Source organism: Prevotella sp. P6B4, from assembly GCF_000619985.1.
Taxonomy (GTDB): Bacteria; Bacteroidota; Bacteroidia; order Bacteroidales; family Bacteroidaceae; genus Prevotella.
Map to the genome: position 1 here is coordinate 57,672 of NZ_JHVE01000006.1, position 115,343 is coordinate 173,014.

Annotated in this window: 88 protein-coding genes and 10 tRNA genes (2 of these 98 cut by a window edge); 35 read left to right on the forward strand and 63 right to left on the reverse strand. The window is 47.1% G+C overall.

Going from position 1 to position 115,343, the window contains the following annotated elements:
• The 3 genes in view from T491_RS0105435 to T491_RS0105445 are tightly spaced (at most 30 nt apart) and all read left to right on the forward strand, a layout consistent with a single transcriptional unit that may run on beyond the window.
• Positions 1 to 604, forward strand: the 3' portion of a protein-coding gene (locus T491_RS0105435) for a metallophosphoesterase (RefSeq protein ID WP_028902989.1). The gene continues 167 nt to the left of window position 1, outside the view; only the last 604 of its 771 coding nucleotides appear in the window; its start codon lies beyond the left edge, outside the window; the stop codon is at positions 602 to 604.
• On the forward strand, positions 601 to 891 hold the full coding sequence (locus T491_RS0105440) for a helix-turn-helix domain-containing protein (RefSeq protein WP_028902990.1): 291 nt from the start codon (positions 601 to 603) through the stop codon (positions 889 to 891). The genes T491_RS0105435 and T491_RS0105440 overlap by 4 nt, the downstream gene beginning before the upstream one ends.
• 30 nt (positions 892 to 921) lie before the next feature.
• Positions 922 to 1,338 carry a hypothetical protein gene (locus T491_RS0105445; RefSeq protein ID WP_028902991.1) on the forward strand — a complete coding sequence of 139 codons (417 nt, stop codon included), beginning with the start codon at positions 922 to 924 and terminating at the stop codon, positions 1,336 to 1,338.
• A 49-nt stretch (positions 1,339 to 1,387) separates the two neighbouring features.
• Here T491_RS0105445 and T491_RS0105450 read toward each other — a convergent pair.
• The 8 genes from T491_RS0105450 to T491_RS0105485 all read right to left on the reverse strand — a co-directional run bounded on the left by T491_RS0105450 (position 1,388) and on the right by T491_RS0105485 (position 2,366).
• A tRNA-Cys gene (locus T491_RS0105450) sits at positions 1,388 to 1,461 on the reverse strand.
• A gap of 7 nt (positions 1,462 to 1,468) precedes the next feature.
• Positions 1,469 to 1,541, reverse strand: a tRNA-His gene (locus tag T491_RS0105455).
• Positions 1,542 to 1,552: 11 nt separating this feature from the next.
• Positions 1,553 to 1,625, reverse strand: a tRNA-Trp gene (locus T491_RS0105460).
• A 4-nt stretch (positions 1,626 to 1,629) separates the two neighbouring features.
• A tRNA-Tyr gene (locus tag T491_RS0105465) sits at positions 1,630 to 1,711 on the reverse strand.
• A gap of 11 nt (positions 1,712 to 1,722) precedes the next feature.
• Positions 1,723 to 1,795: transfer RNA gene (locus T491_RS0105470), tRNA-Phe, on the reverse strand.
• 5 nt (positions 1,796 to 1,800) lie between these two features.
• A tRNA-Ser gene (locus T491_RS0105475) sits at positions 1,801 to 1,888 on the reverse strand.
• An 8-nt stretch (positions 1,889 to 1,896) separates the two neighbouring features.
• A tRNA-Ser gene (locus T491_RS0105480) sits at positions 1,897 to 1,981 on the reverse strand.
• A gap of 311 nt (positions 1,982 to 2,292) precedes the next feature.
• Positions 2,293 to 2,366 (reverse strand) — tRNA-Asn (locus T491_RS0105485).
• Positions 2,367 to 2,539: 173 nt separating this feature from the next.
• On the opposite strand from T491_RS0105485, the gene T491_RS0105490 reads away from it, so the two are divergent.
• From T491_RS0105490 to T491_RS0105525, 8 genes are all read left to right on the forward strand, one after another.
• Complete coding sequence (locus tag T491_RS0105490) at positions 2,540 to 4,300, forward strand: S41 family peptidase (protein WP_081773259.1); 1,761 nt, start codon at positions 2,540 to 2,542, stop codon at positions 4,298 to 4,300.
• A gap of 110 nt (positions 4,301 to 4,410) precedes the next feature.
• Entirely contained in the window at positions 4,411 to 4,878 is a 468-nt protein-coding gene (rimP, locus tag T491_RS0105495) for a ribosome assembly cofactor RimP (protein WP_028902993.1), read from the forward strand.
• Positions 4,879 to 4,918: 40 nt separating this feature from the next.
• Positions 4,919 to 6,178, forward strand: coding sequence for a transcription termination factor NusA (gene nusA / locus T491_RS0105500; protein WP_028902994.1), 1,260 nt, complete (start codon positions 4,919 to 4,921; stop codon positions 6,176 to 6,178).
• Between the two features lie 35 nt (positions 6,179 to 6,213).
• Positions 6,214 to 9,036 (forward strand): translation initiation factor IF-2, encoded by a 2,823-nt coding sequence (infB, locus tag T491_RS0105505; RefSeq protein ID WP_028902995.1) that lies wholly within the window; start codon positions 6,214 to 6,216, stop codon positions 9,034 to 9,036.
• 2 nt (positions 9,037 to 9,038) lie between these two features.
• Positions 9,039 to 10,487, forward strand: coding sequence for a Fe-S cluster assembly protein SufB (gene sufB / locus T491_RS0105510; RefSeq protein WP_028902996.1), 1,449 nt, complete (start codon positions 9,039 to 9,041; stop codon positions 10,485 to 10,487).
• 4 nt (positions 10,488 to 10,491) lie between these two features.
• The gene (gene sufC, locus T491_RS0105515) at positions 10,492 to 11,247 is read left to right on the forward strand and encodes a Fe-S cluster assembly ATPase SufC (RefSeq protein WP_028902997.1); all 756 of its coding nucleotides are present in this window, start codon (positions 10,492 to 10,494) and stop codon (positions 11,245 to 11,247) included.
• Positions 11,247 to 12,602: a Fe-S cluster assembly protein SufD gene (gene sufD / locus T491_RS0105520; RefSeq protein WP_028902998.1), complete on the forward strand. Its 1,356-nt coding sequence runs from the start codon at positions 11,247 to 11,249 to the stop codon at positions 12,600 to 12,602. The genes sufC and sufD overlap by 1 nt, the downstream gene beginning before the upstream one ends.
• A gap of 25 nt (positions 12,603 to 12,627) precedes the next feature.
• Positions 12,628 to 13,848 (forward strand): aminotransferase class V-fold PLP-dependent enzyme, encoded by a 1,221-nt coding sequence (locus T491_RS0105525; protein WP_028902999.1) that lies wholly within the window; start codon positions 12,628 to 12,630, stop codon positions 13,846 to 13,848.
• 32 nt (positions 13,849 to 13,880) lie between these two features.
• Here the strand turns inward: T491_RS0105525 and T491_RS17335 are convergent, their stop codons facing one another.
• Positions 13,881 to 16,532, reverse strand: coding sequence for a carbohydrate-binding protein (locus T491_RS17335; RefSeq protein ID WP_081773255.1), 2,652 nt, complete (start codon positions 16,530 to 16,532; stop codon positions 13,881 to 13,883).
• Between the two features lie 245 nt (positions 16,533 to 16,777).
• On the opposite strand from T491_RS17335, the gene T491_RS0105535 reads away from it, so the two are divergent.
• Positions 16,778 to 17,407 (forward strand): ribonuclease HII, encoded by a 630-nt coding sequence (locus T491_RS0105535; protein ID WP_028903000.1) that lies wholly within the window; start codon positions 16,778 to 16,780, stop codon positions 17,405 to 17,407.
• A gap of 14 nt (positions 17,408 to 17,421) precedes the next feature.
• The gene (locus T491_RS0105540; protein WP_028903001.1) at positions 17,422 to 18,291 is read left to right on the forward strand and encodes a DMT family transporter; all 870 of its coding nucleotides are present in this window, start codon (positions 17,422 to 17,424) and stop codon (positions 18,289 to 18,291) included.
• 100 nt (positions 18,292 to 18,391) lie between these two features.
• Here the strand turns inward: T491_RS0105540 and T491_RS0105545 are convergent, their stop codons facing one another.
• Positions 18,392 to 21,259, reverse strand: a complete 2,868-nt coding sequence (locus T491_RS0105545) for a pitrilysin family protein (protein WP_051522991.1) — start codon at positions 21,257 to 21,259, stop codon at positions 18,392 to 18,394.
• A 129-nt stretch (positions 21,260 to 21,388) separates the two neighbouring features.
• Here T491_RS0105545 and gpmI point away from each other — a divergent pair, with 129 nt between their 5' ends.
• The 3 genes from gpmI to T491_RS0105560 are packed head-to-tail and all read left to right on the forward strand — an operon-like array spanning position 21,389 to position 24,234.
• Positions 21,389 to 22,909 (forward strand): 2,3-bisphosphoglycerate-independent phosphoglycerate mutase, encoded by a 1,521-nt coding sequence (gene gpmI, locus T491_RS0105550; RefSeq protein WP_028903003.1) that lies wholly within the window; start codon positions 21,389 to 21,391, stop codon positions 22,907 to 22,909.
• A gap of 6 nt (positions 22,910 to 22,915) precedes the next feature.
• On the forward strand, positions 22,916 to 23,581 hold the full coding sequence (locus tag T491_RS0105555; protein ID WP_028903004.1) for a uracil-DNA glycosylase: 666 nt from the start codon (positions 22,916 to 22,918) through the stop codon (positions 23,579 to 23,581).
• A gap of 20 nt (positions 23,582 to 23,601) precedes the next feature.
• Positions 23,602 to 24,234 (forward strand): DUF3109 family protein, encoded by a 633-nt coding sequence (locus tag T491_RS0105560; RefSeq protein ID WP_028903005.1) that lies wholly within the window; start codon positions 23,602 to 23,604, stop codon positions 24,232 to 24,234.
• Here T491_RS0105560 and T491_RS0105565 read toward each other — a convergent pair.
• A complete protein-coding gene (locus tag T491_RS0105565; RefSeq protein WP_028903006.1) occupies positions 24,229 to 25,116 on the reverse strand; it encodes an AraC family transcriptional regulator in 888 nt (295 codons plus the stop codon). The genes T491_RS0105560 and T491_RS0105565 overlap by 6 nt on opposite strands.
• A complete protein-coding gene (locus tag T491_RS0105570) occupies positions 25,110 to 27,533 on the reverse strand; it encodes a glycoside hydrolase N-terminal domain-containing protein (protein WP_028903007.1) in 2,424 nt (807 codons plus the stop codon). The genes T491_RS0105565 and T491_RS0105570 overlap by 7 nt, the downstream gene beginning before the upstream one ends.
• A gap of 86 nt (positions 27,534 to 27,619) precedes the next feature.
• Here T491_RS0105570 and T491_RS0105575 point away from each other — a divergent pair, with 86 nt between their 5' ends.
• From T491_RS0105575 to T491_RS0105595, 5 genes are read left to right on the forward strand one after another with little or no spacing between them, the layout of a single operon-like run.
• Positions 27,620 to 28,456, forward strand: a complete 837-nt coding sequence (locus tag T491_RS0105575) for a phosphate acyltransferase (RefSeq protein WP_028903008.1) — start codon at positions 27,620 to 27,622, stop codon at positions 28,454 to 28,456.
• Complete coding sequence (gene buk / locus T491_RS0105580; RefSeq protein WP_033147368.1) at positions 28,456 to 29,526, forward strand: butyrate kinase; 1,071 nt, start codon at positions 28,456 to 28,458, stop codon at positions 29,524 to 29,526. The genes T491_RS0105575 and buk overlap by 1 nt, the downstream gene beginning before the upstream one ends.
• Before the next feature lie 20 nt (positions 29,527 to 29,546).
• Positions 29,547 to 30,896: a HAMP domain-containing protein gene (locus T491_RS0105585; RefSeq protein ID WP_033147367.1), complete on the forward strand. Its 1,350-nt coding sequence runs from the start codon at positions 29,547 to 29,549 to the stop codon at positions 30,894 to 30,896.
• Entirely contained in the window at positions 30,893 to 32,797 is a 1,905-nt protein-coding gene (locus T491_RS0105590) for an ATP-binding protein (RefSeq protein ID WP_028903011.1), read from the forward strand. Before T491_RS0105585 ends, T491_RS0105590 begins: the two co-directional genes overlap by 4 nt.
• 6 nt (positions 32,798 to 32,803) lie before the next feature.
• Positions 32,804 to 33,097: a hypothetical protein gene (locus T491_RS0105595; protein ID WP_155950048.1), complete on the forward strand. Its 294-nt coding sequence runs from the start codon at positions 32,804 to 32,806 to the stop codon at positions 33,095 to 33,097.
• A gap of 188 nt (positions 33,098 to 33,285) precedes the next feature.
• On the opposite strand, the gene gyrB is transcribed toward T491_RS0105595, so the two are convergent.
• From gyrB to T491_RS17635, 3 genes are all read right to left on the reverse strand, one after another.
• The gene (gene gyrB / locus T491_RS0105600; protein ID WP_013063082.1) at positions 33,286 to 35,262 is read right to left on the reverse strand and encodes a DNA topoisomerase (ATP-hydrolyzing) subunit B; all 1,977 of its coding nucleotides are present in this window, start codon (positions 35,260 to 35,262) and stop codon (positions 33,286 to 33,288) included.
• Positions 35,263 to 35,421: 159 nt separating this feature from the next.
• Positions 35,422 to 35,676: a 30S ribosomal protein S20 gene (gene rpsT / locus T491_RS0105605; RefSeq protein WP_013065333.1), complete on the reverse strand. Its 255-nt coding sequence runs from the start codon at positions 35,674 to 35,676 to the stop codon at positions 35,422 to 35,424.
• A gap of 152 nt (positions 35,677 to 35,828) precedes the next feature.
• Positions 35,829 to 35,900, reverse strand: a tRNA-Glu gene (locus T491_RS17635).
• Positions 35,901 to 36,058: 158 nt separating this feature from the next.
• Between T491_RS17635 and recO the strand changes: the two genes are divergently transcribed.
• Positions 36,059 to 36,784 carry a DNA repair protein RecO gene (recO, locus tag T491_RS0105610; protein WP_028903013.1) on the forward strand — a complete coding sequence of 242 codons (726 nt, stop codon included), beginning with the start codon at positions 36,059 to 36,061 and terminating at the stop codon, positions 36,782 to 36,784.
• Positions 36,785 to 36,793: 9 nt separating this feature from the next.
• Here the strand turns inward: recO and ftsZ are convergent, their stop codons facing one another.
• From ftsZ to mraZ, 13 genes are read right to left on the reverse strand one after another with little or no spacing between them, the layout of a single operon-like run.
• The gene (gene ftsZ / locus T491_RS0105615) at positions 36,794 to 38,134 is read right to left on the reverse strand and encodes a cell division protein FtsZ (protein WP_033147363.1); all 1,341 of its coding nucleotides are present in this window, start codon (positions 38,132 to 38,134) and stop codon (positions 36,794 to 36,796) included.
• Positions 38,135 to 38,148: 14 nt separating this feature from the next.
• Complete coding sequence (gene ftsA, locus T491_RS0105620; RefSeq protein ID WP_028903015.1) at positions 38,149 to 39,603, reverse strand: cell division protein FtsA; 1,455 nt, start codon at positions 39,601 to 39,603, stop codon at positions 38,149 to 38,151.
• Positions 39,604 to 39,617: 14 nt separating this feature from the next.
• A complete protein-coding gene (locus T491_RS0105625) occupies positions 39,618 to 40,370 on the reverse strand; it encodes a cell division protein FtsQ/DivIB (protein ID WP_028903016.1) in 753 nt (250 codons plus the stop codon).
• Between the two features lie 21 nt (positions 40,371 to 40,391).
• On the reverse strand, positions 40,392 to 41,768 hold the full coding sequence (murC, locus tag T491_RS0105630) for a UDP-N-acetylmuramate--L-alanine ligase (RefSeq protein ID WP_028903017.1): 1,377 nt from the start codon (positions 41,766 to 41,768) through the stop codon (positions 40,392 to 40,394).
• A gap of 6 nt (positions 41,769 to 41,774) precedes the next feature.
• Positions 41,775 to 42,881: an undecaprenyldiphospho-muramoylpentapeptide beta-N-acetylglucosaminyltransferase gene (gene murG, locus T491_RS0105635; RefSeq protein ID WP_197018803.1), complete on the reverse strand. Its 1,107-nt coding sequence runs from the start codon at positions 42,879 to 42,881 to the stop codon at positions 41,775 to 41,777.
• Positions 42,882 to 42,914: 33 nt separating this feature from the next.
• Complete coding sequence (locus tag T491_RS0105640) at positions 42,915 to 44,162, reverse strand: FtsW/RodA/SpoVE family cell cycle protein (protein ID WP_028903019.1); 1,248 nt, start codon at positions 44,160 to 44,162, stop codon at positions 42,915 to 42,917.
• 3 nt (positions 44,163 to 44,165) lie between these two features.
• Positions 44,166 to 45,497, reverse strand: a complete 1,332-nt coding sequence (gene murD / locus T491_RS0105645) for a UDP-N-acetylmuramoyl-L-alanine--D-glutamate ligase (RefSeq protein WP_028903020.1) — start codon at positions 45,495 to 45,497, stop codon at positions 44,166 to 44,168.
• A gap of 8 nt (positions 45,498 to 45,505) precedes the next feature.
• Positions 45,506 to 46,777, reverse strand: coding sequence for a phospho-N-acetylmuramoyl-pentapeptide-transferase (locus T491_RS0105650; protein ID WP_028903021.1), 1,272 nt, complete (start codon positions 46,775 to 46,777; stop codon positions 45,506 to 45,508).
• Positions 46,778 to 46,788: 11 nt separating this feature from the next.
• A complete protein-coding gene (locus T491_RS0105655; RefSeq protein WP_028903022.1) occupies positions 46,789 to 48,240 on the reverse strand; it encodes a UDP-N-acetylmuramoyl-L-alanyl-D-glutamate--2,6-diaminopimelate ligase in 1,452 nt (483 codons plus the stop codon).
• A 23-nt stretch (positions 48,241 to 48,263) separates the two neighbouring features.
• Positions 48,264 to 50,384, reverse strand: coding sequence for a penicillin-binding protein (locus T491_RS0105660; protein WP_028903023.1), 2,121 nt, complete (start codon positions 50,382 to 50,384; stop codon positions 48,264 to 48,266).
• 9 nt (positions 50,385 to 50,393) lie between these two features.
• Positions 50,394 to 50,831 carry an FtsL-like putative cell division protein gene (locus T491_RS0105665; protein WP_051522992.1) on the reverse strand — a complete coding sequence of 146 codons (438 nt, stop codon included), beginning with the start codon at positions 50,829 to 50,831 and terminating at the stop codon, positions 50,394 to 50,396.
• A gap of 14 nt (positions 50,832 to 50,845) precedes the next feature.
• Entirely contained in the window at positions 50,846 to 51,760 is a 915-nt protein-coding gene (gene rsmH / locus T491_RS0105670) for a 16S rRNA (cytosine(1402)-N(4))-methyltransferase RsmH (RefSeq protein ID WP_028903025.1), read from the reverse strand.
• Complete coding sequence (mraZ, locus tag T491_RS0105675) at positions 51,757 to 52,212, reverse strand: division/cell wall cluster transcriptional repressor MraZ (protein WP_028903026.1); 456 nt, start codon at positions 52,210 to 52,212, stop codon at positions 51,757 to 51,759. The genes rsmH and mraZ overlap by 4 nt, the downstream gene beginning before the upstream one ends.
• Before the next feature lie 213 nt (positions 52,213 to 52,425).
• Here mraZ and T491_RS0105680 point away from each other — a divergent pair, with 213 nt between their 5' ends.
• The 3 genes from T491_RS0105680 (at position 52,426) to T491_RS0105690 (ending at position 55,144) form a co-directional block, all read left to right on the forward strand.
• A complete protein-coding gene (locus T491_RS0105680) occupies positions 52,426 to 53,250 on the forward strand; it encodes a glycerol acyltransferase (RefSeq protein WP_028903027.1) in 825 nt (274 codons plus the stop codon).
• Between the two features lie 19 nt (positions 53,251 to 53,269).
• Complete coding sequence (locus T491_RS0105685) at positions 53,270 to 54,259, forward strand: GNAT family N-acetyltransferase (RefSeq protein ID WP_028903028.1); 990 nt, start codon at positions 53,270 to 53,272, stop codon at positions 54,257 to 54,259.
• A gap of 93 nt (positions 54,260 to 54,352) precedes the next feature.
• Positions 54,353 to 55,144, forward strand: coding sequence for a hypothetical protein (locus tag T491_RS0105690; protein WP_028903029.1), 792 nt, complete (start codon positions 54,353 to 54,355; stop codon positions 55,142 to 55,144).
• 102 nt (positions 55,145 to 55,246) lie between these two features.
• Here T491_RS0105690 and T491_RS0105695 read toward each other — a convergent pair whose 3' ends face one another.
• The 5 genes from T491_RS0105695 to T491_RS15785 all read right to left on the reverse strand — a co-directional run bounded on the left by T491_RS0105695 (position 55,247) and on the right by T491_RS15785 (position 62,675).
• The gene (locus T491_RS0105695; RefSeq protein WP_028903030.1) at positions 55,247 to 55,948 is read right to left on the reverse strand and encodes a response regulator transcription factor; all 702 of its coding nucleotides are present in this window, start codon (positions 55,946 to 55,948) and stop codon (positions 55,247 to 55,249) included.
• Positions 55,945 to 57,240, reverse strand: coding sequence for a sensor histidine kinase KdpD (locus T491_RS0105700; protein ID WP_028903031.1), 1,296 nt, complete (start codon positions 57,238 to 57,240; stop codon positions 55,945 to 55,947). Before T491_RS0105700 ends, T491_RS0105695 begins: the two co-directional genes overlap by 4 nt.
• A gap of 62 nt (positions 57,241 to 57,302) precedes the next feature.
• Positions 57,303 to 58,556: a hypothetical protein gene (locus T491_RS0105705; protein ID WP_155950049.1), complete on the reverse strand. Its 1,254-nt coding sequence runs from the start codon at positions 58,554 to 58,556 to the stop codon at positions 57,303 to 57,305.
• A 7-nt stretch (positions 58,557 to 58,563) separates the two neighbouring features.
• The gene (locus T491_RS0105710; RefSeq protein WP_028903033.1) at positions 58,564 to 59,757 is read right to left on the reverse strand and encodes a DUF4249 domain-containing protein; all 1,194 of its coding nucleotides are present in this window, start codon (positions 59,755 to 59,757) and stop codon (positions 58,564 to 58,566) included.
• A gap of 11 nt (positions 59,758 to 59,768) precedes the next feature.
• The gene (locus T491_RS15785) at positions 59,769 to 62,675 is read right to left on the reverse strand and encodes a TonB-dependent siderophore receptor (RefSeq protein WP_051522993.1); all 2,907 of its coding nucleotides are present in this window, start codon (positions 62,673 to 62,675) and stop codon (positions 59,769 to 59,771) included.
• Positions 62,676 to 63,018: 343 nt separating this feature from the next.
• Between T491_RS15785 and T491_RS0105720 the strand changes: the two genes are divergently transcribed.
• The 6 genes from T491_RS0105720 (at position 63,019) to T491_RS0105745 (ending at position 71,901) form a co-directional block, all read left to right on the forward strand.
• Complete coding sequence (locus tag T491_RS0105720) at positions 63,019 to 64,956, forward strand: glycoside hydrolase family 97 protein (RefSeq protein ID WP_028903034.1); 1,938 nt, start codon at positions 63,019 to 63,021, stop codon at positions 64,954 to 64,956.
• A gap of 9 nt (positions 64,957 to 64,965) precedes the next feature.
• On the forward strand, positions 64,966 to 66,780 hold the full coding sequence (locus T491_RS0105725) for a glycoside hydrolase family 2 protein (protein ID WP_028903035.1): 1,815 nt from the start codon (positions 64,966 to 64,968) through the stop codon (positions 66,778 to 66,780).
• 18 nt (positions 66,781 to 66,798) lie between these two features.
• Positions 66,799 to 69,147: a glycoside hydrolase family 3 C-terminal domain-containing protein gene (locus T491_RS0105730; protein ID WP_028903036.1), complete on the forward strand. Its 2,349-nt coding sequence runs from the start codon at positions 66,799 to 66,801 to the stop codon at positions 69,145 to 69,147.
• 95 nt (positions 69,148 to 69,242) lie between these two features.
• Complete coding sequence (locus T491_RS0105735) at positions 69,243 to 69,728, forward strand: DUF3836 domain-containing protein (protein ID WP_028903037.1); 486 nt, start codon at positions 69,243 to 69,245, stop codon at positions 69,726 to 69,728.
• A 119-nt stretch (positions 69,729 to 69,847) separates the two neighbouring features.
• Complete coding sequence (locus T491_RS0105740; protein ID WP_028903038.1) at positions 69,848 to 70,693, forward strand: DUF3737 family protein; 846 nt, start codon at positions 69,848 to 69,850, stop codon at positions 70,691 to 70,693.
• A complete protein-coding gene (locus T491_RS0105745) occupies positions 70,690 to 71,901 on the forward strand; it encodes a MalY/PatB family protein (RefSeq protein ID WP_028903039.1) in 1,212 nt (403 codons plus the stop codon). Before T491_RS0105740 ends, T491_RS0105745 begins: the two co-directional genes overlap by 4 nt.
• A gap of 84 nt (positions 71,902 to 71,985) precedes the next feature.
• Here T491_RS0105745 and T491_RS0105750 read toward each other — a convergent pair whose 3' ends face one another.
• Positions 71,986 to 74,031, reverse strand: a complete 2,046-nt coding sequence (locus T491_RS0105750) for a hypothetical protein (RefSeq protein ID WP_028903040.1) — start codon at positions 74,029 to 74,031, stop codon at positions 71,986 to 71,988.
• A gap of 99 nt (positions 74,032 to 74,130) precedes the next feature.
• Here T491_RS0105750 and T491_RS17340 point away from each other — a divergent pair, with 99 nt between their 5' ends.
• Complete coding sequence (locus T491_RS17340) at positions 74,131 to 76,941, forward strand: family 43 glycosylhydrolase (protein WP_197018804.1); 2,811 nt, start codon at positions 74,131 to 74,133, stop codon at positions 76,939 to 76,941.
• Between the two features lie 180 nt (positions 76,942 to 77,121).
• On the opposite strand, the gene secDF is transcribed toward T491_RS17340, so the two are convergent.
• The 3 genes from secDF to T491_RS0105770 all read right to left on the reverse strand — a co-directional run bounded on the left by secDF (position 77,122) and on the right by T491_RS0105770 (position 82,295).
• Complete coding sequence (gene secDF / locus T491_RS0105760) at positions 77,122 to 80,151, reverse strand: protein translocase subunit SecDF (RefSeq protein WP_028903041.1); 3,030 nt, start codon at positions 80,149 to 80,151, stop codon at positions 77,122 to 77,124.
• Positions 80,152 to 80,265: 114 nt separating this feature from the next.
• The gene (locus tag T491_RS0105765) at positions 80,266 to 81,360 is read right to left on the reverse strand and encodes an endonuclease/exonuclease/phosphatase family protein (RefSeq protein ID WP_028903042.1); all 1,095 of its coding nucleotides are present in this window, start codon (positions 81,358 to 81,360) and stop codon (positions 80,266 to 80,268) included.
• Positions 81,357 to 82,295: a rhomboid family intramembrane serine protease gene (locus tag T491_RS0105770; RefSeq protein WP_028903043.1), complete on the reverse strand. Its 939-nt coding sequence runs from the start codon at positions 82,293 to 82,295 to the stop codon at positions 81,357 to 81,359. Before T491_RS0105770 ends, T491_RS0105765 begins: the two co-directional genes overlap by 4 nt.
• A 246-nt stretch (positions 82,296 to 82,541) precedes the next feature.
• Here T491_RS0105770 and T491_RS0105775 point away from each other — a divergent pair, with 246 nt between their 5' ends.
• On the forward strand, positions 82,542 to 82,814 hold the full coding sequence (locus T491_RS0105775) for an HU family DNA-binding protein (protein WP_028903044.1): 273 nt from the start codon (positions 82,542 to 82,544) through the stop codon (positions 82,812 to 82,814).
• Between the two features lie 71 nt (positions 82,815 to 82,885).
• Here T491_RS0105775 and T491_RS0105780 read toward each other — a convergent pair whose 3' ends face one another.
• The 13 genes from T491_RS0105780 to aroQ all read right to left on the reverse strand — a co-directional run bounded on the left by T491_RS0105780 (position 82,886) and on the right by aroQ (position 94,424).
• The gene (locus tag T491_RS0105780; protein ID WP_028903045.1) at positions 82,886 to 83,689 is read right to left on the reverse strand and encodes a gluconate 5-dehydrogenase; all 804 of its coding nucleotides are present in this window, start codon (positions 83,687 to 83,689) and stop codon (positions 82,886 to 82,888) included.
• A 32-nt stretch (positions 83,690 to 83,721) separates the two neighbouring features.
• Positions 83,722 to 83,792 (reverse strand) — tRNA-Gln (locus T491_RS0105785).
• A 61-nt stretch (positions 83,793 to 83,853) separates the two neighbouring features.
• Positions 83,854 to 85,149: a tyrosine--tRNA ligase gene (tyrS, locus tag T491_RS0105790; protein WP_028903046.1), complete on the reverse strand. Its 1,296-nt coding sequence runs from the start codon at positions 85,147 to 85,149 to the stop codon at positions 83,854 to 83,856.
• 18 nt (positions 85,150 to 85,167) lie between these two features.
• A complete protein-coding gene (gene yidD / locus T491_RS17345; protein WP_081773257.1) occupies positions 85,168 to 85,398 on the reverse strand; it encodes a membrane protein insertion efficiency factor YidD in 231 nt (76 codons plus the stop codon).
• A 4-nt stretch (positions 85,399 to 85,402) separates the two neighbouring features.
• Complete coding sequence (gene rnpA, locus T491_RS0105795) at positions 85,403 to 85,786, reverse strand: ribonuclease P protein component (protein WP_028903047.1); 384 nt, start codon at positions 85,784 to 85,786, stop codon at positions 85,403 to 85,405.
• 6 nt (positions 85,787 to 85,792) lie between these two features.
• A complete protein-coding gene (locus T491_RS0105800; protein ID WP_028903048.1) occupies positions 85,793 to 86,542 on the reverse strand; it encodes a uroporphyrinogen-III synthase in 750 nt (249 codons plus the stop codon).
• 7 nt (positions 86,543 to 86,549) lie between these two features.
• Positions 86,550 to 87,566 carry a DUF4271 domain-containing protein gene (locus T491_RS0105805; RefSeq protein WP_028903049.1) on the reverse strand — a complete coding sequence of 339 codons (1,017 nt, stop codon included), beginning with the start codon at positions 87,564 to 87,566 and terminating at the stop codon, positions 86,550 to 86,552.
• Between the two features lie 6 nt (positions 87,567 to 87,572).
• Positions 87,573 to 88,829, reverse strand: coding sequence for a methionine adenosyltransferase (metK, locus tag T491_RS0105810; RefSeq protein ID WP_028903050.1), 1,257 nt, complete (start codon positions 88,827 to 88,829; stop codon positions 87,573 to 87,575).
• Positions 88,830 to 88,850: 21 nt separating this feature from the next.
• Positions 88,851 to 91,664: a pitrilysin family protein gene (locus T491_RS0105815; protein WP_081773261.1), complete on the reverse strand. Its 2,814-nt coding sequence runs from the start codon at positions 91,662 to 91,664 to the stop codon at positions 88,851 to 88,853.
• Positions 91,665 to 91,772: 108 nt separating this feature from the next.
• Entirely contained in the window at positions 91,773 to 93,023 is a 1,251-nt protein-coding gene (locus T491_RS0105820) for an FtsX-like permease family protein (protein WP_231480186.1), read from the reverse strand.
• The gene (gene rbfA, locus T491_RS0105825) at positions 93,023 to 93,358 is read right to left on the reverse strand and encodes a 30S ribosome-binding factor RbfA (protein ID WP_028903053.1); all 336 of its coding nucleotides are present in this window, start codon (positions 93,356 to 93,358) and stop codon (positions 93,023 to 93,025) included. Before rbfA ends, T491_RS0105820 begins: the two co-directional genes overlap by 1 nt.
• A 26-nt stretch (positions 93,359 to 93,384) precedes the next feature.
• Positions 93,385 to 94,011: an O-methyltransferase gene (locus T491_RS0105830; RefSeq protein WP_028903054.1), complete on the reverse strand. Its 627-nt coding sequence runs from the start codon at positions 94,009 to 94,011 to the stop codon at positions 93,385 to 93,387.
• On the reverse strand, positions 94,008 to 94,424 hold the full coding sequence (aroQ, locus tag T491_RS0105835) for a type II 3-dehydroquinate dehydratase (RefSeq protein ID WP_028903055.1): 417 nt from the start codon (positions 94,422 to 94,424) through the stop codon (positions 94,008 to 94,010). Before aroQ ends, T491_RS0105830 begins: the two co-directional genes overlap by 4 nt.
• A 101-nt stretch (positions 94,425 to 94,525) precedes the next feature.
• On the opposite strand from aroQ, the gene xerA reads away from it, so the two are divergent.
• Together xerA and T491_RS0105845 are read left to right on the forward strand one after the other, a co-directional pair.
• Positions 94,526 to 95,434: a site-specific tyrosine recombinase/integron integrase gene (xerA, locus tag T491_RS0105840; protein WP_028903056.1), complete on the forward strand. Its 909-nt coding sequence runs from the start codon at positions 94,526 to 94,528 to the stop codon at positions 95,432 to 95,434.
• 76 nt (positions 95,435 to 95,510) lie between these two features.
• Positions 95,511 to 97,436, forward strand: coding sequence for a leucine-rich repeat protein (locus T491_RS0105845; protein ID WP_028903057.1), 1,926 nt, complete (start codon positions 95,511 to 95,513; stop codon positions 97,434 to 97,436).
• Between the two features lie 59 nt (positions 97,437 to 97,495).
• Here T491_RS0105845 and T491_RS0105850 read toward each other — a convergent pair whose 3' ends face one another.
• The 13 genes from T491_RS0105850 to T491_RS0105910 form a co-directional block, all read right to left on the reverse strand.
• Complete coding sequence (locus tag T491_RS0105850; protein WP_028903058.1) at positions 97,496 to 98,476, reverse strand: PD40 domain-containing protein; 981 nt, start codon at positions 98,474 to 98,476, stop codon at positions 97,496 to 97,498.
• A gap of 160 nt (positions 98,477 to 98,636) precedes the next feature.
• On the reverse strand, positions 98,637 to 99,476 hold the full coding sequence (gene murI / locus T491_RS0105855) for a glutamate racemase (RefSeq protein WP_028903059.1): 840 nt from the start codon (positions 99,474 to 99,476) through the stop codon (positions 98,637 to 98,639).
• Positions 99,457 to 99,984, reverse strand: a complete 528-nt coding sequence (locus tag T491_RS0105860) for an OmpH family outer membrane protein (protein ID WP_028903060.1) — start codon at positions 99,982 to 99,984, stop codon at positions 99,457 to 99,459. Before T491_RS0105860 ends, murI begins: the two co-directional genes overlap by 20 nt.
• A 31-nt stretch (positions 99,985 to 100,015) precedes the next feature.
• Positions 100,016 to 100,519 carry an OmpH family outer membrane protein gene (locus tag T491_RS0105865; protein WP_028903061.1) on the reverse strand — a complete coding sequence of 168 codons (504 nt, stop codon included), beginning with the start codon at positions 100,517 to 100,519 and terminating at the stop codon, positions 100,016 to 100,018.
• 39 nt (positions 100,520 to 100,558) lie between these two features.
• On the reverse strand, positions 100,559 to 101,074 hold the full coding sequence (locus T491_RS0105870; RefSeq protein ID WP_028903062.1) for an OmpH family outer membrane protein: 516 nt from the start codon (positions 101,072 to 101,074) through the stop codon (positions 100,559 to 100,561).
• 71 nt (positions 101,075 to 101,145) lie between these two features.
• A complete protein-coding gene (locus T491_RS0105875) occupies positions 101,146 to 103,812 on the reverse strand; it encodes an outer membrane protein assembly factor (RefSeq protein ID WP_033147656.1) in 2,667 nt (888 codons plus the stop codon).
• 68 nt (positions 103,813 to 103,880) lie between these two features.
• The gene (locus T491_RS0105880) at positions 103,881 to 104,642 is read right to left on the reverse strand and encodes an isoprenyl transferase (RefSeq protein WP_028903064.1); all 762 of its coding nucleotides are present in this window, start codon (positions 104,640 to 104,642) and stop codon (positions 103,881 to 103,883) included.
• 27 nt (positions 104,643 to 104,669) lie between these two features.
• A complete protein-coding gene (locus T491_RS0105885; RefSeq protein ID WP_028903065.1) occupies positions 104,670 to 105,338 on the reverse strand; it encodes a DUF6089 family protein in 669 nt (222 codons plus the stop codon).
• Positions 105,338 to 106,474, reverse strand: coding sequence for a DUF6242 domain-containing protein (locus tag T491_RS0105890; protein WP_028903066.1), 1,137 nt, complete (start codon positions 106,472 to 106,474; stop codon positions 105,338 to 105,340). Before T491_RS0105890 ends, T491_RS0105885 begins: the two co-directional genes overlap by 1 nt.
• Before the next feature lie 271 nt (positions 106,475 to 106,745).
• Positions 106,746 to 108,359, reverse strand: coding sequence for a phosphoenolpyruvate carboxykinase (ATP) (gene pckA / locus T491_RS0105895; RefSeq protein ID WP_028903067.1), 1,614 nt, complete (start codon positions 108,357 to 108,359; stop codon positions 106,746 to 106,748).
• A gap of 320 nt (positions 108,360 to 108,679) precedes the next feature.
• The gene (gene axe7A / locus T491_RS0105900) at positions 108,680 to 109,978 is read right to left on the reverse strand and encodes an acetyl esterase Axe7A (RefSeq protein ID WP_036915408.1); all 1,299 of its coding nucleotides are present in this window, start codon (positions 109,976 to 109,978) and stop codon (positions 108,680 to 108,682) included.
• Between the two features lie 177 nt (positions 109,979 to 110,155).
• Positions 110,156 to 112,201, reverse strand: a complete 2,046-nt coding sequence (locus tag T491_RS0105905) for a RagB/SusD family nutrient uptake outer membrane protein (RefSeq protein ID WP_036915437.1) — start codon at positions 112,199 to 112,201, stop codon at positions 110,156 to 110,158.
• 23 nt (positions 112,202 to 112,224) lie between these two features.
• A protein-coding gene (locus tag T491_RS0105910) for a TonB-dependent receptor (RefSeq protein ID WP_028903070.1) crosses the window boundary here: on the reverse strand, positions 112,225 to 115,343 show its 3' portion. The gene runs 130 nt beyond the window's last position; the window shows 3,119 of its 3,249 coding nt (coding positions 131-3,249); its start codon lies beyond the right edge, outside the window — the gene reads right to left on this strand; the stop codon is at positions 112,225 to 112,227.

Sequence of the window (115,343 nt, forward strand, 5' to 3'; positions counted from 1 at the left end):
AAAGAACTTCCAGCAAGTGCTATTAGTACCTGGTAATCACGAGTTCTACAGCAATGGCGACGTAACAGCACGTGGCGACAGTTGGCAATGGATGATACGTGAGAATGTGGGCTATTATTATAATAAGGTGGTGCGCATAGACGATACGGACTTCATTCTGACTACGCTGTGGTCGAGAATACCAGAGCAGGATATGTTCCATGTTCAGCGTGGCATGAACGACTTCCGCCAGATAATGTATGATGGCAGACGCTTCACACCTGATGATTTCAATCTGGAGCATGAGAAATGCCTGACTTTCTTGAAACAAGCAGTAAAGGAGAGTACCGCCAAGCATATCGTTGTGGTTACACATCATCTTCCGACATTATCAGTGGTGGCAGCCCAGCACATGGGTTCCGTTCTAAACGGAGCCTTTGCTACAGAACTGGGAAACTATATTGCCGACAGTCGCATTGATGCCTGGATTTATGGGCACTCGCATACCAACATTGACACCATGATAGGCAATACAAAAATAATATGTAACCAGATGGGATATATATACTACAATGAACATCTGACAAACGGATTTGAACCAAACAAAACAATTGTAATAGAATGAACAATAACAAGAAGCAAAGCGAAAGGGAAATCTTGGAAGAAATTCTGCAGACCCTAACTGAACAGAAAAAGACTCTAGAAATGATAGTTCCAAATCCTTTGAGGATATACAACAATAAGGAAGTCATGGAATTATTGGGAGTTAAGGATAAATATCTCAAGAAGTTGAGAGATAACGGCTACCTTGGCTTTTCAAGGGAGGGCGACAAGTATTGGTATACGCAGAAAGATGTAGATTGTTTTCTGCACAGTTTTCATTATGAACCATTTAATAGCGATAAAAATTGATTATGGACTCTTTAGATTATAAATACAAACATGCCAGTAAACAAAAACGCATTATTGCGTTACAAGATAATAGACAGAAGCCTGCGCAACAGGTACAGAAGATGGACGATAGAGGACCTGGTTGATGAAGTATCTGATGCGCTGTACGATATGGAAGGGATTCGCAAAGGGATCTCTCTTAGAACAGTTCAGAACGATATTCAGATTATGCGTTCTGACAAACTCGGATACAATGCGCCCATAGAGGTTTACGATCAGAAGTACTACAGGTACGCTGATCCTGACTACTCTATCACTGAACTGCCTCTGACAGCTGATGATTTCAAACTTATCACGAAGGCAGTAAAGATGTTAGAAAAGACAGAGGGGAAACCTGAACTTCAGCAGATGGGCAGAGTACTTGCGAGAGTTAAGAAAAGGCTAACAGCCATTCTGAACTATGGATAAAGGAAGGACTCCGGTTTCCTGTTTGGGGAAATCGGAGTCTTTAATATTGAGTGAGGAATCAGATTCGAACCGATGAATGACGGTTTTGCAGACCGCCCCCTTAAACCACTCGGGCATCCTCACATTGTAGGGAGTTTGACAGGTTTCGAACCTGTGACCACCAGAGCCACAATCTGGTGCTCTACCTACTGAGCTACAAACTCCATTTATTTAGCAGAAGCAGAAGGGCTCGAACCTCCGACCTTCGGTTTTGGAGACCGACATTCTACCAACTGAACTATGCTCCCATCGTTGAGGTGGCGGGACTCGAACCCACGAAGCCGAATGGCGGCAGATTTACAGTCTGCTCTCGTTGCCGCTGGAGAACACCTCATTATATTCTTGTGGAACCTCGTGGAGTCGAACCACGTTCTCAGGATTTTCAGTCCTGCGCATACACCAAGTCTGCCAAAGTTCCATCAGAGGAGGCTAAGGGATTCGAACCCTTGGGACGTTTGACCGCCCTCTAGTTTTCAAGACTAGTGCAATAGACCAACTCTGCCAAACCTCCAATTTGTGCGGAAGCAGAAGGATTCGAACCTTCGGAGCCTTGCGGCTCGGCACGTTAGCAATGTGCTGGTATCGACCGCTCACCCATACTTCCGTTGGATTTCGGGTGCAAAGGTACAATAGCCCTATGCAGCCTTTCTGCGTAGCAAGAATTATTTTGCAAGAAATCATCAAAAAAGGTTGTTGACAGTTGAAATACCCTAATGATTTTCAACTTGTCAACGTTAGAACTTGACAACGGTTCGCAATTATTATTCTTTGCAGGATCTTGGATTGTTAATTCTGCAAAGGAGAAACACGAATTGGCTACAACAAAACAGAATTGGCTACAAATTGGCTACAATTTTGAAATGTATAAAAAAGAAAAATCCCGTAAGTCGTTGACCTACAGGACTCTTTCTAAGGCGCTTCAGGATGGGCTTGAACCAACGACCCCCTGATTAACAGTCAGGTGCTCTAACCAACTGAGCTACTGAAGCAGGTATTGCTGTTAAGCGGGTGCAAAAGTACGAGGATTTTTTGAAACTACCAAACTTTTTTGGAAAAAAATGACTATAAACCTTAATTTTTTTCATTTTTCCTACAAAAATGTATGTTTTTCGGCAAGAATCATTTAATTTTGCACCCATAAAAACAATAAATATTGATGATGATGAAGAAGCAGATAATGATAGCTCTCTGTGCGATGGCACTATCGGCCACCGCCACGATGGCCCAGAAGCCTAACGACCACAATTTTGAGGTGGGGAAGCAGTTGGATATACTGAACCATGTCTATAAGAACCTAGATCTGTTGTATGTTGATACGCTGAATCCAAAGGAGACGGTAGGTACAGCTATTAATGCCATGCTTCGTAGTCTGGATCCTTATACAGAGTATTACGCGCAGGATGAAACCAAGAACCTGCGCCAGATGCTGACTGGTAAGTATGCTGGTATTGGTGCCATTGTGCGCAAGCATCAGAAACTGGACCGCGTGGTGATCGATGAGCCCTACGAGAATATGCCAGCGGCTGAGGCTGGTCTGAGAAAGGGTGATGTCATACTGAGCATCGACGACTCGATGATGACATCCAAGGAAGTAGGCTACGTGAGCAGCCATCTGCGTGGTGAACCAGGTACTACTTTCGTGCTGAAGGCCATGCGCCCCAGCACCGGTAAGCTAATGAATTTCAAGATTACGCGTCGCAATATCAAAATGCCCGAGTTGCCTTACTATGGCATGAGGGATGGCGTTGGTTATATCGTGCTGAACCAGTTTACCGAAGGCTGTGCCAAAGAGGTGCGCCGTGCCTTTGTGGATTTGAAGAAGCAGGGTGCCACATCGCTGATATTCGATTTGCGTGGTAATGGCGGCGGATCGGAGCAGGAGGCTGTGGATATCTTGAACATCTGGCTGCCCAAGGGCGTAAAGGTGGTTGAGAACCGTGGAAAAATCCGTCAAGCCAATAAAACCTATGAGACCCGCATTGAGCCTGTAGATACATTGATGCCTATGGTTGTGCTGGTGAATGGCGAGACGGCATCGGCCAGCGAGATTACCAGCGGCGCACTCCAGGATATGGATCGCGCTATTATATTAGGTACGCGTACGTATGGAAAGGGATTGGTTCAGGTACCCATCGATCTGCCTTACAATACCAACATGAAGGTCACTACCTCGAAATATTACATCCCCAGCGGACGTTGCATTCAGGCTTATAACTACAAGCGTGGCATGGGCTATCAGGAGCATATACCCGATTCGTTGACCAAGGTGTTTTATACCCGTAAGGGCCGTGAGGTGCGCGATGGTGGCGGTATCATGCCCGACGTGGAGCTGAAGGGTGACACAATCCCCAACATAGCCTTCTATCTCTCAGCCAGCGGCCAGGACAGCACCGAGGTGATGTTCGACTATGTGGTGGAGTATATAGCCAAGCATCCACAGATAGCGCCTGCAGCCGATTTCCATATCAGCGATGCTGATTGGCAGGAGTTCAAGAACCGGGTGGTAAAGAGTGGCTTTACCTATGACCCTGTAAGCAAGAAGCAATTGGCAGAACTCGTCAAGACAGCTAAGTTTGAGGGGTATTATGATGATGCCAAGCCGACCTTTGATGAGTTGGAGAAGAAATTGAATCATAATGTGTCTACCGATCTGGATAAGCACGAACGTGTACTGCGCCAGATACTTGAGGCAGATATCATTGCCGCTTACTACTATCAGCGCGGTACCATCGAGGCTGGGTTGAACTATGACAAGCAGGTGAAGGAGGCCATCCGTTTGCTGAAATCTTCGGATGAGTATAAAAAACTGCTGACTCCGAAGAAACCCAAGCAGACTGCCAGCCTGATAAGATTACAGAAAAAATCGCCCGTCAGTATCACCAAAAATGTGTCTAAACCAATGATTTTTAGTGATTTGGCGTAAAAAAGTAAGTAAAAATTTGGAAGATTGCAGAATTATTTGTAATTTTGCACCCGTTCAGCGGAATGAGAGGCTCGAAAGAGTCTCTCATTTCACATTTTAATAACTGTTAGATGATAAATAAAGAGATTATTCAGACATTAACGGAAGAGTGGTTGCAGGGCAACGAGTACTTCCTGGTAGACGTGAACTTTGCGGCTGATGACCGTATTGTTATCGAGATCGACCACGCTGACGGTGTGTGGATCGAGGATTGTGCAGCATTGAGCCGATTCCTTCAGGAGCGCCTGGGTGAGGAACTCGGAGATTATGAATTGGAAGTTGGTAGCGCTGGCCTTGGTCAGCCTTTTAAAGTAGCCCAGCAGTATATTAACCACATCGGCGATACCCTCGAGGTGTTGCAGGCCGATGGCAAGAAGGTGCAGGGTGTACTCAAGGCTGTTGATGCGCCAAGCTTCACCATCACCATGCAGGAGAAGCAGAAGCAGGAGGGCAAGAAGCGCCCCGTATTGGTAGATGTGGATAAGACCTACCAGATGGATGAGGTGAAGTATGCCAAATATCTGCTGGCATTCAAATAATTAAATGAAGAAAATAATAAAAAAATAGTAAGATAAGACAATGGCAATCAAAAAAGAAGTGAAGGGCCCCTCAATGATTGAGACCTTCCAGGAATTCAAGGAAACCAAAAACATCGATCGCACCACATTGGTGAGCGTTTTGGAAGAAAGCTTCCGTAATGTTATCGCCAAGATTTTTGGTTCGGACGAGAATTTTGACGTGATCGTAAATCCCGATAAGGGCGACTTTGAGATTCACCGCAACCGTGTGGTAGTACCCGATGGTGAGGTGGTAGATGAGAACAAGGAAATCGAGCTGAGCGAGGCTCAGAAGATTGAACCCGACTACGAGGTAGGTGAGGAGGTTTCTGAGGAAGTAGAGTTTGCGAAGTTCGGCCGTCGTGCTATCCTGAACCTTCGTCAGACACTGGCCTCGAAGATTCTGGAGCTCGAGCACGATTCACTTTACCAGAAGTATAAGGATAAGGTACACCAGGTAGTGAGTGGTGAGGTATATCAGATCTGGAAGCGTGAGGTGCTGATTGTTGACGATGAGGGTAACGAGCTGCACTTGCCTAAGCAGGAGCAGATTCCTTCGGACAACTATCACAAGGGTGAGACCATTCGTGCCATTGTGAAGGAAGTACAGAACGAGAACAACAATCCCCGCATCATCCTTTCTCGTACAAGCCCAGCATTCCTGGAGCGTCTGCTTGAGGCTGAGGTGCCTGAGATTCAGGACGGTCTGATTACCATCAAGCGCGTAGCCCGTATCCCTGGCGACCGTGCCAAGGTGGCTGTTGAGAGCTACGATGACCGTATCGATCCAGTAGGAGCCTGCGTAGGTGTAAAGGGTAGCCGTGTGCATGGTATCGTTCGCGAGCTCTGTAATGAGAATATCGATGTCATTAATTACTCTGCCAACACTCAGCTGTTTATCCAGCGTGCGCTGAGCCCAGCCAAGATCTCAAGCATCAATCTGGATCAGGAGAACCACAAGGCCGAGGTTTATCTGCAGCCCGAGGAGGTTTCGCTGGCTATCGGTCGTGGCGGTATGAATATCAAGTTGGCATCTATGCTTACTGAATATACCATCGATGTATTCCGTGTACTTAATGAGGGTGAGGCTGATGAGGATATCTATCTGGATGAGTTCTCTGATGAGATTGACCAGTGGGTTATCGATGCCATCAAGGCTATCGGACTGGATACTGCAAAGGCAGTGCTGAATGCCCCACGCGAAATGCTGATTGAAAAGGCCGACTTGGAGGAAGAGACCGTCGACCAACTGCTGGATGTACTCCGCGCGGAGTTTGAGTAATTGTCAAATTGTAAAACAGTCAAATTGTAAATTAGATGGGTGTTAGATTAAATAAAGTATTAGGAGAATTGAATATCGGACTTCAGACAGCGATTGACTATCTGAAGAAGAAGAATCTGGGCGACATAGCCGACGCTACCGTAAACACCAAAATCAGCGATGAACAGTACAATGCGCTGGTGAAGGAGTTTAAGGGCGACAAGGACGTGAAGACCCAGGCCGGTATGATATTCCCCAAAAAGGAGAAGAAAGTAAAGCAGGACCTCAAGCCAGAGCCAGTAGCGGCTGAGGCAAAGGAGGAAACCAAGCAGACTTTCACTCCGTTAGGAAAGATAGATCTGAGCACTATTGGCAAACCTGTCAAGGCTCATGAGGAAAAACCCCAGGCTCCTGTGGCAGTGGAGCCCAAAACCGAACCTAAACCCGAGCCCAAACCTCAGGTGAAGTCTGAAGTGAAGCCCGAGGTGAAGGTTGAAGTGAAACCCGAGCCCAAGCCAGAACCGAAGCCCGAGCCCAAACCTGAGCCAAAGGTCGAAGTGAAAGCCGAGCCAAAGGCAGAGGTTAAGGAAGAGCAGAAGCCCGCTGCTGAAGAGAAGTCAATCTTCACACTGAAGAGTGAGAAGAAAATGGCGCCCAACTTCAATGTGGTAGGTAAAATCGATCTTGATTCGCTCAACCAGAGTACTCGTCCTAAGAAGAAATCAAAGGAGGAGCGCCGTAAGGAGCGCGAGGAGAAGCAGGCTCAGATGCACGGTGGTGAAAAGAAGAAGCGCGAGCGTATTCACGGTGGAAAAGAGCGTGTAGATATCGAGGCTGCTGCCAACGAGAATAACAACAAGGGTGGCAACCAGAATAATAAGAAGAACAAGGGCGGAAACCAGAACTATCAGGATGGTAATAATGGCGGTGGCAGAAACAAAAAGAAGAATCGCCCCGTTCAGAAGCCTCTGGAGGTTGACGACGAGGCTGTAGCACGCCAGGTAAAGGAAACGCTGGCCCGTCTGACCTCTAAGAACCAGAATAAGAAGGGTGCCAAGTATCGTCGTGAGAAGCGTGATGCTGTAGCAGAGCGTATGAACGAGGAGATGGCAGCAGAGGCAGCACAGAGCAAGATCCTGAAGCTCACCGAATTTGTTACCGTATCTGAGCTGGCTACCATGATGAACGTGGGTGTAAACCAGGTTATCGGTACCTGTATGAGCATCGGTATCATGGTGTCAATCAACCAGCGTCTGGATGCTGAGACCATCAACATCGTAGCCGAGGAGTTCGGATTCACCACAGAATATGTATCAGCTGAGGTACAGAACGCTATTACTGAGGAGGAGGACGATGAGAACGATCTGATTTCTCGCGCCCCTATCGTAACAGTGATGGGACACGTTGACCACGGTAAGACTTCGTTGCTCGACCACATTCGTAACACCAACGTGATTGCCGGTGAGGCTGGTGGTATTACACAGCATATCGGTGCCTACAATGTGAAGCTGAAGGATGGCCGACAGATAACCTTCCTGGATACCCCTGGTCACGAGGCGTTTACCGCCATGCGTGCCCGTGGTGCTCAGGTGACTGATATCGCTATTATCATAGTGGCAGCTGACGACTCTGTGATGCCTACCACCAAGGAGGCTATCGCCCACGCACAGGCTGCCAACGTACCTATGGTGTTCGCCATCAACAAGATTGATAAACCAGGTGCTAACCCCGATAAGATTCGTGAGGACCTGGCTAACATGAACCTGCTTGTAGAGGAGTGGGGTGGTAAGTACCAGTGTCAGGAAATCAGTGCCAAGAAGGGTATCGGCGTTGATGAGCTGCTTGAAAAGGTATTGCTCGAGGCCGAGATGCTCGACTTGAAGGCTAATCCAAACCGTAAGGCTACTGGTAGTATCATCGAGAGCTCGCTCGATAAGGGTCGTGGCTACGTTTCAACAGTACTCGTATCAAACGGTACGCTGAAGGTAGGCGATGTCGTGATTGCAGGTACTGCTTGGGGTAAGGTAAAGGCTATGTTCAATGAGCGTAACCAGCGCATCGAGAAGGCTGGTCCTGCAGAGCCTGCCATCATCCTGGGTCTGAACGGTGCTCCTACTGCAGGTGACTCGTTCCATGTGATGGAGAGTGAGCAGGAGGCCCGCGAAATCGCTAACAAGCGTATCCAGCTGCAGCGTGAGCAGAGCTTGCGTACCACTACCAAGCTTGGTCTTGATGAGCTGTCGCACCGTATCGCTCTGGGTGAGTTCCACGAGCTGAACATCATCGTGAAGGGTGATACCGATGGTAGTATCGAGGCGCTCTCTGATTCGTTCATCAAGCTCTCTACCGAGAAGGTTCAGGTGAACGTGATCAACAAGGCTGTAGGTCAGATTTCGGAGAACGATGTCATGTTAGCTTCTGCATCAGAGGCTATCATCATCGGTTTCCAGGTACGTCCTTCTGCCGATGCCCGTAAGGCTGCCGATCGCGAGGGTGTTGAAATCAATACCTATTCTATCATCTACGATGCTATCGATGATGTGAAGAGCACCATGCAAGGTATGCTTGATAAGGTTAAGAAGGAGATTATCTCTGGTGAAATCGAGGTTAAGCAGGTATTCAAGATTTCTAAGGTTGGAACCGTTGCCGGTGGTCTCGTTACCGATGGTAAGGTACATAACAAGGATAAGGCCCGCGTTATCCGTGATGGTATCGTGATCCACACTGCTCCTATCGACGCTCTGAAGCGTTATAAGGACGATGCCAAGGAAGTGGCAACCGGACTGGAGTGTGGTATCTCGCTGGTTAACTTCAACGATATCCAGGTAGGTGATATCATCGAAACCTTCACAGAGATTGAGGTAGAACAGAAACTGTAATAATGTCAGAGAATAAAAATGAATTTGTACGTCAGGTAGCTGAACAGAAATACGAGTTTGGTTTCACCACCGACGTACATACTGAAATAATCGAGAAAGGGCTGAACGAGAATATCGTTCGGCTCATCTCTGCTAAGAAAGGGGAGCCTGAGTGGATGCTCGAGTTCCGCCTGAAGGCGTTCCGCTACTGGAAAGAGCAGCAGGAACCTAAGTGGGGGCATGTACATATGCCAGAGATTGACTATCAGGCCATTAGCTACTATGCCGACCCACTGGCTAAGAAGCCCGAAGGTGATGGTAAGATTGACCCTGAACTCGAGAAGACCTTCGATAAGCTGGGTATTCCACTCGAAGAGCGCTTGGCATTGAGTGGTAACACTGCCGTTGACGCCATCATGGATAGTGTATCGGTAAAGACCACTTTCAAAGAGAAACTGCGCGAGAAGGGGGTTATCTTCTGCTCTATCGGTGAGGCTATCAAGGAGCACGGCGATCTGGTACGTCAGTACTTGGGTACCGTAGTGCCTTACAAGGATAACTTCTTTGCGGCGCTCAACTCGGCTGTGTTCAGCGATGGTTCGTTTGTGTATATCCCCAAGGGTGTTCGTTGCCCTATGGAGCTCAGCTCTTATTTCCGTATCAATGCCCGTAATACAGGCCAGTTTGAACGTACATTGATTATTGCCGACGACGATGCCTACGTATCGTATCTGGAAGGATGTACAGCCCCGATGCGTGATGAGAACCAGTTGCATGCTGCTATCGTAGAGATTATCGTGATGAACCGTGCTGAAGTAAAATACTCTACCGTTCAGAACTGGTATCCAGGCGATGAGAACGGTAAGGGTGGTGTGCTTAATCTGGTAACTAAGCGCGGTGATCTGCGTGGTGTTGACTCTAAGTTGTCGTGGACTCAGGTTGAGACGGGTAGTGCCATCACATGGAAGTATCCTTCTTGTATCCTACGTGGTGACAACTCGGTGGCTGAGTTTTATTCGGTAGCTGTGACTAACAACTATCAGGAGGCTGATACAGGTACCAAGATGATTCACATCGGTAAGAACACCAAGAGCACCATCATCTCGAAGGGTATCTCGGCCGGCCACTCGCAGAACTCGTATCGCGGACTGGTGCGTGCAGCATCTACTGCCGATAATGCCCGTAACTACTCAAGCTGCGACTCACTGCTTTTAGGCTCGGATTGTGGTGCACATACCTTCCCCTATATGGATGTGCACAACGATACAGCTGTGTTTGAGCACGAGGCTACCACCTCGAAGATTTCAGAGGATCAGCTCTTCTATTGCAACCAGCGTGGCATTCCCACTGAGCAGGCCGTAGGACTTATTGTTAACGGTTACGCCAAGGAGGTGCTGCAGAAGCTGCCCATGGAGTTTGCCGTTGAGGCTCAGAAACTATTATCAGTATCATTAGAAGGAACTGTAGGATAAAGATATGTTAGAAGTAAAGAACTTACACGCCAAGATTGGCGATAAAGAGATATTAAAAGGCATCGACCTCGTGATTAACGATGGTGAGACACATGCCATCATGGGACCTAACGGTTCAGGTAAATCAACCTTGAGTGCTGTGCTTGTGGGTAATCCACTCTACGAGGTGACTGAGGGTGAGGCTTACTTCAATGGCAAGAACCTGCTGGAGATGAAGCCTGAGGACCGTGCCCACGAGGGGCTGTTCCTGTCGTTCCAGTATCCAGTTGAGATTCCTGGTGTTTCGATGACCAACTTCATGAAGGCTGCCATCAACGAGAAGCGTAAGTATCAGGGCTTAGATCCTATGAACGCAGCTGAGTTTCTGAAGCTGCAGCGCGAGAAACGTAAGATTGTTGAGCTCGACTCGAAGCTGGCTAACCGCTCGGTGAACGAGGGCTTTAGCGGTGGTGAGAAGAAACGTAACGAGATTTTCCAGATGGCTATGCTGGAGCCTAAGCTCAGTATTCTCGATGAGACTGACTCAGGTCTGGACGTTGACGCTATGCGTATTGTGGCCGAAGGTGTTAACAAGTTGCAAACACCGGAGACTTCATGCATTGTCATCACCCACTACGACCGTTTGCTTGAGATGATCAAGCCTCAGTTTGTACATGTGCTCTACAAGGGACGCATCGTGAAGACTGGTGGTCCTGAACTGGCTGTTCAGATTCAGGAGCACGGCTACGATTGGATTAAGGAAGAAATAGGAGAGGAATAATGAGTAGCGAGAAGCAATACATAGAGCTCTACGAGCAGGCACGAGAGATGATTTTCTCGCATGCTCCAGAGTCGATGAACGTGGTGCGCGATCAGGCCTTTGAGGACTTCCGCAAGCAGGGCTTCCCATCCAAAAAGGTGGAGCGCTACAAGTACACCGATATGCAGAAGCTGTTTGAGCCTGACTATGGTGTGAACCTCAGCCGACTGCAGATTCCCGTCGATCCTTATGAGGCTTTCCGTTGCGATGTACCTAATCTGAGCACCAGCCTCTATTTCGTGGTTAACGATATGTTCTATCACGATGAGAAGCCAAAAGGTCATCTGCCTGAAGGTGTGATTATCGGCTCAATGCGCGATTATCCGGAGTTGGTGAGCAAATATTACACCAAGCTGGCAAAGACCAGTGAGGATGCTATCACAGCGTTGAACACCATGTTGGCACAGGATGGTATGCTGGTTTATGTGCCCAGGAATGTCAAAGTTGATCGTGCTATTCAGGTCATCAACATCCTGAAGGGTACACCGCAGAATGCTCAGCGTGCTGTGCCTGACTTGATGGTGAACCGTCGTGTGCTGATTGTACTTGAAGAGGGCGCAGAAATCAAGATGCTTTTTTGCGACCATGCTGCCGATGATAAGAACTTCTTAGCCACACAGGTCATTGAGGCTTACGTAGGCGAGAATGCATCGTTAGACCTCTATTGCATGGAAGAGACGCATCATAAGAATGTGCGTGTAAGCAATGTATATATCGACCAGCAGGCCAACAGTCGTGTAAACCATAATGTGATTACCCTGCATAATGGTATCACTCGAAACAAGCTCGACCTAACCTTCAGTGGTGAGGGGGCTGAGTGTCAATGTTACGGTTGCGTGATTGCCGACAAACAGCAGCATGTGGATAATAACACGCTGATTGTGCACAAGGTACCACACTGCACCAGTCAGGAGTTGTATAAGTATGTGCTTGATGATAAGTCGACAGGTGCTTTTGCTGGTCGTGTGCTGGTAGAGCATGGCGCTCAGAAGACCTCTTCGCAAATGACTAATCAGAATCTGACAGCCACCAAAGAGGCACGTATGTACACTCAGCCTATGCTGGAGATTTATGCCGATGACGTGAAGTGTGCGCACGGATCGACTGTCGGTCAGCTGAACGATGCTGCCTTGTTCTATATGCGTCAGCGTGGTATCTCGTTGCAGGAGGCCAAAGTGCTGCTGCAAAACGCCTTTATCAACGAGGTTATCGATCACATGCAATTGGAGCCACTGCGCGATCGCCTGCACTATCTGGTAGAGAAACGATTCCGTGGCGAGCTGAATAAGTGCTCAGGCTGCAAACTCTGCAAATAAAAAACAGTTCAAAGCTCAAAGTTCAATGTTTAATATAAATAAGGTACGCGAGGATTTCCCCATTCTGGGACGCGAGGTGTATAAGAAGCCGCTGGTTTATCTCGATAATGCGGCAACCACGCAGAAGCCGCTGATGGTACTCGATGCCATGCGCGACGAGTATCTCAATGTGAACGCCAACGTGCATCGCGGTGTACACTACCTTTCGCAGCAGGCTACTGACTTGCATGAGGCGGCACGTGAAAAAGTGCGTGGTTTTATCAATGCCCGTAAGATTGAGGAAATCATCTTTACGCGTGGTACTACTGAGGCAATAAACTTAGTGGCTCAGTCGTTCTGCGAATCGCAGATGCAGGCTGGTGATGAGGTGATTGTGACAGACATGGAGCATCACTCAAACATCGTATCTTGGCAGTTACAGGCCATGAAACGAGGCATCGTGGTTAAGCATATCCCCATTACCGACGATGGTATCTTGTGTATCGACCAGCTGGAGCAGCTCATTACCCCCAAAACCAAGATTGTAAGCGTGGCCCACGTAAGCAATGTGCTGGGAACAGTTAATCCTGTAGAGCAGATTATCAAGACTGCCCACGCCCATAACATCCCCGTGCTGGTGGATGGTGCCCAGAGCGCTCCCCACTTCAAGGTGGATGTACAAACTATGGATTGTGACTTCTTCGCCTTCAGTGGTCATAAGATGTACGGTCCTACCGGTATTGGCGTGCTGTATGGCAAAGAGGAGTGGCTCGAGAAACTGCCTCCTTATCAGGGCGGTGGTGAGATGATTGACAAAGTAACCTGGGAGAAGACTACTTTCGAGCGTTTGCCTTTTAAGTTCGAGGCTGGCACACCTGATTACGTGGCCACTCACGGACTGGCAAAAGCCATCGAATATATCGACGCTATCGGCTTTGATGCCATTCAGCAGCATGAACAGGCTCTTACCAGATATTGTATGGAGCAGCTCATGACCATTGATGGCATGACAATCTACGGCCCTATGGATGCCTCGAAGAAGGATGCTGTTGTGTCGTTTAATGTAGGCCATATCCATCATTTGGATATGGGTACCTTGCTCGACCGCTTAGGTATAGCTGTTCGTACCGGTCACCATTGCGCTCAACCGCTGATGGATCGTCTGCAGATATCAGGAACCGTTCGTGCTTCGTTCGCTCTCTATAATACCCAGGATGAGATAGATGTCCTTGTGGCTGGCATCCGTAGGGTAGCCCAGATGTTCTGAAGACTGACGGTAGAAGATTAATAGAAAGGTGCTCATTGCAGCACCTTTCTTCTGTTTTTAATGACCAGACCAGTCTGGTTTTCTTTCACGCGATGACCTAACAGATTGTAGGTCTTACTTGAGCGGGGCTCCTTCTTCGTGCCTTTAATGCCTGTGTTTGTAAGGGGGTTATAGGTGATGGAGAAGTTGTCGAAGCAGCACCAGCTCTCTTCCTGATGGTTGCTCAGTTCGATGCCGATAGTCAGAGTGCCTTTCTTCTCCAGCTTGTAGGTGATGACATTTTCATAGGCGCCTTCGGAGAAGCGGGTTTCTGCAGCGTGCATGCTATGGGGATAGCCGTTCTGATTATCCACCCAGCCATATTTCGAAGCTTCTGGCCACTCTTCTGAGAACAGGGACTTAACCTTCTGGGTTTCGCTGTTCACGTAGAAGTAGGTCTCATTGTTTTCTGTACCTGCTCTATAAGCCTCACCGCCATCATTCTTGCCTACACGTATCAGGGCGTTGCATTTCACGGTGTAGATGCCTGGCTTCATGCTACCCAGCTGCTGGTACATATCGAAGTCTTTATTAAACTCCTCACCGCATCCTGAGCGATAGGTAGGATTGCCTCGCCAACCAGTATTCTTCGAGAAGTCATAGTTGGTTAGCAGGAGTGTCATATCCAACTCCTCACCCTCATGAGGCTGAGCTTCTTCGGCTCTGAAATAATTGCCGACAGCAGTCTTCAATGTGCTCAGTATGCTGTTAACCTTGGTGGTTGTTGTGGCCTGTGACAAGGCGCCATCGGCAGTTTCCATTGCATGTCTGAGCGCTGTCAGTGCCGTTGATTCCAAGCTTGCGTTGATGTTCTTTTCAACGTTACTTTTCCATAGGCTGAACTCCTTGCAGAGTGGTATCATCGTGTCGATGGCAGTCAGTGAGCTCTCAACCTCATTCAACGCGTTTTTCTTATCTTCGGTGGTCAGATTGGTATCACTGGCTTGAATGGCTAGCTGGTTAACCTTTTGGATGAAGGCTGTAGGTAGGATGTTGCTGTTTGCAAGGCTTACCATTCGGGCTGTGGTCTCGTTGAGCTGACGGTTCAGAATCATGGTCTCTCCCTGCTTTTCAACGGTCATATAGTCCAGATTGGGCATCCAGTCATTCTCGTTGTAGAGTTGGATGTTATTAGTACCAGCTTTCAGGTTGACAGCCAACTCAAACTCTTGAAAGTCGTTCCAGTCGGGGGTCTTCACATCTACTGTGCCAGCCTGTTCACCGTTTACTTCGACAGTGAATGATCGTGCAGCCTGTGAACCGGCATTAAATCGGAGCACATATTGCCCAGCCTCTGGTACATATACGTCGCGCCATTCCAAATAGTTACTTCTGCGATTGCCTAACCAGCCGGCAAATTCGCGACCGCTGGCAGCATCTGACGACTGGTAGATGGCGGTACCCAGTGCCTCGTTGTTAGCTACCTCTTGATAGTCGTGCAGGAACGCAGTCTCGGCCTCATAGAGATAACGTGTCAGCCTTTGCTCGGCGTTCAGGCTATAGATGCGTGTGCCATGGGCTGGAACGAGTACAGAGAGGGCGTGCTCCATCTGTCCCAAGTCTTCGTGTTCGAATAGGTCGCGTATTGTCACTTTGCCGCCCAGTTCGAGTTCGCCGAAACTGACGCACATCTGTACAGGCTTGTCAGAAGGATTATAGAGTGCTACAGCACGTGTGGTGCTGTGCAGATTCTGGATGTCTTTTACCAGCACATAGGTGTCGCCGATGTGCTGTACCACATAGGCTTGCAGCAGCAAGGGGTCCTGATTCAAGGCGATGAGCTCTGTATTTTTGAGCAGAGCTAAGGCGCGCTCGTTGATGGTGGCCATGTTGCAGCCAATGAGTAACGGACTGGCCATGATGCACCACATGCCGAAGTGAGTCTTGTCTTCCTCGGCTGTCATCGAACGGCCTACCTCCAGCATATCCATGTCGTTGAAACCGCCATCATAGCAGTAGGCTGACAGGTAGAGGTTATCCCTCAGAATGCCTTTCACTGACTCCCAGCCGTCGTAGATATCTGGAGTGGTGCGCCATGAGGTTGCTACGCCGTTACACCATGTGCCCGGATAGTCCCAGCGACAGATGTTATAGCGTACGTCGCGACCAGTGTTTACAATGGCATCGCGGATGCGTGTGTATTGTTCCTGCTCGTTCAGACTCAGGTTGCGACCTCCGCAGTAGTCTATCTTGATAAAATCGAATTCCAGGTCCTTGAAGTAGTAGTTGGCATCAACCTGCTCGTAGCCGTACATGCCTACATTGGTGTTCAGTACATCGCCGTTAGAGATGCTACCACAGGTACAGTCGCCTGCATCGCTATAGATACCTGCCTTGAGGCCTTTCGAGTGGATATAGTCGCTCACCACCTTCAGCCCGTTGGGGAATCTGACAGGGTGAATGCGTACCAATCCCTCTGCCGTGCGACCGTATTGGAATCCGTCGTCAATGTTGATGTACTCGTAGCCTACGTCTTTCAGACCTTGGTTGACCATCGCGTTGGCTTGTCCTTTGATAATGTCTTCTGAGATGTTCACCGAGAAGGTGTTCCAAGAACTCCAGCCCATTGTCGGACCTTTTTTAGTGCCTGCCATTGTCCCCATGCTGATGGCGAAAGTAAGCACTGTGATAAGAATCTGTTTCATTGTTATAATTTAATGTTTTAAGTTGGAATTTGCGATTGCAAAATTAGTTTTTTTCTTGCGTAATGCACGATTATCGATTCTTTGTATAAGTATTATTTTGAATACTGTGCTTTGATATTGCTGATTATCAGATATTTGCCGGTTTCCTGAAGAACGGATAGTATAACGTAAATATTCTGCGTCTTTGTTGTATTTGTCGCAGAGTTTTAGTACCTTTGCAGCCAAAATAGAAACAAATGTCGATTATGTTGGCAAGTCATTATTACGAAGGAAAGATAGAGGCAGGTTGCGACGAGGCTGGACGCGGATGTTTGGCCGGGAGTGTTTATGCAGCCGCTGTAATACTGCCTGATGGGTATCAGAACGAGTTGCTTAACGACTCGAAACAGCTGTCGGAGAAGAAACGCTATCAGCTGCGTGAGATGATTGAGCGCGACGCTGTGGCGTGGGCTGTGGGCATTGTGACGCCTGAGGAGATAGATAAGATAAATATCCTGAATGCTTCGATTCTTGCTATGCACAGGGCACTGGATCAGCTTAAGGTGCGTCCAGAGGCAGTTATCGTGGACGGCAATAAGTTTAAACCTTATAAGGATCCTGCTGATGGCAAACCATTGCCTCATACCACAATCGTGAAGGGCGATGGAAAGTACTTGGCTATTGCTGCTGCAAGCATTCTTGCCAAAACTTACCGTGATGACTATATGAATCAGTTGGCCGAGGAATATCCTCAGTACGACTGGCTGTCGAACAAGGGCTATCCTACCAAGAAACATCGTGAGGCCATCAGACAGTTTGGCATTACGCCGTATCATCGCAAAAGCTACAATCTGTTAGGCGATGGGCAACTGAGTATTGATTTTGGTGAATTCTAATAAAAACGATGATGATGAACGACACTCAACGCGGTTTCATTCAACTACATTTAAGTGTGATTCTGGCCGGTTTTACAGGCTTGTTTGGTCGACTGATTACCCTCAACGAGGTAGATATTGTATGGTATCGCATGCTGTTTACCAGCCTGATTCTGCTGGTGTTTACAGGTCTGCCTCGCGTAGGTTGGCGCAAGTTTCTGCAGTTGTGTGGTTGTGGAGCGCTGTTAGGGCTACACTGGATGCTGTTCTATGGTAGCATCAAGGCTTCTAACGTGTCGATTGGTGTCATCTGTTTCTCGTTGGTAGGCTTCTTCACAGCTTTGTTTGAGCCTGTCATCTATCATCGTCGTCTGTCGTTTACCGAATTGGTTTTCTCGCTCATCACCGTATTAGGTGTCTTTTGCATCTTTTCGTTTGATGCCCGCTATCGTTATGGCATTGGTATCGGAGTTGTGTCGTCGGCTGTTTGTGCGCTTTATGCCATCTGCAACAAGAAGGTCAGTGTGGGTGTACGCAGTCGTACGGTGCTGATGTATCAGATGTCGGGTGGTCTTGTGCTGGTAACGGCCATCATTCCTGTTTATCTCATGTTCTTCCCCAGCGCTCAACCTGTGGTGGTCATCCCTGATGGCAACAATTTGTGGTTCATGTTGTGCCATGCGTTGTTCTGCACCGTGGGTATGTATCTGTTGCAGATTCAGGCTCTGAAGTGCCTGTCGGCCTTCACCGTTAATCTTACCTACAACCTCGAGCCCTGCTATACTATCATCTTAGCGTTCCTTATCTTCGGCGAGGGCCGCGAAATTAATTTCTCGTTCTATATCGGCATCGCTCTTATCCTGCTGAGCGTCCTGCTTCAAACCCGTCGTGCCCTGCGTTTTTAGAACGCGTCGTAGCAAAAAATTCATCGCGTTATAGATTTTGCTACAACGCGATGGAAAAAAACTAGTGGTTTACAGATGTGGCAAATTCTTTCTGCGGGACTTATCTGTAAACATCCTCTTTTTTGAGTTCAATGACCTTGCCATATCGGGTCAGAGCTTGAAGGTCGGTTTGTTTCTTGTCGCCGATGATGAGCCAGACACGATTCTTATTGCTACCGATATGCTGCTGATGGAACTGCTCTACTTCCTGTGCTGTGATGGCGGGTACCAGTTGGGCTGTCTTGGCGTTGGAATCGGTAGTATAGCCCTCGCGCAGTTGATTGGCTACGTATTTGGCTATCGAACGGAAAGTAGGGTAGGCATTCTGGATATCACTGAGTATGCTCTGGCGGGCAGCATCAAGGTTCTCTTCTTTCATGGGTAACTGATGCAAAAGCGAGTCGATGGTAGCCATTGTCTCCATCGTTTTATCGGCCTGAGTGCCTGTAGCGGTAATATAGCCTAAGGTGGCCTCTGGATGCTTTGCCAGACTGCTGCGATAGCCACTGCCGCCTGTTGAGTAGGCCAGTGAACGGAATTCACGCACGTTCTGGAATAGTACCGATGTCATACCACCGCCAAAGTACTCGTCCCACAGCTTGAACTTGGCTCTTTCTTCGGCTGTGGTCAGAGGGGCGATGGCGTCATAGCTTACTACGTAGTTCTGGCGCGACTTAGGTACATTGTAGAAGAATACGGTGGGCTCCTGGTACTGCTGCAAGGGGTGGAACGTATCGGCTATCGGTTTGCTGCACTGCTGTAGAGGCAGGGCCTGAAGCGAAGCCTGAGCTACTTCGTTGATGGTTTTACGACCGCAATAGAACAAGTCGCAGTCATACTGCTGAAGCTCATGGAACAGGCTGATTAAATCGTCGTTTTTCAAGGCTTTGATTTCCTTCTTCGACAGTTGGTTGAGATAAGATGACCGGCTGCCGTAGACTATGCGGTGATAAGCTGGGCGTAGCACGTCGTCCTTCTGCTTTCCAAAACTCTTGCGATCTACCTTGTCGGCATCCTTAGCCTCGCTCAGGGCTTCGTTGTCGCCCTTGGCTTCGCGCAGGAAATGAGCCAGCAGTCTGAGAGCGGGTACAAATTGGGTGTCGGGACCAGTCAGATTGAGGCTGAAGGCAACATCGCCTGGTACTACCTCCATTGTGGTGTTGATGTGCTGCCAAGCCTGTTCGAGCTGCTGTTTCTTGAGCGAGTCAGTGCCTAATGCCGAGAGATATCCTCCCAGGATCTTGAGTGCAGGGGTGTGGATATCGCCATCCTGATAGCGTAGGGTGAAGGTGAAGATATCGTTGATGGGATTCTGTTTATAATACAGGGTGACGTGATTGTTCAGTTTCTGGGTACTCACGTCGTTTTTGAAGTCAACAGTGCGAATAGTTGTCTGCTTTATGGGAATCTGCTCTAACTGCTTGGCAAAGACCGATTTTGCATTCATGTTTTTGGGAGCGATTGGCTTATAACCTGGTTGTTTCAGTGTCTCCTTGGCGGGGGTGCCGAATTTCTTGGTGAGGGTGATGTGATTAGCTCCGTAGTACTTCTTTGCGGCTGCTACTACGTCGGCTTTGGTGATGCGTTTGATGTTCTCAATCTTATTCAGCAAATCCTGCCAGGTTTTGCCTTTTGAGAACAGGTCGACCAGCAGGTCCGAACGTCTACTGATGGTTTCAAGACTTTGTTCGGCCTCCATCACCATCTCTTGTTTCAGTGCCTCCAATTGGCTGTCGCTGAACTGACCGTTCATGACGGCCTGTATCTGCTCTACGACGCGTGCCTCTGCCGTCTTCATCTTGCCCAAAAGCTTGGGGATGATGAGCACTGCAGAACCTGCGGCATCGTCGAAACCAATGTTTACGGCCAGCGCTAACATCACCTTGTGCTCGTTCATCAGTGAGTCGAGCAAGCCTGCTTTACCGTTCGACAGCAGACTGTTGGCCAGTTCGAGGGCAGCAGCATCTGGCTCGAAATCGGTGGCTCCTTTGAAGACCATCGCCTCGGCACTGATCAGCGGGATGGGAAGTTTAACTTCTTGATGCTCGCCTTCCTGAATATCGGGCATCGGGCTATAGCTGCGTTCTGGAACAGGACCAGTCTGCACACGACCGAAGGTCTGCTCCAACAAGGCTGTCAGCGTGCTATCAGGTCTGATGTCACCACATAGGATGAGCCCCATGTTGGAGGCGACATAGTACTTCTTATAGAAGGCTGCCATGTCCGACAGGCGCGGGTTCTTCAGATTTTCGGTAGAGCCGAGGATAGGGTATGCGTAAGGCTGGGTTTTGAATACGGTGCCCAATATTTTCTCTTGCACGTCGCCCATGCCATCAGCTGATCGGTTTTTCTCTTCGTACACATTCTCCAGTTCACCTTGGAATCCGCGGAATACAGGTGTTATCAGTCGTTCCGAGTTCAGCCAACACCACTGTTCTATAAACTGGGGCATGAACACGTTGTGATAGAAAGTCATGTCGTAGCCTGTTCCCGCATTCAGGTCGCTACCGCCGTATTTCGCTATCAGCCGGCTGAACTCATTGGGAATCATGAAGTCGGCAGCCTTCAGGCTTAGTTTATTGATATGCTGCTGAATGCGTGTGCGTTCGGCATCGTCTTTGGTTTGAGAGAGTAGGTCGTATTGAGACGAGATGCTGTCGAGCCATGGTTTCTCGGATGCATAGTCGATGGTCCCCATGCGGTCTGTTCCTTTAAACATGATGTGCTCAAAATAATGGGCGATACCTGTATTGGGACAATCCTTGCCGCCAGCCCTAACAACTACAGCACCAAAGATCTTAGGCTGTGAGTGGTCTTCGTTTAGCCACACGGTCATACCGTTACTCAGTTTAAATGCCTTGACTTCCAGTTGCGCTCTGCTAACTGTACATGTCAAGATGGTTATCAGAAGTAATAGAAAGCGCCTCATACTCAATTATTTGCTTGTTATTGGGGACAAAGGTAAGAAATTAATATGAATATGAAATATGAATTGCGATTTTTTTTGTACCTTTGCAGCGCAAAATTAAGAACGTACGTTTAAATTAGTAATAAGATTATGGCAAAGAAAGCATTATTGATGATTCTCGATGGATGGGGAATCGGTAAGCATGGTAAGGGTGACGTTATTTTCAACACGCCAACTCCTTATCTCGATCTGTTAACAGCTACTTCAGCTCACTCTCAGCTCCAGGCATCTGGTGAGGATGTAGGTCTGCCCGATGGACAGATGGGTAACTCTGAGGTAGGCCACCTGAACATAGGTGCTGGACGCATCGTTTATCAGGACCTGGTAAAGATTAACCGTGCCTGCAAGGACGGCTCTATCATGGAGAATCCTCAGGTGAAGGCTGCTTACACTTATGCCAAGGAGAATAACAAGAAGCTGCACCTGATGGGTCTGACCTCTGACGGTGGTGTACATTCTTCACTCGACCACCTGTTCAAGCTCATCGAGATTGGTAAGGCTTACGGACTGAAGAACCAGACTTTCGTGCACTGCTTTATGGACGGTCGTGATACCGACCCTAAGAGCGGTAAGGGCTTTATCGAGCAGATCAGTAAGGTTTGTGCCGATAACGATGCTGCTATCGCATCAATTGTAGGTCGTTTCTACGCTATGGACCGTGATAAGCGTTGGGAGCGTGTGAAAGAGGGTTACGACCTGATTGTGAACGGTACTGGTAAGCAGAGCACCGATATGGTTGCTGCTATGCAGGAGAGCTACGACGAGGGTGTAACCGACGAGTTTGTTAAGCCAATCCACAATGCCGCTGTTAACGGTTGTATCGAAGAGGGTGATGTAGTTATCTTCATCAACTTCCGTAACGACCGTGCTAAGGAGATGACTATCGCTCTGACTCAGGAGGATATGCCAGAGCAGGGCATGAAGACTATACCTGGCCTGCAGTACTATTGCATGACTCCATACGATGCTAACTTCAAAGGTGTGAACATCCTGTTCCCCAAGGAGAACGTTGAGAACACGCTGGGCGAGTACCTGAGCAAGCAGGGCAAGAAGCAGCTGCACACAGCCGAGACCGAGAAGTATGCTCACGTAACATTCTTCTTCAACGGTGGTCGCGAGCAGCCATACGAGGGCGAGGATCGTATCCTGGTTCCAAGTCCAAAGGTTGCTACTTACGACCTGAAGCCTGAGATGAGTGCTTTCGAGGTAAAGGATAAGTTGGTGGCAGCAATCAACGAGGCTAAGTACGACTTTATCGTAGTTAACTTTGCTAATGGCGACATGGTAGGTCACACTGGTATCTACAACGCTATTGCTAAGGCTGTTTGGGCTGTTGACAACTGTGTGAAGGATGTAATCGAGGCTGCTAAGGCTAATGATTATGAGGCTATCATCATTGCCGACCACGGTAATGCCGATAATGCTATTAACGCCGATGGTACTCCAAATACCGCTCACTCACTGAACCCCGTTCCTTTCATCTATGTAACCAACAATAACTCGGCTACAGTTAAGGACGGACGTCTGGCCGACGTGGCTCCTTCAATCCTGCACATCATGGGTCTGGAGCAGCCTGCCGATATGACTGGTGAGAACCTTATTTGCGATTAATAAATAATGGATGTTCAGATAGAACAAAGCTGGAAACAGCATTTATTTGGTGAGTTCGACAAGGATTATTTTGTCGGGCTCACCAATTCTGTTCGTGCAGAGTACAGTCAATATACCTGTTATCCTCCCGGCAAACTGATTTTTAATGCTTTTAATCTCTGCCCGTTCGACAAAGTGAAAGTGGTGATTATAGGTCAGGACCCCTACCACGAGCCAGGACAGGCTCACGGACTGAGTTTCTCGGTTCAGGATGGTATCCAGTTCCCGCCTTCGCTGCAGAATATTTTCAAGGAGATTCAGGCCGACCTTGGTACACCTATCCCCACATCGGGCAATCTTACCCGTTGGGCAGAGCAGGGCGTGCTGCTGCTTAATGCATCGCTAACCGTTCGTGCCCATCAGGCCAATAGTCATTCGGCTTTAGGGTGGCAGAAGTTTACCGATGCCGCAATACAGGCGTTGGCCAAGAACCGCCAGCATCTGGTGTATATGCTGTGGGGTGGCTATGCCCGCTCAAAGGCGTATATGATTGACAAGCAGAACAATCTGGTGCTTGAGAGTGTACACCCCTCGCCATTGAGTGCCAATCGTGGCGGCTGGTTTGGTCAGCACCAATTCTCGCGCTGTAATGCCTATCTGGAACAAAACGGCCAGACTCCCATCCAGTGGTAATCAAAATTCTCAATTCTCAATTGAAAACAATTCCTCCAATTATACAAGTAGGTGATGTGTTGCTCTCGTCGGAAATACTGACGGAGAAGTTTTGTTGTGACCTGAGCGTTTGCAAGGGCGAGTGTTGTGTTGAAGGCGATGCTGGCGCCCCTGTGACGATGGACGAGATAGCGCAGATTGAAGACTGTGTGGATGCAGTGTGGGACGACCTCTCGGCATCGGCTCAGGCTGTGATTGATAAGCAGGGCGTGGCCTATACCGACCAAGAGGGTGACTTGGTGACCAGTATCGTTGGAGGTAAGGATTGTGTGTTTACCTATTATGGTGATATTGAAGACTGGAACACTCGTCTGCCTATCAAGAACTGTTGCCTCTGTGCATTAGAAAAGGCTTTCAGAGCAGGGCAAACCTATTTCTGCAAGCCTATCAGTTGTGCCCTTTATCCCATCCGCGAGAAGAAACTTGGTGGCGGTTTGGTAGGCCTGAATTACAACCGTTGGAATGTCTGTAAGATGGCTATTGCTAAAGGTATTCAGGAAAACCTGTACCTTTATCAGTTTCTGCGCGATCCGCTCATACGTCGCTTCGGTGAGGCTTGGTATCAGGAGTTGCTTGATACTGTCAGCCAACTGAAGGAACAGGGATACCTATGATTTGCGGTATTCTGATGGTGACATCCCCACATGTTCCTTAAAGTATTTGCCAAGGAAACTCTGGTTGGGGAAGTTCATCTCTTCGGTAATTTCTTTGATGTTCTTACTTGTGTTCCTCAGCATCACGCGTAATTCCATCGTGACATAGTTCTCAATCCATTCGGCAGCTGTTCGTCCGCTGATACGTTTTACGGCTGTCGACAGATACTTAGGCGTGATGGATAGCTGTTGGGCGTACCAACTTACGCGGCGTTCGCGCTTGCAGTTTTCTTCAACCATCTTCAAGAATTTCGTAAATACCTTTTCTGAGCGCATCAGCGACTCGTCGAAGTTCTTCACTCTGTTTATAACGTTGCCTACATCGTAGAACATCGCTAACATCAGCGTGCGAATCAGGTCCTTGCGGAAGTGGTTGTGATCGTCGCTGATTTTCTGCTTAATGACGGTGAAGTAGTCTCTAAACGTCTTGATTTCTTTGGACTCCAGTTGCATTACTGGCTGCATGCGGGCAAAGACAAATAGCGAACTGACATCGTGGACTGTCTTGATGATTTCGTGGAAGAAGTCAACACTCATCATGATGCAGAGACCCTCCATGTCGTCAGAGGGGGCGTACTCATCAATGACGTGGCGTTCACTGACTATCAGCAAGTCGCCCTCCCTGACCACTTGTTCTTCTGTATCCATGCGGTATTTGATCTGCCCCTTGGTACAGAGGCCTATCAGGATGAAATTCATCTTTCTGGGGTCTGTGGGCATAGGAGCCAGATTTATTTTGTCCGACAGCAATAAGTCGTTGTCAAGACTAACTGATCCCACCCAGTCTTTGGCCTTTCCGAATTCCGAAGCCTGTATTGGAGTTTTATTATTAGTTTTTACCATGTTTTGATATTTTGTGTCTGACCGGATTTAAACTTCACAGTCTTCTGCTGGCCATTATATAATAGGGTGAGGGTTCCTGTCTTCTTGGCCTTGATACAGCACTTGCGTACTTTTCTGTCTTTCCATTCAAAGGAGACCTCGTAGCCGCCACGGGCGCACAGACCGCTAATGGCACCTTCTCTCCACTGCTCTGGGCATGCAGGCAACAATTCGATGATAGCCTTGCTATCCTTCAGTGTTGATTGCATCAGCATCTCGCAAACACCAGCTGTGCCGCCAAAGTTACCGTCGATCTGGAAGGGCGGGTGTGCATCAAACAGGTTGGGGTAGGTTCCACCGCCTTTATGCCACTCTTTCCAGTCGGTTTTTTTTGAACCGCGTGGAGCTATAGGTGTGAGGAGCTTCTGATAGATGTGATAAGCCTGCTGAGGCTTGTGCAGACGAGCCCAGAGGTTAATGCGCCAACCGGTACTCCAGCCTGTGGTCTTATCGCCTTTTATTTCAAGCGAACGCTCAGCAGCCTTCTGCAGTGTGGCATCAGTAAGATGATTGCCAGGATACAGACCGATAAGATGGCTCTGATGACGATGTTGGAAATCCCAGTCGTCCCAGTCGTAGTACCACTCGTTCAGGTCGCCCATGTGGCCGATTGTGTAAGGATGAAGTTTGGCCAGGGCCTTCTCCATCTCCTTGTTCTTCTTTCCGAGAACTTTGCCTGCGGCAATGGTGTTGATAAACAGCTCACGGATGATAGCCAGATCGGCGGTACCTCCATAGCATGTTGTGCCGTGATAGCCTTTGTCGGTCTTATACTCGTTTTCAGGCGATGTGCTTGGTGCGGTAATAAGTTCGCCTGGCTGCTTTGGGTTTTCGATGAGCCAGCGCAGACAGAACTGTGCGGCGCCATTCATTAGCGGATAGGCTACATTGCGCAGATATTCCTTATCTTGTGTAAACTGGTATCGCTCCCACAGAGTGTTTACCAACCAGGCGCCACCCATGTTCCAGTTACTCCATTCCGGACTTTCACGTTTCTCGCCTACAGGATTTGTCATTGCCCAGATGTCGCTGTTGTGACTAGAGCACCATCCTTCACCTATATTATAATAGTTCTTGGCAGTGAACTTTCCGTTGGCAGCAAGTCCTGCAATGAAACCATCCAGGGGTTCGGCCATCTCGGCCATGTTAGCCACAAATGCAGGCCAGTAGTTCTCCTCCAGATTGATGTTAACGGTATAGTTTCCACGCCAGGGCGACCAAAGCTGTGGTGCCCAAAGTCCCTGTAGGTTAGCTGGAACATTCTTTGTTCTCGATGATGAAATGAGCAGATAGCGTCCGAACTGGAAATACAGTTCCTCCAGATATTGCGACTGGTCGCCACCGTTAGTATAGTCGAGCAGCAGCTGGTCAGTAAGTCTGCGATCCTTTGCGCCTGGCAAATCGTTCGGGTTACGATTATTCTTGTTCAGACAGATCTTCACGCGGTCGTAGATTGCCTTATAATCAGCCAGATGGCGGGCATAAAACTCATCGTATGTGTAGTTCTCTGTGTGCCAGATATCACTTGTAATATCATTAAGATAGTCTGCACCTTCATGTACAGGGTGTTTGTCGAAACCGTTAAAGCTGGTTTCGTTCACAATATAAATAATTGCATCATGAGCGTTTTTTATTGTCAACGATGAATCACTGGCTGTAATTTCTCCATCTGTACTAGCTTTCAAAATCGTGCAGAAATGTGTGCTTTCCAAAGGATCGCCTGTAGCGTGACCTGTCATAGTGAGCTGTCCACTATTTCCCCAACGTCCTCTATCCGAAACGCCAAGGGCTGGGGGACCATTACGTTTTACCTGATGAGGTACCTGTGCTGTCAGTGCTATCTGGCAGTTGATGTCGCCACGCAGACGGATGGCTATCAGCTTATCAGGATTAGAGGCAAAATACTCTCGAGTGATGAGCTTGCCGTTTCGCAGATAGCTGTCGCGAACGATAGCCGAGTCGATATTCAGTGTACGCTGATAATGCTTTATCTCGCCCAGATTCAGATCCTTAATGTGCAGAGTACCTAGTGGCTGATAGTGCTGCGAGTTTGGTCCCTGCACATGCAACTGCAGCGAGTCGGCCAGCGCGTAGTTTTCTTCGAAAAGTGCCTTACGTATCGCAGGTATCCACTTGTGTGCATCGGCATCCAAGTTGCGGTCTACAGGCTTTCCTGTCCACAGCGTGATGTCATTCAGGTAAATCACGTTATCATCAGTACTACCATATATCAGAGCGCCTAGTTTTCCGTTACCAATGGGCAGAGATTCTTCGAAGTAAGTTGCGGGCTTATCATACTCTAATACCATTGGCGCCTGCTGTTGAGCTGTTGCCGTTAGGCATGTCATAGCTGATAATAGTAGGTAATTTCTCTTCATTTTTTTCGTTTTTATTGTATTCTGCTTGCAAAGATACAAAAAAGTTTGTATATTTGCGCCATTAAACCGATAAAAATAATAAACCTATGCAGTCGATCAGAACATTAAACGATATGATTGTCTTTCTCCAGCAGCGTGGCGACAAGAAGCGCGTGGCAGTGGTATGTGCCAATGACGCCAGTACTAGATATGCCGTAGAGAAAGGAAAAGAAATGGGATTTATCGAACCTATTTACGTGGATGGTGACGACAAGGAGGAGTGTGCACGCCGGGCCGTGGCTATGTGCAAGAATGGCGAGGCTGACATTCTGATGAAAGGTTTGGTGAATACGGATGTGCTTCTGAAGGCTATATTGGATAAGGAGAACGGTATTCTGCGTCCTGGACATGTACTTACCCATGTGGCGATGGCCGAGATACCTAAGTACGAGAAGCTACTGTTTTTTACCGATGCAGCCGTGATACCTGTACCCACCGAGGCTCAGCGCCGTCAGCAGATTCATTATATGAATTACGTGTGTCATGCTTTGGGTATCGAGGAACCACGTATCTCACTCATTCATTGTGCAGAAAAGGTAAGCGCAAAGACATTCCCTTATACCGTTGATTACTTGGAGATTATCGCGGAGGCTCAGACGGGTAAGTTTGGACGTTGCATCATTGACGGGCCGCTCGACCTAAAAACTTCACTCGACTCTGTAAGTCTTCGTGAGAAAGGAATTCATAGCGTGATTGATGGCCAGGCAGATGCGCTCATTTTTCCTGATATTGTGGCTGGCAATGTATTCTACAAAACCATCACCCTTTTTGGCTATGCAAAGACGGCTGGTGTGTTGCAGGGTACCCAGTGCTGTTGCGTGCTTCCATCGCGAGCAGACAGTCCTGATTCAAAATATTACTCATTAGCCTTGGCTGCTATATAATGAAGATATTAGTCATAAACCCTGGCTCAACCTCAACCAAGGTGGCGGTGTTCGAAGACGAAACGCCTGTGTTAGTACGTAACATCGTGCATAGCGCTGACGAACTAGCTCGTTTCGACGACGTAATAGAGCAGCAGGACTTTCGTCGTCAACTGGTGCTTGATGAGTTGCGCCAGGCCGAAATCCCTGTCGAGTTCGATGCTGTCATTGGTCGAGGAGGACTCGTAAAGCCCCTCGAAGGTGGTGTCTATGAAATTAATGATCTGATGATTAAGGATACCCATAGCGGTATTGCTCTCCATAATCACGCCTGCAATTTAGGTTGTCTTATTGCTCACGAGATTGCTGCGACCATCCCTCATTGCCGTTCGTTTATAGCCGATCCTGGTGTGGTGGACGAGTTGAACGACTATGCCCGTATCTCAGGTTCGCCACTCATGAACCGCATCTGTATCTGGCATGCCCTTAACCAGCGTGCCATTGCCCGCAGGTATGCGGCCGAGATTGGTAAGGAGTACGAGGACTTGAATCTGATTATCTGCCACATGGGGGGTGGTATCTCTATTGCGGTCCATGAAAAGGGGCGTGCTGTTGATGCCAACAACGCTCTGGATGGCGAGGGGCCGTTCTCACCCGAACGTGCCGGCTCGCTGCCTGCATCCGACCTGATTCGCCTCTGTTTTAGTGGGAAGTATAATGAGAAGCAGCTACTGAAGCGCATTGCTGGCAAGGCAGGACTGAATGCCCATCTGGGCACCAACGATGTGCGCGAGGTGTTGCGCCGCATCGAGGATTATGGCGACCAGCACGCCAAACTTATTCTCGATGCCATGATTTATCATGTGGCCAAGAACATCGCTTCTGAGAGTGCTGTGCTCTGTGGTCAGATTGATGCCATCCTGCTTACAGGTGGTCTTGCTCGGAGTGAATATATCGTGAGTCGTATCCGCGAGCGTGTAGGTTTTCTGGCGCCCATCCGATGTTTCCCAGGCGAAGATGAGATGGAAGCCTTGGCATTGAACGCCTTGGCGGTGTTGCGAGGTAAACGTAAAGCAAAGGAATACAAGTAAATAGAAATATGTAAGTAAGTATGACTAAGCTAACTAGATTAATCAAAGGGAAACTGTCAGTCAAGATCAGTCTGATGGCCGTCTCGGCTATGGCCGTTCTGCTCATAGCCTCATTGGTGGTCATGTTGCTCTACTCGCGCAAGAAAGTTAAAGAGGAAACCTTAGCCCGTGTTACCCAGACGCTCGATGCCACCGTGCAGAATATCGATAATATCCTGCTGAGTGTAGAGCAAACGGCAGGTAATGTATATTATAGTCTGGCACCTCATATCAACAATCCTGAGGCATTGGAATTATATCGCCGCAAACTGATTGATAGTAACCCATACGTGTCCGATTGCACCATCGCATTTGGCGATAGTTCGTTAACAGAGTCGAAGTGGTCTGTTAAACCTGTCCAAGAAGGGCATGAGCCGCTCATCTGTTTTAGTCTGCCTGTGCATAATCAGGCAGGTAAGCCTGTGGGGACTATTGGCGTTGATGTGTCGATAGGCCTGCTCTCCCGTATTGTGGCACAGGCCAAACCATCTGAGAACTCGTTCTGTGTGCTGCTTGACAGTTTAGGTAACTTTATTGTTCACCCCGATGCTGAAGAACTCATGCAGCAGTCGGCTATCGAGATATCGAAGGCTAATGCCGACGCAGGACTTAGTGAGGCTGTGCAGGCCATGATGTCTGGCGAAACAGACTATCGTGCATTCCGTTTGTGGGATAACATCTTCTATGTGTTTTTCAAACCCTTCAGCCGTAGCAGTGTGCGTGGGCGTACTATCGGTCATCTAGGGTGGAGTGCAGGCATTATTTATCCCGAACGCGATATCTTTGGCGATTACAATAACTTGAGATACTACGTGTTGGCCATCAGCATTGTGGGATTACTGCTCATGTATTTGCTTAGTCATGCTGTTATCAAGAGCCGCTTGAAACCTCTGCTCATGCTTACGGCCCAGGCGCAGCACATAGCCGAGGGCAACTTCAGCGAGCCCATCCCTAATAGCCGCCATATAGATGAGGTGGGACGTTTGCAGGATAACTTCCAGCTGATGCAACGCTCGCTGACAACCCAGATAGAAGAACTGGAGAATCTGAAGAATACCCTGTATTCGCGCTGCGAAGGTTTGCGACAGGCTTACGATCATGCTAAGAAGGCTGACCGTATGAAAACCTCGTTCCTGCATAACATGACTAACCAGATGATGGAGCCTGCCGATGCCATTGAACGGAATGTGCAGCAGCTCTGCAGTCAGTCTGATCGTAATACGGCACAGTTGGTAAGCGATATCCAAAAGAAGGGTAAGACCATCACTGAATTGCTGAAGAATCTGATATCAATGTCGGATGACGAAATGAGAAAGGAGGCCCGATCATGATTAATATCCGCAAGTCGTTCTCAACCAAACTCAGCGTGGCACTCCTGATTCTGGCTGCCCCCATCTTTGTCATCTCGCTGGGCGTGCTGTTCACCCAGTCGCGAAAAATGATTCGTAAAGAGGCCATCGGGCATGCCAGCAGCGTACTGAATGCCACCATGCAGCAGCTTAACCGGCATTTCCTGACAATCGAGACGGCTACCAATGCCAACCTGTGGCAGGTAGAACAAGCCTTTATGCCCGATTCGTTGTTGTATTTCGCCAACCGTATCGTTAGTCTCAATCCTCATATCGACGGCTGCTCTATCAGCGCTCAGCCTGATATGTTCCCCCAATATGGCCGTTATTTCTCTGCCTATTCGGTGCGTAAGGCCGACTCCGTGAGCACCGTCATCGAAGAACCTTACGAATACTTTAATAAGGTATGGTATAAAACACCTTGCCAGCAGAATGATGCCTGTTGGGTGGCTTACTACGATGAGGTGGATTCGTTACAGCTCACTCTCGATGGTATGCTGGCATCCTATTGCAAACCCCTCCATACGGCCGATGGCACGTTTGTAGGTGTGATTTCTACCGACCTGTCGCTGTTGCAACTCTCGCACGAAATGTCGGCTATGAAACCCTATCCCCATTCCTATTTCATGTTGCTTGATGAGCATGGCCGTTATTTTGTACATCCCGATTCAACACAGCTCTTTAAGCAAACCATTTTTACGGGAACCGACACCCGTAAACAGGCCGACCAGATAGTACTGGGCTATGAGATGACCAGTGGCAGGCAGGGTAATATGATGGTTAATATGGGGGGTGCCGATTGTATTGTGTGCTACCAGCCCGTGCCTGGCACCACGTGGAGCTTGGCCATTGTGTGTCCGGATAGCGATGTGATGGCTGGTTACCATCGTTTGACGTATATCGTGCTATCGCTGCTGGTGCTTGGTTTGTTGGTTATTATCCTGCTCAGTCATCGTGCTATGGCGCATACCATCCGTCCGCTGCACGAACTGCTGGATAAAACCCAGAGCATTGCAGCAGGTAATATGGATGTTACTATTCCTCGCACCACACGTATCGATGTGATAGGCCGTTTGCAGAACAGCTTTGCACAGATGCTGGAATCGCTGAACTACCATATGAAGAGTGTGCGCTTTGTGAGCGATCAGGCTCGCCAGCGCAACGAGGAGCTGCTGCAGGCTACCCGTATGGCTCAAGAGGCCGACCGCCAGAAGACCACTTTTATACAGAACGTTACCCACCAGATACGTACACCGCTGAATATCATTATGGGTTTTGCTCAGGTGTTGAGCGATGCTGGTAGCGGAAACCTGTCGGACGACGACCTGAAGAACGTTACCGACACCATGAATCATAATGCCACCCAGCTTAACCGCATGGTGCAGATGCTGTTCAATAGCTCTGATTCTGGTCTGAACGAGGAGATGAATTGCGATAAAACCGACACGCTGCCGTGCGTGCAAGCTGCCCACCAGGCTGCAGATGTAGTGCGCCAGCGCTATCCTGGTGTCAGTATCAGCATTCAGTCGCAACTGGCCGACGATTTCAGTGTGCTTACCAACCGCACCTATTTTATGCATGCGCTGTTGGAGCTGCTGTACAACGCCGCTAAGTATTCCGACGGAAAGCATGTTGAGTTGCATGTTTCGGTCGATGAGGCTATGGTTAACTTTGTGGTTCAGGATCAGGGTAACGGTATCCCTGAGGCCGAAGTAGAGCACCTGTTTAAGTTCTTTACCAAGGTCGACGACCTCTCCGAAGGTCTCGGCTTGGGTCTGCCGCTTGCCAAGCGCCACGCCCAGAACCTCGGCGGTGATGTCATCCTCGACACCACCTACCACTTCGGTTGCCGCTTCATCCTCACCATCCCAAATACAAATTAGAAAATAGTGAAAAGAATATATTTATTAGGCTCGATGGCGCTGTTGGCCATCATACTCTTATCGGGTTGTCATTATACCGGCAACAAATATTATTACCACGAGCTCGACAAGATTGATCATCGGCATAATCGTGACTTAGCTCGAAAAGAACTGGCCCAACTTAAAGGACAGGCGGATAATTGTGCCGACTATGTGAAGCATTATTATATGCTGTTGACCCTTGAGATGAACAACGATCTGTCACCCGAGCGCAACTTCAAGACTGTTGATGAAATAATTGAGACATCTGACCATAGATAGGTATCAGGGTGTTGTAGTCGCAATCACTACTTGTAGTATCTGCATTTTCGATGGCGGTATAGTATGCTTGTAGAGCTTGTGGTGCCTCGCCCATATCGGCATACACTCTGCCCTGCAGGTAATATGCCAGCATTCCCGCTCCAAGGTGTGAAGCGGGAATGCGTAGGGTTTTATTTAATAACGTGTTATTATGCGTCGATATTGGCGTATGTGGCATTCTTCTCGATGAACTCGCGGCGTGGTTCTACGTCGTCGCCCATCAGCATTGAGAAGATCTCGTCGGCCTCGGCGGCATTCTCGATGGTAACCTGCTTGAGCAAGCGGTTCTCTGGGTTCATGGTAGTCTCCCAAAGCTGCTCTGGGTTCATCTCACCAAGACCTTTGTAACGCTGGGTGTGCAAGCCCTTGTCGTCGCCGTTACCAGCCACGTACTTATCGATGAATGCCTGGCGCTGCTGCTCGGTGTAGCAGTACTCAGAGGTCTTCTTATAAGTACACTTGTAGAGTGGTGGGGTAGCGATGTAAAGGTGACCGCCCTGGATAACCTGTGGCATGAAGCGATAGAAGAGTGTCATGATCAGTGTGTCGATGTGAGAACCATCGACGTCGGCGTCGGTCATGATGATAATCTTATCGTAACGCAACTTATCGATATTGGCATCCTTAGAGTCCTCGCCGTCAACGCCGAAGCGTACACCGATACTTTGGATGATGTTCATAACCGATTCGGCCTCGAACACACGGTGCCACTGTACCTTCTCTACATTCAGAATCTTACCACGCAGAGGCAGGATGGCCTGGAAGTGACGGTCGCGCCCCTGCTTAGCAGAACCACCGGCCGAGTCACCCTCGACGAGGAAGATCTCACACTCCTTAGGATCCTTGTTTGAGCAGTCGGCCAGCTTACCAGGCAGACCACCACCAGTCATAGGATTCTTACGCTGTACACTCTCGCGGGCCTTGCGGGCTGCAATACGTGCTGTAGCGGCCAGAATTACCTTCTCGCAGATGGTATGAGCCTCTTTGGGGTTCTCCTCCAGGTAGTTGGTCATAGCCTCGCCTACGGCCTTCTGTACGGCGCCGTTCACCTCGCTGTTACCAAGCTTGGTCTTGGTCTGACCCTCGAACTGAGGTTCTGCTACCTTTACAGAGATGATGGCGGTAAGACCCTCGCGGAAGTCGTCCTGGGCTACCTCGATCTTGGCCTTCTCAATCTGCTTGCGCAGCTGATCATCCTCGTCGGCATACTTCTTAAGTGTACGGGCCAGGGCGATGCGGAAACCAGTCAGGTGGGTACCACCCTCGATGGTGTTGATATTGTTAACGTAAGAGTGGATATTCTCTGAATAATCGCTGTTGTACAGCAGGGCAACCTCAATGGGTACACCATCTTTCTCGGTCTTCAGGCAGATAGGATCGCCGATGATTGAGGTGCGGTGACGATCGACGTAGCGAACGAACTCCTTGAGTCCCTCCTTGGCATGGAATACCTCGGGCTGACGGAGGTTACCCTCTTCATCAGGACGCAGGTCGGTAAGAGTGATGGTGATACCGGCATTAAGATAAGCCAGCTCGCGCATACGCTTAGCGATGATGTCGTACTTATATTCGGTAGTAGTGAAAATGCTGCCGTCGGGCCAGAACTGCTGGCGGGTACCGGTCTTATCGGTATCGCCTACAATCTTTACGTCGTAGAGGGGCTTACCCTTCTCGTACTCCTGCTGGTAGATGTGACCGTTGCGGAATACCTGCGACATCATGTGGGTAGAGAGCGCGTTTACACAGCTTACACCTACACCATGCAGACCTCCTGATACCTTGTATGAGCCCTTATCGAACTTACCACCGGCGTGGAGTACTGTCATAACCACCTCGAGGGCGCTCTTGTGCATCTTCTCGTGCTCATCTACAGGGATACCACGACCATTGTCCTGAACGGTGATTGAGTTATCCTCGTTGATGGTTACCTCGATGTGGGTACAATAGCCAGCCATGGCCTCGTCGATGGAGTTATCAACGGTTTCGTTTACCAGATGGTGGAGACCCTTCTCACTGATATCGCCAATGTACATAGCAGGGCGCTTACGTACAGCTTCCAAACCCTCGAGTACCTGAATGTTACTCGCGGAGTAGTTTTGTTCTTGGTTCAGTTGTTCTTCTGTCATTATTTTAATTCTTCAATTTTTCAATTCTCGAAATTTACCATTTTGGTTGCAAAGGTACAAAAAAAAGTTCAGATAAACATAGTTTATCTGCTAAAAAACTGAAAAAAGAAAGCCGCAACCCTCTTGGGGCTACGGCTTGTACTTATTGTTGGGTAAATATTATCCCAGCTTGTTAACGTGCAGTGCAAGGCTTGACTTCAGGTTTGCGGCCTTGTTCTTGTGGATAACGTTGGTCTTAGCCAGCTTGTCCAGCATCTTCTGTACCTTGGGGAACAGAGCTACAGCCTCTTCCTTGTTTGTTGTAGCACGGAGCTTGCGAACTGCGTTACGCATAGTCTTTGCGTAGTAGTGATTGTGAAGTGCTCTTTTCTTCTCCTGACGGATTCTCTTCACTGATGACTTGTGATTTGCCATGTTTTTAATGAAATTAAAATTGTTAATATAAAGCTTATGGGTCTTACGTCGTTAAGGCTGCCCTGGGCGGGTTCTTGCGAACCCTCCGTCACCTTATCCCATCCTTACTGGTTGGTAGCACATGGCTGTGCAGATGACAGATTTAAATTTTGTAGTCCCTAGGAGAGTCGAACTCCTCTTTAGAGAATGAAAATCTCTCGTCCTAACCGATAGACGAAGGGACCATCGCGTAAAATGCGGGTGCAAAGATACTGCTTTTTTTGAACTTTGAGCTTTGAACTTTGAACTTTATGGCTAAATTTAATAATTATTAACCAAATACTCTGAAAAAGTTCAAAGTTCAAAGTTCAAAGCTCAAAGTTTCTTATTACCTTTGCACCGTATGTTGACGAAAACTCAGGCTGTTGTGCTGCATGCCATCAGGTATGGCGAGACGAGATTGATTGTAGATATGTTTACCAGATCGTTTGGTAGACTGGCGTTTATTGTTAGCATACCAAAGACTTCGAAAGGAAAAATGAAAAAACAATTCTTTCAGCCTCTAACCTTGTTAGAAATCGAAACTGATATGCGACCTAATATACAGTTGCAGAAGTTGAACGATGTGAGGTTGATGAGCCCGTTTTTCTCTATCCCTTTTGATCCGGATAAGTTGGCCATCTCCTTATTTGTGGCTGAGTTTTTGTATTATGCGTTACGGTCAGAGCAGCGTAACGAACCTCTCTATGACTATCTTGAAACTAGTATACTTTGGTTAGATGGTCAGCAGTCGCGTTTTTCTAACTTTCATCTGGTATTCTTGTTGAGGTTAACACGCTTCTTGGGGTTTTATCCCAATATGGACGACTATGCGAATGGCGATTATTTCGATTTGCGAGAGAGTATATTTGTAAGGAATCCGCCAGTGCATCGTGACTTTTTGCATCCGGAAGAGGCACAGAAGGTGCAGTTGATAATGCGCATGGATTTTCCTACGATGCATTTGTTCAGAATGTCGCACCAGGAGCGCAATCGCCTGTTGGAGATATCTCTAAAATATTATCGACTCCATCTGCCGGATTTTCCAGAGATGAAGTCGATAGAGGTATTAAAAGCCTTATATCAATAAGGTGCTGATTTACATAAACTTGATAGTTCCCTGAATGGGTTCGTGTATATCCTGTGAAGGTTCATCGATGTTTACAACCTCGTCGATAATACTAGCTTGTGAATTGATGCTGTCCAGTATTTCGCGTGTACGCTTATAGGTTGGTGTCTGTTCTACTGCTGAGATGACATCATCGTTGTCAAGATCCTCTGGGCGGAACAGATAGATGTTTGGACGACGCTTATAGCGCTTGGTAGCACCTTCTCCACCATAGTAGCGATTACGGCGATCTTGACGTTCAGCTGCTTTTTCCTGTTCGGCTGCGATGCGGTTGATGTCCTCCTGACTGTGCTTTTTGAGGTGCCCGTTCATGCCGTCGACATTCTCAATACCGAATCCTGTAGCAAGAATCGTAACCTTAACCTTTTTGCCCAATTCAAGGTCGGTGGCAAGTCCCCACTTGATTTCGAAGTCGTTGCCGAACTTTGCCATAAAGTCGTTCACGTCGTTCATCTCCTCCATCATGAGCGATGACTGACCATCCTTAGAACCTGCAAATGAGATGGAGAGCAGAATTTTCTTGGAATTGAAGATGTCATTATCATTGAGTAATGGCGAATTCAAAGCGTCTTCAATAGCTTTCTTTACACGGCCTTCGCCTTCGCCATAACCTGTTGACATGATGGCTACTCCACCATCCTTAAGAACGGTCTTTACGTCGTTGAAGTCGAGGTTGATCAGACCATGAACGGTGATAATCTCTGCAATTGACTTGGCGGCGATACTCAGTGTGTCGTCTGCCTTGCCAAAGGCATCGAGTACAGATAGCTCTGGATAGATTTCGCGGAGACGTTCGTTATTGATGACCAGTAACGCATCTACATGCTTTGACATTTCTTCAACACCGTCGAGTGCCTGGTCAATTTTGCGATCGCCCTCGAAACGGAAGGGAATGGTGACAATGCCAACCGTAAGAATGCCTAATTCTTTGGAAACACGTGCAATGACAGGAGCTGCGCCAGTTCCCGTTCCACCACCCATACCTGCTGTGATGAATGCCATACGAGTGCCATCGTTCAACATCGATCGGATGTCCTCAATACTCTCTTCGGCTGCTTGACGTGCCTTTTCTGGTTTGTTGCCTGCCCCAAGTCCTTCCTTACCCAACTGGAGATGAACGGGTACAGGCGAATCGTTTAGTGCTTGATTATCGGTGTTGCAAAGCACGAATGTTACATCGTGAATGCCTTCACGATACATGTGGTTAACAGCGTTGCCGCCACCGCCTCCAACACCAATCACCTTGATGATGCTATGTTCCTTCTCCGGTGAACCGAAGTCCAGAATATCCATATTCATATTGTTCTCCATAATCTTCTTTGTTTTTAATCTTCTTCTTCGACAATCGACTTACCAAATTTCAAGAGACCTTTCTTGAACTTGCTCCAAGTGCTATTCTCCTTGCGGATACGTGCTTCTTCCTCTTGCTGGCGACGCTCTTCTTCCTGTCGTGCACGCTCTTCCTCTTCCTGCTGACGACGGCGCTCCTCTTCTGCCTTCTGTTTCTCGGCCTCAGTGCGTATAACACCGGCTGGAAGGTCGGTCGTCTGGCGGGCTGGGCGCTGATCGCTAATAGGATGATTCGTGGTTTTATTGAGCTCGGGGAACAAATTGCCGTTGGGGTCGTAGGCATCGCCGGCGCAGTTGATATCACCTTTTGCCAAAAGACCTAAAACTGTGTTCATCATACCATTACGCGACTTAATCTCCTCATTGTTTGTGTTGATAGTCTGCGAAACGAACTTAGCGATGCGGATCTTGTCAACATGGGTGTGATTCATGAAGGCCTTCTCAATGTTCTTCATGTTTGAACCACCACCAGTCAGGATGATGCCGCCCAACAGTTTATCGTAATATTCAGATGGAATCTGATACCAGACATTTTCGATAATTTCTTCCAAACGTCCCTCGACAATCTCTACGAACTTTCGGCTCTCTACCTGGCGCTCGGGATCGATGGAATACTTCAGATCGTTATCAATTTCGTTGTTGTCGGTATAGGCAGAGCCATATTTTAATTTCATCTTCTCAGCATCGCTCTCTTCCATCTGGAGGGTGGCGATATCCTTAGTGATATTGTTACTTCCGAGAGGAATAACAGCAAGGTGGCGCAAGATGTTCTTAGAGAAAACAGATACGGTGGTAGTGTCGGAACCCAGATCGACAAGTGCACAACCTGAACGCTTTTCAACTTCTGTCAGTACGCTGTCGGCCAAAGCTAATGGTGCTAGATACATTTCGGCAACATTGATACCGGCAGTTTCAAAACATACATTCAGGTTGCGATAGAAGGCTTTGCGCTCTAAAATGTTCAAGAAGTGACCTTCAAGATGTGTAGCCTGGATACCTACAGGATCCAGTTGAAACTGTGCTCCTACTTTGTATTCCTGTACGGCAGCATCGAGGATTTCCTGATCCTGATAGGTCATATTTCGGTTTGCATCCATCAGTTCTATGATCATATCCTGAGTGATAATGGTTTCTTCCGGCAGGTCTTTGGTAACTACGTTCTTTACACTCCGGATAGACTGCCCTCCCACACCAACGTAAACTTGTGTGATTTGTGTCTTGAGCTGATTCTCCAGCTTCTTAATGATGCTGGTTAGGCATTGTGCGGTTTTGTCGATATTGTAAACCACACCTTTTCGGATGAACGAAGAAGACTCTTCTTTGACAACAGCGAGTACGTTGATGCTGCCGTCGAGATTCTTCTGTCCTGCGATTCCGGTTACTTTGGATGAACCGAGTTCAATTGCTACAATAAATTCCTTTGCTGCCATCTTTTATAAATGATTTATCTGTTGTTTCTTTTGCATATAATCTGGTTGTTGAATTCCACGTTGATATAGTTGTATTTATTCCACCCCGCCTTGTTCAGACCATAGATATAAAACTTGCGTAGACGCTCAAGTTTGGTGTCGATGTTGGTTGGAGAACCAAGGTAGACAATATGGTCACCTACGCGTGGCACCATCTCAAGTGTACCGTTTGCCAGTATATTGAGCTGTACTGTCTGGTTGCGCCAGAAGCTATTGCTGACGATGTGATTGGCAATCTTCGACAGGGTGTTCTGGGCATATCTTTTGGTGATGTGACCTGTGGCTATCAGGATATCTGTGGCGTAACCTGCCTCGGGCATAATGTTGCCATGATTGTCAAGATAGTAATTGTCACCATTGTCGCCCATAATACGGATAACGGGAATTCGCTGCTTGATACTGATGCATACGTGTCCGCTTAATGTTTTATAGCACTCGGCTTTCTCGACAAACGGACTCTTCTGGAGGGTCTCTTCCATCTTTCTGGGAGAGATCGTGTTCATGGGTTGTAATAGTGGATATATTCTTTGCTGTGTAAGCATCTTCTTGACTTCATTAGGATTCAAGAAACCCTCCATCGACTCCTTTTCGATGTCGATTTTTACCTCTGTGCACGTTTTGGCCATGGCCTCGTCGGGGTCATTGAATGCAGTGATAGCGAGGATCAGGTAGATGCCAACGAGCACGTTGCAGGCTACGATGAGGGTTTGTCTCCAATTAAAAGTCATGGGCTGTCTATTCAAAGAAGATTACATTTTCTCATTGAGAATCTTGGTGATTTGAGGGACTTGATTGTCGAGGTCGCCTGCACCAAGTACAATCAGCACTTCGAAGTCGTGACTCTTGATGTAGTCGAGAACGTCGGTCTTTTGAATCATCTCTTTCTTGACACCAGGCTTCAGGTTATCATAGATGAGTTGAGAAGTGACACCATCAATGGGTAATTCGCGTGCTGGATAAATCTCGGTTAGGATAACTTCGTCGAGCTGGCTCAGCGCATCAGCGAAATCCTTGTAGAAATCGCGGGTACGAGTATAGAGATGTGGCTGGAAAATGGCAGTGATATGCTTGTCCTTATACAGCTCACGGATACTCTTAGCGCTCTGATAGATTTCTTTGGGATGATGTGCATAGTCGCTTAGGAAGACCATCTTACTGGTTTTGATTTTGAAGTCAAAACGACGGTCAACACCTCCATAGGTCTGCATGCCATACTTCAATTCTTCGGCTGTGCAACCATTAAGTTGTGCCATAGCCATTGCTGCGATTCCATTTTCGATATTGATAGGTACGGGCTGACCTAACTGTATGCCTTTGATACTCTCGATAGGAGAAATGAAATCGAAGGTTATCTCGCCATTCTCAATGTGGATGTTCTCTGCGTGAAAATCACCTTCGTCGAGGCTATAGTCATAGCGATGAACATCTGGCTGGATGTTCTCTTTCATCTCCAAGTCGCGATGGATAATAAGCGCGCCACCTGGCTGAATAAGTTCTGTATAGTGACGGAAGCTTTCCAGATAAGCCTCTTTAGTTCCATAGATATCCAAGTGATCGGGATCAGTAGATGTGATGACGCTCATCCAGGGACGGAGCCAGTGGAAAGAGCGGTCAAACTCATCGGCTTCGATTACAACGTAGTCCGAGTCAGACAGGATATAGTTGGTGCCATAATTCTTGGAGATACCCCCAAGGAAGGCGTTACAGTCCAGATGGCTCTGATGCATGATGTGAGCACACATAGTAGAGGTTGTGGTTTTACCATGGGTTCCTGCTACACAAAGACCTTTGTGGCTCTTTGTGAGTGTGCCAAGTACTTGGGCACGCTTCTGAATTTCAAAGCCATTTTCGCGGAAGAATGTGAGTTCCTTATGCTCAGCGGGGATGGCAGGTGTGTAGATAATCAGGCACGACTCCTTCTTTTTGCACTCGTGTGGAATTTCGTCTACATTCTCTTCATAGTGGACGAGCATACCTTCGGTCTCGAGTCTCTTAGTGAGGTCGGATGGTGTTTTGTCGTAGCCGGCTACAACTAGACCTTTCTTAATAAAGTAGCGGGCGATGGCACTCATGCCGATGCCACCGGCTCCTACAAAATATACTGCTTTGATGTCTTTTAATTCCATAATTCTTTATTTTCTTTCTGCCAGTTTGATGACTTCTTTTGCAATGATGTCGGCTGAATTGGGCAGTGCAAGTTTCAATACATTCTCGCTGAGCGACTGGAGCTTCTGCTCGTCGGCAACAGTCTTGATGGCCAGTTCAAGTAGTGTGGCAGGAGCTTCTGCATCCTTGACGTAGATTGCTGCATCGCGATTAGCCAGAGCCAAAGCGTTCTTGGTCTGATGGTCTTCGGCTACATTAGGACTTGGTACAAGGATTACTGGCTTGCCGATGAGGCAGAACTCTGATATACTGCTGGCGCCAGCACGACTGATAACCAGATCGGCAGCCTTGTAAGCGGCACCCATATCTGTGATGAAATCGGTAATCACAAGATTGGGGATATGCTCTCCCTTCATTCTCTCTGCTATCTCTGCGCTATAGTATTTACCTGTCTGCCAGACGAATTGGGCATCAGAGGCCTTAATGAGATCGAGGTGCTGCAGTACGCTTTCGTTGATGGTACGTGCTCCTAAACTGCCGCCTACCAGTAGGATGGTTTTCTTGGCAGGATCCAAATGAAATGACTTGATGGCATCTTCGCGTGAGACCTTGGTGTCGAGTAAGGCCTGACGAACAGGGTTGCCAGTCAGGATTATCTTTTCTGCAGGGAAGAAGCGTTCCATGCCCTCGTAGGCTACACAAATCTTTTCGGCTTTCTTTGCTAAGAGCTTATTGGTGACGCCTGCGTAGGAATTCTGCTCTTGTATAAGACATGGAATGCCCATCGTGGCAGCTTTATTCAATGTAGGGCCGCTGGCATAGCCGCCAACTCCCACTGCTACCTGCGGTTTGAAATCTTTGATGATTTGTTTAGCCATACGCTGACTTTTCCATATCTTATATAGAACCTTAAAGTTCTTCAGAAGATTCTTGCGATCAAAACCACAGATGGGCAGACCTTTAATGTCGTAGCCTGCAGCCGGTACACGTTGCATCTCCATTCGACCAACTGCGCCCACAAACAGGATTTTTGCATCGGGACGAAGCGCCTTGACGGCATTTGCTATAGAAACTGCAGGGAAAATATGCCCTCCAGTGCCTCCTCCGCTAATGATGACTCTCAGTTCTTCCATATCTATTCTTCTTATTGCGTGCAAAATTACAAATTATATTTCTTTTTCTGCTATTTTTGCCTCCCTTTTTTTCGCTGAACGGCTAACACTTAATATAACACCAATGTAGGCACAGTTAATAATGGTGGAAGTACCACCTTTACTGATCAATGGGAGCGGTTGACCTGTTACAGGCGCTATGCCCACAGCAACAAGCATATTGAAGGCTGCCTGGATGACCAGTAACAGTGCTAATCCCATGGCTAGAAATGCTGGGAAATTGTTCTCACACCTACTGGCGATACGTGCCGTGCGATAGAGTAGCACGATATAGAGGAATACTACACCTGTGGCGCCGAGAATGCCCAACTCTTCGATGACGATGGCAAAGATGAAGTCGGAGAATGCCTGTGACAGGAAGTCGCGTTCTACCGACTGCCCAGGGCCTTTGCCAATAATGTTGCTCGATACGATGGCGATGTTGGCATGAGCTACCTGAGCGTCCTTGTCAAGGTCGTATTGGTCGGGCGTTATTTCTTCTTTGTTCGAGAATTTCTTGATACGTGATTTCCAAGTGTCAGCACGGTGCAGCAATTTTTCAAGTTTGCTCTTCTCCTTTGGAGCAGTTGTGACTTGTTCGGTGGATGCTTTGTCGACAGCTATGCTGTTGTCATTTCCAACAGCCATAACCAAGAGTAGTCCGCAAAGAACTAAACCAGCGACAACGCCTGCTAATTTGATTAACTGAATAGCAGGTACACGGCCGATAATCATCATCAGATAGACTACTGAACATAAAAGGGCTGCAGTAGACAGGTTTTCGACCATGATAAGAAATGCTATCGGAACTACGATACACAGGATATATTTGAAAGCTTTTTTATCAGCTCCGTTCTCGCGTTGCATAGCACTAAGAATTTGGGCAGTCGCCAATACGATAGTTCCTTTGGCAATCTCTGAGGGCTGGAAGGTGAGTCCGAAGATATTAATCCATCGGCTGGCATCGCCAGTCTTTTCACCCGTGGCAAGTACCCAGAGTAGCAGGATAACTGTGATGATAAGCAAGAAAGGCGTCATCAGTTTGAAGTATCGGCACGGAATGTTAAGGGTAACTACTGCCACTACCGCGCCAAGGATGATGGTGATGGTGTGGAAAACAATCGGACCCATGTAATTCTGGCTCTTATACGTCAGGTTACTCGAGGCAGAGAATACCTCGACAATACTGATCATACAGAGGAAGAAAAATACCATCCAGATGACCTTGTCTCCTTTAAAGATGTTGCCTATTTTCTTGTTCATTCTTTACAGACTTCTTGCAATTGTCTTAAACTGCTCGCCACGGTCCTCCATGTTCTTAAAGAGGTCGAACGAAGCACAGCAGGGGCTTAACAGTACGGTTTCGCCTGGCTTAGCCATCTCGTAGCAGGCCTCCATACACTCCTTCATAGAGTGAGTGTCGCGAACGGGGATACCTAAATGGTCAAAGTTGTCGTGCAACTTCTGGTTGTCGGCCCCCAGGTACACAATACCAGAGCACTTCTCCTTAACCAGTGGTTTGATGGGCTCGTAATCGTTGCCCTTGTCCTTACCACCGATAATGAGGATCACCTTGGTCTTCATGGCCTCAAGGGCATACCAGCAGGCATCGACGTTGGTGGCCTTTGAGTCGTTGATATACTGTACGCCACGCACGGTGCAAACCTTTTCCAAGCGGTGCTCAACACCAGGGAAGTCGCTCAGGCTCTTGCGAATCTCTTCCTTCTTGATACCAGCAATGTCGGCAGCAATGCCGGCAGCCAGCGAGTTGTAGATATTGTGCTTGCCTGTAAGACTTAGACTCTCCTGCTCCATGTTGAATGGCTCGGGCTTCTCAATCTTATACTGGCCCTCCTCGATATAACCAATCACGCCCTTTTCCTTCAGTTCAGAGAATGGGTACTGGATAGAGTGGATATCGTACTTCTCTAATTCGCGCTTGATGATGGGATCGTCAGCCCAGTAGATGAAGGCATCCTTATCTGTCTGGTTCTGGATGATACGCATCTTGGCATCCACATAATTCTGCATCTCGAAGTTGTAACGATCCAGATGGTCGGGGGTGATATTCAGCAGAATAGCGATATCGGCACGGAAATCGTACATGTTGTCGAGCTGGAATGAGCTGAGCTCAATGATGTAGTATTCGTGTGGATCCTCGGCCACCTGCAGCGCCAATGAGTTTCCGATGTTACCAGCTAAACCGGCATCGTAACCAGCCTCCTTAAAGATATGATAAATGAGCGAGGTAGTGGTGGTCTTACCATTAGAACCTGTGATACAGATCATCTTTGAATTGGTATAACGACCAGCAAACTCAATCTCGCTGATAATATGGATTCCCTTGGCAATGATCTTCTGAATCATGGGAGCGGTATCAGGGATGCCGGGACTCTTGATGATTTCGTCGGCATTCAGAATTTTCTCCTCTGTATGATGTCCTTCTTCCCACTCAATCTGGTGGTCGTCCATCAGCTTTTTGTACTTGTCGGCAATCTTCGACATGTCTGATACAAACACATCGAAACCTTCTTTCTTTGCGAGAACAGCGGCTCCTGCACCACTTTCTCCTGCTCCTAATATAACAATCCTTTTCATATATTTGTTTAACGCATCTTTAATGTAATGATGGTGATAGCGGCCAGAATAATTGATGTAATCCAGAATCGGATAGTAATCTTCGACTCGTGGAACGGACGATGAGGCCAGCTCTTAAGAATATATCTACTTGTAGCATCGAGCTGTGTGTCGAGCTTACGGAAATTGTCGTGGATAGGTGTAGCACGGAACACGCGCACACGTTGGCCTTTGTGTTTCATGAACTTAAACCACTGGGTTTGGATAATCACGCTCAGACTCTCAACGAAGAAGATGCCGCACAGGATGGGTAACAGCAACTCCTTATGGATGATTACAGCGGCAACACCGATGATTCCACCGATGGTGAGCGAACCGGTATCGCCCATGAACACCTGAGCGGGATAGGCGTTGTACCACAGGAAACCAATCATGGCTCCGATAAAGGCACAGAGGAATACAACCAATTCTTCAGAGTGGGGAATGTACATGATGTCAAAATACGATGCATAGCCGATGTGCGACGATACATAGGCTAGAATACCCAATGCCACACCAATGATTGCGGAGTTGCCGGCACACATTCCATCCATTCCGTCGTTCAGGTTGGCTCCGTTGGATACCGCAGTTACCACCAGAATTGTCATCAGTACAAAGAGTACCCAGCCTGCAGCTACTTTATACTTGCCACAGAACGACATGACATTCGAGTAGTTCAAGTTGTGGTTTTTAATAAAGGGAATGGTAGTGTGAAGTGACTTAACAGCCTCCTTCTTGTGTTTAACTACAATTTCCTGATTCTGTTGTCTGACATTCACGTTCTCTCGTACCACAACATCTGGACTTAACCAGAGTGTTAAGCCGACGATGAAACCAATGCTCACTTGACCTACAATCTTGTATTTGCCTTTCAGACCATCTTTGTTGCGTCTGAAAATCTTGATGTAGTCGTCCAAGAGACCTAAGAATCCGAGCCAAACGGTGGTGATAACCATTAGTATGAGATAGGTATTGCGGATACGTCCGAACAGCAATACAGGTATCAGTATACTAATTATAATGATGATACCACCCATGGTTGGTACACCTTTTTTCTCTACTCCGAATGGATCGATGCTCGGGTCGCGCTCAGTCTCAAAGATGCTTCTGCGTTTCATCCATTTGATGAACTTCTCGCCGAACCATGCCGAGATGAGCAACGAGAGAATAAGAGTGAGTAGTGAGCGGAATGAAATATACGCCCACATGTGTGATCCAGGTATATCGTACTGGTCGAGAAATCTGAACAGATAGTATAACATAAACGATGGTATTATGAATTAAATATTTCCTTGACTACTTCTTTGTCGTCAAAGTGGTGCTTTACACCTTTAATTTCTTGATAGTCTTCATGGCCCTTGCCGGCAATCAGGATAACGTCGCCCTTTTCTGCCAGCATGCAGGCAGTGCGGATAGCTTCACGACGGTCAACAATGCTCAGTACTTTTTTCATTTGTTTCTGATCGAGTCCGGCCAGCATATCGTTGATGATATCCTGTGGTTCTTCGAAACGTGGGTTATCAGAGGTAATGATGACTCTGTCGCTCTGTTTTACGGCTTCTTGTGCCATGATGGGACGTTTGCCCTTATCACGGTTGCCGCCAGCACCGCAAACGGTGATAACTTTACCTTTGCCATTTAAAACCTCGTGGATGGCATTCAGTACATTCTCCAAGGCATCGGGGGTGTGAGCATAATCAACAATGGCGGTGTAACCCTCGGGTGAGTGGATGGGCTCCAGTCGGCCGTTGACACTCTTCAGAGTACTGAGAATCAGTAAGATGTCTTCTGGTTTCTTGCCTAACATGACGGCGGCACCATACACGGCCAGCAGGTTGCTGACATTAAATTTACCTATGAATTGTACGCCAACCTCTTTACCGTTGATGTCGAGATACATTCCCTCAAAATGGCATTCAATGATCTTTGCCTTGAAATCAGCCATTGTACGCGTAGAGTATGTCTTTATATTGGCCTTGCAGTTCTGTACCATCACCATACCATTCTTGTCGTCGGCATTGGTAATGGCAAAGGCATCTTTTTCAAGACCGTCGAAGAATGCTTTCTTGGCATCACGATAGTTCTCGAAGGTCTTGTGATAGTCCAGGTGGTCGCGTGTCAGGTTGGTAAACAAACCACCGGCAAACTTCAATCCGCCGATGCGTTTCTGAGCGATGGCGTGACTAGAACACTCCATGAAGGCATACTCGCAACCGGCATCGACCATCTGAGCCAGCAAGCGGTTCAGCTCGATGGGGTCGGGGGTTGTATGATCGGCAGGAATAGCTTCGTCTTCGATATAGTTACAAACGGTTGACAGTAAACCACATTTGTGTCCGAATTTGCGGAACATATTATATAATAAGGTGGCAATGGTTGTCTTTCCATTAGTACCCGTTACGCCTACCAGCTTCAGTTTTCTTGAAGGATCGCCATAGAATAGGGTGGCAACCTTTCCGACAGCGTCTTCGGTAGAGGCAACTTGTATATATGTGACTTCTGGGGCCAGTTTTTCTGGTATCTTCTCGCATAAAACAGCTGCTGCTCCCAATTCAATAGCTTTGGGGATGAACTTATGTCCATCCGTTACTGTACCTGGGATAGCAACGAATAGATGTCCCTTTTCAATGCGGCGGGAATCGATGTTTACTCCACTTATTTCCACCCCGGCATCACCTGTGATGTTGAGGATTTCTACATGTTTGAGTAATTCGTTTAATCTCATATTCTTATACCTTATTATATATATTAATCTAAAATTAGTTCGCACACCATGCCCTGCTTGATAGAGCTGCCGGCGTGGATGCTTTGTGACTTTACTTTTCCTCTGCCCTTCAGATGTGTCTTGATGCGACGACTTTCTAACAGGAATACAGCATCTTTTGCTCCCATTCCCGTAACATCGGGTACCACGTTTTTGCTAACCTCACGATTGCTGTTGTTGGAAACAGAGCCTTTCGCTTTCAGACTTGCCAGAACGAAGTTGGCAGCAGAGTTGTTGCCTTTCTTGACATCGGGAGTCAGCACTGATTCGGCGTCACGGGCATCGTCGACGCTACGTTTCAGGTTCTGGGCCATGACGCCTTCGGCGATATGATGGAATACTACACCGCTCATGCCGCCACCAGAGGCCGGTAGTCCTGATTTCTTTAAGCAGACGATACAGGTGTAGCGAGGATTGTCAGCAGGGAAGAAACCGGCAAAACTCAGCCAGTAGCGTGTCACACCAGAGTGATAGCTGCCATATTGGTCGGCAACTTGCGCAGTTCCTGTTTTTCCTGCAACCTTGAATGATCTTGAACCGGCTTTTTTACCGAGTCCTTGACTAACCACATGCTCCAATATGGTCTGCATGGTCTTGATGGTCTGTGGTTTGGCAATTCGCTCTTTTAAAACAACGGGCTCAAATTCCTTGATGACTTCGCCGTTCTTCATCAGTTGTTTTACGAAACGAGGCTGCATCATCTTGCCATCATTGGCGATGGCATTATAAAAGGCTACCGTGTTGATGGGAGCTATCTGGGTTTCATAACCTATACTCATCCAGGGGAGGGTTGTCTTGCTCCAATACTTTGATCTGTCGGTGGTTTTGGTGTCCGGCATGCGGATCATTGGTGTATGATAACCAACCAATGGTAACTTCAGGTCTTCGTGGATACCTACGCGATATAGACCTTCAACATACTTTCTGGGATTCCGGCCATAATACTTGTCGATGAGGTAGCTGACACCGATATTCGAGCTGACTTCCAAAGCACGGGCAACATTAATGGTGCCGTATCCGCCACGTCGCCAGTTATGGTCTTTCATAGGACGTCCGTGCATTTCCATAACGCCACATCCGGTTGGAATGGTCATGGTGGTGTCGATTACACCATCGTCGAGGGCAACCAGGAATGAGGCAACCTTGAATACAGAACCTGGTTCGCAACGGTAGCTGATGGCATTATTCACCATTTCGTAGTATTTTCCATCATTGCCACGGGTCATGTTTACAATGGCTTTAACATCACCGGTTTTAACTTCCATCAGAATGGCAACGCCCATTTCACCGTTGATTTCCTTCAACTCGTCGACCAATGCGCGTTCTGCTAAGTCCTGCATACTAACGTCGATGGTGGTCACAACATCTACACCGTCTTCAGGCGAGAGAACGGGAATATCCAAGTACTTGCTGAGAATCTTACGACGGTGCATCAAACCGTTCTTTCCACGAAGCAGGGTGTCTAACGATAACTCCAATCCGTTCTTAGCGCTATCTTTAGCTATATAGACATCGCCGATGGTACGTTGCGCCAATGTGCCGAATGGTTTGCGACGTGTGTTGTATTCTTCCCAATGGAAACCGCCTTTGTAGGTACGTTCCTTGAAGATCGGAAGGTTGTGTACTTCGCAGAATGTATTATAGTCTATACGACGACGCAGAATGTCCCAATGGCGAGAACCTATTGTGCCATTTTTCTGAACCTTATGCTTTCCTTCCAGAAGATGTTGCTTGAATTCTGCTGCCGACTTCTGTGGGAAAATCTGATTCAGCTCGTAGCAAATGGTGTCGATGTTGGCTGCCCAGATGGAGTCGCGGTTACGCTTGCCGATAGAATCGTCTGCGCTGGCTTGAAAGTCCATAAACACCTTGTATTCCGGTATGCTACTGGCCATCAACTGACCGTCGCAACTTAATATGTTACCACGATTCGGTTTTACAGTAACACTGTCGCGCTTCAGTCGAGATGCTACTTGAGTCCAATAATCCTTCTTGGCGGTCATGATGTACATGGCCTTGCCAATTATGGCAAAACCAATCAGTGTGAGTACTACTGCGATTGCGAAGTAGCGAGGCATGACCTTATCGTTATTGAACTTACTCATCTTGTATTCTTATTCTGGTATATTTATTATATATGGTGGCTGGTCTGAAATGTGTAACAGACTGTCTTTATTTTGCTTCAGCGCGTCAAGCACGTGGCTCTCACGGCATTTCTCTGTCAGTGTGCTGGAACTGGATAGTGCCTTGTATTTGGCATCGAGCAGTTCCTTTTCCAGCTTGTCGATGGCAATCAGGTCTTGCTGACACTGGTATCTGGAGGCAACATAGACGATGGTGAACACAACAATCAATACGCACAACCATATCTGTTTGCGTACCATTTCTGCAGTCAGGAAGTCGCCACCAAGAATGGTTCTGAGATTCAAGGACGGGGTTAGCTTGGGGTCTTCCTCCTTAACTTTCTCCTTGATCTTCTGGATGGTCTTCTTGGCTTGTTCCTTCACGTCAGAAGTTTCGGCCAATAATTCTATATTGTCTTTATTCTCCATCTGTTCTCTCTTTGTTACAATCTTTCTGCGATTCTCAATTTGGCACTTCTGCTGCGTGGGTTCTGCTGCTGTTCCTGGTCACTGGGTACAATAACTTTGTTGTTGACCAGGCGGAAAGGTGCTTCAATGCGTCCGAAGAAATCTTGTTTGATCTTACCTTCTACGTTGCCGGCCTTCATCATGTTCTTGACGATGCGGTCCTCGAGCGAGTGATAGGTGATAACTGAAAGGCGCCCACCTTCACCAAGCATGTCCTTTGCTCCATACAGCATTTCTTTCAGAGCATCCATCTCGTGGTTGACTTCTATGCGAAGCGCCTGAAACATCTTAGCCATCTCTTTTTTCTCTCTTTCCCGCTGAAACAGTTTTTCAGTGATGCTCATGAGGTCGCCTGTGGTCTCTATCGCTTTCTCGCTGCGCGCCTTAGCGATGGCGGCTGCGATTCTTTTGGCATTTTTCAGTTCTCCGTAGATGTAGAAAATATCTGCTAACTGCTCCTCGCCGTAGTTGTTAAGCAGCTCGGCTGCTGTAGCTCCGGCACGCTTGTTCATTCTCATGTCAAGTGGCGCATCGAATCTGAATGAGAAACCACGCGTTTCGTCATCAAAGTGATGACTTGATACCCCTAAATCAGCGAGCAAACCGTCGATATGGTCTACTCCGTAGTAGCGCATCCAGTTCTTCAGATATCTGAAGTTGCTCCTGACAAAGGTGAAACGTTGGTCGTTGACAATGTTCTTTTCTGCATCAGGGTCTTGGTCAAAACTGTATAAATGTCCGTTTTTACCAAGTCGACGCAGTATTTCCTTGCTGTGTCCGCCTCCACCAAAGGTTACGTCAATATAAATGCCGTCGGACTTGATATCAAGTCCGTCAATGCTCTCGTTGAGGAGCACGGGTACATGGTATGTCTCTGCTGTGGTTATCATAAGGAATCACAGTTATTCATGATGTTCTCAAGTTCGATGCCGAATTCTTCTTCGCTCTTCTGTGTTAACTTCAGTCGTTCGGGAGCCCAGATCTCAATCGTGTTGTCCATGCCGATGAACTGTATGTCTTGGTCTATCTCTGCAGCTTTAAGCAGACGCTTTGAGATGAGGAAACGACCATTGCCATCAAGGGTTACAACCTCGGCTTCTGATACGAACTGACGGAAAATCTGTTGGTGTGCTTGCTTCCAAGGACTTAACTGCGACTTCAGTAAATCCAGTCGCTCGTTCCATACGCTTTCAGGATAGAGTACCAGACAGTTCTGGAAAACGTCCTTCCTGATTACCAGGTTTTCCTCGCCAGATGCCTGCAGCACCTTGCGGAAAACGGCTGGGAGGAAGGCTCTTCCTTTAGCGTCGGTTTTTGCCTCTATATTACCTATAAAACGCATACGTACCTATTTAATAATTTATTTGCCGCAAAGTTAGTCATTTTTCCCCACTTTACACCACAATTCCCCACTTTTTTTTGATTTTAACCTTTTTTTGTTGATTTAGGCCCCCTTCGTGTCCTAAATACATTTAAAAACAATGTTTTTTCTCCTTTTTTTGCTCATTATTCAAAGAAATGTGCTATTTTTGCAACTTGTTAGTGAATGAGAGAAATGACAACAGTGACTGAGCATACGATTGACATCGATCAGATCCTCAAAGGAAAGATGGGCGCAAAGGCTAAATTTGTGCCTCGACCGTTAGTTAATTGGCTGAAGAAGATTGCTCATCAGGACCAGGTAAATGCTTTCCTTTGGGAAAGTCGCGATAAAGTAGGCGTAGAGTGGTTGGAGGAATGCGTGAAATACCTCGATATGACCCTCAATATTGTTGGAAAGGAGAACCTGCCTGATCCTAACGATGGTAAACTATATACTTTCGTAAGTAATCACCCTCTTGGCGGTGAGGATGGTGTAGCACTTGGTGCCATCATCGGAAGGTTCTATAATGGACGTTTCCGCTATCTGGTTAACGATTTGTTGATGAATCTGCCAGGACTCGCTCCATTGTGTATTCCTATCAACAAGACGGGGAATCAGAGTCGCAACTTTCCTGCTATGGTTGAGGCTGGATTCAAGAGTGATCATCATATGCTGATGTTTCCGGCAGGTATCTGCTCGCGAAAGCAGAACGGAGTAATCAGGGATATTCCTTGGAAGAAAACCTTTATTTCGAAGAGCATAGAGTATCGGCGCGATGTGGTTCCCATCCACTTCAGTGGGGAAAACAGCAAGTTCTTCTATCGATTGGCCAACTTCAGCGATAAACACCTGCCTTTTAATCTGGCGATGCTGTTTTTGGTTGATGAAATGTATAAAAACGTGCATAAGACCTTCGAAGTGAAGATAGGAAAGCCTATACCCTGGCAGACGTTTGATAAGTCGAAAACGCCGATGGAATGGGCTGAATTTGTGAGAGAACAAGTCTATAAACTATAAACTATTTAAGAAAGAGAGAATGGAACAGGAAATTATCCAGCCAATAGCCAAGGAGATTCTGAAGAGTGAACTCACTCCAGAGCGTCAGCTTCGTATGACCAATAAAAGCCATAATGAGATTTATGTCATTACGGCACACAACGCGCCTAATGTCATGAAGGAAATCGGTAGGTTGCGTGAGATTGCTTTCCGTGAGGCTGGTGGAGGTACTGGCAAGGATATGGATATCGATGAATTCGATACTTGTGACAATTGTTACAAGCAGTTGATTGTGTGGAATCCTGAGGCAGAGGAGATCATTGGAGGTTACCGTTATCTGCTTGGTACCGATTGGGAATACGATGAAAAGGGGCAACCTATCTTGGCAACGAGTCACATGTTTCACTTCTCTGATCGTTTTATCAAAGAGTATGCGCCTTGGACTATCGAGCTCGGACGTTCATTTGTCTCTCTTCCCTATCAGAGTTCTCGTATGGGTGCAAAGAGCTTGTTTGCCTTGGATAATCTTTGGGATGGTCTTGGAGCACTTACTGTTATCAAACCAAATGTGAAGTATTTTTTTGGCAAGATGACCATGTATCCTTCGTACATACGCAAGGGACGCGATATGATTCTTTATTTCCTGAAGAAGCATTTTGATGATAAGGAGAAGCTTATTATCCCGATGAAACCGCTGGAAATGGATACTGATCCAAAGGAATTGGAATGCCTCTTTAGTGGAAAGTCTTTCAAGGAAGACTATCGTGTGTTGAATGGTGAAATCCGTAAATTGGGTTATAACATTCCACCATTGGTAAATGCTTATATGAGTCTTTCGCCAACTATGAAGCTCTTTGGTACTGCTATCAACTATGGCTTTGGCGATGTTGAGGAGACTGGTATCCTGATAGCTGTGGATGAGATTCTCGAGGAGAAGCGTGTACGCCACATTGATTCGTTTATCAAGGAGCATCCTGAAGCTTTGAAGATTACCAGTGGAGCCAACAATGTTATCTATAAAGAGAAATAAGTTAAAAGATTTAACCTAAAGATAACATATCTTTTTGTCGGTTTTTAAGATTTTCATCGTACCTTTGCACTCAGATATAATAATACAAAGGCGATGAAGAAGGCAATAATGTATCTACTTTTGGCATTGGGCATCACACTCGTTGTGATGTTCATTGGAGGTGCTGTGGTAGGGTTTGTTGCCGGTTTCATCGAAGGTTTCAGAGGCGAAGAGGTAGGAGCTGACACGTCGATGAGTGTGATGGTTTATGCTGCTTCAGCATCTGTTATCTTATTGTGTATTGTTCTAAACTGGGTTTTCCTGAAATTTGGTTTTGCAAATTATTCCTTAGGCCGTATTCCTGAGCGGAGTTCTGTTCGTCTAAAGGTTGCTGCAGGTGTGATGCTTGTTATGGCAGGCTTGGCAGTCTTGCAGTGTTCGATGGAAGATGTTTTTCAAGTTGCTGAGAATGATGCCTTAGTAAAAGAGGCATATGCTTGGATGCGTCAGCATCCGATTTATTCCATATTAATACTTTGTGTTGCAGAAGCAACAGGTAATTTGGTTATTTATGGTGCTGTGCTTCGTGAGATCTTGGAATGGAAGCATCGTCCAGTTATTGTTATCCCAGTGTTTGCAATTATAATAGGCTTATTTAGTATGGTAGCGGGAAATTCGATGCTGGTGGTGTCTGGGGTTCTGGTTGCACTAGTTGAAGCCTGTGTCTACGAATATACCCGCAGCATCATACCAATTATTATTGGTGATGTTGTTTTCTGGATTGTTACATTGTGCTTGGTGGGCATTCCCGCTCAAACTTGGTGGCCCTTTGCTGCTTGGCTTTTAGCAACTCCTGGTATTCCTCTTGTTTTGAAGACCATGGATCCATACAAGCCAATTGATTAATGATAGGTGGCTATTAGTACGCTTACGTACGCACTCGAGTGCGCTTACGGGCGTACTCAAGTGCGTTCACGGACGTACTCATGCTGCATTGTAGCTTCGAATTTAAGCTTCTACTATCAATTGGAGCCCAATACCACGAACTGTTTTGAGATTAATCTTGGGCTCGTCGCTCAAAACCTTTCTGAGTTTATTCACAAAAACATCGAGCGAACGACTCGCGAAATAATCATCTTCAGTATTCCAGAATCGACTCAGGATTGCTTCTCTGCGAACTACGTTGTTCTTGTTCTCTGCCAGCAGTTGCAGTATTTGTGCCTCTCGCTGGGTGATGGTTTGGGATACGCCTGTATCGTCGTTGCGAAGAGTGGCGTGATTGGCGTCCAGCGTGAATTTTCCCAGTTTGTAGTGGCTGGTTTCATTCTGAGTCTTGGCGCCACCACGCATTTTCATAAGCGCTTGGATATGAGCGTCGAGCTCTTCAGGAACGAATGGTTTTTTGACGTAGTTATTGATGCCTAGACGATAGCCCGCCTTTACATCGTTAGGCGAGGTGAGGGCTGAGGTGAAGATGATAATCACGTCGCCATCTGTCTCGCGAATGCGCTCAACCATTTCGAAACCATTCATGACAGGCATATCGATATCTGAGATAATAACGTCAGGGTGAATCTCTTCCCAAGCTTTCACGCCTTCCTTACCATTTTTGGCTGTGCTTACCTCATAACCGCCAATAATGTCTTCCAGACCTGTCTTCTCGATGTAAGCGAGCGATTCGTCGTCTTCAACTAACAATAACTTGATCATACGTTCTTTGGGATATAAAGTGTAAATTCAGAATATTTGTCTTTCTCACTGGATACGGTGACCTTTCCACCATGGGCTTGCATCACCTGGTCTACATAGTTCAGACCTAGGCCGAAGCCTGATACGCCGCCTTTGCGGTTCTTTTCGTGGATGGCGGCACGACCGAACTTGTCGAAGATAATCTGCTGTTCTTCTTTGGTGATTCCTATGCCGTTATCGCGTACCTTTAAGAGCACATTCTTGTCTGTATCTATCGATGAAATCTTGATTTTTATCTCCTCCTTAGAGTATTTGATAGCGTTGTCCAGCAGATTTGCAATAGCCTCGGTAAGATATTGCTCATCGGCCAGTACGTTCTTTATCTTCAGGTCGGTTATAATCTCTAATGGCTTGTCGGCCTTAGCCTTTGCTTTCTCGATCAAATCGTCAATTATTGGTTCGATATCTATATCCCACTTATTCAGAATCAGCTTCTTGTTCTCGAGTTTCGAAATGGTGAGTAGCTTATTGACGAGGGTTAACAGGTGTTCGGCTTCTTCCTCGATGATGGTATAGTACTTGTCTTTAATCTGTGGTTTGTCGTCAACCTTACCACTATGGAGGAAGTGTGCACCCATAATAATCGATGAAAGCGGCGATTTCATGTCGTGAACCATTGCATACGAGAAGTCGTTGCGTAGTTCTGCCATTTGTTCCTGCTCAGTGATGAACTTTAATAGTTGGACGATGATGATAGCGAAGAAACCAAGGATAAAGGCGCTCAACAGGAAGAGAGGGCTCAATTTCTGAGCCAACTCAGGGTAGGGATTGTTAAGCGCTAACTGAATGGCGCGTGATTGGTCTCTACGTATGCTGATGGGCTTAGTCAATAGCGACCACGATGTGTTGCGATCGTTGTTCTTTCTGATAATCTTTCTCGAAGCATCGACCTCAAGGATGGTCACATTGCGGTTTATCTCGGCTACTGATAACAGGGAATCTACATATTGTGCCACTGTATTGAGTGATATCTCTGAGTGGTAATCCTTGCTCAAGGCGTCGTTCATGCCCTCGACGGAAGACTCAAGTGAGATATTGCCTCGCGCTTCTGACAAGCTGAGTGTGTCGTCGGCTGTAACCAGATCGGCACGGGTGTAACTCTCATAAAACATGGCCCAAGTGAGTTGGTTGCCAGCACGTTCTGTGATATCCTTGGTTACCGAACGATAAGTCATCCACATGTATAGTGCCAGCAACAGCAAAACTGCTACTGCACTCACTATCGACACGTATTTATACTTATTAGTATGCATAACAGTGTGCAAAGATAGTGCAAATCGGGATAAATACCAAATTATTTACAGAATTTCGAACCTCATTCTGGAAAATTATACACCAGATACTGCATATTGGGCTCTGTTGGATAGTTGGTTAGACGACCTGAGCGTGTTACAAATGACAGAATGCCGTTAAATACGCTATGTCCAAAGGTGTATTGCCCACTATAGATGTTGATATAATGAATACGTCGGGCATCATAGTTCAGTAGCCGCTCTATATCGAGAACTGGCATACCGTCTATCAATACCATTGTTGGCCATGAGGTATCGTAGGCGGCATCTTCCTTGCGGACAACCAGCTTCGATACGCCATTTATTTTTCTGTTGCTTACACATTGTACATATTCAAGTAGTACCTCCCTGATTGTGCGGAACTGTCGGTATTCGTCAAGATTATAACTTAGGTCAGGTAGAGTGCCGATCACCTTTTCGTCATAGCCTAATGGCTCAACGTCTTCGGCTGTGTCATCTGAATGGTCGCCTATTTGTAACTCGTGCTTGACTGGTGCGATGCCAATCTGATGCCGTTGCATATCCATTGAACGGTTTTCAACCTCACTGCGTTTGTAGTGGAACACCAGATGTGGTAGTTCTCTTGGGAGCATGACAGCAAATGGATTAATCATCTCAATAGGCAGACTCACGTCTGTAGATGATATGGCAGAGAGCACGAGCGGTTGCTTGCCATGAATACCATAGGTGTAAAAGATGGCTGTAGTGTCGTTAATCATCTTCCCTTCAAAATAATGTATCTGTTTTCCTATGATGCTTAATGAAGGATACACCTGACTGCTCGTGAAACTATTGCCTGCATGTATGTTCTTTACGTGCGCTTTGATGATGTGACCTTCCGTCTCACGTATATCGATGGCTTTATTGCTTACCAAGTCGGATGTTCCCATACCACTCACCCAACAACTGTCGTCCTTTATCCATTCGATATCGTCGTCTTTATTCTTGCGTAGGGGGTTTATGATGGCAATCAGCTTGTTTGAAACATTTGCGTTATCACGGGTATATGCTGAAAGTACATAGTATCCACTATGGAGGTTGGATGGCAACTCGATAGTAGTAGCACCCTTTCCTTTGTTAAGACTGATCGAATTACCAGCTACCAGACTATGCGTGTCGCATAGTTCTGCGTAAGCGATTAGTGCATGATCAGTGGTGATGTTCACCTTCATTGCTTCGCCAGCTAAATACCATTGGCGGTCAGTCTCAATGTTTGTGGCCCAGGTGCTGAGGTTTAGCGCCAAAACTGTGATAAGTGATAATAATCTGTTGTTCATATGGATTTTATTTTATATCAGACGATTGGAGGTTGTCGTCGTCTTCTGTGAATGACCAAAAAGAAGGTTCGTCGGTATATGCGCCTTTATATCTGACATCGAGTTGTTCTTGGAACGCCCATGCCGTTTGTAAGTCTTTCCCAGCTAATCTCTCATCTATCCATGCGCATAGGAACATGCCTTTCTCTAACAATCGGATGCAGTTCATATCACTGGGATTCTCAACCCATAAGCGGGTGTCTTCATATGGAGGATATTCAATAGAATAATCATCGGCATTGAGGAAGAATCTGTAAGCACTTGTATTCATCGCACACCCCACAAATCCAATCACGTGTCTGGAGGAAGTCAGACAGCGGATGTTAGTAGGCAGAGAGGATGGTTGAGGTGTGAACAGTCCTCCCATCTCAGAACTGGCTTGCTTACATGCCAGTTCATACTCGTATTCTGCTTTGCTGATGGCACGTTGATGTACCAGACCGCTATACTTGTAATATACGCGCTCATCGCTACGATCTATATCGTATATCTTGAGTCTTTGGATATGTTGGCCTTCGTAATTATTACTTGCTCCAACCATAAATGATTTTGTAGCATCTTTCCATCCACGCCAAGGAAACTGTTTGTCATTATATACTGCCTTCTTTAGGTCTATATCATAATAGATGGTTGTTCTGTACTCAGAATGTACTTCCCATGTCTCGTCGCATTCCCACGAATAGTAATTTGTTTTGTCAGGGTTGAAGGGCGCGTCTGGTGTTACGAGTATGTCTATGTTGCTTTCAGGTGTGTTCTGTACCACACTGACATCTGCAATTTTTTCTGTACGTAAGGGTTTCTGGGGCTCGGATTCATAAACATCGCCATCGTATTCAATATGGAGGTAATACTCTACGTCAGGATTAAGTTCACCAATCCAACATGAATATACGCCATAGAAACCATCGACTTCATATTCAGAACCGTCAGTTCCGCGTACAGAGACTATAGCATGCTCTGCAAATTTGAGCATCGGGTCAGAATTGATAGCCTGCGTAAGTGACAGGATGAATGTGTTCTGTTCTGAAGAACGTATCGTACCATTAACAACGAGTATGTCGGAATCCGTTGTTGGTATTTCAGCTTGATATTCCTCAATACAGCCCGACAGGATAGTGGCTAAGATGAGGCATAGGATGATATATAACTTGTCCTTTTTCATTTTTTCATCATTTAGTTGAACCGTATATTTAGTGAGACATAAGGAATGGCTGTGCCAAACACAGACAGCTTGTACCCTTTAATTTCATCTCCTTCATTGACATAGTAGATATTATAGGCATTCTTACGTGCAAGGGCATTATATACACCTATAGAGAACGATGTGTGGAGGAAGGATGTCAGTTTATGAGTGGGTTCTATGTTAAACGCTAGATCCAAACGCATATAGTCTGGAATACGGTAGGTGTTGCGATCTGTGTAATATGGCATATACTTGTAGCTATCGAAACTGTAGTATTTGCCGGCAGGTACTGTAGTCGGGCGACCAGTGGCATAGTTGAAATTGCTGGAAAAACTATACCTCTCTGTAAGCTTGAAGTTGAGCGTAGCCTTAACCTCATGAGGTCTGTCATATTCAGAAGGATACCAATCGCCATCGTTCAGAGGCATTGCTACCCTCTTGTCGTCCTGACGTAGCAGTGAACGTGAGTATGTATAACTTACCCATCCATTCAGTTTGCCTAAAGGCTTCTTCGCTTGCAGTTCTATGCCATAGGCTTTTCCCTTTGTCGAGATAACATCAGTCTCAAGGTGAGGGTTCATCAGCAGAACTGCTGAACTGCGATAATTAAGATAATCACCAATATGCTTGTAGTACACCTCTGCAGATAACTCATATTTTTTTCCGGCAGTCTCATGATAGATTCCTGCTGCCACTTGCCATCCATTCTGTGGTTTGATATTAAGATCGGAGAGCTTCCATATATCTGTAGGCGACATGATGGAGGTATTCGACACTTTGTGGATGTATTGATGCATCGTGTTGAAACCTGCTTTCAATGAGAGATTATCCTTTAATGCGTAGCGAGCCGACAAGCGTATCTCTGGTGCGTGATAGGTCTTGATAATACCTGTTTCATGGCGTGTCTCCAGCCATGTCGACTCTGAAGGAAGTTCTCCCTCAGTATAATGATTAACATCGCGAGGTCCAAGTGCATTAAACATAGAATAGCGTAAACCTGCTGAAACAGACAGCTTCTCTGTGAGCGAATGCTCGTATTCTATATATGCAGCACTCTCCAATGCCTTCTCTTTTTGTATTTGGTCTGTTTTGATGCATGATTCTTCGCCCAGAGGCTCATATTTACCAGCCTGCACATTATAATGTTGCATCGAAAGGCCATACGAGAGCGTCTGCTTATCAGACAAACGCTGACGAATATGCAGCTTACCCCATAACTGATCGATACCGAAACTCAGTCGTGCAGCCATGGATGGCGTGCCCCATTCCTCGTTGAAATAGTCATAGTGGTCAAGTCCGACAGAAAGGGTAGCTGTTGTTTTCTCATTCAGGATAGAGCGCCACTCTGCCGAGATGTTACGATTCTGATATCCGTAATTGTCCTCTGAACTGAACGAAAACTTATCATGGCTCCAGTATCCATATATCTTAAGGCGGTGCATATTATTCAGTTTCCATGTCAGTACGCCACCAAGGTCAAAGAAGTTTGCATGACCATTTTTGTAGCCGCTGTCTTCTGGTAATAGTTTGAGAATCCAATCACTATAAGTTGTACGGCCATTTAGCATGAGTGATACATGATCCTTGACGATAGGGATCTCTATATTCGCCTTGCTGGTAAGTGCGCCAATACTTGCCGAACCTGTCAGCTTTTGCATGTTTGCCTCTTTCGAGTTCACTTTCAATACGCTACTTATTCTGCCTCCATATTCTGCTGGGATACTTGACTTAAACAGTTCCACGTCCTCAACTGCATCTGAATTAAACGAGGTGAATATTCCGAACAGGTGTGACGGGTTGTATACAGTGCCTCCATTGAATACTATCAGGTTCTGATCTGTTGCACCTCCTCGCACATTATATCCGCTTGAGGCCTCGCCTACAGTCGTGACACCTGGTAGAGTGAGTACTATCTTCATAATATCCGACTCGCCAAAGGCTGATGGGATGTTTTTAAGTAACTGGGGTTTGAACTTCTCTGAACTCATAGTTGTACTTTTTACGGCCGACTGTCGTCCGGCTACAACTACTATCTCGGCAAGTTCCTGATCATCTGAAATACTTGCTCTTGCTTTCTTTACGCCAGGCACTATATAAGTCGTAGTTCTTGCCGAGCCAGTTGAAATCGTATCGGTATCAAGAACGGGTATGCCTGATATAAGCTGCTTATCATCAATAGGTGTGGCAGGACGGCAGAGAGTGGGCGTTTGCCGTTTCTCTGCTTGTTGCCTTTCTGGTTTATGATATGGTACGCCTGAAATATTCTCAACCACTGTCACAAGACTTTTCTCACGTTCGTTATTTGAGAATGAGAGACGATTCTGTTTTACTACTTGTTTGATCCGCTTTTTCTGTTCAGGAATGAGCTTTGTAATATCTGATGCACGCTTTACATGGTGCTTTTCTCCGTTGGCGGTGATAAGTGTATAATATTCTTCGGTGCTGAGAGTCTTTAGATATTTCTTCTCTCCGAATAAGAGCTCTTCACCGCTGAAAACCTTCCATACACTATGATAAAGACGAATGCCATTAGTGGTTCCGTCACATAGCAGAGAAGCATATCGTGTACTGTCTTCTGGATCGTGTACGTATCTGTGACCATCCATCTCAAACCAGTCTACATGCTCCTGATCAGGCAGGCAGCAGATGCCAGCTATGGGGGATAATACCACCACATGCTGTTTCAGCTGATCGAAACGTAGTTTTACATGATCGTAAACTACGCCACAATAGCTTATTCGCCCTTGATACATGTTTGTATTCCCTTTATAATAAGGAATGTCGTACCACGTTGATAGCTGGTACTGTGGCTCGATAGGCCCTACATACAGGCGAGCGTAGTCCGAAGCAGCAGAGAAGTAGTCCTGAGCTTCAGTGTGCTGTACAACTAACGTCATACAGGCCAATAGTAATAATTCTTTTTTCACGTCTTTAGAGTTTCGTAATAATCATTAGGTTGATGCTATTTATGGATAAAAATGCAACAGGGAGCAAATTCTTGCATGATGAAGCATTTATTTAACAAACTTTTACCAAACGCCCCGGAGGCCGAGAGGAAAGGTTGCTTTGTGTTTTTTTTGTTTGCAAAATTAGTGTTTTTTGCTTATATAGAGTAGCTAATGTGTAAAAGATTGCATGGAGAAGTGTATTTTTTACAATTTGTTAACGCTGGGGAACTTTCTACCTTGGTGGATAATTCGTATCTTTGCAACCAAAATTATAATTGTTTTCTAACAGACTATGATCAAAAATGTATGTATTGTGGCAGCCTTGTTGGTTGCAAGCCTTTGTAGGGCAGAAGAGGTGAAGGTGAAATCACCAAGTGGAAATCTGGAAGTTACTGTAGACGATGAAGGTGGCAAGGCTACCTATAGCGTGTCGCTGGATGGCAAGCAGATGGTGACGAAATCCAATTTGGGCTTGAATACCAGTATCGGCGATTTAACTAACGGACTGAAGATTGTGTCAAGCAAGACAGAGGCTGTTGAGAAGCACTACGATATGCGTACCATCAAGACATCTCACATCGACTATAAGGCCAACAAATTATTGCTAACCCTCGAAAACGAGCAGAAATTGCAGATGACTGTGACTTTCATGGTATCGGATAACGACGTGGCATTCAAGTATGGTATAGCCAAAGGCCCTCGAGATACTCAGCGTGCGCTGATTTTTGGCGAGGCCACCAGCTTTAACTTTCCTGATGGAACAACAACGTTTATCTCTCCACAGATAGGTCCTAAGACAGGATGGGCAAATACCAAACCCAGTTATGAAGAAGGCTATAGTGTAGATGGACAGATGAACGTGAAGTCGCATTATGGTCGTGGCTATACCTTCCCTTTGATGTTCCACCTGCCTGATGGTTGGGCTCTGGTGAGCGAAACTGGTACTACTGGTACTTACTGTGGAACACATGTGTCTGATTATCAGCCAGGTGTGGGCTATACAATCGCTTTCCCCGATAAGGGCGAAAATGGAGGGTTTGGTTCAGAGTTCGTTGCCGTATCGCTCCCTGCTGAGACTCCTTGGCGTACGATAACCGTAGGTTCTACCTTGAAACCACTGGTAGAAACCACTATCAGTTACGATGTGGTTGATCCGCTTTACGAGCCTGCCTACGATTTTAAGGCAGGTCGCTATACCTGGAGCTGGCTTATCTGGCAGGATAGTGCCACCAATTATGATGATCAGGTGAAGCTGATTGATTTGGCTTCTACGATGGGCTATGAGTATTGTCTGGTAGATGCGCTTTGGGACACTCAGATAGGTCGCGACAAGATGGTTGAGCTTTCTCGTTATGCTCAGTCGAAAGGCGTTTCGCTTATGCTGTGGTATAATTCGAATGGCTACTGGAACGATGCGCCTCAGGGACCACGCAATTGTCTGAACTCTTCGTTGGCCCGTAATCGTGAGTTCAAGTGGTTACAGCAGATTGGTGTTAAGGGCATCAAGGTCGACTTCTTTGGTGGCGATAAGCAGGAGACCTTACAGCTTTACGAAGATATTATGGTAGATGCTAACCGTTATGACATACAGGTTATCTTCCACGGATGTACCTTACCTCGCGGTTGGGAGCGTATGTTCCCCAACTATGTAGCTTCCGAGGCTGTCTTGGCCAGTGAGAACGTGTTCTTTGGTGAAGGCGCTGCCATCCATGAGGCATTTGATCTTACTTTGCATCCCTTCTGCCGTAATGCTGTTGCTTCGATGGATTGGGGTGGCGTAATCATGAATAAGTATCTGAGTCGCGACAATAAGAGTCGTCACTCTCGTAAGACTACCGATATTTTCGAGATGGCTTCTGGTATTACCAACCAGACTTCTATTCAGTGTGTGGCTATGTATCCTAACAACCTGCAGGAGCTACCACAGTTCGAACTCGACTTCCTGAAGCAGTTACCTGCTACTTGGGACGAAACCCGTTTCATTGATGGCTACCCAGGTAAGTATGTGGTTTTGGCTCGTCGCCATGGTTCCGATTGGTATATTGCTGGCTTGAATGCCCAGAAGGTTCCCCTCAAACTTACTCTTGATCTCTCTATGTTCACAGGTAAAACGCCTACTATCTATGTCGACAATCAGAAGGGAGAACCTACGATGAATTCGCTGAAAATTGACAAGAGAGGTAAGGCTAAGGTAACCATTCAGCCTAACGGAGGTTTGATTATCAAGTAAACACGGTATATGAAAAAGTTGCTATCTACACTCATGCTGTCTGTGAGCGTTGTGTTCACAGTGTCAGCTGGCGATTTTACGTTGCCATTGATTCAGAATGTCAATGCTTACGAAACCTGTTCATTGAATGGCGATTGGAACTATATCGTCGATGTGCAAGAGGAAGGTTTCTATGATTATCGAATGAAACCTATGCGCAATGGTTTCTTTATCAATGCCAAGTCCCAGAAGCCAGAGGATTTGATTGAGTACGACTTCGATAAGTCGCCAACCATGAAGATTCCTTCTGACTGGAATACCCAGGACGAAAAGCTGTTCTTCTACGAGGGAACGGTATGGTTTAAGAAGTGTTTCCAGGCTGTGCCTATGACCGAATGCCGCACCTTGCTGTATTTTGGCGCTGTAAACTACGATTGCCATGTGTGGGTAAATGGTAAGAAGGCTGGTCACCATGTGGGTGGTTTTACCCCATTCAACTATGATATCAGCGATTTGTTGAAAAAAGGCGAGAATACTGTGATTGTTAAGGTAGATAACAAGCGTCATGCCGAGGATGTGCCTACACAGATTTTCGACTGGTGGAACTATGGTGGCATTACCCGTGATGTGAAGCTGGTAAAAGTGCCTATTAACTATCTGGAGAACTACGATCTGCAGCTGAAAAAGGCCGCCAACAAGGCCAAGGTGAGAGAGCTCGCCTTTTCGGCTAAGATGAATACCAAGGAGGCTGGCCATCTGGTAGAGGTGTATATCCCAGAACTGAAGTTGAAACAGCAGTTCACTACCGATGCCGATGGACAGGTAAGTGGCACCTTGAAGGTGGCTGCCAAGAAACTGCAGCTGTGGTGCCCTGAGAACCCCAAACGCTATGATGTGCAGCTCACGCTTGATACAGGTATGGTTGCTGATTCTATCGGTTTCCGTACTATCGAGACACGTGGCAAGCAGATTCTGCTTAATGGTAAGCCCATCTTCCTGAAAGGTATCTCTATCCACAATGAGAAGCCTAATGGTGGCGGACGTGCCAACAGCGTTGAGGATGCTCACACATTACTTTCGTGGGCAAAAGAGTTAGGTTGTAACTTTGTGCGTCTGGCACACTATCCTCACCACGAGGAGATGGTGCGCGAGGCTGAGCGTATGGGTATCCTGGTATGGAGCGAGATTCCTGTTTACTGGACCATCGCCTGGACTAATCCAAACACCTTCGCTAATGCCAAGCAGCAGCTTACCGATATGATTGCCCGCGACCATAATCGTGCTAACGTGATTATCTGGAGTATCGCCAACGAAACCCCACATTCAGCCGAGCGTGATAAGTTCTTGGGCGGTTTGGCCAAGTATGCTCGCACACTCGATAACACCCGCCTTATTTCGATGGCGATGGAGGTTACTGGTGCCTCGAACTACGTGAACCGTTTGAACGACAATATGAACGAGTATGTAGATGTGGTAAGCTTCAACCAGTACATCGGTTGGTATCGCGATGTAAACGATGCGCCAAAGATGAAGTGGGTGATTCCTTACGACAAACCCGTGATTATCAGCGAGTTTGGTGGCGGTGCCCGTTATGGCTATCATGGTGCCAAGAACCAGCGCTGGACTGAGGAGTTCCAGGAGAATCTCTACAAGGAGAATACCGCTATGCTCGATAAGATTGAGGGCCTGGCAGGTACCACACCTTGGATTCTGAAGGACTTCCGTTCGCCTCGTCGTGTACTGCCTGGTGTGCAGGACTATTATAACCGCAAGGGGCTGGTAAGTGATAAGGGCGAGAAGAAGCTGGCCTTCTACGTGCTGAAGAAGTGGTACGAGACTAAATAATAAATAAGGTATTATCCAATGAAAAAGGAACTTAAGACTATTGGCAGTTGGGCTATGATGGCGCTTGCTGCATTAATTACAAGTTGTAACACAGTAACAGACATGGAACAGCAAATAGATGAACTCTACCAGAAGATGCCTCAGGAGGAGCGCATCGCACAGCTGAAGAGTATGTATATGGACGAACTCTTTGATGCTGATGGCAAGTTAGATACAGCCAAGTGTAAGGAACTGATTCCTTATGGTATTGGTCATTTCTCACAGTTCTGCATGCAGCAGCCTCGCGATCCGAACGAACTGCGCGATCGTGCTGTGGCCATTCAGGACTGGCTGATGCACCATACCCCCAACGGTATCCCAGCCCTCTTGCACGAAGAGGTGCTCTCGGGTATCAATACCTTAAGTTCTACCATCTATCCCCAGCAGATAGGTCAGGCAGGTTCGTTCAACCCTGAGTTGGCTGAACTGAAAACCCGTCAGACCAGTACACAACTGCGTAAGATGGGGGGTGTCTTTGCCTTGTCGCCAATGGTCGATGTGTGTCGTACTCCCAGTTTCAATCGTTTGGAGGAGTCGTATGGCGAGGATGGCTACCTGTCGGCTGTGATGGGTACCGCTTTTGTAAACGGCTTGCAGCAGGGCGACTTGAAGAAAGGTGTTGGCGCCTGCTCTAAACACTACTTAGGTTATGGTGGCGGCGGCGATGCCGACGAGAAGGAGATGATGGAAGAGATTCTGTTGCCTCACGAGACTATGATCCGTTTGGCTGGTAGCGTAGCTGTGATGCCAGGTTATCACGAGGTGCATGGCACAAAATGTGTGGCTAACAGCGAGATTCTGCAGGATATCCTGCGTGGTTACGTAGGTTTCGATGGCATGGTGGTGAGCGATTATACCGCTATCGACCAGATTCCGAATATCGATAGTGCCGTAGAAAAGGCCGCCGCTGCCATCAATGGTGGTAACGATGTCGACTTCCCCTTTGGTGCCAACTACCAGCTTTTGCAGGAGGCTATCGATAAAGGTCTGGTTAAGCCCGAGGTGCTGGAGCGTGCCGTGAAGAATGTGCTGCGTATCAAGTTCCGTATGGGATTGTTCGATAAGGATGCTTATCTCTACTCGAAGGAGGATATCAAGCTCGATACGCCCGAGGAGCGCCAGACAGCCTACGATATCGCTACCCAGAGTGTGGTACTGCTGGAAAACAATGGCGTGCTGCCACTCAAGGAGGTGAAGAACGTGCTCCTTACTGGTCCTAATGCCAATTCCATCTGGGCTATGTGTGGCGACTATACCTATCCTGCCATGTCGTACTTCTGGAAGAAGGTCGACTATAAGTCGGAGAATCCTCACATCGTGAAACTGCTCGAAGGCATGCAGAACCACAAGCCCGAGGGTGTGAACGTGATGTATTCGCGTGGTTGCGACTGGACTGAGGATATTGAGACTAAATACGGCGAGCTGGGCGATGCACGTGCTTGGGAGTACGAGTTACTGCATCGTAAGGTGGATGCGGGCGAAAAGGCCGACAAGGCCGAAGCCCTGCAGATGGCTAAGGATGCCGATGTGATTATTGCCGCTGTGGGTGAAAACGTGATGCTTTGTGGCGAGAACCGCGATCGTCAGGGACTGCGCTTGCCAGGTAAGCAGGAGCAGTTTGTTGAGGAGCTCATCCAGACAGGCAAACCCGTAGTACTGGTGATGTTTGGCGGTAGAGCTCAGGTTATCTCTGGTTTAGCCGAGAAGTGTGCTGCCATCATTCAGGCCTGGTATCCAGGCGAGGAGGGTGGTAATGCCGTTGCCGATATCCTGTATGGTAAGGTATCGCCATCGGCCAAGCTGTCTGTCAGCTATCCTAACGTAGAGATCAACGAGCCCATTTGCTACAACTATGCTGCCGAGAAGGATGCACGTGTTGCATGGCCCTTCGGTTATGGTTTGAGCTATACCACCTTCGAGTATGCTAACTTAGAGGCTACTACCGAGGTTACTACCAAGGATGAGAGCTTTAATCTAACCTTCGATGTAAAGAATACAGGTAAGGTAGCTGCCGATGAGGTGGCACAGATATATCTCTCGCCAGCCGATAAGAGTCTGCAGATTCGTCCTATTCAGCTGCAAGGCTTTGCCCGTATTTCTCTGAAGCCAGGTGAGAGCAAGAAGATTAGCGTGAAGATGTATACCGAGCAGTCAGGTTTCTATACTAATGATGGTCAGCGCCAGTGGAACATCCAGCCTGGTAAGTATATCATTAAGGTAGGTGCATCATCGCAGGATATCAAGCTGCAGCAGGAGATTAACGTAAGTGGCGAAGCCGTTAAAATGCCTTTGAGAAAGTTCTATTTCTCAGAGGCAAAACAGATTTAACCTAATGATAACATTCAAATAACTTAATGCTTGTGTAGTTTTTCGTACCTTTGCAACGTCAAACAGATAAAATAACAATTAAAACTGTAAGAGGTATGGAAGCAATCATCACAGCAGCAACGGTACTCACCATGTACTTCAACGCTATCAACTCGAATGAGTCAAACTATCTGTATAATGCAGATATGGAGGATGGCGTAGTCAACAAGATTGAGGTCTACGAGCAGAATGCTGAGCACCCTATGGCTCAGAAGATGGAATATCGTTACGAATACGATGAGCAGGGTCGCCTTGCCAATAAGGAGATGCTGAGTTGGGATGATGCCAAGAAAGAGTGGCAGAAGAGCAGCCGTCTTACCTATAAATACTATAAGAACGGTTATAACGTAGAGGTGAGTCTGTGGAATGCTGACAAACAGAGCTACGATATTCCTTACGAGGTTACCCTCTACCGCTCTCAGGCACCAAACCTCACAACGGTTAAGACCTACAAGATGAATGAGGCGCAGGACAATATGTATCTTACCAGTCGTATGGTAGTAATGGAGCCTCTGGATTCCAATCTGCTTGCTATAAAGTGATATTCTCTCTCTTAAAATTATAAAAACCCTTAAATGGGTAATAGAATCCGTAATTTGTATACACTAATTACGGATTTTTCTTTGTATCTTTGCACACGAATAAATATAATACAAAAACAATGAAACTGATTAAGGGTAAGGAATTTGGAGGCGAGAGGCCTCTGTTTGCCACTCATGATTTGAGATTAGAAGAAATAACGATTGTAGATGGAGAGTCTGGTATTAAGCAATGCCAGAATATGGAATGCTACGACAGTAAATTTTATGGTAAGTATCCTTGGTGGCATGTTGATGGCGCCAAGATAGAACGTTGCTATTTTGCCCCCGGATCGCGTTCGGCCATCTGGTACACTAACGATCTGGTGATGAAGGATTGCATCATCGACGGGCCCAAGTTCTTCCGTGAGATGAAGCATGTGGAACTGGAGAATGTGGTGATTAACGATGCCGACGAGACATTCTGGAAGGTAGATGGTTTGAAACTGAAGAACGTGAAGTTACATGAGGGAACCTATCCCTTTATGTTCTCACAGAATATCTATGTAGATGGCTTGGAGAGCGATGCAAAATACGTATTCCAGTATTGTAAGAATGTTGAGATACACAACGCTAATATCATAACCAAGGATTCGTTCTGGGAGTGCGAGAATATCACTATCTACGACTCAACGCTGGATGGTGAGTATTTGGCTTGGCACTCTAAGAATGTACGCTTGGTAAACTGTCATCTGGCAGGCGAACAGTTGCTGTGCTATGCCCAGAACCTGGTGCTCGAGAACTGTACCTTTGATGCCGCTTGCGACCGCGTGTTCGAATATTCAGAGGTTGAGGCTGATATCAAAGGACATATAGAGAATATCAAGAACCCCACCAGTGGACATATTATTGCCGATTCCATCGGTTCAATAACCATTGATGAGAATGTACGTCAACCTAACAATTGTGTGATTGAGACAAGACAATGAAATACGATTTCGATGAAGAAGTGGCCCGTCGTGGAACGGGATGCGTAAAGTGGGATGCGGAAGCCCCACGTTCAACGGGGGGCTGGCTTCCGCCAGGGGGCAATTCCGAGTTTAAGGAAATAATCCCTCTGTGGGTGGCTGATATGGACTTCAAGGCAGCACCGGCTATTCAGGAGGCTATTGCGAAGCGTGCCGAGCATGGCGTGTTTGGCTATACGGTAGTTGAGGAGGATTACTACGAGGCTGTAATCTCTTGGTTCCAGCGCCGTCACGATTGGACAATCCATCGCGAAGAAATTCTCTATACCACAGGTGTTGTTCCTGCCATGAGTGTGGCCATTAAGGCGCTTACCATGCCAGGTGAGAAGGTGCTGATCCTGTCGCCCGATTACAACTGCTTCTTCTCGTCTGTTAAGAACAACGGTTGCGAAGTACTGGAAACAGCGCTTTTGCGTGTTGGCGATAGCTTTGAGGTGGATTGGGAGGATTTTGAAACCAAATGCGCTGATGAGAAGACTACCGTTTTCCTGCTTTGCAACCCTCACAACCCCTGTGGCAGAGTCTGGACACCTAAGGAGCTGGCGCTGATGAACGATATCTGTCTTCGCCATGGGGTGAAGGTGGTGAGCGATGAGATTCATTGCGAACTCGTGATGCCAGGTTATCGCTTCCAACCTTTCGCATCTGTCAGCGAAGCTTGTCGCCAAAATAGTGTCATCCTGAATTCGCCTTCAAAGTCGTTTAATATCGCCGGTTTGCAGGCAGCTAATATCATCTGCTCGCGGCCTGCATGGCGCCGCCGATTGGATCGTGCCATTAATATCAACGAGGTGTGCGACTTGAATCCATTCGGTCCTGTGGCCTTGAAAGCTGCTTATAACGAGAGCGAAGACTGGATTGATGAGCTGAACCAGTATCTCTGGGGTAACTATCAGTTGCTTTGCGAGTTTGTTGAGGCTAATATACCACAGTGGAAGGTTTGCAAACTGGAGGGTACTTATCTGCCTTGGGTGGATATCTCGGCCATGAACATCACATCGCAGACCCTATGCGAAAAGCTACTCAATGAGGCTAAGGTATGGATTAATCCTGGTACGATGTACGGACCTAAGACTGGCGAAGGCTATGTGCGCTTTAACATTGCCACCCAGCGTTCACGACTGAAAGAAGCCTTGGAAAGAATCAAGAGCTATTTGGTTGAAAAGTAATTTCACTGAAATTACAAAACAAATTCACTGAATTTGATCATCAAATTCAGTGAATTTGTTATTAAAGAGATTAGCTCAACACTGTTAGTTGATGAGGAATACCTTTGTAAGGCCGTTGTAGGTAGCCTTAATCGTGGCACGTCCTTCTACAACTTTGCTTATCTCAAACTTTACTCCAGGTGCATTTGATGTGGCAACAATGCGTGAGTTGTCGCTCACTTTTCCGTGTACCTGATAGCGGTTACACTCTGCATAGCCATTGAGATTGGTAAAGAAGACAGGATTCTGTGGGATAACCAGTGGTTGGCCATCGACGGTGATGGTGACCTGAGGCACCACAGGAGCCTCGAACTTCTCGCCTGCCTTTGAGAATCCGATTCCGTGAAGATCGAACAATCCCTGTGGGCGCTGAGGACCACGTGGAGCGCCCCAACGAGGACGCTCAGGAGCCTTTACTTCTGGTCCATCAGCTACAAGATAGATGGCATGTTTGCCTGTAAGACCTTCTACCTCAGGCACTGCTGCCTGATACATCATGGCTGCTTTGGGGGCATCGGCAGGGATACCGAAAGTAGCAATCTCCTTGCCCTTCCAGGGGTCATCGAGCATCACATGAATCTTGAATGCACCATGTCCACCTGTGGTAAGGTTGAGGTTAATCATTGTCTTGTCGCCCTTCTGAGCTCCCTTGAATGCCTTGAGGCCCTTGGTATCCTGTACCAATCCGCCAAAGCCGAAGTACTTGAATCCCACGATGCCTTTATTGGTTATACCTGCCAGGTCCATAGAATTATTCCACACATCGTGGTTGTCCTGCATCCACTCGTTGCTGTTGGTGCCTCCTGTCATAAAGCAGGCGATACCTGCTGAGTAATATGCGTATGGAGGCAGACCGTAAATCTGGAATCCTTCTGATGTTACCTCTGCTCCAGTATATTCTGTACCATCTGTAGCCTTAGCTGTCCATACGTTGTTGCCGGCTTTGTCGGTATATGGATCATAGCCTGTAATCTTAACTACACCTCCCTTTGCTACTGGCTTCTTGTCCCATGTAATCTTTACAGGGGCTACCATAGCCTGACGGGCATATCCGAAACCGCGTGGAGGACGATGGTAGAATACGTACCACTGACCGTTAATCTCCTGCAGCGAACCGTGGGTATTGTGACCTGCATTGGTAGTAATCAGCTTTGAACCGTCTTCATTGAGTACTACACCACGAGAGTCGACCAATACACCACCTGAACGCCAAGGGCCGAGTGGTGAATCGCCGTAGGCATAGCGAAGTGCGCTGTTGGTGTTGCCCAGACCATACTCCTTACCAGAGTAGCCTGAGAATACCATTACGTACTTGTTGCCCACCTGACGGATAGACGAAGCCTCGAAGAAGTTGAAATCCTTTGGGTCCTGACCCTTGTACAGAGCTTTATACTCAGAGCCAGGCTTGTCGAGCAGTCGTCCGTCGGCACTTACAGCAGGGATGAATGGGTCGATAGTTTCTGTTCCCTCGCGCTTTGAGTACATGCTGTTCTGGTCGAGCTCACAAGCAGTAGAGTGCTGGAAACCATAGAATACGTATGCACGGAATCCCTTGGCATAGTCGGGATCCTTTTTGTTGGTAATAGTCTCGATGAATACAGATGGGTCGAAGTCAATCAGCGAACCAGGTAGACATCTGCGACCGTCTTCTGTGAGGTTGATTGGTGTGAAGGGACCGTTGGGACGATCGCTCTTGCAGACCATAGGCACACGCTGCCAGCCACGAGAGTGGGGGTAGAGGTAGTAGGTCTTTTTGCCGGTGGCCTTGTCTTTCACTTCTACTAGGTCGGGTGCAAACATAGTGTCCCACTGGCCGTCAATATACCACGAGAAAATAGGTCCTTCGTCGCGCCACTTTGTGAGGTCCTCAACTGGGGCCGACCACATGCGGATGTCGGGACCGCAGTAGGCTGTATAATTCACGTCGTGTGAGCCTATGATATAGGCGCGGTACTTGCCTGGCTGGTCGGGATCCTCGAACACGCGGGGCTCGCCATCGGGCAGATGTTCCCAAAGTGGGAGATACGGATTCTGTGCCTGAGCAGAAAGAACGGTCAGCAACAGAATGGGTAGCATAAGAAGTTTCTTCATTTTGTTGATTGTGTTTTGTGAAAAAATATGTGCAAAGTTAGTAAAATAATCAGTTTTATATGAGCTTTTTGACGGGAAATGTTTAACTTTGCAACATATATGAAAGTAATTGTAACTATTTGGTTGTCTTTGTGCGCAGCATCTGCGTATGCAGCCGATTATAATGTGTTGGCTTATGGCGCCGTAAACGACACCACAGTGCTCAGTACCCTGCCTGTTCAGAAGGCGATAGACCAATGTGCGGCGCATGGAGGTGGTAGAGTTATCGTACCTGCCGGTTCATATAAGATAGGTACAATTGTATTAAGGAGTCATGTGCATCTTTATCTGGAGCAGGGGGCCACGCTTTATGGTAGTACCAGATTAGCAGATTACATCCCGATGAAATCTGACTATTTATCCCTTCGAACTCAGACAACAACCATTCAACTCATTTATGCGGATGGTGTTAAAGATGTATCAATAGATGGCTTGGGAACGATAGATGGTCGTGGACGTGCCTTTAAGAAACTCTCTTGGAATGATGAAGGTATCACCCGTCCGCATCTGCTGCGGTTTATTCAGAGTCAAGATGTGCTGGTGCGAGGTGTTACCTTGCGTAATTCGGGTTGTTGGATGCAGCATTATCTGGCGTGTGATCGTTTGACAATCGATGGAATCAAGGTTTTTAATCGGAATAACTATAATAATGACGCGTTGGATATTGATGGCTGTCACGAGGTGATTGTGCGTGGCATGATAGCTGATAGCGATGATGATGGAATCACATTGAAGAGTACTTCGCCTCGTCTTTGTGAAAACGTGCGCATCAGCGATTGTGTGGTGTCGAGCCATTGCAATGCTGTTAAATTGGGTACCGAGACCAATGGTGGCTTCCGCAATATCAATATCAGCGGCATTGTGGTAAAGCCTAGCTACGACCAGCAGGAGAAGTTCTTTGGACAGTGGATTGGTTCATCGGCTATCTCGCTTGAGATTGTGGATGGCGGTGTACTCGAGAATGTGACAATTGCCGATTTCACCATCGAAGGGACCGAATCGCCGATCTTTGTGCGCTTGGGCCATCGTGGACGTGGCTATAAAACTGGGCAGCATATCAATCATGTAGGCTCGATAGATGGTGTGCATATCAACAATATTCAGATTCGCAATGCCGGTTCTATGGGGTGTTCTATTACAGGATTGCCTGGTCATCCCGTTCGTCATGTGTACCTGTCTAATATATCTTTGCATCATAAAGGTGGGGTAAAAACGACTCAATTAGCCGAAATTGCCGATTCTATCGCCGATGAAAAAGCTGCCAGCTACCCAGAGGCCACGATGTGGGGCAATCTGCCAGCCAAAGGCTTCTTTGTGCGCCATGCACGTGATGTGCAGTTCTCAAATATCCGTGTATTTACAATTGATGAGGATGTGCGTCCAGATTTTGTAGCAGTTGATACCGAGGGGTGGGGCGATCAAGGTGATGGAACCTATCGTAATCCTGTGTTGAATGCCGATTTTTCTGATCCTGATGTGATTCGTGTAGGTAACAAATTCTATATGGTGGCTTCTGATTTTCATTTTATGGGTATGCAGGTGCTGGAGAGTGACGATATGGTGAACTGGCGTTATATTTCTCAGATATATCGTCGTTTTAACGAGCCTGGCTGGGATACCAATCAGCATTACGCTGGCGGCTCGTGGGCACCCAGCATTCGCTATCACAATGGATTGTACTACGTTTATTTCTGTACACCCGATGAAGGGCTCTATATGTCAACTGCCACTAATCCTGCGGGGCCTTGGGCACCGCTGCATCTGGTGAAGCGTGTGGCTAAGTGGGAAGACCCTTGTCCGTTCTGGGACGAGGACGGACAGGCTTATTTAGGGCGCAGTCAGCATGGCGCTGGTCCTATTATTGTGCATCGCATGTCGCCCGATGGCAAAACATTGCTTGATGAGGGGAAAACGGTGTATGAAGGTCCTGTCGCTGAGGGTACTAAGTTTATGAAGCGCAATGGCTGGTACTATCTCATTATACCTGAGGGAGGTGTTGGTACAGGTTGGCAAACGGTGTTACGTGCACGTAACATTTATGGCCCCTATGAGCGTCGTGTTGTGTTAGAGCAGGGTTCAACTACTATTAATGGTCCTCACCAAGGTGCTTTGGTCGATGCGCCTGATGGCTCGTGGTGGTTCTTCCACTTTCAGGAAACACCAGTATTAGGTCGTGTGGTTCATCTACAACCGGCTCGTTGGGAAGCCGATTGGCCTGTGATAGGTGTCGATTATGATAAGAACGGTATAGGCGAACCTGTGGCTGCCTGGAAAAAGCCTGTTTCTTCGGTAGGAACTGCCAGTTTCCAGACCTGTGACGACTTTAATGGCGCCTTAGGACTGCATTGGCAATGGAATCATAATCCGGTTGATACGCATTGGAATCTCATCGATCGTAAAGGTTGGCTCACACTCAAGGCCATGCCTGCCGATAGCTTGAAACAGGTCCGCAATATGCTTACTCAGAAGGTGATTGGCTATCAGAGTGAGAGCATTACCAAGGTAAGCATTAAAGGTGACAGTTATGCAGGACTTTTCTGCTCAGGTAAGTTGTTCTGTGGGGTAGGGCTGTGTAAGGATGGTGTGTTTACCGAGTTTGGTGGACAGCGTAAGCTCATCGCCAAGGGTAGCTATCAGGAAGTGTGGTTCAAGGTAACTAACGATTGCGAGCAGAATCGCCACCTATTTTATTATAGTATAGATGGAGAGCATTATCAGCCTGCTGGTTCGGCATTCGCCATGCGCGGCGGTTATTGGAAAGGTATCCGGGTTGGACTGTTTAATTACATTCCTACAGGCAAAACGTCTGCTAAGAGCCAGACATCTTCGTATGCTCAATTCGACTATTTCAATCAAAAATTCGCCCAATAGTTTGGCTGATTGCTAAAAATCTCGTACCTTTGCACACGAAAGAACACGCGCCCTGATAGTTAAATGGATATAACAAGGTCCTCCTAAGACTTAGTTCCGCGTTCGATTCGCGGTCGGGGTACGAAAAAAGAGCTGCATTCCATCAGGAACGCAGCTCTTTTTTATATGCGATGAGTATGTTTACTTCTGCTCAGCAACCTCTACTTCGTCCTCCTTGATGGTACGACCCATCCAAAGGAATGCTGTAGGAGCAGCGATGAAGAGCGAACTCAGGGTACCGAATACAACACCCAGAATCATAGCCAGAGAGAACGAGCGGATGCTATCACCACCGAGGATGAAGATAGCCAACAGCACGATCAGTGTGGTTACAGAGGTGTTGATGGTACGAGCCAGTGTCTGGTTCAGTGAGTCGTTGAACAGCTGCTGACGATCGCGCTTGCCATACAGACCGAGGTTCTCACGGATACGGTCGAATACTACCACCTTATCGTTGATAGAGTAACCTACAACGGTCAGGATAGCTCCGATGAATACCTGGTCGATCTCGAGCGACATTGGAACCCAACCCCAGCACAGTGAGTAAACACCGATTACGAGCAGAGCATCGAGAGCCAGAGCAGCAACAGCACCAATAGAGAATGCCATGTTGCGGAAGCGGAGCAGGATGTAGAAGAAGATAGCAAACAGAGCGATTGCTACACTGATGTAAGCACCGCGAGTGATATCCTTAGCTACTGAAGGACCAACCTTAGCAGAGCTGATGATTGAACCACCCTCGCGAACATCAGGATTCTTGAACTTATCTGCGCTCTCCTGACTAACAAGACCAGCCTTCTTCAGAGAGTTGAACAGGATTGTCTCAGCCTTGTCGTCAACCTCAGGATTGTTTGACTCGATATCCCAGTTGGTAGAGATACGAACGGTCTTGCCATCAGTACCCAGGGCGATAACAGATGTGTTAGCCTCCTGGTTAGCCTTCTCGCCGATAGTGTTGATGAATGCACCAGCCATAGCCTTACGAACATCCTCAACAGGAGTCTGCTTGTCGAGTGTTACAACATAGTTGCGACCACCAGTGAAGTCAATGCTCTGGCTCAAACCACGAACATAGAACGAAATGCAGCAGATAATTGCAAATACAATCCAGATAGTGTAAGACTTCTTATAAGAACCCATGAAGTTGAACTTGGCGTTCTGCATCAGGTTCTTAGAGTAACCTGTTACGAAGGTGAGGTTAGTCCACTTGTCCTTAGAAAGCATTGCATCGTAAGCCACACGAGTGAGGTAAACGGCTGTGAAGAATGAAATCACGATACCGATGATCCATGTGGTAGCGAAGCCCTTAACAGGACCTGTACCGAAGTAGAGCAGGATGATACCTGTGATCAGTGATGTGAAGTTAGAGTCGAAGATGGCGCTGAAAGCGTTAGAGTAACCCTTGTTCAGAGCCTCTTTTACACCCAGACCCTTCTTCAGCTCTTCCTTGATACGCTCGTAGATAAGCACGTTAGCATCCACAGCAGTACCCAGTGTCAGTACGATACCGGCGATACCAGGCATTGTAAGAGCAGCCTGGAACGATGTGAGGATACCCAGTGTGAAGAACAGGTTGAACAGCAGAGCGATATCTGAGAGGATACCTGGAACGAAGCCGTAAAGCATAATCATGTAGATCATCAGCAGCACGAAAGCTACGATGAATGAGATGATACCCTGCTGGATTGACTGAGCACCCAGTGAAGGACCTACAACCTCCTCCTGTACGATACGGGTAGGAGCTGGCATCTTACCAGAGTTCAGTGTGTTTGCCAAGTCCTTGGTGTCCTCGATGGTGAAGTTACCAGTAATCTGTGAGTTACCACCATCGATCTGAGTGAGGATACGAGGAGCAGAATAAACGGCGTCATCGAGCACGATAGCTACGGCCTTACCGATGTTCTGCTTGGTAATCTGGCTCCAGCGACGAGCACCGTCAGAGTTCATCTGCATTGATACAGAGGGGTGACCCATCTGGTCGAAGTCGTCCTTAGAAGAAGTAATCACGTCACCCTCCAGTGGAGCACGACCTGAAGGTTCTGTAATCTTCAGAGCATAGAGCTCAAAGATATCACCCTTGGTATTCTGTCCTCCGAAGTCCTCAGGCTTAGCACCCCAGCGGAGCTTCAACTCTGCAGGGAAGATACGACCAGCAAGTTCAGAGTAGATAATCTTGTTAATCTCGGCGGTATCGCGAGCATTAGCATAACCAACTACAGCGAGGGTGTTACCCTGTGTGGGCTGGAAGATAGAGAAGAGAGGATTCTGCTTCTTAGCCATCTCAACAGCCTTGGTGTCCTTGCTGTCCTTCTTAGCCAGCTTAGCAGCCAGATCGCCAGTAGTGGCCTTGGCGCTATCAGCAACAGCTGCAGTGGCAGCGCTGTCAACAGCAGTAGTATCGGCATCAACATCGCCCTGAGCACCCCAGCGCTGATTCAGCTGAGCCAGCAGAGGAGTAACCTCCTGTGAGTTGTATGTCTCCCAGAACTCAAGGTTGGCTGAACCCTGAAGCAACTTACGAACACGCTCAGGCTCCTTAATACCAGGCATCTCGACCATGATACGGCCGCTCTGACCCTCAAGCTTCTGGATGTTTGGCTGAACAACACCGAACTTATCGATACGGTTACGAACGACGTTGAATGAGTTGTCAACGGCACTCTGTACCTCAGTACGCAGTGCGTTTTCAACCTCAGAGTCGCTCGACGAGGTGCTAACCTTGCCCTTCATCTGCTGGGTAGCGAAGATAGCTGCAAGGGGACGACCGTTGCCTTCTTGTTTCCAATACTTCACGAACAGAGAGATGAAGTCGTTCTGACTGGTCTCTTCTTCCTTCTTGGCCAGTTCCATGGCCTTCTTGTAAGCAGCATCTGTCTTGTGGTCAGCCAATACGTCAACCACATCAGGTACTGATACCTCCAGAATTACGTTCATACCGCCTTTCAGGTCAAGACCCAGGCCAATCTCCATCTCACGGCACTGCTTCAGAGAATAGATACCCATGTACACCTTCTCGTTGTTGATTGAGTCGAGGTACTCCGCACCTGCCTCTTCACCCATAGCAGCAGCCTTACTTTCGTAATGGCGTGTTACGAACGAGAAGGAAAGGTAGAAGCAGCACACGAGAATCAGAAGCACTGCGATAAATTTTACAATTCCTTTGTTTTGCATTTTGTTTTTAATTATTATATATTTATATTATTTTCTGTTCGCGTATAAAATAGCGTGCAAATATAGGCATTTTTTTACACAAGGAAAAATTTATTGGCAAAAAATCACTCATTTTTAGGGATTACCTTCCATTTTTAAGGCGCAGATGATAGGATAATGGTCGCTAGCGTCCATTTTACTATCAATATGGCAGTTGTATGGGCCAAAGTGATCAGACACTAAGATGTGGTCGATTCGTACGAAAAATCCTTTCTGATTATATGACAAACCGATACCTCTTCCTGTCGTTTGATAGCAGTCTGTTAACCCTTGTGCAATGGTGCGGCGAGAGTAGGAAATAGGGTTGTCGTTGAAGTCGCCACACACGATGATCGGGTATTGGCGATGGGCTTCGATGTATGCATGTACTGCCTCGGCCTCAGGGGCACGTTTCGCAGCGTATTTGCCTAGTTTCTCTATCAGAAACAGGGTTTCGGCCTTAGCTGTGTCTTTCTCCATGCTTCCGCTAATTATCTGCTTGTATTTCTCACGGTCTTCTGTGGAAAGATGAGTGCCCTCCAGATGGTTGTTGATGACTAATATGGTATCGCTATTTACTTTCAGGAAATAGGCTACGGAACCATTTGCTGATGACTCATAGTCTATGCGTTCCTTCTTGATAATGGGATATCTGGTATGTATACCAACTCCATTTCTGCATACGCCGTTGGGGTTGAAGATGGTGGTGTCGTTGTAAGGGTATATTTTTTCGTACCATTGCTTGACGTATCTGCGCCAAGTGTCAACATCCTCCTGTAGGCAAACTATATCGGCATCCTGTTCCTTCAGATATCCGTAAATCTTCTCAAAGCCTTGCTCGTACTTGTTGTTGCCAGTATACTGACAGACGTTGTAGGAAATCACCTTGATACACCCGTCGGGGGTTGTCTGTGTTGTATGTAAGGGCATGTAGAGCGTTATTGGGGCATAAACAATGATGTATCCCACAATAGGAATCCATGCTTTCTTCCACTTGAAGGTCAGCCAGAAGAACAGGAATAGCATGTTGGCAATCAGAAACCCAGGAAAGATCATGCCGATGCACGATAGCATCGGATGTTCCACAGGATTGATACGATCGGCATATCCAGCCATTATCATCAACAAGACAGTAGCTACATTGGCTCCTGCAATCATGTTGATGGTAAAGGATTTCAGTTGTTTAATCATGACTGATTACTTGCGTCGAAGAGTTTTTTCTTCTCTTCTTTTGTCAAACTATCATAGCCACTCTTACGTATTTTGTCGAGAATGGCATCTATTTCCTCCTGATTCTGTCGTTTGCGGGCATTGTATTCCATATCAGCCTCTTTGGAACTACTGCTTTGATTAGCATGCATATTGGGATTGTTATATCCACTACGATGCTGGCGCTGCTCAAAGTTGCGTTTCAGATTCTCAAAGAACTGCTGACCACGACCACGATCAAATCCAGAATTTGGATGGCGTCTCCAGTAACGAATCATCAGGAATCCGAAGAGCATGCCACCCAGATGGGCTGTATGTGCTACCCCATCGCCGCTTGAACCTAATGCTGAGAAGAATTCTATGGCGACATAACCCAGTACAAACCATTTAGCTTTGATAGGGAAGGGAAAGGGGATGATAAACAGTCGTTCGTTAGGGAAGGTCATGCCGAATGCCAGAATGACTGCATAGACGGCACCTGACGCACCAATAGTGGTCCACGTATTGAGCTGACCGCTCAGTTGCTCGCCGATAGCAAAGATTTCGCCGAATGATACGCTTGGATCCTGAGCTGTGATGGCAAAGTAGAACTGGCCTAACTGTGCGATTTCCTGCAATAAACCAGCTCCTATACCGCATGATATGTAATAAAAAAGGAATTTTTTCGGCCCCCAGACGTTTTCTATCACACAACCAAACATCCATAGTCCGAACATATTACTCAGAATATGCATGAAGTTGGCATGAAGAAATAGATAGGTAACGAATTGATAGAGATGAAAGTCGTTCGCCATGAAGAAGTGAAGACCTCCAATATCTGCTAAATCGATACCACGCAGTAGTAGAACCTTAGTGGCTAAGAATGCGATCAGATTAATGATCAGCAGATTCTTTGTGATAGTTGGTATACGGAACATCATATCATTTACTGTATTAACTGTTTTCAATTCGGCAATTAAGCCTATTGTCATCTTTTGGCGGCAAAATTACGAAAAATATCTGTTTTTAAGGCCAAAATACGCGTGATAACAACTATTTTTTATTAAAAAGTGAATTTTTTCTGTTTTTTTGTTGTTTGTTTGAAGACTTTGCTTTATATTTGCCAAAGAAATCGACTAAACAACGGTTATTACTATTAAATAATTCTTTAAATTTTTAAAATTATGAACAAAACAGAATTAGTAGAGAAGATTGCAGCAGGTGCTGGCATTTCTAAGGTTGACGCAAAGAAGGCTCTCGACGCAACAGTAGCAGCTATTAAGGACGCTCTCGTAAAGGGTGACAAAATTGCTCTCGTAGGTTTCGGTACATTCAGCGTAAATGAGCGCCCTGCTCGTGAGGGTATCAATCCTCTGACAAAGCAGAAGATTAAGATTGCTGCTAAAAAGGTTGCTAAGTTCAAGGCTGGTGCTGAGCTCGCTGATGCAATCAAGTAAATCTATTGTAAATAAAAATTTAATGGGGACCCTGAAAAGGATCCCCATTATTTTATGATGCTATGAAGCATTTATTTAGGCTGCTTGCCAATGTAAGCCAGAATACCACCATCTACATAAAGTACATGTCCGTTTACTGCATCAGAGGCGTGTGAAGCCAGGAATACAGCGGGGCCACCTAGCTCAGAGGGATCAAGCCAACGACCAGCAGGCGTCTTGGCGCAGATAAAGCTGTCGAATGGGTGACGGCTGCCATCGGGCTGCTTCTCACGCAGAGGTGCTGTCTGTGGGGTTGCAATGTAGCCTGGGCCGATGCCATTACACTGGATGTTGTATTCACCGTATTCTGAGCAGATATTTCGTGTGAGCATCTTCAGACCGCCCTTAGCAGCTGCATAGGCAGATACTGTTTCGCGTCCTAACTCAGACATCATAGAGCAGATATTGATGATTTTGCCTTCGCGGCGCTCCATCATCTCAGGCAGTACAGCTGCTGATACGATGTAAGGAGCCACCAGGTCTACATCAATAACTTGCTGGAACTCGGCACGCTTCATTTCGTGCATCGGGATGCGCTTGATGATACCTGCATTGTTAACCAGAATGTCAATCTGGCCAACTTCTGCATGAATCTTCTCGACGAGAGCCTTGACAGCGTTCTCGTCAGTAACATCGCATACATAGCCCTTTACGTTCTCAATACCTGCCTCTTTGTAGTTGGCCAGACCGCGTTCAAGAGCAGCTTCGTTGATGTCGTTGAAGATGATGTTCTTGATACCTGCAGCTACAAAAGCCTTGGCGATGTTGAAACCAATACCGTAAGATGCACCTGTAATCCAGGCATTCTTACCTTCAAGTGAAAAAAGATTTGCCATAACTTATTGTTTTAGAAGTTGTTTGAAAGTAGTTGGACGACTCGGATTCGAACCGGGAATGACAGAACCAAAACCTGTAGTGTTACCATTACACCATCGTCCAAGAGTATGTGGCTGCAAAGGTACGAAGTTTTTTTTGAAGTACCAAATTTTGCAGCCAAATATTACTTAACTATCAGCAAGTAATAATTCTTTTTGCCCTTTTGTGCCAAAAGATACTTGCCGTCAATCAGATCTTCGGCCGTGATGGCACGGTTCTGATCGGTAATCTTTTCTTTGTTCAGCGATACACCGCCGCCCTGAACCATCTTACGCATCTCGCCTTTTGATGGGAATACGGGAGCTACAGTTGTCAGCAGTTCGATAGCGGGCTGACCTAACTGGTCTTTTGAAATCTCAAACTGAGGTACACCATCGAATACGTCAAGCAGTGTCTGCTCGTCGAGCTTCTCCAGTCCTTCTTTGGTAGATTTTCCAAACAGGATGTTTGATGCCTCAATGGCAGTGTTAAGAGCTTCCTGTGAGTGTACCAGTACGGTAACCTCTTCGGCCAGGCGCTTCTGAAGAACACGACGGCCTGGGTCCTGCTTGTGCTCCTCAATGAGGGCATCGATAACGTCTTTCTCAAGCGATGTAAAGATCTTGATATAGCGCTCAGCATCGTCGTCGCTGACGTTGAGCCAGAACTGGTAGAACTTATATGGAGTTGTGCGCTGAGGATCGAGCCAGATATTGCCACTCTCGGTCTTGCCGAACTTCTTACCGTCGCTCTTGGTGATTAGCGGACAGGTCAGTGCGAATGTCTCTACTTCGTTGCCTAATGTGCGGCGAATCAGTTCAGTGCCGGTGGTCATGTTACCCCACTGGTCGTTGCCACCTAACTGAAGTTTTACACCATAGTGCTGATAGAGATACAGGAAGTCATAACCCTGCAGTAACTGATAGGTGAACTCGGTGAATGACAAACCATCGCGAGCAGTTCCGTTCAGACGCTGCTGTACACTTTCCTTAGCCATCATGTAGTTAACAGTGATATGTTTACCAACTTCGCGTGCAAAATCAAGGAAAGTAAAATCCTTCATCCAGTCGTAGTTATTGACCATCAGTGCAGCATTTGGCTCCTTTGAATCAAAATCAAGGAACTTGGCTACCTGCTTTTTGATGCATTCTTGGTTGTGATATAATGTTTCGTTGTTAAGCAGATTACGCTCCTGGCTTTTACCTGAAGGGTCGCCAATCATACCTGTGGCACCACCGACAAGGATAACAGGACGGTGTCCGCAACGCTGTAGGTGGCGGAGCATCATGATGCCGCACAAGTGTCCGATATGTAACGAGTCGGCTGTAGGGTCAGTACCCAGATAGGCTGTTACCATTTCTTTCTGGAGCAGTTCTTCTGTTCCTGGCATCATCTGAGCCAGCATACCGCGCCATTTGAGTTCTTCTACAAAGTTCTTCATCTTTATACTTATTTATTATTAAGGGACTGGATCGTAGCCCGAGCCCCCCCATGGGTTACATCTTAATATCCGCCAAATGGCCAATCCTAAGCCCTTAATAGGTCCGTGCTTCAGAATGGCCTGTTTCGCATATTCGCTGCATGTTGGAGTGAACCGGCAGGAAGGACCAAGCAGTGGTGAGATGCAAATCTGGTAAAAGCGGATGGGTAGTACCAGTAGCCAAGAGATGAAATGCAGTAGCCTTTTCATGTTTTTATCTGGCTATTTGCTTCAAAATGCTGATGATTTTCTTTTCAACCTCCTTGGTGGCAAAATGTTTGTCGGTTAACCAGATAATCGCTATCAGTAGCATCTGTCCTTCCTCAATGGTACCTTCAAGTAGCGACTTGTTTTTGCGATAGGCTTCACGTACCTGGCGTTTTATTCTATTCCTGTCAACAGCGTGCTTAAAGCGTTTTTTGGGCACGCTAATCAGTAGCTGTACAGGAGCACATCCCTCACGAAGCTCTGTTTTCAGATAGACAGCTTTTAGTGGAAATGCAGTCTGCGACTGGCTATTGCCTTTTTCAAAGAGCGACTCTATCAGCACATTGCTGACGATGCGCTCCTCTTTTCTGAAGGTAGGCGCTGTCGTCATCAATTCTTAGTCTTGTATCTCAAATAGGTAGTGCTGCAGGGCACCTGTCATTGATGGGTATTTCTCGTTAGGAGCCTCGATATCCAAGCGCAGACCTGCGTCTTTGGCTGCCTTGGCAGTGGCTGGACCAAATGTTGCGATAGCAATCTTGTCCTGTTTGAAGTTGGGGAAGTTCTTGGTCAGCGACTCAATGCCGGCAGGGCTGAAGAAAATCAGCATGTCGTAGTCAAAGTTCTTAACCTCCTCTTCGGTAAAGTCGTTGCTTACCGTCTTGTACATAACACACTCTGTGTGCTGAAGCTTTTTTGAATCAAGCAGGTTGGCCAGACTGTCTGTATGTACATCGCTCAGGGGAACGAGATACTTTTCGGTTTTGTGCTTCACCATCGTTGGGATGAGATCGTCGATGCGACCAGTTTCGCCAAAGAAGATCTTACGTTTTCTGTACTGCACATATTTCTGGATGTACAATGCGATGGTCTCAGTTACACAGAAGTACTTCATGTCCTCAGGAATATTAATTCTGAGTTCCTTGGCCATATTGAAGAAATGGTCAATAGCATGGCGTGAGGTGAAAACGATGGCTGTGTGATCCAGAATGCTCACCTTCTGTGCACGGAAATCTTTAGAACTGATAGCTTCCACTTTAATGAATGGACGGAAAACCAGTTCAACACCAAACTTGTTCGCAATATCGAAATATGGCGACTTCTCACTTGATGGCTTAGGTTGTGAAACCAAAATCTTTTTGATCATATGTGTCCTAAATATTTATTTTCAAATTTTCAGTAATGACCAGTAATCCGCTCCAGAGCATCATTAAAGGCATCATTTCGAGGGCACAAAAGTACAAAATTATTTGCAAAAAATCTCCTTTTTGTTTAAAAAAGATGGAAAATGACTTGTAAAATGTGAGAATTTTGGCTAAAATAACGATAATTGCGGTATAATAGATGGCATTTTGGAGTGAAAACATGAAATATGCCAAGAGTAATACCAATGGGAATAGTGCCACCCCTTCGAGGGATGTTATCAGGAGAATGGATCTTTGAAACTGTAAATTCTTCTTACTATCAAAAAAGATGTTATTGACGATAGAATAAATAGCCATTCTTGCCAGCATGTAGCCCAGTATTGTTGCTCCATAGATGACGAGTAGTGTGTATTCCGATGAGAATACGAACGTGTTGGAAATGAAATGGTTGGTGTAGAAATAGTATAGGAGTGCGTATAGCTGGCAGGTGATAAATAGGAACAGGAACTGGAATTTGATCTCACTGCCAGTTTCTGTTAATGACTGGTTCCTTTTTTGTGTAGAAAAGAAATGTTTTGTTTGTTGAATCAGGAATCCTGATATGCGTGATAATGTATATGTGATAAGCAGAAAGCAAACTATCAGGATACCTGTAACAATGCTATCGTTTTGTATGGTATAAGGAATAGGGGCGCCAGAGACACCAATGCGTTCGATGCTCAATTCGGGATGATACATCGCGTTGTTCGAGAAGAAATTCTCTCGGTAGTAGTGTGGCAGGCTTACTTCCTTCAAGTCACGTGGCATCTCTTGCCCGGGTAGATGCAACGTGTCGGGACGACTGCTATAATGAATCTCTTTCGGTTCAAACCATTCTTGAATGGCTGAGTCTTGCTGAGCGGGTGTAGCATCTTTAGGCAATAACCGCAGAACCTCGTAGGGTGTCTGCGGTTTTGCCGAATGAACTACCACTGTATCTGTTGTGGCAGTGGATATAGTAGTTAGGATGCTATCGTTTTCCAGCATATCTGATTACAGCCCGAACTCTTTGCGGATATCGTCTACACGGTCTAATTTCTCCCATGTAAACAGTTCTACATCGATGGTCTTGGTCTCGTGATAGTGGCTGGTAAAGGTCTTCTTCACCACTTCGCTCTGACGTCCCATATGTCCGTAAGCAGCCGTCTCGCTGTACATGGGCTGGCGTAGCTTCAGTGTGCGCTCGATGGCTTTTGGACGCAAATCGAAAAGCTTCTCTATCTTCTTGGCGATTTCGCCATCGCTCATCTGTACGTTACTGCGACCGTAGGTGTTAACGTAGATGTTCATGGGCTTAGCTACACCGATGGCATAACTAATCTGTACCAGCATTTCATCAGCAACACCGGCAGCTACCATGTTCTTGGCGATGTGGCGCGCTGCGTATGCTGCGCTACGGTCAACCTTCGACGAATCCTTACCAGAGAATGCGCCACCTCCGTGTGCTCCCTTACCACCATAGGTGTCTACGATGATTTTGCGACCGGTCAGACCTGTATCTCCATGAGGGCCGCCAATCACAAACTTGCCAGTGGGGTTCACGTAGTACTTGATGTCGAGTCCGAACAGGTCGAGTACCTTTTGAGAGTGGATTTGTTTCTTTACTCTTGGAATCAGAATATTGATGACATCGTCCTTGATCTTCGCTAGCATCTTCTCGTCCTCATCGAACTCGTCGTGCTGGGTTGATACGACGATAGTGTCGATACGCTCGGGTATGCCCTCGTCTGAGTATTGTACGGTAACCTGACTCTTTGAGTCTGGACGCAGGTAAGTCATTTCCTTACCTTCTTTTCGGATGTCTGCAAGCGTACGCATGATCAGATGGGCCAGATCGAGGCTGACGGGCATATAACTCTCAGTCTCGTTGGTGGCATAACCGAACATCATGCCCTGGTCGCCAGCTCCCTGTTCATCCTCGTTGCCGTTGTCGACACCACGGTTGATGTCGGCACTCTGTTCGTGGATGGCACTCAGAATGCCGCACGAATCGCCGTCGAATTGATACTCCGCCTTGGTATAACCAATGCGCTTAATGGTCTTGCGGGCCATTGTCTGCAGGTCGATGTACACATCACTGCGGACCTCACCCATAATAACAACCTGACCTGTAGTGACAAACGACTCGATGGCGCAGCGCGCCTTCGGGTCGTATGCCAAGAACTGGTCAAGTATTGCATCAGATATCTGATCGGCCACCTTATCGGGATGGCCCTCAGATACTGATTCTGACGAAAATAGATAACTCATTCTTTATATTAATTGTTTTAATTACTCTGCGGGCATCATGATCACCTCTGCAGCGTTACCTGCTTTCAGCAGTTCAGCTACAAATGCACAGATGGACTCAGTTGTCTGGGCGTTAACCACCTTCTCGAAGTCGGTGTTCATATCGATACCGTACTTGCGGTAAGTGTCAATACGGTTCAGCCAGTAGCTATTCTGCTTGCGCTGGTCGCCCATATTCTTCAGGATGTATTCCTTCACCTTCTGCAATTTGTCGGCATCACAGGTCTTAACCATGGCGTTTACCTCGTCGCGCATAATCTGGCAGGCAATGTCACCCTTCTCAGGTTTCATAGGGCACTGGACAAAGATGAAAGCTTCTGTGCCAAAGTCGTCGCGGCTGACACCTGCGCTGGCTCCTACAGTATAGGCTGCGCTGGCATCCTCGCGGATCTTCTTCAGATATTCCATGCTCAGAATCTGACCTGCGATGGTGGCCTTAATGCTGTTCTCGAGTGTGTAAGGAATCTGCTTAGAATACCAGTACATCACAGCAATGGCCTTTGGTGTTTCAGCCTTATGCTTGAAGTTATTGATGACCTTGCCCTTGAAGTCGCTTGATACATCCTTACTCTTTTCTATCTTCTTCTTTGCAGGTAGTGAACCAAGATACTGCTCGATGAGTGGACGGATTGTGCCCTCGTCGTAGTTACCAATGATGGTGAATTCGTATGCTGCTGCATTTGCAGTGCGCTCCTTGGCTATCTGCAGAATGCGGTCATAGTTTACGTTCTTCAGATCCTCAACTGTCAGTGACTTGTCGCGCAGGTTGTGGCAGGATAGTGTGGCTTGAACTGAATCGTTGAATACAGTCTCGGGCTGCAGCAGACGGTTCTTCAGACTAACCTCTGTGGTCTGCATCAGATTATCGAACGACTTCTGGTCCTTATTGATGTTGGTGAAGCTGAGATAAACCAACTGGAGCATGGTCTCTACATCCTTTGGTGTCGAACTGCCGCTGATAAGCTGGCGGTTGGTGCCCATTAAGAATGATACGTTGGCAATCTTACCAGCCAGTGCTTTGGTGAGCTCAGTGTGTGAGAAATTGCCGAGGCCGCTGGCGTCGATGACGTCGTCGAATATCTTGATGTTGGCGAAGTCCTTCTCGCCATAGAGTGCAGAACCTCCGAATCCTTCACCTCTTAGGATAACCTGATCTTTCTTGAGGTCAGTCTTCTTCAGCACAACTTTTACGCCGTTAGAAAGTGTCAGCTCGGTATAGCCGAACAGGTCGTTCTTTGTCTCTTTCTTGATGGTGCCCTTCTTAGGCAGAGTGGTCATGAGAGGCTCGTCCTTTACATTGTCTACGTAAGCTTCTATCTGAGCGGCACGCGCAGTGGCAATAGCCTTCTTTAAACCATCCTCGGTAGGATAGGTTGCGCCCTCTTTCTCGTTGTTGAAGTTAACAATAACAAGATTGCTGTCTTTCTGAGAGATGAGCTCTTTGACTACGCCGTTGATGGCCTCTATGGGGATAACGGGCACAATCTGTTTCATCGTTTCGTAAGTGTAATCGATGCTTGGGATAGGCTCTTTTTCCAGGAAGTGCTGTACGTACTGGTTGACGAACTGACGGTTGAAACGCTTGTCTTTGTTAGAGTACTGCTTGTCGAGGTTGCTTAGGTAGTCGGCCTTGAAACGGCTGTACTCTGTTGGGGTGAAGCCGAACTGAGAAACTCTGCGTGCCTCGGTCATAACGGCTGTCAATGCAGTTTCGGCCTGTCCGTCCTTAGGCAGGTACGACAGGTTGAAAGCGTCGACAGTATTTGAGAGCAGGTAGGCGCCATCGCTGGCAAAGGCCTGCAGGAATGGACTTTCGGGCTTCTGTGAATACTCCCTGAGACGGTCGTTCAGCATAGAGGTGGCTGCATCCTTAATATAGTCGGTAATCAGATAAGCCATAGTTCCCTTCAGCGAATCGGGGAATGCTTCATGCTTCATCATAACCTGTACGATGTTGTACTGCTGTTCCTTATCTTTGTCAATCACAATGATAGGCTCTGCATTGTCGGGTACAGGGTAAGTGGTTACCTTCTCTGGGTTAACGGGCAACTTGATGGTTGAGAACAGATTCTTAATCTTCTGCTCAACCTTATCTACGTCTATATCACCAACCACGATGATACCCTGATTATCTGGACGGTACCACTTTTCATAGTAAGCCTGCAGGAATGGACGCTCAAAGTTGTCGATAATCTCCATCAGACCGATAGGCATACGGTATCCATACTTAGAACCGGGATAGAGCTTGGGCAGGTCGCGCTCCAGCATACGCTGCTGAGCACTGGTGCGCAGGCGCCATTCCTCGTGGATAACACCACGCTCCTTCTCAATCTCTTCCTGCTCCAACAGCAGACCGTCGGCCCAGTCGAAGAGTATCAGCAGGCATGAGTCAACGATGCCTTCGCGAGTAGTGGGGACATTGCTGATATTATATACGGTCTGATCGATTGATGTATATGCATTCAAGTCTGTACCAAACTTTACACCAATGCTTTCGCACCAGCGCAGCAGTTCGTTGCCCTTAAAGTGTTTTGAACCGTTGAAGGCCATGTGCTCAAGGAAGTGAGCCAGACCGCGCTGGTCATCGTTCTCCTGAATAGATCCAACTCTCTGAGCAATATAGAACTCAGCTCGGTTCTCGGGCCAGTTGTTGTGACGGATGTAATAAGTCAATCCGTTGTCAAGTTTTCCGATGCGTACATCGGGATCTACTGGGATAGATGGCATCTGCATCTGAGCCATCATCATCACTGCGCCGAACATAGTCAGCATAATGGTCGATAGAATCTTTTTCATTTCATTTAAGTTTGGTTGTTGCATAATTATGTAATCGGCTGCAAAGATACACCTTTTTTGTTTATCTGATGCAAAAACTACGTTAAACCTACGTTAAATATGAACTTTCTACACTAATAATCGTTTAGCAAAGTATCTCACAGGATACCATACAGAGAGGAAGCCTACGATGAGTACCGTGCAGAACACCAGGATGATGTCTTCTGGATGTACACTGACGGGGTAGGCGTTAATAACGAAAGTGCCGCTTGATGAGCCTAGGCCCACAATGCCATATCGTTGCTGAATCCAGCATAGTGCCAGTCCGGTGACAATGCCAAGGATGGCACCGATCGCGGATATCATTCGCCCTTCGAACAGGAAAATGTGGATGATCTGTTTGTCGGATGCACCCAGATTACGTAGTGTCACCACATCGTCCTTTTTGTCAATAATCAGCATTGAGAGCGAGCCGATGATATTGAAGCAGGCCACCATGAGGATAAAGGTGAGGAAGATATAGGCGATTAACTTCTCTATCTTCATGATCTTGAAGGTGTCGTCCTGCTGCTCGAAACGGTCTTTTACTGTAAACTTATCGCCGCATAGTTGTTTGATCTGCTCCTTTGTTTCGTCGAAATGACTGCCAGGCTTCAGCCTGAGCTCGAGCGACGATAGCATGCCCTGTTGTCCGAAGATACGGCGTGCAAACGAGATGCTTGTCAGGATGTAGTTCTTGTCGTAACGTGATTGCTTGACGTTGAACAGTACACCAGGTGAGTAGAGTTCATCCTCTTCAAAAGCATCGTCAGGGTTTGTCATATCCAATTGTCCTTCGCGCTTGGGTGCATAGATGTGGATAGGCTCTTCGTAGGTATAGCCTGTACCAAGAGTCTCGGCCAGTCGTATGCCAAGTGTGCCATAGTCCATATCGGCAGCGTGCAGGCTGAAATCGCCATCGCCCACAAGAATCTCGTTAATGTGGGTCAGCTGGTCGAAGTTGTCGTCAACGCCTTTGATGACAACCATTGCCTGTCGATCACGATAGATGGCAAGTGCCATATCCTCAACGCTCTCTGTGGCAACCTCTACTTGAGGCAGCTGGCGAATCTGTGTCAGTATCGGATCATCGGCGGCTACCGTTTTTCCTTCAGTAGGTACCACCTTCAGTTGTGGATCGAAGCTGGTGAAGAATGTGGCCACCAGGTCGTGGAAACCGTTGAAGACCGATAACGTGACTATCAGCGCCATCGTAGCTATGGCGACACCAACAACAGAGATTCCACTGATGACATTGATGGCATGAGTGGATTTCTTTGAGAACAGATACCTGCGGGCTATGAAGAACGGAAAGTTGACTACGCCGAACATTCGTTTCATTATTTCTTCAGCAGTTCATCAATATGCTCGATATAGTCGAGCGAGTCGTCGATAAAGAATCGCAGTTCTGGGATGATGCGCATCTGGTTTCTTACACGTGTGCCCAACTCGTATCTGATCTGTTTGCTGTTAGCATTGATGTTAGCCAGGATCTCTTCGCCCTTCTCACTGGGGAATACGCTGAGATAGGCGGTGCAGATGCTCAGGTCGGGTGATATCTTGGCACGTGTTACAGATATCATGACGCCGTGAGTGGCACGTGTCTGCTGCTGGAATATCAACGAGAGCTCTTTCTGGAGCATTCTCGCAATCTTGTTTTGTCTTGTCTCTTGCATTTTTTACCTTTTTACTTTTTGCCTTTTTATTTCTTCCGTATCAATGTCAGTCCATCTCTCAGTGGCAGTATCACTTGCTCTACACGCTGATCGCGGGCTATGTAGTCGTTGAATGTCTCTATTCCCTGGGTCTGCCGGTCTTTGTCGTAGGCATGATCCACTACATGACCGTCCCAGAGTGTGTTGTCGGCCAGTATAAAACCGCCAGGCTTCAGTATGCTCATCACCATTTCGTAGCAGTCACGATAGGTGCGCTTATCGCCGTCCATGAAAGCCAGATCGAACTCAATACCCAACTTGGGAGCATCTTCCAGGGCGTCGCCGATGATGAAGTTGATCTTATCAGCCACGCTCGAACCTTCTATCCACGGACGGGTAAAGTCCTCCATCTCGTCGTTGATTTCGAAAGTATATAGGCGTCCGCCTTCGTCCAGTCCCTCTGCCATCGATATGGCGCTGTAGCCGCTAAAGGTGCCTATCTCGAGGATGTTCTGAGGACGAATCATCTTTACCAGCATCTTGAGTAGCCTACCTTGCAGGTGTCCACTCGCCATACGCCCGTGAATGGTGTGTATGTGGGTGGCTCGCCATAGTCGGTACAGGTAGTCGGGCTCTGGCTCCGTATGCTGCAGGATATACTCGTCGAGCGTCATCCTCTCAGCGCTTCTATAGCCAAACGGTATGAGTCGAGACCAAAGCCGAGGATAACACCCTTGCAGGCGCATGAGATCATCGACTTGTGGCGGAATTCCTCGCGCTGGTGCACATTCGAGATATGCACCTCGATTACAGGTGCTTTGAGTGAACGGATACAGTCCTGCAAAGCGATGGATGTGTGAGTGTAGGCGCCAGCATTCAGTACGATGCCGTCGTAGCTGAAGCCAACCTCTTGCATCTTGTTAATCAGCTCACCCTCAACGTTGCTCTGATAGTACTCGATGTCGATGTCGGCAAAGCGCTTACGCAACTCAGGCAGGTAGGCGTCGAACGACGACGAACCATAGATGCCTGGCTCTCTCTGGCCCAACAAGTTCAGGTTCGGACCATTGATAATCAGAATCTTCATTTTTGTAACTTTGTATTAATACGGCTGCAAAGGTACGAATAAGTGAGCAAAAATCCAAATTTATTGAAAAAATGTATTATTTTTGCACCAAATTTATGACCATGAGTGGAGAAAAAGACATTGTAAGGGCTTATGTGCGCTATCTGAAGCTGCAACGCAACATGTCGGGCAATACGCTCGATGCTTATCAGCGCGACCTTCGTAAACTGCTCGATTATATGGAGAAAGAGCATATTGCTATTGCTGATGTGACCTTGAGTGATTTGGAGCATTTCTCGGCAGGGCTTCACGATATAGGTATCCATCCTCGGTCACAATGTCGTATTCTGAGCGGTATCCGTAGTTTTTTTAAGTTTGTACAATTAGATGGCTATCGTGATGACGATCCTACCGAGTTGTTAGAGTCGCCGCAGATTGGCGACCATCTGCCAGAGGTGCTTACAACCGATGAAGTCGATCGACTTGAAGCCAACATCGACCTTTCGAAATGGGAAGGGCATCGAAATCGCGCCATCATCGAAGTACTCTTCTCTTGTGGGTTACGTGTCAGCGAATTAGTCAATCTGAAACTTTCCGACCTCTATATCGACGAAGAATATGTGCGGGTGCTGGGTAAGGGTAAGAAGGAACGTTTGGTTCCTATCTCGCCTAAGGCCATTCAAGAACTGCGCTTCTGGTTCGATGACCGTAACCTGATGAAGATTAAGCCTGGCGAGGAGGATTATGTGTTTCTGAATCGTCGTGGCGCTCATCTTACGCGTACCATGATTCTCATCATGATCAAGGCTCAGGCCAAGGAGGCTGGCATCCAGAAGACGATCTCTCCTCACACCCTTCGCCACTCCTTCGCCACCGCCCTTTTAGAAGGTGGCGCCGACCTCCGATTCATCCAGGCTCTTCTTGGTCATGAGGATATTGGTACTACAGAAATCTACACCCACATCGATACCTCGACCCTCCGTCAGGAAATCCTCGAGCATCATCCGAGGAATATGAAACGTGTATGGTAGCTATTTTTTTTCTTCTTTCTTGTGAATGTTTAGAAAATTTGTGTAACTTTGTGCACAAAATCTAAAACGATATAAGATGAGACGGTTGTTGTTGATGATGGCAGTAGTGTGCAGTGTTAGCACATTCGGTCAGGATTTCTTTGAACACAAGTGCCCTGATGGACAGAAACTTACATTCAGACGTACGTCGCCTACAACAGTAGAGGTTGCTCGGAATGTCAGGAAACCATATGATTACACTTATGTGGTAATTCCCGGCGACATCACCGTTAAGGGTGTTACCTATACTGTGACATCGATAGGTGATGCCTTTCAGGATTATACATGGCTGAAGGGCGTTGAGATACCTAATACGGTAACTGCTATAGGTAATATGGCCTTCAAAGGATGTACAGGTTTGACTAAAATAGTGATTCCTTCATCGGTAAAGGTGATCGGTAAGTGGGCTTTTGAGTTCTGTACGATGTTGAAGAGTGTTGACATCCCAAACTCAGTGATTGAGATACAGGATTTTGCCTTTGAGGGTTGTACGACATTGAAGAGCGTTAGACTGGCACCTTCTGTTATGACTTTGGGACGAGGTGCCTTCCGCTACTGCAATAAGTTAGCTAATTTCGAAGGTTTGCGCTCTGATATCAAGTTAGGCGAAGATGTGTTCTTCCAATGTGCTTTTTCTACTGATGTCAAGGAGAAAGAGGGTAACGAGTTTGAACTGGCTGCCAGAAGGTATATTATGCCCAAACTGAAGGAGTGGCAGAAAAAGCGTGAGTTTGAAACAACGGCTCAGTATCAGGCGCGAATTACTAAAGATAATCAAGATAAAAAGACCAAGGAATTGATGGCTGAGGCTATTAAGGACTATACTAGAAAGAATAGTCTGACTCCAAAGCTGGGCGCCTATGATGCAGACTACCAACTATATGCCATTGAGACGAACTATGGTAAGCAGTATGTTCAGGTTTCGCTGGATGATGCGCCTGCATTTAAGAGCCGTTTTGCTACTGCAACTCTTGATGGCGATTACGTGGCTACGGTTGACGGACTGAAGCTTGTTGCACTTAGGGTTAAGGTCAATGGTAAGCAGTATCAGTCGATAGCAATGAATGAAGATACAGCCTCTGCATCAGTTGATATCGAACTTCCTGAAATCAGTCTTCCTGTTGTCAGTAACGCCCCAGAAAAAAACAAGAAGCAAACCAAGCCCGTTGTTGCCAATGCGGATTTAACGATAGATACAGAAATTCCAACAACTGATGCGGTAAATAATAACACGTTTGTAGTAGTTATCGGTAACGAGAAGTATCAGAAGGTTTCAGAGGTGCCCTTTGCGAGCAATGATGCCAAGACTGTTGCTGCTTATTGCCAAAGGACATTGGGCATTCCGGCTCAGAATATTCGTAAGTATGATAACGTAACCTTTGGTACCATGTTGTCTGCCATTTCGGATATTAAAAGTATTGCCGATGCATACGAGGGAAATCTGAATGTGATATTCTATTATGCTGGTCATGGCGTGCCTGATGAGGCAACACTCGATGCCTATCTCTTACCAGTAGATGCTGATGGGAGATATGTTGAGGCCTGCTATCCGGTAAGTCGCTTGTATAAGGAACTTGGCGAGTTAGGTGCCAAGAGTGTTGTGGTGTTTATGGATGCCTGCTTCTCTGGCACTAAACGTGGTAAAGGAATGCTTATGGCAGCAAGAGGTGTTGCCATCAAGGCAAAGAGCCAGATGCCTCGTGGGAATATGGTGGTCTTCTCGGCTGCAACTGGCGATGAAACCGCATACCCCTATAAGGAAAAGGGCCATGGATTGTTTACGTACTTCCTGCTGAAGAAACTGCAGGAATCACGTGGTGATTGTACTTTAGGCGAACTGAGTGAGTTTGTCAGACAGAATGTGCGTCAGCAGTCAATCATCGTGAACAGGAAGAGTCAGACACCTACTATCCAGACTTCCACTACGTTGCAAGCCGATTGGGAACATCTTAAACTGAAATAAAAACAAAAGCAGCCCGTAGCTAATAAGCGGGCTGCTTTTTCTTTTATCTTATAGATGTATTATTCTTCCATCTTGAATCGCCAGATCTGCAGATTCTCCTCAGTATTACCACGGTCTGATACGAAGTAGAGGAAATTATCCTTTGTCCAGTAAGGCATACCATCGTACGACTTGTTGATAGTTACCTGAACGAGATTGTTGCCATCAATGTCGATGATATAGATGTCGTAGTCCTTCTTATCTTTCTTAGAAGACTGGAACACCAACTTTGTTCCGTCAGGACTCCAGCAGGGATTCAAGGCAAAGCCCTTCTTGGCATCTGTGATTTGGATAGGCTCGCTACCATCTGTATTCATAGTCCATATACTGGTACTCTTAGCATCAGACGAATACTTTACATAAGCAATCTTGGTGCCGTCGGGTGAGAATCTTGGGCAAGCGCCTGCACCCAGAAGTGTGGTTTCGCCAGTCTTCAGGTTCTTCATCCAGATTTCGCTGTTGGCAACGACTACTGTATTGGCTGCACCAAACAGACCGCCCCAGAAATTGTATGATCTGTAGTATGAATACTGCACCTTGCTGTATACCAGCAGTGTGCCTTCGGGGTTGAAGCTGGGTGAACCTTCGAAAGCATTCGATGACTCGGTAATCTGGTTAAGTGCCTTTCCCTTTCCATCGGTCATCATATAGATGTCGGAGGTGCTGCTACCTTCAAGCTGGCAACGGAAGGCAATCTTGTCTGTGGCTGCGCAATATACAGGACCATAGTTCAGATTCTTTCCGCTTGTCTTCTGAGTCATAGCTGCAGAGAAAGGATTGTCTTTCTTGTAGATGTTATACCATCTCTTATTCTCACGGGCACAGAAGAAAAGGGCAGTACCATTATCGCCACCAAATGGGTAGAGGCATGGCTCTTCATTATCCGTAACCTGTGTTAGAGCCTGAAGCGACTCGCCATTAGCTGTAATGGCCAACTTCTTTTTAGCGTAGCCTGATGCTGCTACAGAAACGAGCAGTGCGGCAAAAAATAGTTTCTTCATAATTTCTTAGCTTTTAATTAATGTGGTAATATTTTTGCAAAGATAGTTTTAATTCTTAATAAATGCCAAAGATTCTGTAAGAATATGCGGGTACTTAACTTTTTTTAATGGTTTTCTTGGGTTTGCAGGTACAATGCCTAAAGCGCGATGATAGTAAAAACTATCCTAACGTGATGTTTTCGACCTCTACAGGTTCGTGGAGGAAAATCTGGGCTTGTTCCTTGAACTTCTGGGGATTCTCTGTGGTGAGGTAGTGTACACCAGCCCCTTTAGAGCAGCGCTGTTCAATGTTAGGATGGCGCTCGAGATAGCTTTTCAGGCTTTCGGCTACGTATTCGCCTTGTGGTACGACGCGAACACCTGTTGGGAGATACTTCAGAATCTTAGGCATCAACAAAGGATAGTGGGTGCAGCCTAAGATGATGGTGTCTATCTTGGGATCCTTGCGCATGATTTCATCGATGCGCTTCTTGACGAAGTAATCGGCTCCTGGCGAGTCGGCCTCATTGTATTCTACCAGTGGCACCCAGAAGGGGCAAGCCACGCCCGATACTTCTATGTCTGGATGTAGTTTATGAATCTCCAGATCGTAGCTCTCACTCTTGATAGTGCCTTCAGTAGCTAATACGCCTACATGGTTAGAGGTGGTTAACTCGCCAATCACCTCGGCTGTCGGGCGGATAATGCCTAACACGCGGCGATCTGGGTCAATCTTCGGCAGGTCGTTCTGTTGGATGGTACGCAAGGCTTTAGCGGAGGCGGTGTTACAGCCTAATATCACCAGGTGGCAACCCATCTCAAAGAGTTTGATGACGGCCTGACGTGTAAACTCATAGACCACGTCGAACGATCGTGGTCCATAAGGTGCACGGGCATTATCGCCCAAATAAAGATAATCGTATTCGGGAAGCAGCTGACGGATGCCATGCAGGATAGTCAGTCCGCCGTATCCGCTATCGAAGACTCCAATCGGTCCTGGATTACTCGGCAGTGAGCGCATTCTTTACAGCCTGATTGATATCTTCGCCCATAGCGGGGTTGATGAAAGGCAGAGCCTTTACATCAGTGTCAAGGATAAAGGCATAGCCCTGTTCCTGTCCGATAGCTGCCAGAACCTCGTTCAACTTGTCGTAGAGAGGAGCATAAGCTGCCTCCTCATCGCGTGCCAACTGCTCGAGACTCTTATTCTTGAAGGCGATGTTATAGTTCATTAACTCTTGCAACTCGCTTTGGCGCTTCTGCAGAATGCTCTTAGGGAAGTCGCGCTGACCTTCAAGGAAATCCTCGTACTTCCTGTTGAATTCGTCTTCTACGCGCTTAGCCTCGGCCTGATACTTTGCCTTCAGCTCTATCATCTGCTGCTGAACCAGCGAATAGTCGGGCATCGACTGGATGGCAGCCTTATAGCTGAGATAGCCAAACTTGATTGAACTTGATGGAGTGGCTACGTCCTGAGCAAAAGCAGAGAGCGATACAAATGCCACAAGAAGTACGAGGAATCTTTTCATGTTGCTTGTTTTTTGAGATTTGACTTACGGATTATTTCAGACCTAACTTGGCCTTTACCTGAGCAGTTACATCGGTAGAGAGAGTTGTGCTGATGTAAGGAAGCGAGTTGTTCTCCATGATGTAAACGTACTGACCAGCCTGTCCCACAGCCTTGATGGCATCAAGAATCTTACCCTGGATGGCCTGCATCTTCTCCTGAGAAGCCTTGCCCAGAGCCTGCTGGTTGTCCTGATAGCTCTGCTGAATCTTTGTGTACATATCCTGCAGCTCCTGCTGACGACGCTGCTTGATGTTCTCTGGCAGGTTAGCCTGCTCCTTCTCAAAAGCCTCGCCCTTCTTCTGCAGTTCGTCCTGCATGCTCTTTAGGTCAGCTTCATACTGGTCCTGCAGGGCCTTGATCTCGTTCTGAGCCTTTGTAAACTCCGGCATAGCCTGCATGATCTCCTGGGTGTTCACATGGCCGAACTTTCCCTGTGCGTTAGCGGTTGCGAAACCGCAGATTGCGCAAATAGCGCAGATAATCAATTTTTTCATTTTCTTATTGGTTTTAATTATTATTTCTACTTTTAATTATCAATTCGAATATCCGAGTTTGCGAAGTACCTCTGATGAGATATCTATCTTTGGAGAGCTGAATATGATACTGGAGTCGCTGGCGCGATCGAGTACCAGCTGGTAGCCTCGCAGTTCCGCAATGTCTTTGATAGCGTTATAGACCTCGTCCTGTATGGGCGACATCAGCGCTGTGCGCTTCTTGAAGAGTTCTCCGTCAGGACCGAAGTAGTGCTTCTTCAGTTCGGCAGCTTGCTTTTCCTTCTCAACAATGGCGTCCTGTTTGGCTTTTTTCTGATCCTTCGACAGGAATACTACTTCCTTCTGATAGTTCTTATAAAGTGTCTGAGCCTCGGTGTTCAGGGCATCAACCTCCGACTGCCACTGTTTCGACACCTGACCGAGCTGTTCGTTGGCACGCTCGTAGGCAGGAATGTTCTTCAGGATATACTCCATATCTACCACGGCATACTTCTGAGCCGAAGCTGCTGTCCATCCGAGGATGGCGCAGAGTGCGCAAATAATCAGTTTCTTCATAACCATTCTATTTTAAGTGTTATATCACTTTGACGTGAAAACTATCAATAGGTTTAAAAGTTTTGCTTACATTAGAACTCTTGACCGAGGATGAAGTGGAAGTTGCTTCCACCCTTCTTCTGAGCACCGTACTGGCTGGTGTATACATTGTCGAAACCATATGCCCAGTCGATACCCATCAGTCCAACCATTGGCAGGAAGATGCGAACACCGATACCGGCCGAACGCTTCATCTTGAATGGGTTGAAGTCTTTGGCATTAGCCCATGCGTTACCAGCCTCCAGGAATCCGAGTCCGTAGATAGTGGTGTTACCCAGCATGAACGGATAGCGCAACTCAAGGGTAAAGCGGTCATAAGCGTATGAGTTGTACGACGAGATGGTTCCGCCCTTCATCATGGTCTCGTAGGCCGAAGAGTAGGAGAGTGCACCATTGTCGTAACCGCGCAGTCCGATGGTCTCCTCAGAGTATCCGTAAGAGTAGCCACTCATACCGTCACCTCCCACATAGAAGGTCTCGAATGGCGAGCGTTTATCATTGTTGTAGCTGCCCAGCAGGCCCATCTCTACACGGGTCATCAGTACAAAGCACTTCTGTCCGTTGGTGAGGGCTGTAAAGGTACGGCTCTTAAACTTCCACTTGTGATATTCAATCCAGCGGTAAACATCCTGCAATTCATCCTCGTAGGTAGCCGAGTTAGAATTCTTGGCCAGGTTCTTATAATCCTTCTTATCGAAGAGCGACCAGGGTGGTGTAACGGTTACCGAAGCCATGAACTCTGATCCGCGGCGTGGGAACAGCTGGTTGTCGGTAGATGTACGACTCAGGGTCAGACCCAGGTTGATGTTGTTACAGTTACCGTTGTGGATATAGAAGTAGCTCCAGTCGCGCAGCATGTAGCGTGAGTAGCCGAGCTGCATAGACAACTGGAAGTAGTCGTCAGGCCAGCGCAGACGCTTACCCCAACCAAGTGATGCGCCGAATACTGTCATGGTCTTGTCGTCATCAAGCATCGACTCGTAGTTATAGTAGTAGGGGTTGTAGCCGCCGTAGCCGTAGCTGTACATTGCGTAGTTGTTGTAGAAGGCGTTATTGCGGTAGTAGCTCGAGATGTCGCTCTGCTTAGAGTAGAACACACCTATGTTAAGACTGTTAGGCCGCTTGCCGCCAAACCAGTTGGTACCATAATTAGCACTCAGCGAGCTATAGTAGCTACCGTTGGTTTGGAAACTGAATCCTAATTGCTCGCCGTCACCATAAGGCAGAATACCGCGGTGCAGCTTGTTCTTACCGAACAGGTTGCGGATAGAGAAGTTGTTGAATTTAATACCAATCTTACCGATGATACCTGTTTGTCCCCATCCTAACGAGAACTCCAGCTGGTCATTCGACTTCTGCTCCAGTTTCCAGTTTACGTCAACTGTACCATCCTCTACGTTAGGCTTGATATCTGGAACAACCTTCTCAGGATCAAAGAATCCCATAGAGGCAATATCACGTACTGAACGGGTCAGGGCTTCCTTGTTGAACAGGTCGCCTGGCTTAGTGCGCAACTCGCGGCGAACCACCTCTTCATACAAGCGGTCGTTACCATAGATGCGTACGTGGTTCAAATGGGCCTGTGGACCCTCGGTGATGCGCATCTCTATATCGATAGAGTCGCCGTCAATGTTGACTTCTACTGGATCGATGTTCGAGAATACGTAACCATTGTTATAGTAATAGTTGCCTGCGGCATCCTCATCTTCCTTCAGTCGTTTGTCTATGTGCTTCTGGTTGTACACGTCACCCTTCTTCATGCCCAATACGGCATTCAGATAGTCGGTGGTTACGACGGTGTTTCCTACCCAGGTGATGTTACGTACGAAATACTTTTCGCCTTCGTCAATCTTTACCAGGATATTGACGTGCTTGTCGTCGAACGAATAAACAGAGTCCTCGATGATTGTCGCATCGCGGAATCCCAGCTCATTATACTTGTCAATCAGAGCCTGTTTAGCCTCTTTATAGCGCTCGTCAGTAAACTTCTTGGCCTTGAAGAAGTTGGTTAGTTTGCCTGCTTCGTGAATCTTTCCGAAAGCACCCTTGCCAAACATCGAACCTTTGATCTTCTTGCTGGTAAGCTTCTCGTTACCCTCGAAAACCAGATTGCGTACTTTCATCTTGGCTTTCTTGTCGATGTTTACATCCAGTGTTACCTGTCCTGCGGCATCCTCGTGCTGAATAATCTCGATTTCAGCATTCTTATAACCCTTCTCATCGAAGTATTTCTTAGCCAGAATCTTAGCGCGGTCAATGATATTACGTGTCAGGCTCATACCTTTCACCATTCCCAACTTGGCCTCCATATCCTCGCGCTCTGCCTTCTTGATACCGTTGTAGTTGATGTTCTTGATACGTGGGCGCAATCCCAGATGAATGCAGAGATAGACCTTGTTGCCAACGATTGAGTCGGCGGTTATCTGTACCTTTGAGAACAGACCGTTGCGCCAGTAGCGCTTAACGGCCTCTGTAATCTGGCTGCCTGGCAGCTCGATTTCCTGTCCTACGGTCAGTCCTGAGAGTCCGGCCAATACATAATCTTCGTATCCTTCTACACCTTTAACGGCTATGCCGCCAATCTCGCATGAGCGAGGTGTACCGGCATATGAAATGTCGGGGTTTACGATCTTATCCTGAGCGAAAGCTGTGAATAGTGAACAGTTAATAGTGAATAGTAAAACTACTACTTTCACCATCAGTTCGCTTTTCACGTCTATATACCTTATTATATTATATAACATTTTGTTTAATTATTCACTAATCACTATTTGTTATTCACTTCTTCTTCTTCTGCTTCTGCTTCTATCTGAGCCTCGGTCTTTCCGAATCTGCGCTGACGATTCTGATAGCTGATGATGGCCTTATGTAGTTCTTCCTCCGAGAAATCGGGCCAGTAGCAATCGCAGAAATAGAACTCGGAATACGCGCACTGCCATAGCAGGTAATTAGATATGCGCACCTCGCCACCAGTACGGATAAGCAGGTCGGGGTCGGGCATCCAATTTGTCCATAGGTTCTCGCTGATGGTATCTTCAGTAATGTCGTCAATGTTCATTTCTCCGTTCTGTACCTTGCGAGCTATGGTTTTTGAAACGTTAACTAACTCTTGTTTTGAAGAATAGGGCATAGCGATGGTCATTGCCATACCATCGTACATGGCTGTCTCTTCTACCATAGAGCGCAGCTTGTCCTGTACGCTCTGTGGAAGTCTTTCAACATCGCCTACTACATGGAAGCTGACGTTGTTATTATGGAACAACTGCATCTTGAAGAAACTGAGTACCAGCCCCATCAGAGCCTCCACCTCATAGGCAGGTCTGTTGAAGTTCTCTATTGAGAAGGCGTATACCGTCAGGTACTTTACACCGAGGTTGGAACATACTGTAGTTACTTGCTCCAGATTATCAAGTCCGGCTTTATGGCCAAAAGTACGATCCAATCCGCGATCCATCGCCCAACGTCCGTTGCCGTCCATAATGATGGCAATGTGCTGGGGAATCCTGTTCATGTCTAAAAGTTCCTTCATATATATCAATATTTACTTTTTCAATTTTTACTCTTGGTTACACGTCTTGCATTTTTCCCAGAGGTCATAGCTTAAACCTATCTGGAGTACGCTGTAGCAGTCGGTGTTCTTAAACAATCCGCTACTCTTAATGCCGTAGGGGTCTTTGCTGCCGTCCAGCTTGTCGCTCAGCGTAAAACGCATGGCCCATTCTGCTATCAGGTTCAAACGGTCACCAATCTTATATTTCACGCCTGCGCCTATGGGCAGGTTCATTGTGGCTCCCTTCTCAGGTCCACCATAGATGGTGGCTCCTAATCCAGCTGTGATAAACGGTGTCAGGCGTTGTGCACCTCTGTATTCGTTGCCGGTACCATATGGCCAGAAGTTGTATTCTAATCGTAGGTCGGCCTCTGTGATGCGGTGGTCAAACGCGTAGGTCGTTATAGGATACCAGGCGTTGGTGCCCTCTGTTGCTCCTTTTATCTTGCCAGTACCGATATTCAGACCTATTGCCACTCTCGGGTCTAATCGATATTTGGCTATCACCGTCATCCACGGCTGCTCATTTTTTATCAGACTGCTGTTGTAGTCGCCTACGTAACTTATCAGTCCAATGCCGGCACCTATCTCCAATTTGTACTCAGGTTCGTCCTGGGCACTGGCAGCCACCGTTGTGGCCATGATGAAGATGATTGCCAATAGCCTTTTCTGCATTATTCTATGATCAGGCCTCGCCAAACTTTATCGGTATCCTTGTCTACTAACCAGAGATATCCGTCTTTGTCGGTTGTGGCACTGAGATTGCTTGAGTTCAGCCCTTCGGGCAACGTATATTTCGAAGAAGTCTTCCAGGTGATGCCCTGATCGCGACTTACATATATCTTCTGATCACTTCCGATGGCAAGTGCCTGATTGTTGAAGTAAACCAGATTGATGTTCTCCATCTTTGGCAGATAATACTGGTTGTGATCTTCTAACGGTATAAGAACCCATTTTGATGGCAGACTGTTCTCGGCATATTCTGCAATCTTGCGCCATACGATGCAGGCTTTGTTGTTCTTGTCGCTTGTGCCTACCAGCAACTGGTAATCAGTCGAGGCGTTTGCGGCAAAAGGCCATGATACAAATGCAATATTGTCCGTAGGCAACCAACTGGCATCGTCGTCGAGCTTATCGGCAGTCCATGTATCTCCTAGATCCTTGCTGACCATCAGCAAGCCATCATTACCAAAAGCATAGCCTTCTTCTGTGCCATATCCGATCAACTGCTTCAAGCCTGCTTTTGAAACCTGCTCTTCCCAGATTGCTTTTTGGCTGTCTGTAGGCAGATCGGCTAATGTCTTCTGCTCCCAGATCATCTTGTCTGTTACTGCGTGGTGTACATTGATGGTTACCTGATAGCTACGATAGCCAGCACCATCCTGTGAATAGACGCGTAACTCCTTTAGCTTCTCGAAATTGATAGAGTCAGTGCTGCTGTAATAGAGCAGCGAATCCTGACCGTCGCTTGCAGGATAGTTAATTACTACAGTGCCTGCGTTCTTGCTGTTGATAGTTGCCAGAACGTGTTGCAGGTCGCAGTCTGATGGCAGCGAGTCTGTATTATAGATCAGATGCTTTGCCTGATCGATGGTGAAGACCACAGGATTTGAGAGTGTTTTCTTCGCGATGGAGTCGGCACCCGATTTTGATGTGGTCTGAACGTAGCGATTCACCGTTGCCAACTGAAACAGGACAACGGCAGTGTCGTTGTAATACTGGGTGGTGTCTTCATCGCTACTCTTCAGACATGAGGTCATGAGAAGAGCGCCTGCCAGCATCATACAGAGCGTAGAAATATATCTTTTCATTGAGTCAATATTCTATATTATGACAATTCGGCTGCAAATTTACGCACATTTCTGCAAATATGAGAAATTTTCTGTGTATAATTAATGAAAATATGCCATAATTTGACCGATTTTAAGTTAGTTTAGGTTTTTGGAATTAAAATAAGGGCGATTCCCGAAGAAATCGCCCTTTATTTTGATGTAAGTCAAATAATCTATATGACTATCTATTAGAGCTTTGGACCTGCAATCTTTGCCCTGCATAGGGCGAAGTTGCTTCCGCTCCTAAGCATTAGAGCTTTGGACCTGCAGCTACCAGAGCCTTACCAGCCTCGTTGCCCTCGTACTTCTTGAAGTTCTTGATGAAGCGGCCAGCCAAATCCTTAGCCTTCTCCTCCCACTCTGCTGCGTTAGCATAAGTGTCGCGAGGATCGAGGATGTTGGTGTCTACGCCCTCAAGCTGTGTGGGAACCTCGAAGTCGAAGAAAGGAATCTTCTTGGTAGGAGCGCTCAGGATAGCACCACCCAGGATAGCGTCGATGATACCACGAGTATCGCGGATAGAGATACGCTTACCAGTACCGTTCCAACCAGTGTTTACGAGGTATGCCTTAGCACCGCTCTTCTCCATCTTCTTAACCAGCTCCTCAGCATACTTTGTTGGGTGCAGCTCGAGGAATGCCTGGCCGAAGCAAGCAGAGAATGTAGGAGTGGGCTCTGTGATACCGCGCTCTGTACCAGCCAACTTAGCTGTGAAACCAGAGAGGAAGTAGTACTTGGTCTGCTCAGGAGTCAGAATAGATACTGGGGGCAGTACACCGAATGCGTCAGCTGACAGGAAGATAACGTTCTTAGCGTCAGGACCAGCACTCTTGCCATTTACCTTCTGGGCAATCTTTTCGATGTGGTTGATAGGATATGATACACGAGTGTTCTCGGTAACGCTCTTATCAGCGAAGTCGATCTTACCATCCTCAGCTACTGTTACGTTCTCGAGCAGAGCGTCGCGGCGGATAGCGTTGTAGATGTCGGGCTCGCTCTCCTTGTCAAGGTTGATAACCTTAGCGTAGCAACCGCCCTCGAGGTTGAATACACCCTCGTCGTCCCATCCGTGCTCGTCGTCACCAATCAGCAAACGCTTTGGATCGGTTGACAGAGTGGTCTTACCTGTACCAGACAGACCGAAGAAGATAGCGGTGTTCTTACCCTCCATATCGGTGTTAGCAGAGCAGTGCATTGAAGCGATACCCTGCAGAGGCAGATAGTAGTTCTGCATTGAGAACATACCCTTCTTCATCTCACCACCGTACCATGTGTTGATGATGCACTGCTCACGGCTTGTTGTGTTGAAGGCAACACAAGTCTCTGAGTTCAGACCCAGCTCCTTGTAGTTCTCAACCTTAGCCTTAGAGGCGTTATAGATAACGAAGTTAGGCTCGAACTTCTCCAGCTCCTCAGCTGTAGGCTGGATGAACATGTTTGTTACGAAGTGTGCCTGCCATGCTACCTCAACGATGAAGCGAACAGCCAGACGTGTAGCCTCGTTAGCACCGCAGAAAGCATCAACTACATAGAGGTTCTTGTTAGAAAGCTCCTTGATAGCGATGTCCTTAACCTGCTTCCAAACCTCCTCGCTCATGGGGTGGTTGTCGTTCTTGTATTCCTCAGTGGTCCACCATACCTTATCCTCGCTCTGTGCATCCTTTACGATGTACTTGTCCTTAGGTGAACGGCCGGTGTAGATACCAGTCATTACGTTTACAGCGTTGAGCTCGGTGTTTACGCCCTTGTCGAAACCCTCGAGTCCAGCCTTTGTCTCCTCTGCAAACAGAGTCTCATACGATGGATTGTGTGCAATCACGGTTGAACCAGTGATGCCATACTGAGTCAAATCTAACTTTGCCATATTACTAATCTATTTTTAAATGTAAATATTATCCTTTAAAAGATATTTTTAAAAATGCGCTGCAAAGATACTAATTATTCTTGAATAGACAAGTGACGATTGGCAATATTTTGCGCGCACACAATTCTTTTTAGGTTAAAGAATATAAAATTTTATGTCGGAGTGGCTCATTTGTCACTCCGACATATCATTTTTCTTTTCCAGATAGGCTACAGTCTCATTCCTATCGAGGCATTGAAGAACCTGTTGTCGAGTCGAATGTAAAATGTTAGCATCGGCATCGCTATCGCATTGATCAGTAGTTCCTTACACGGAACTTATTAGCGTTTTTGTTTCTTGAGCCAGGTCATCTGTCCGTAATTGGTCTTGTTAGTCGTCCAATGTTCATTGATGGGAGTTATCAGCGATTCCTTTGGGGCAGTGATGATGTTCCATACGATATAGCTGGTTGTTGGTGGACATACGTTGTCGTTATATCCCCACGTCAGATATACCGGACAGGTGATGCGCCGTGCGAAGTTTACGACATCGTAGTAGGCCATTGTCTTTACCTTCTCAGGGGTGAACATGTTTTTCAGGCGGTTGAAGTGCGGGTACCCACCGGCACGATTATCCAGATAGCCGGCCATGTCGCTCAGTGCAGGATGATTGGCCACGCAGGCAGTTACCCTACTGTCGAGCCCTGCTGTGATAAGTGAGAGGGCGCCGCCCTGACTGCCACCCTGTACAAACACGTTTTGGCCATCCCAGTCAGGGTGCGCACAGAGGAAGTCTATGGCGCGTACGCAGGCTACATAGACGTGCTTCATGTAGTAGTTGTCTTTGTCGTCGAGACCGTTTGTCAGGTAGCCGTTCTCGTAGTCAAAGGCCGTTGTGATTTCCTTGAACTGTTCGTCGGTCATTTCTGGGTTCAGACCGTGTATTTCCATCTCCAACCGGATAAAGCCGTTCTTGGCATAGAAGATGTTGCGCATCGGTTCTTTGATGGTCTTGATACCTGCACCCGGCGGGCAAAGGACTACGGGATATTTCCCTTCTGCCTTAGGTTTCGACAGGTAGGCATAAATACTATGGCGTCTGTCGGTCTTGATTTTTAATAGATAGGTCTCGGTCTCGTCAGTGCAGTAGGCGTCCACTTTCTTACAGGTGTAGGATACTGGTGTCTGCCTCGCTTCGTCCAGACAGGCTTTCCAGAAGGTATCAAAGTCTTTTGGATCCGCCGTGTAAGGTTTCAGCTTTTCTGGTGAGAAACCCACTTTAACGTGGTGTTGATAGCTCTGATTGTTTACCTGAGCTGTCAGTCTTAGGTCCAGAAATCCAGGTTTCTTCATGGTGCCCATATCAATGATGGCACGTCCGTTCTTCAGCCAAACTTTTCCTTTCGATGTCGCTGGCATCATGTCGGGGCCAATTTCGTAGTTTACCTCAACATTCTGTGGTATTCCATAGATACAGAATGTTACCTCTATTTTTGCTTTCTCGCCTACTTGGTACAACCAGTTCGCATGGTCAGGCATAGTCTGCCACAGATAGTCTGAGCGATAGGGATAGTTTTCTGCATTTATCATCACACTACTGCAAATCATCAGCAGTAAAAAGTATAATCTTATTCTATTCATAAATAATTTGTTTTGATGCAAAGTTAAGCATTTTTTCTATAATTCGCAAGTTCTTTTTCTTTTTTTTGAGAATAAGTAGGAGAATGCTCTTGCACTCTCCTACACAAAAAACTAAAACTAACCTGTACTAATAAATAACTTAATACATTCTTACTAACTAACAAAAACTAAAATCTTCTATTTCTGTGGAAGTCCGTAGCCATTGGTTACCTGGCCTTTCGACTGTGTCAGTACCTCAAATGGAATCGGATGATAATAACGTGGTGCATTGCCGGCTGTTCCCAGACCTGAAAGCAGATTGCGGTCGTAGATGCCTGCCTCTTCGGCAACTACGTCAATACCCCAGTTTGTTTTCACATATCCGTCGGCTTCCAGTGCATGAGCCTCGTGACTGTCAGGATCGATATACTTAAATAAGCCCTTAATGGCTACATTGTGGTCATTGCCCTTAACCTTTGCTTTTACGTCGGTAATCGTGGTGTAGTCATACTGTCCTCTCCAGCCAGGGAAGAGTGCTGCATTAGTTGGATCAGCATCAAAGGTAAGTGGATTTTCCAGATGTACATTCTTGGTCCATACGTATGCAGGGATTGTGCGACCATTGTTAAAGGTGTAATATCCGTTTGCTTTCAATCCCGCAATCATCTCCTTGACCTGAGCGCGCATCTGGTTGGTGCGCTCCGTGAACTTGCCTGATAGGATCATGTCCCAGCGTATCGTACCCTCGAAGAGTAACTCGCGCTGACGCTCCTTGTAGATGGCATCAAGCAGTGCTTCGCCACTCAGACCAGTGGCAATGGCGTGATTATTGTCGCCGAAAGCGCGCTGGCGTATCTGGTTCACCAGACTGATGGCTCCGGCATTGTCGGTGCCCAGTTCTGCTTTACATACTGCCAGCATCAGCATCACGTCGGCCATACGCAGTTCTACGTAGTTGATACCCGACTGGCGCTGTGCACGGACATAAGGTGGATTCATGCGATTGTCGTCCCATTTATTGTTGGAGATGCCGCCTTTGCACTTATTGCCGTTCAGGAACGATAGTAATACCTCATTGCCGTCGCCGTTGCTGCCGGTTACGGTCATACTGACATCCATACGTTTGTCACCATCTTCAAATCCGGTGTAGTAGAACGATGGCACCACGCGGAAGGCACCAAACACCTTACAGGGGGCTGCATTCGAACCACCACCATTTGAAGGACGGCCTTGACTATAAGGACGCTCACTCTGTATAGTCTCCATGTTGCCGATCTCGAAGAGCGACTCTGGACTGATCTGGTTGTTGTGCGCATATTGGAACACCATCTGGAATGGGTTGTTGCAGTAGCCACGACCGTCGGCAGTCACCAGTTGGCAGGTTCCCTTATTCTCGTTAAGTGCCATTGAGAAATACTTCTCGGCTGTTTGTAGATATGTCTTGTAGTCGGTTCGACGAGCGTAAACACATCCGTTTGCCTCAGTGCCCTGTTTGTCGAATTGTACGTCGCCGTACAGACCGTTTACATCCGTACGGATTGTCTGCCAACCAGCAGCGTAGTAAGCCATCTGTCCAATCAGGCCATCAGTGAATGTGCGTGACATGCGTTCTACTGTGATGCCGCCTTCACCTAACTTGTACATCAGTGGCTCAACAGCCTGCAGCTCTGCAATCAGTTTATCGTAGATCTCGTAGCGCGATACCAGCGGATAGCCTTCGGTAGCTACAGAGTTCTCAATGCCGAAGGGCACATCTCCATAGTGCTTGGTCAGGTGGAAATAGCAGTATGCATAAAGTGTCATAGCCTCGCCATAGAGTTGGGTCCACATGTTGGTGGTGCCAGTTTCAACGGCTTTGGCATAATCATCCTTTTTGGCTATGACGTCAGCCACACGACGAGCGCGGGCCAGAGCGCTGTAGAGCGAGTTGAACTGCGACTGCTTGCCGCTGATCTTGGTTTCTTCGGGCATCAGCATACCGATGGTGTTATTAGGCGAGTTGAACTCTGGATAGTATTCGGCATCCGATGTGCAGTCCTCCCAATGGTAGTTACCGCCCGAAGCACAGTTCTGTCGGTATTCAGCGTATGCCCATGAGAGGGCTTTGAAGGTCTCGTCTGTTGATGATGTCACAAATGCATCATCGTTTTTGGCTGGCGATTCTACGTCGAGATAGTCGCTGCACGAAGCAAAGAGCATAGCACAAAGCAGAAAACCGCCTGTTTTTATATTTTTGGTATTCATAATCATTTCGTCATTATTATTTCTTAAAACTGAACATTCAGGCCAATTACGAACGAACGTGAACGAGGATAGGTTCCCCAGTCAAGTCCGATTGTTGGATAGGCTGCGTTACCCTGATTGCTGTTGGTGTTCACCTCAGGATCCAGACCGTCGTAGCCGGTAATTGTCAATAAGTTATATACCGTTCCGTAGATACGGCAGTTACTCATGCCAATCTTGTTGATGATCTGCTTGGGCAGACTGTAGCCTAATGTGAGTGTGTTCAAACGAAGATAGGAGCCATTCTCAATACCGTCACTCGAAACGATACCTGTCTCGTGGTAGGCATTGGCATATTTTGCATTCGCATTCAGTCGGTTCAGGTCCTCTGGTGCTGTATAGCGAACCAGTTCGCCGTTCACGATGTCGTAGTATCTGTAGGCATCCTTCATGAAATCCAGTTTGTTCATGAAGATACCGTTATCCTTGTAACCGTACATCGAGGCCAACTTATTTACGTTGTAGATCTTATTGCCGTAACTCCAGTTGAAGTATAGGCCCAGATCGAAGCCCTTAAAGGTGGCATTGATATTGAAGCCGCCAGTGTGTGTAGGATTCATGTCGCCGATAATGGTGTAGTCTTCCGAGTTAATCACACCATTATTGTCTGTATCCTGATACTTGGGCATACCGGGATAAGCCACCTGACCTTCTGGACGTCCGTCCTTGGGCACGCCATAGAACTGAGAGAGGTTCGAGGCCAGATCGGCAACTCCCTTCTTCAAGGTATAGCAACCATTATCATAATCAAAGTCGGCAGGTGTGTAGTAGCCCTGCGCAACCAAACCATATACCAGGCCTACGGGCTCTCCGACTTTCAGAATATAATCGTCGCTTGGCATACGCATCTGAATCCACTGTGTACCATATTCACCAGTTACTCCATCTGCTAATTTGTCAACATTTCCCTTGTTGAAGTTGATGTTGGCATTGGCGGTTACACTCCAGTCGTTATCTTTATAGATAACACCACTCAATGAGAGCTCCAAGCCTTTGTTGCTGGTCTGGCCGATGTTGGCGAATGTCGAAGTGAAGCCGGTAATGCCAGGCAGCGATGTGTTCATCAGCAGGTCCTTGGTGGTGTTCTTATAGACATCGATGGTACCCCAGAGTCGGCCGTTCAGTAAACTGAAGTCCAGACCGATGTTTCGTGTAATGGTGGTCTCCCATTTCAGGTCTTCGTTGGCCATCGATGCCGAGGCAAGATCATACGAGGGGAGGAAGGCACCGTTCATGATGTAACGCCAACGGTTATCGGTCTCGGCTGCCCAGGTCTGCGACCAGAGGTCGGCACTGATACCGTCGTTACCTACCGTACCATACGATACGCGCAGTTTCAGATTGTCGAGCCAGCTCTTGACACTGGCCATGAATGGCTCCTCGGTGATGCGCCATGCCAGAGCAGCTGCAGGGAAATAACCCCAGCGGTGCTTAGGCGAGAACTTAGAACTACCATCGGCACGCATGGTCACAGTGAGCAGATAGCGGTCAAGCATGTTGTAGTTCAGACGTCCGAAGTATGAGAGAATACGCTCGGGAGTAGAGAATCCTGAGTAGAAATTGGTGGTCTTGCCTGCGTTAGGATCATACTGGTTGATCATGGCAAAGGCATTGTCCTTGCTGAAGTTGGCTGGGAAGTGGTTGGCGTTTACACCGATGCTCTCGCCACCCGAGTTGGTGACCTCCTGACCCAACAGCACATTCAGATTGTGGCCCTTGGCGATATCAATGACGTAGTTCAATGTGTTGGTCCAACGCAGGCTCCAACTCTTGCCCTGTGCATACTGTGCGTCGCCGGCAAACAGTTTCTCGCCTTCGTCGCTCAGATAGTCTGAATAGGTAGCGCCACTCCAGTTCTTGGTCTGGTTCCAGCCGCGTGCTAAGGTGAAATCTGTGTGATAGGTCAGTCCTTTCACGATGCCCCAGTTCAACGAGGCTGTAGCGCGTAGATGCTGGCGCATTGACAGTGGCTCGTAGTCTTTGATGCGCTCGTATGGGCTATAGCGGTCCCAGAGTGTCTGACGGCCATACATATCTATATTGCCTGTGCGTAAGGCACCAAGGTCGCCCTTGATGTCGCTTGTGGCGATAGGACGGAAACGGTAGGCGAACGACAGGATGGAACCCTGTCCGCTGGTGGTTCCCTCGTTGCTCATGCTCTGCACATCGACGTAGCGTGTATCAAGTGCGAAATCGAGGTTCTTGGCCAGTTTCTGGTTGAACTTCAGCGAAATGTTAGCACGTTTCTTATACGAGTTGATCTTCAGTCCTTCCTCGTCCATGTAGTTTACTGAGAAGAGCACCTTGGTCTTATCGGTGCCGTCAGAGATGGTCAGGTCGTGATTATGTGAGAAAGAGTTACCATACACATCCTTCTGTACATCATACTTGCTTACGTTCTTATAGGCCTCTATACCGCCATTGGCCAGTCCGAACAAGTTCGATATCTCAGTGGCATAGGTGGGGTTATAGGCATCTGCCACCGCCCAGGTATAAGCTAAATAGTCATAGGGCGAGAGCGATTCCAGATACTTGGTGGGGGTGTTGAACTTGGCGTAGCCGTTGTACGATACCGATACTTTACCCTCTTTGGCTCCTTTGGTGGTTACCAGGATAACACCATTGGCACCACGCGCACCGTAGATGGCTGTCGATGAGGCGTCTTTCAGCACGTCGATGCTTTCTACCTGATCGGCAGGAATATCGCTCATCGAACCAGCGATACCATCAATCAGTACCAGTGGCTCATTGCTCTGTGAGATAGAACCACCGCCGCGTACACGGATAGAAACCGAGGCATCGGGACGGCCGTCCTGCGATACGATGTTCACACCAGGCAGTTTTCCTTGCAGCGCCTGTGTCAGATTGGCTACAGGAGCCGAAGCTACGTTCTTACCTGATACCGAGGCCACCGATCCTGTCAGGTCACGACGGCGTACAGTCTGATAACCGATTACGACCACCTCGTCGAGCGATGCGTTGTCCTCGTCCATCACTACGTTGATGGTTGACTGACTGCCTACAGTGACTGTCTTGGTCAGATAGCCGATGTAGGAAAACTGAAGTTGTGTTGATGGCTTGACTGACAGGATGGTGTATTTGC

Bases quoted from the DNA above. Each gene is read 5' to 3' on its own strand.
- T491_RS0105880 (WP_028903064.1), bottom strand. From the start codon at position 104,642: ATGAAGGAACTTTTAGACATGAACAGGATTCCCCAGCACATTGCCATC.
- T491_RS0105815 (WP_081773261.1), bottom strand. From the start codon at position 91,664: ATGAAAAAGATTCTATCGACCATTATGCTGACTATGTTCGGCGCAGTG.
- nusA (WP_028902994.1), top strand. From the start codon at position 4,919: ATGGCAATCAAAAAAGAAGTGAAGGGCCCCTCAATGATTGAGACCTTC.
- rbfA (WP_028903053.1), bottom strand. From the start codon at position 93,358: ATGCAAGAGACAAGACAAAACAAGATTGCGAGAATGCTCCAGAAAGAG.
- T491_RS0105525 (WP_028902999.1), top strand. From the start codon at position 12,628: ATGTTTAATATAAATAAGGTACGCGAGGATTTCCCCATTCTGGGACGC.
- T491_RS0105885 (WP_028903065.1), bottom strand. From the start codon at position 105,338: ATGCAGAAAAGGCTATTGGCAATCATCTTCATCATGGCCACAACGGTG.
- metK (WP_028903050.1), bottom strand. From the start codon at position 88,829: ATGAGTTATCTATTTTCGTCAGAATCAGTATCTGAGGGCCATCCCGAT.
- T491_RS0105685 (WP_028903028.1), top strand. From the start codon at position 53,270: ATGGAACAGGAAATTATCCAGCCAATAGCCAAGGAGATTCTGAAGAGT.
- T491_RS0105665 (WP_051522992.1), bottom strand. From the start codon at position 50,831: ATGGAGAATAAAGACAATATAGAATTATTGGCCGAAACTTCTGACGTG.
- T491_RS0105700 (WP_028903031.1), bottom strand. From the start codon at position 57,240: ATGCATACTAATAAGTATAAATACGTGTCGATAGTGAGTGCAGTAGCA.
- T491_RS0105805 (WP_028903049.1), bottom strand. From the start codon at position 87,566: ATGCTGGAAAACGATAGCATCCTAACTACTATATCCACTGCCACAACA.
- T491_RS0105765 (WP_028903042.1), bottom strand. From the start codon at position 81,360: ATGATTAAACAACTGAAATCCTTTACCATCAACATGATTGCAGGAGCC.
- murC (WP_028903017.1), bottom strand. From the start codon at position 41,768: ATGGAATTAAAAGACATCAAAGCAGTATATTTTGTAGGAGCCGGTGGC.
- T491_RS0105890 (WP_028903066.1), bottom strand. From the start codon at position 106,474: ATGAAAAGATATATTTCTACGCTCTGTATGATGCTGGCAGGCGCTCTT.
- murD (WP_028903020.1), bottom strand. From the start codon at position 45,497: ATGAAAAGGATTGTTATATTAGGAGCAGGAGAAAGTGGTGCAGGAGCC.
- T491_RS0105490 (WP_081773259.1), top strand. From the start codon at position 2,540: ATGAAGAAGCAGATAATGATAGCTCTCTGTGCGATGGCACTATCGGCC.
- T491_RS0105705 (WP_155950049.1), bottom strand. From the start codon at position 58,556: ATGAACAACAGATTATTATCACTTATCACAGTTTTGGCGCTAAACCTC.
- T491_RS0105680 (WP_028903027.1), top strand. From the start codon at position 52,426: ATGACAACAGTGACTGAGCATACGATTGACATCGATCAGATCCTCAAA.
- rnpA (WP_028903047.1), bottom strand. From the start codon at position 85,786: ATGACGACAGCGCCTACCTTCAGAAAAGAGGAGCGCATCGTCAGCAAT.
- T491_RS0105625 (WP_028903016.1), bottom strand. From the start codon at position 40,370: ATGACTTTTAATTGGAGACAAACCCTCATCGTAGCCTGCAACGTGCTC.
- T491_RS0105750 (WP_028903040.1), bottom strand. From the start codon at position 74,031: ATGAAGAAACTTCTTATGCTACCCATTCTGTTGCTGACCGTTCTTTCT.
- secDF (WP_028903041.1), bottom strand. From the start codon at position 80,151: ATGCAAAACAAAGGAATTGTAAAATTTATCGCAGTGCTTCTGATTCTC.
- T491_RS0105445 (WP_028902991.1), top strand. From the start codon at position 922: ATGCCAGTAAACAAAAACGCATTATTGCGTTACAAGATAATAGACAGA.
- T491_RS0105740 (WP_028903038.1), top strand. From the start codon at position 69,848: ATGAAACTGATTAAGGGTAAGGAATTTGGAGGCGAGAGGCCTCTGTTT.
- T491_RS0105535 (WP_028903000.1), top strand. From the start codon at position 16,778: ATGTTGGCAAGTCATTATTACGAAGGAAAGATAGAGGCAGGTTGCGAC.
- T491_RS0105570 (WP_028903007.1), bottom strand. From the start codon at position 27,533: ATGAAGAGAAATTACCTACTATTATCAGCTATGACATGCCTAACGGCA.
- yidD (WP_081773257.1), bottom strand. From the start codon at position 85,398: ATGAAAAGGCTACTGCATTTCATCTCTTGGCTACTGGTACTACCCATC.
- T491_RS0105710 (WP_028903033.1), bottom strand. From the start codon at position 59,757: ATGAAAAAGGACAAGTTATATATCATCCTATGCCTCATCTTAGCCACT.
- infB (WP_028902995.1), top strand. From the start codon at position 6,214: ATGGGTGTTAGATTAAATAAAGTATTAGGAGAATTGAATATCGGACTT.
- recO (WP_028903013.1), top strand. From the start codon at position 36,059: ATGTTGACGAAAACTCAGGCTGTTGTGCTGCATGCCATCAGGTATGGC.
- T491_RS0105585 (WP_033147367.1), top strand. From the start codon at position 29,547: ATGACTAAGCTAACTAGATTAATCAAAGGGAAACTGTCAGTCAAGATC.
- buk (WP_033147368.1), top strand. From the start codon at position 28,456: ATGAAGATATTAGTCATAAACCCTGGCTCAACCTCAACCAAGGTGGCG.
- sufD (WP_028902998.1), top strand. From the start codon at position 11,247: ATGAGTAGCGAGAAGCAATACATAGAGCTCTACGAGCAGGCACGAGAG.
- T491_RS0105565 (WP_028903006.1), bottom strand. From the start codon at position 25,116: ATGGTAAAAACTAATAATAAAACTCCAATACAGGCTTCGGAATTCGGA.
- T491_RS0105640 (WP_028903019.1), bottom strand. From the start codon at position 44,162: ATGAACAAGAAAATAGGCAACATCTTTAAAGGAGACAAGGTCATCTGG.
- sufC (WP_028902997.1), top strand. From the start codon at position 10,492: ATGTTAGAAGTAAAGAACTTACACGCCAAGATTGGCGATAAAGAGATA.
- aroQ (WP_028903055.1), bottom strand. From the start codon at position 94,424: ATGAAGATTCTGATTATCAATGGTCCGAACCTGAACTTGTTGGGCCAG.
- T491_RS17340 (WP_197018804.1), top strand. From the start codon at position 74,131: ATGAAAGTAATTGTAACTATTTGGTTGTCTTTGTGCGCAGCATCTGCG.
- T491_RS0105870 (WP_028903062.1), bottom strand. From the start codon at position 101,074: ATGAAGAAACTGATTATTTGCGCACTCTGCGCCATCCTCGGATGGACA.
- T491_RS0105660 (WP_028903023.1), bottom strand. From the start codon at position 50,384: ATGAGTAAGTTCAATAACGATAAGGTCATGCCTCGCTACTTCGCAATC.
- T491_RS0105725 (WP_028903035.1), top strand. From the start codon at position 64,966: ATGAAAAAGTTGCTATCTACACTCATGCTGTCTGTGAGCGTTGTGTTC.
- T491_RS0105850 (WP_028903058.1), bottom strand. From the start codon at position 98,476: ATGAAGAAACTATTTTTTGCCGCACTGCTCGTTTCTGTAGCAGCATCA.
- T491_RS0105555 (WP_028903004.1), top strand. From the start codon at position 22,916: ATGGATGTTCAGATAGAACAAAGCTGGAAACAGCATTTATTTGGTGAG.
- T491_RS0105440 (WP_028902990.1), top strand. From the start codon at position 601: ATGAACAATAACAAGAAGCAAAGCGAAAGGGAAATCTTGGAAGAAATT.
- T491_RS0105775 (WP_028903044.1), top strand. From the start codon at position 82,542: ATGAACAAAACAGAATTAGTAGAGAAGATTGCAGCAGGTGCTGGCATT.
- T491_RS0105860 (WP_028903060.1), bottom strand. From the start codon at position 99,984: ATGAAAAGATTCCTCGTACTTCTTGTGGCATTTGTATCGCTCTCTGCT.
- rsmH (WP_028903025.1), bottom strand. From the start codon at position 51,760: ATGATAACCACAGCAGAGACATACCATGTACCCGTGCTCCTCAACGAG.
- T491_RS0105745 (WP_028903039.1), top strand. From the start codon at position 70,690: ATGAAATACGATTTCGATGAAGAAGTGGCCCGTCGTGGAACGGGATGC.
- T491_RS0105865 (WP_028903061.1), bottom strand. From the start codon at position 100,519: ATGAAAAAATTGATTATCTGCGCTATTTGCGCAATCTGCGGTTTCGCA.
- pckA (WP_028903067.1), bottom strand. From the start codon at position 108,359: ATGGCAAAGTTAGATTTGACTCAGTATGGCATCACTGGTTCAACCGTG.
- T491_RS0105830 (WP_028903054.1), bottom strand. From the start codon at position 94,011: ATGACGCTCGACGAGTATATCCTGCAGCATACGGAGCCAGAGCCCGAC.
- mraZ (WP_028903026.1), bottom strand. From the start codon at position 52,212: ATGCGTTTTATAGGTAATATAGAGGCAAAAACCGACGCTAAAGGAAGA.
- T491_RS0105720 (WP_028903034.1), top strand. From the start codon at position 63,019: ATGATCAAAAATGTATGTATTGTGGCAGCCTTGTTGGTTGCAAGCCTT.
- T491_RS0105575 (WP_028903008.1), top strand. From the start codon at position 27,620: ATGCAGTCGATCAGAACATTAAACGATATGATTGTCTTTCTCCAGCAG.
- sufB (WP_028902996.1), top strand. From the start codon at position 9,039: ATGTCAGAGAATAAAAATGAATTTGTACGTCAGGTAGCTGAACAGAAA.
- tyrS (WP_028903046.1), bottom strand. From the start codon at position 85,149: ATGAAGAACTTTGTAGAAGAACTCAAATGGCGCGGTATGCTGGCTCAG.
- T491_RS0105875 (WP_033147656.1), bottom strand. From the start codon at position 103,812: ATGGTGAAAGTAGTAGTTTTACTATTCACTATTAACTGTTCACTATTC.
- ftsA (WP_028903015.1), bottom strand. From the start codon at position 39,603: ATGGCAGCAAAGGAATTTATTGTAGCAATTGAACTCGGTTCATCCAAA.
- gpmI (WP_028903003.1), top strand. From the start codon at position 21,389: ATGGCAAAGAAAGCATTATTGATGATTCTCGATGGATGGGGAATCGGT.
- T491_RS0105820 (WP_231480186.1), bottom strand. From the start codon at position 93,023: ATGAAACGAATGTTCGGCGTAGTCAACTTTCCGTTCTTCATAGCCCGC.
- T491_RS0105845 (WP_028903057.1), top strand. From the start codon at position 95,511: ATGAGACGGTTGTTGTTGATGATGGCAGTAGTGTGCAGTGTTAGCACA.
- murG (WP_197018803.1), bottom strand. From the start codon at position 42,881: ATGGAAGAACTGAGAGTCATCATTAGCGGAGGAGGCACTGGAGGGCAT.
- xerA (WP_028903056.1), top strand. From the start codon at position 94,526: ATGAGTGGAGAAAAAGACATTGTAAGGGCTTATGTGCGCTATCTGAAG.
- gyrB (WP_013063082.1), bottom strand. From the start codon at position 35,262: ATGACAGAAGAACAACTGAACCAAGAACAAAACTACTCCGCGAGTAAC.
- axe7A (WP_036915408.1), bottom strand. From the start codon at position 109,978: ATGAATAGAATAAGATTATACTTTTTACTGCTGATGATTTGCAGTAGT.
- rimP (WP_028902993.1), top strand. From the start codon at position 4,411: ATGATAAATAAAGAGATTATTCAGACATTAACGGAAGAGTGGTTGCAG.
- T491_RS0105770 (WP_028903043.1), bottom strand. From the start codon at position 82,295: ATGTTCCGTATACCAACTATCACAAAGAATCTGCTGATCATTAATCTG.
- T491_RS0105905 (WP_036915437.1), bottom strand. From the start codon at position 112,201: ATGAATACCAAAAATATAAAAACAGGCGGTTTTCTGCTTTGTGCTATG.
- T491_RS0105695 (WP_028903030.1), bottom strand. From the start codon at position 55,948: ATGATCAAGTTATTGTTAGTTGAAGACGACGAATCGCTCGCTTACATC.
- T491_RS0105655 (WP_028903022.1), bottom strand. From the start codon at position 48,240: ATGAGATTAAACGAATTACTCAAACATGTAGAAATCCTCAACATCACA.
- T491_RS0105730 (WP_028903036.1), top strand. From the start codon at position 66,799: ATGAAAAAGGAACTTAAGACTATTGGCAGTTGGGCTATGATGGCGCTT.
- T491_RS0105545 (WP_051522991.1), bottom strand. From the start codon at position 21,259: ATGAGGCGCTTTCTATTACTTCTGATAACCATCTTGACATGTACAGTT.
- T491_RS0105690 (WP_028903029.1), top strand. From the start codon at position 54,353: ATGAAGAAGGCAATAATGTATCTACTTTTGGCATTGGGCATCACACTC.
- T491_RS15785 (WP_051522993.1), bottom strand. From the start codon at position 62,675: ATGACGTTAGTTGTACAGCACACTGAAGCTCAGGACTACTTCTCTGCT.
- rpsT (WP_013065333.1), bottom strand. From the start codon at position 35,676: ATGGCAAATCACAAGTCATCAGTGAAGAGAATCCGTCAGGAGAAGAAA.
- T491_RS0105800 (WP_028903048.1), bottom strand. From the start codon at position 86,542: ATGATCAAAAAGATTTTGGTTTCACAACCTAAGCCATCAAGTGAGAAG.
- T491_RS0105590 (WP_028903011.1), top strand. From the start codon at position 30,893: ATGATTAATATCCGCAAGTCGTTCTCAACCAAACTCAGCGTGGCACTC.
- T491_RS0105540 (WP_028903001.1), top strand. From the start codon at position 17,422: ATGAACGACACTCAACGCGGTTTCATTCAACTACATTTAAGTGTGATT.
- T491_RS17335 (WP_081773255.1), bottom strand. From the start codon at position 16,532: ATGAAACAGATTCTTATCACAGTGCTTACTTTCGCCATCAGCATGGGG.
- ftsZ (WP_033147363.1), bottom strand. From the start codon at position 38,134: ATGGAGAACAATATGAATATGGATATTCTGGACTTCGGTTCACCGGAG.
- T491_RS0105735 (WP_028903037.1), top strand. From the start codon at position 69,243: ATGGAAGCAATCATCACAGCAGCAACGGTACTCACCATGTACTTCAAC.
- T491_RS0105650 (WP_028903021.1), bottom strand. From the start codon at position 46,777: ATGTTATACTATCTGTTCAGATTTCTCGACCAGTACGATATACCTGGA.
- T491_RS0105780 (WP_028903045.1), bottom strand. From the start codon at position 83,689: ATGGCAAATCTTTTTTCACTTGAAGGTAAGAATGCCTGGATTACAGGT.
- murI (WP_028903059.1), bottom strand. From the start codon at position 99,476: ATGCGCTCACTGCCGAGTAATCCAGGACCGATTGGAGTCTTCGATAGC.